This is a genomic window from Siminovitchia fordii DSM 16014 = CIP 108821, assembly GCF_000374565.1.
Taxonomy (GTDB): domain Bacteria; phylum Bacillota; class Bacilli; order Bacillales; family Bacillaceae_C; genus Siminovitchia; species Siminovitchia fordii.
Window position 1 is genome coordinate 228,293 of record NZ_KB894686.1, and the last position, 98,254, is coordinate 326,546.

At 41.9% G+C, this 98,254-nt stretch carries 106 protein-coding genes and 1 riboswitch (1 of these 107 only partly in view); of the genes, 86 read left to right on the forward strand and 20 right to left on the reverse strand.

Translation table 11 applies throughout. From position 1 onward, the window contains the following. Window positions 1-174, forward strand: partial view of a class I SAM-dependent DNA methyltransferase gene (locus tag C509_RS0105220; protein ID WP_018705861.1) — the end only. 573 nt of this gene lie to the left of the window's left edge; 174 of the gene's 747 nt are visible here — the last part of the coding sequence; its start codon lies off the left edge, out of view; its stop codon occupies window positions 172-174. 176 nt (window positions 175-350) lie between these two features. Here C509_RS0105220 and comER read toward each other — a convergent pair whose 3' ends face one another. Beyond that, window positions 351-1,172 (reverse strand): late competence protein ComER, encoded by an 822-nt coding sequence (gene comER, locus C509_RS0105230; protein ID WP_018705863.1) that lies wholly within the window; start codon window positions 1,170-1,172, stop codon window positions 351-353. A gap of 86 nt (window positions 1,173-1,258) precedes the next feature. On the opposite strand from comER, the gene C509_RS0105235 reads away from it, so the two are divergent. The 3 genes from C509_RS0105235 to C509_RS0105245 all read left to right on the forward strand — a co-directional run bounded on the left by C509_RS0105235 (window position 1,259) and on the right by C509_RS0105245 (window position 4,828). Then, window positions 1,259-1,879 (forward strand): helix-hairpin-helix domain-containing protein, encoded by a 621-nt coding sequence (locus C509_RS0105235; protein ID WP_018705864.1) that lies wholly within the window; start codon window positions 1,259-1,261, stop codon window positions 1,877-1,879. Between the two features lie 54 nt (window positions 1,880-1,933). Next, window positions 1,934-2,398, forward strand: a complete 465-nt coding sequence (locus C509_RS0105240; RefSeq protein WP_018705865.1) for a ComE operon protein 2 — start codon at window positions 1,934-1,936, stop codon at window positions 2,396-2,398. A gap of 93 nt (window positions 2,399-2,491) precedes the next feature. Continuing rightward, on the forward strand, window positions 2,492-4,828 hold the full coding sequence (locus C509_RS0105245) for a DNA internalization-related competence protein ComEC/Rec2 (RefSeq protein ID WP_018705866.1): 2,337 nt from the start codon (window positions 2,492-2,494) through the stop codon (window positions 4,826-4,828). Window positions 4,829-5,199: 371 nt separating this feature from the next. Here C509_RS0105245 and C509_RS25405 read toward each other — a convergent pair whose 3' ends face one another. After that, a complete protein-coding gene (locus C509_RS25405) occupies window positions 5,200-5,346 on the reverse strand; it encodes a YqzM family protein (RefSeq protein WP_018705867.1) in 147 nt (48 codons plus the stop codon). A gap of 293 nt (window positions 5,347-5,639) precedes the next feature. Here C509_RS25405 and holA point away from each other — a divergent pair, with 293 nt between their 5' ends. Next, a complete protein-coding gene (gene holA, locus C509_RS0105260; RefSeq protein ID WP_018705869.1) occupies window positions 5,640-6,656 on the forward strand; it encodes a DNA polymerase III subunit delta in 1,017 nt (338 codons plus the stop codon). A gap of 134 nt (window positions 6,657-6,790) precedes the next feature. On the opposite strand, the gene rpsT is transcribed toward holA, so the two are convergent. Beyond that, window positions 6,791-7,054, reverse strand: coding sequence for a 30S ribosomal protein S20 (rpsT, locus tag C509_RS0105265; protein ID WP_018705870.1), 264 nt, complete (start codon window positions 7,052-7,054; stop codon window positions 6,791-6,793). A gap of 183 nt (window positions 7,055-7,237) precedes the next feature. Here rpsT and gpr point away from each other — a divergent pair, with 183 nt between their 5' ends. The 12 genes from gpr to deoC all read left to right on the forward strand — a co-directional run bounded on the left by gpr (window position 7,238) and on the right by deoC (window position 21,029). Beyond that, entirely contained in the window at window positions 7,238-8,350 is a 1,113-nt protein-coding gene (gpr, locus tag C509_RS0105270) for a GPR endopeptidase (protein WP_018705871.1), read from the forward strand. A gap of 90 nt (window positions 8,351-8,440) precedes the next feature. Beyond that, window positions 8,441-8,770: a YqxA family protein gene (locus tag C509_RS0105275; protein WP_211214249.1), complete on the forward strand. Its 330-nt coding sequence runs from the start codon at window positions 8,441-8,443 to the stop codon at window positions 8,768-8,770. A 119-nt stretch (window positions 8,771-8,889) separates the two neighbouring features. Continuing rightward, entirely contained in the window at window positions 8,890-10,728 is a 1,839-nt protein-coding gene (gene lepA / locus C509_RS0105280) for a translation elongation factor 4 (RefSeq protein ID WP_018705873.1), read from the forward strand. Window positions 10,729-10,820: 92 nt separating this feature from the next. Further along, window positions 10,821-11,951 (forward strand): radical SAM family heme chaperone HemW, encoded by a 1,131-nt coding sequence (gene hemW / locus C509_RS0105285; RefSeq protein WP_026319694.1) that lies wholly within the window; start codon window positions 10,821-10,823, stop codon window positions 11,949-11,951. 114 nt (window positions 11,952-12,065) lie between these two features. Next, window positions 12,066-13,097: a heat-inducible transcriptional repressor HrcA gene (hrcA, locus tag C509_RS0105290; protein WP_026319695.1), complete on the forward strand. Its 1,032-nt coding sequence runs from the start codon at window positions 12,066-12,068 to the stop codon at window positions 13,095-13,097. Between the two features lie 312 nt (window positions 13,098-13,409). Further along, a complete protein-coding gene (gene grpE / locus C509_RS0105295; protein WP_018705876.1) occupies window positions 13,410-14,024 on the forward strand; it encodes a nucleotide exchange factor GrpE in 615 nt (204 codons plus the stop codon). Between the two features lie 43 nt (window positions 14,025-14,067). Beyond that, window positions 14,068-15,909: a molecular chaperone DnaK gene (gene dnaK, locus C509_RS0105300; RefSeq protein ID WP_018705877.1), complete on the forward strand. Its 1,842-nt coding sequence runs from the start codon at window positions 14,068-14,070 to the stop codon at window positions 15,907-15,909. Between the two features lie 209 nt (window positions 15,910-16,118). Beyond that, window positions 16,119-17,231: a molecular chaperone DnaJ gene (gene dnaJ / locus C509_RS0105305; RefSeq protein ID WP_018705878.1), complete on the forward strand. Its 1,113-nt coding sequence runs from the start codon at window positions 16,119-16,121 to the stop codon at window positions 17,229-17,231. Window positions 17,232-17,248: 17 nt separating this feature from the next. Beyond that, window positions 17,249-18,187 (forward strand): 50S ribosomal protein L11 methyltransferase, encoded by a 939-nt coding sequence (prmA, locus tag C509_RS0105310; protein ID WP_018705879.1) that lies wholly within the window; start codon window positions 17,249-17,251, stop codon window positions 18,185-18,187. Between the two features lie 10 nt (window positions 18,188-18,197). After that, window positions 18,198-18,953 (forward strand): 16S rRNA (uracil(1498)-N(3))-methyltransferase, encoded by a 756-nt coding sequence (locus C509_RS0105315; RefSeq protein WP_018705880.1) that lies wholly within the window; start codon window positions 18,198-18,200, stop codon window positions 18,951-18,953. Window positions 18,954-18,957: 4 nt separating this feature from the next. Further along, window positions 18,958-20,307, forward strand: a complete 1,350-nt coding sequence (gene mtaB / locus C509_RS0105320) for a tRNA (N(6)-L-threonylcarbamoyladenosine(37)-C(2))-methylthiotransferase MtaB (protein ID WP_018705881.1) — start codon at window positions 18,958-18,960, stop codon at window positions 20,305-20,307. Between the two features lie 65 nt (window positions 20,308-20,372). Further along, window positions 20,373-21,029 (forward strand): deoxyribose-phosphate aldolase, encoded by a 657-nt coding sequence (gene deoC, locus C509_RS0105325; RefSeq protein WP_018705882.1) that lies wholly within the window; start codon window positions 20,373-20,375, stop codon window positions 21,027-21,029. A gap of 451 nt (window positions 21,030-21,480) precedes the next feature. On the opposite strand, the gene C509_RS0105330 is transcribed toward deoC, so the two are convergent. Continuing rightward, on the reverse strand, window positions 21,481-22,407 hold the full coding sequence (locus tag C509_RS0105330; protein ID WP_018705883.1) for a Na/Pi symporter: 927 nt from the start codon (window positions 22,405-22,407) through the stop codon (window positions 21,481-21,483). A gap of 169 nt (window positions 22,408-22,576) precedes the next feature. Between C509_RS0105330 and rpsU the strand changes: the two genes are divergently transcribed. From rpsU to C509_RS0105460, 26 genes are all read left to right on the forward strand, one after another. Beyond that, on the forward strand, window positions 22,577-22,750 hold the full coding sequence (gene rpsU, locus C509_RS25410) for a 30S ribosomal protein S21 (RefSeq protein ID WP_083934531.1): 174 nt from the start codon (window positions 22,577-22,579) through the stop codon (window positions 22,748-22,750). 12 nt (window positions 22,751-22,762) lie between these two features. Beyond that, window positions 22,763-23,209 carry a GatB/YqeY domain-containing protein gene (locus C509_RS0105340; RefSeq protein WP_018705885.1) on the forward strand — a complete coding sequence of 149 codons (447 nt, stop codon included), beginning with the start codon at window positions 22,763-22,765 and terminating at the stop codon, window positions 23,207-23,209. 216 nt (window positions 23,210-23,425) lie between these two features. After that, window positions 23,426-24,727 carry an NfeD family protein gene (locus C509_RS0105345; protein WP_018705886.1) on the forward strand — a complete coding sequence of 434 codons (1,302 nt, stop codon included), beginning with the start codon at window positions 23,426-23,428 and terminating at the stop codon, window positions 24,725-24,727. A 23-nt stretch (window positions 24,728-24,750) separates the two neighbouring features. Beyond that, window positions 24,751-25,746, forward strand: coding sequence for a flotillin-like protein FloA (floA, locus tag C509_RS0105350; RefSeq protein WP_018705887.1), 996 nt, complete (start codon window positions 24,751-24,753; stop codon window positions 25,744-25,746). Between the two features lie 33 nt (window positions 25,747-25,779). Next, the gene (locus tag C509_RS0105355) at window positions 25,780-26,286 is read left to right on the forward strand and encodes a hypothetical protein (RefSeq protein WP_018705888.1); all 507 of its coding nucleotides are present in this window, start codon (window positions 25,780-25,782) and stop codon (window positions 26,284-26,286) included. A 60-nt stretch (window positions 26,287-26,346) separates the two neighbouring features. Continuing rightward, complete coding sequence (gene yqfC, locus C509_RS0105360; protein WP_018705889.1) at window positions 26,347-26,631, forward strand: sporulation protein YqfC; 285 nt, start codon at window positions 26,347-26,349, stop codon at window positions 26,629-26,631. Between the two features lie 11 nt (window positions 26,632-26,642). Next, complete coding sequence (yqfD, locus tag C509_RS0105365) at window positions 26,643-27,830, forward strand: sporulation protein YqfD (RefSeq protein ID WP_018705890.1); 1,188 nt, start codon at window positions 26,643-26,645, stop codon at window positions 27,828-27,830. Window positions 27,831-27,833: 3 nt separating this feature from the next. Then, window positions 27,834-28,808, forward strand: coding sequence for a PhoH family protein (locus C509_RS0105370; protein WP_018705891.1), 975 nt, complete (start codon window positions 27,834-27,836; stop codon window positions 28,806-28,808). A gap of 190 nt (window positions 28,809-28,998) precedes the next feature. Beyond that, window positions 28,999-31,146: an HD family phosphohydrolase gene (locus C509_RS0105375; protein WP_018705892.1), complete on the forward strand. Its 2,148-nt coding sequence runs from the start codon at window positions 28,999-29,001 to the stop codon at window positions 31,144-31,146. A gap of 1 nt (window position 31,147) precedes the next feature. After that, a complete protein-coding gene (gene ybeY, locus C509_RS0105380) occupies window positions 31,148-31,621 on the forward strand; it encodes an rRNA maturation RNase YbeY (protein WP_018705893.1) in 474 nt (157 codons plus the stop codon). Then, a complete protein-coding gene (locus tag C509_RS0105385; RefSeq protein ID WP_018705894.1) occupies window positions 31,605-31,994 on the forward strand; it encodes a diacylglycerol kinase family protein in 390 nt (129 codons plus the stop codon). Before ybeY ends, C509_RS0105385 begins: the two co-directional genes overlap by 17 nt. 348 nt (window positions 31,995-32,342) lie before the next feature. Continuing rightward, a complete protein-coding gene (locus C509_RS0105390; protein ID WP_281168055.1) occupies window positions 32,343-32,768 on the forward strand; it encodes a cytidine deaminase in 426 nt (141 codons plus the stop codon). Next, window positions 32,761-33,684 (forward strand): GTPase Era, encoded by a 924-nt coding sequence (gene era / locus C509_RS0105395; protein ID WP_018705896.1) that lies wholly within the window; start codon window positions 32,761-32,763, stop codon window positions 33,682-33,684. Before C509_RS0105390 ends, era begins: the two co-directional genes overlap by 8 nt. A 92-nt stretch (window positions 33,685-33,776) precedes the next feature. Then, on the forward strand, window positions 33,777-33,923 hold the full coding sequence (locus tag C509_RS25415) for a YqzL family protein (RefSeq protein WP_018705897.1): 147 nt from the start codon (window positions 33,777-33,779) through the stop codon (window positions 33,921-33,923). Window positions 33,924-33,985: 62 nt separating this feature from the next. Next, window positions 33,986-34,738 (forward strand): DNA repair protein RecO, encoded by a 753-nt coding sequence (recO, locus tag C509_RS0105405; protein ID WP_018705898.1) that lies wholly within the window; start codon window positions 33,986-33,988, stop codon window positions 34,736-34,738. A 272-nt stretch (window positions 34,739-35,010) separates the two neighbouring features. Further along, the gene (gene glyQ / locus C509_RS0105410; protein ID WP_026319696.1) at window positions 35,011-35,904 is read left to right on the forward strand and encodes a glycine--tRNA ligase subunit alpha; all 894 of its coding nucleotides are present in this window, start codon (window positions 35,011-35,013) and stop codon (window positions 35,902-35,904) included. After that, a complete protein-coding gene (glyS, locus tag C509_RS0105415) occupies window positions 35,897-37,963 on the forward strand; it encodes a glycine--tRNA ligase subunit beta (protein ID WP_018705900.1) in 2,067 nt (688 codons plus the stop codon). The genes glyQ and glyS overlap by 8 nt, the downstream gene beginning before the upstream one ends. A gap of 128 nt (window positions 37,964-38,091) precedes the next feature. Continuing rightward, the gene (gene ccpN, locus C509_RS0105420; protein ID WP_033369746.1) at window positions 38,092-38,730 is read left to right on the forward strand and encodes a transcriptional regulator CcpN; all 639 of its coding nucleotides are present in this window, start codon (window positions 38,092-38,094) and stop codon (window positions 38,728-38,730) included. 5 nt (window positions 38,731-38,735) lie between these two features. After that, on the forward strand, window positions 38,736-39,563 hold the full coding sequence (locus C509_RS0105425; protein WP_018705902.1) for a pyruvate, water dikinase regulatory protein: 828 nt from the start codon (window positions 38,736-38,738) through the stop codon (window positions 39,561-39,563). A gap of 230 nt (window positions 39,564-39,793) precedes the next feature. Continuing rightward, window positions 39,794-40,264: a YaiI/YqxD family protein gene (locus C509_RS0105430; protein WP_018705903.1), complete on the forward strand. Its 471-nt coding sequence runs from the start codon at window positions 39,794-39,796 to the stop codon at window positions 40,262-40,264. A gap of 30 nt (window positions 40,265-40,294) precedes the next feature. Then, window positions 40,295-42,109: a DNA primase gene (gene dnaG / locus C509_RS0105435; RefSeq protein ID WP_018705904.1), complete on the forward strand. Its 1,815-nt coding sequence runs from the start codon at window positions 40,295-40,297 to the stop codon at window positions 42,107-42,109. A gap of 34 nt (window positions 42,110-42,143) precedes the next feature. Continuing rightward, window positions 42,144-43,274 (forward strand): RNA polymerase sigma factor RpoD, encoded by a 1,131-nt coding sequence (rpoD, locus tag C509_RS0105440; protein ID WP_018705905.1) that lies wholly within the window; start codon window positions 42,144-42,146, stop codon window positions 43,272-43,274. Window positions 43,275-43,578: 304 nt separating this feature from the next. Beyond that, the gene (locus C509_RS0105445; protein ID WP_018705906.1) at window positions 43,579-44,721 is read left to right on the forward strand and encodes an acyl-CoA dehydrogenase; all 1,143 of its coding nucleotides are present in this window, start codon (window positions 43,579-43,581) and stop codon (window positions 44,719-44,721) included. A 329-nt stretch (window positions 44,722-45,050) separates the two neighbouring features. After that, entirely contained in the window at window positions 45,051-45,407 is a 357-nt protein-coding gene (cccA, locus tag C509_RS0105450; RefSeq protein ID WP_018705907.1) for a cytochrome c550, read from the forward strand. A gap of 64 nt (window positions 45,408-45,471) precedes the next feature. Further along, window positions 45,472-46,170, forward strand: a complete 699-nt coding sequence (locus C509_RS0105455; RefSeq protein WP_018705908.1) for a tRNA (adenine(22)-N(1))-methyltransferase — start codon at window positions 45,472-45,474, stop codon at window positions 46,168-46,170. Continuing rightward, window positions 46,167-47,285 carry a Nif3-like dinuclear metal center hexameric protein gene (locus C509_RS0105460; protein WP_018705909.1) on the forward strand — a complete coding sequence of 373 codons (1,119 nt, stop codon included), beginning with the start codon at window positions 46,167-46,169 and terminating at the stop codon, window positions 47,283-47,285. Before C509_RS0105455 ends, C509_RS0105460 begins: the two co-directional genes overlap by 4 nt. Window positions 47,286-47,338: 53 nt before the next feature. Here the strand turns inward: C509_RS0105460 and C509_RS0105465 are convergent, their stop codons facing one another. Continuing rightward, on the reverse strand, window positions 47,339-48,295 hold the full coding sequence (locus tag C509_RS0105465; RefSeq protein WP_018705910.1) for a 4-hydroxy-3-methylbut-2-enyl diphosphate reductase: 957 nt from the start codon (window positions 48,293-48,295) through the stop codon (window positions 47,339-47,341). 116 nt (window positions 48,296-48,411) lie between these two features. Then, a complete protein-coding gene (gene vrrA / locus C509_RS23420; protein WP_018705911.1) occupies window positions 48,412-48,933 on the reverse strand; it encodes a VrrA/YqfQ family protein in 522 nt (173 codons plus the stop codon). A gap of 222 nt (window positions 48,934-49,155) precedes the next feature. Here vrrA and C509_RS0105475 point away from each other — a divergent pair, with 222 nt between their 5' ends. Together C509_RS0105475 and C509_RS0105480 are read left to right on the forward strand one after the other, a co-directional pair. Then, on the forward strand, window positions 49,156-50,475 hold the full coding sequence (locus tag C509_RS0105475; RefSeq protein WP_018705912.1) for a DEAD/DEAH box helicase: 1,320 nt from the start codon (window positions 49,156-49,158) through the stop codon (window positions 50,473-50,475). 27 nt (window positions 50,476-50,502) lie between these two features. Further along, window positions 50,503-51,393: a deoxyribonuclease IV gene (locus tag C509_RS0105480; protein ID WP_018705913.1), complete on the forward strand. Its 891-nt coding sequence runs from the start codon at window positions 50,503-50,505 to the stop codon at window positions 51,391-51,393. A 73-nt stretch (window positions 51,394-51,466) separates the two neighbouring features. Here C509_RS0105480 and C509_RS0105485 read toward each other — a convergent pair whose 3' ends face one another. After that, window positions 51,467-51,721, reverse strand: coding sequence for a DUF2624 domain-containing protein (locus tag C509_RS0105485; protein ID WP_018705914.1), 255 nt, complete (start codon window positions 51,719-51,721; stop codon window positions 51,467-51,469). Between the two features lie 153 nt (window positions 51,722-51,874). Between C509_RS0105485 and C509_RS0105490 the strand changes: the two genes are divergently transcribed. Genes C509_RS0105490 through C509_RS0105500 form a run of 3 tightly spaced genes read left to right on the forward strand, consistent with a single transcriptional unit; the run spans window position 51,875 to window position 53,925 of the window. After that, window positions 51,875-52,612 carry a metal ABC transporter ATP-binding protein gene (locus tag C509_RS0105490; protein ID WP_018705915.1) on the forward strand — a complete coding sequence of 246 codons (738 nt, stop codon included), beginning with the start codon at window positions 51,875-51,877 and terminating at the stop codon, window positions 52,610-52,612. A 14-nt stretch (window positions 52,613-52,626) separates the two neighbouring features. After that, window positions 52,627-53,487, forward strand: a complete 861-nt coding sequence (locus C509_RS0105495) for a metal ABC transporter permease (RefSeq protein ID WP_425423158.1) — start codon at window positions 52,627-52,629, stop codon at window positions 53,485-53,487. Window positions 53,488-53,496: 9 nt separating this feature from the next. Next, window positions 53,497-53,925 (forward strand): Fur family transcriptional regulator, encoded by a 429-nt coding sequence (locus C509_RS0105500; RefSeq protein ID WP_018705917.1) that lies wholly within the window; start codon window positions 53,497-53,499, stop codon window positions 53,923-53,925. Here C509_RS0105500 and C509_RS0105505 read toward each other — a convergent pair. From C509_RS0105505 to C509_RS0105520, 4 genes are all read right to left on the reverse strand, one after another. After that, complete coding sequence (locus C509_RS0105505; RefSeq protein WP_018705918.1) at window positions 53,922-54,509, reverse strand: 5' nucleotidase, NT5C type; 588 nt, start codon at window positions 54,507-54,509, stop codon at window positions 53,922-53,924. The genes C509_RS0105500 and C509_RS0105505 overlap by 4 nt on opposite strands. 163 nt (window positions 54,510-54,672) lie before the next feature. Then, window positions 54,673-55,785 (reverse strand): flavodoxin-dependent (E)-4-hydroxy-3-methylbut-2-enyl-diphosphate synthase, encoded by a 1,113-nt coding sequence (gene ispG / locus C509_RS0105510; RefSeq protein ID WP_186322557.1) that lies wholly within the window; start codon window positions 55,783-55,785, stop codon window positions 54,673-54,675. 129 nt (window positions 55,786-55,914) lie between these two features. Continuing rightward, window positions 55,915-56,259 (reverse strand): hypothetical protein, encoded by a 345-nt coding sequence (locus tag C509_RS0105515; RefSeq protein WP_018705920.1) that lies wholly within the window; start codon window positions 56,257-56,259, stop codon window positions 55,915-55,917. Window positions 56,260-56,326: 67 nt separating this feature from the next. Next, window positions 56,327-56,857 carry a DUF1189 family protein gene (locus tag C509_RS0105520; protein ID WP_169509180.1) on the reverse strand — a complete coding sequence of 177 codons (531 nt, stop codon included), beginning with the start codon at window positions 56,855-56,857 and terminating at the stop codon, window positions 56,327-56,329. A gap of 185 nt (window positions 56,858-57,042) precedes the next feature. On the opposite strand from C509_RS0105520, the gene C509_RS0105525 reads away from it, so the two are divergent. The 4 genes from C509_RS0105525 (at window position 57,043) to C509_RS0105540 (ending at window position 62,116) form a co-directional block, all read left to right on the forward strand. Further along, entirely contained in the window at window positions 57,043-57,528 is a 486-nt protein-coding gene (locus C509_RS0105525) for a DUF456 domain-containing protein (RefSeq protein ID WP_018705922.1), read from the forward strand. A 103-nt stretch (window positions 57,529-57,631) separates the two neighbouring features. Next, on the forward strand, window positions 57,632-58,237 hold the full coding sequence (gene sodA, locus C509_RS0105530) for a superoxide dismutase SodA (RefSeq protein ID WP_018705923.1): 606 nt from the start codon (window positions 57,632-57,634) through the stop codon (window positions 58,235-58,237). A gap of 482 nt (window positions 58,238-58,719) precedes the next feature. Beyond that, window positions 58,720-59,934: an MFS transporter gene (locus C509_RS0105535; protein WP_018705924.1), complete on the forward strand. Its 1,215-nt coding sequence runs from the start codon at window positions 58,720-58,722 to the stop codon at window positions 59,932-59,934. A gap of 67 nt (window positions 59,935-60,001) precedes the next feature. Beyond that, a complete protein-coding gene (locus tag C509_RS0105540) occupies window positions 60,002-62,116 on the forward strand; it encodes a peptidoglycan D,D-transpeptidase FtsI family protein (RefSeq protein WP_018705925.1) in 2,115 nt (704 codons plus the stop codon). Between the two features lie 89 nt (window positions 62,117-62,205). On the opposite strand, the gene C509_RS23425 is transcribed toward C509_RS0105540, so the two are convergent. Both C509_RS23425 and C509_RS0105550 read right to left on the reverse strand, forming a co-directional pair. After that, window positions 62,206-62,661 carry an endolytic transglycosylase MltG gene (locus tag C509_RS23425; RefSeq protein WP_018705926.1) on the reverse strand — a complete coding sequence of 152 codons (456 nt, stop codon included), beginning with the start codon at window positions 62,659-62,661 and terminating at the stop codon, window positions 62,206-62,208. Then, window positions 62,661-63,047 (reverse strand): hypothetical protein, encoded by a 387-nt coding sequence (locus tag C509_RS0105550; RefSeq protein ID WP_018705927.1) that lies wholly within the window; start codon window positions 63,045-63,047, stop codon window positions 62,661-62,663. The genes C509_RS23425 and C509_RS0105550 overlap by 1 nt, the downstream gene beginning before the upstream one ends. A 216-nt stretch (window positions 63,048-63,263) precedes the next feature. On the opposite strand from C509_RS0105550, the gene rpmG reads away from it, so the two are divergent. The 6 genes from rpmG (at window position 63,264) to C509_RS0105580 (ending at window position 68,929) form a co-directional block, all read left to right on the forward strand. Further along, a complete protein-coding gene (gene rpmG, locus C509_RS0105555; protein WP_018705928.1) occupies window positions 63,264-63,413 on the forward strand; it encodes a 50S ribosomal protein L33 in 150 nt (49 codons plus the stop codon). Window positions 63,414-63,630: 217 nt separating this feature from the next. Further along, window positions 63,631-64,209, forward strand: coding sequence for a 5-formyltetrahydrofolate cyclo-ligase (locus C509_RS0105560; protein ID WP_245542433.1), 579 nt, complete (start codon window positions 63,631-63,633; stop codon window positions 64,207-64,209). Window positions 64,210-64,257: 48 nt separating this feature from the next. Next, a complete protein-coding gene (locus tag C509_RS0105565; RefSeq protein WP_018705930.1) occupies window positions 64,258-64,440 on the forward strand; it encodes a hypothetical protein in 183 nt (60 codons plus the stop codon). Window positions 64,441-64,634: 194 nt separating this feature from the next. Next, window positions 64,635-66,149 carry a rhomboid family intramembrane serine protease gene (locus tag C509_RS0105570; RefSeq protein WP_018705931.1) on the forward strand — a complete coding sequence of 505 codons (1,515 nt, stop codon included), beginning with the start codon at window positions 64,635-64,637 and terminating at the stop codon, window positions 66,147-66,149. 15 nt (window positions 66,150-66,164) lie between these two features. Continuing rightward, complete coding sequence (locus tag C509_RS0105575; protein ID WP_018705932.1) at window positions 66,165-66,386, forward strand: YqgQ family protein; 222 nt, start codon at window positions 66,165-66,167, stop codon at window positions 66,384-66,386. A 653-nt stretch (window positions 66,387-67,039) separates the two neighbouring features. Beyond that, window positions 67,040-68,929: an LTA synthase family protein gene (locus C509_RS0105580; protein ID WP_018705933.1), complete on the forward strand. Its 1,890-nt coding sequence runs from the start codon at window positions 67,040-67,042 to the stop codon at window positions 68,927-68,929. 96 nt (window positions 68,930-69,025) lie between these two features. Here the strand turns inward: C509_RS0105580 and C509_RS25420 are convergent, their stop codons facing one another. Further along, window positions 69,026-69,193 carry a DUF2759 domain-containing protein gene (locus C509_RS25420; protein ID WP_083934533.1) on the reverse strand — a complete coding sequence of 56 codons (168 nt, stop codon included), beginning with the start codon at window positions 69,191-69,193 and terminating at the stop codon, window positions 69,026-69,028. A gap of 242 nt (window positions 69,194-69,435) precedes the next feature. Between C509_RS25420 and C509_RS0105590 the strand changes: the two genes are divergently transcribed. Next, window positions 69,436-70,059, forward strand: a complete 624-nt coding sequence (locus C509_RS0105590; protein WP_018705935.1) for an MBL fold metallo-hydrolase — start codon at window positions 69,436-69,438, stop codon at window positions 70,057-70,059. Window positions 70,060-70,105: 46 nt separating this feature from the next. Here the strand turns inward: C509_RS0105590 and C509_RS0105595 are convergent, their stop codons facing one another. Next, window positions 70,106-70,351: a DUF2626 domain-containing protein gene (locus C509_RS0105595; RefSeq protein ID WP_018705936.1), complete on the reverse strand. Its 246-nt coding sequence runs from the start codon at window positions 70,349-70,351 to the stop codon at window positions 70,106-70,108. A 235-nt stretch (window positions 70,352-70,586) separates the two neighbouring features. Here C509_RS0105595 and comGA point away from each other — a divergent pair, with 235 nt between their 5' ends. The 8 genes from comGA to C509_RS25425 all read left to right on the forward strand — a co-directional run bounded on the left by comGA (window position 70,587) and on the right by C509_RS25425 (window position 74,769). Then, entirely contained in the window at window positions 70,587-71,708 is a 1,122-nt protein-coding gene (comGA, locus tag C509_RS0105600; protein WP_018705937.1) for a competence type IV pilus ATPase ComGA, read from the forward strand. Between the two features lie 22 nt (window positions 71,709-71,730). After that, a complete protein-coding gene (gene comGB, locus C509_RS0105605) occupies window positions 71,731-72,678 on the forward strand; it encodes a competence type IV pilus assembly protein ComGB (protein ID WP_245542434.1) in 948 nt (315 codons plus the stop codon). An 18-nt stretch (window positions 72,679-72,696) separates the two neighbouring features. Continuing rightward, the gene (comGC, locus tag C509_RS0105610) at window positions 72,697-73,020 is read left to right on the forward strand and encodes a competence type IV pilus major pilin ComGC (protein ID WP_018705939.1); all 324 of its coding nucleotides are present in this window, start codon (window positions 72,697-72,699) and stop codon (window positions 73,018-73,020) included. Between the two features lies 1 nt (window position 73,021). Beyond that, complete coding sequence (comGD, locus tag C509_RS0105615; protein WP_018705940.1) at window positions 73,022-73,471, forward strand: competence type IV pilus minor pilin ComGD; 450 nt, start codon at window positions 73,022-73,024, stop codon at window positions 73,469-73,471. Further along, complete coding sequence (gene comGE, locus C509_RS0105620) at window positions 73,458-73,766, forward strand: competence type IV pilus minor pilin ComGE (protein ID WP_018705941.1); 309 nt, start codon at window positions 73,458-73,460, stop codon at window positions 73,764-73,766. The genes comGD and comGE overlap by 14 nt, the downstream gene beginning before the upstream one ends. After that, window positions 73,738-74,229 (forward strand): competence type IV pilus minor pilin ComGF, encoded by a 492-nt coding sequence (comGF, locus tag C509_RS0105625; protein WP_018705942.1) that lies wholly within the window; start codon window positions 73,738-73,740, stop codon window positions 74,227-74,229. Before comGE ends, comGF begins: the two co-directional genes overlap by 29 nt. Further along, window positions 74,226-74,456 (forward strand): tetraspanin family protein, encoded by a 231-nt coding sequence (locus C509_RS0105630; protein WP_018705943.1) that lies wholly within the window; start codon window positions 74,226-74,228, stop codon window positions 74,454-74,456. Before comGF ends, C509_RS0105630 begins: the two co-directional genes overlap by 4 nt. 103 nt (window positions 74,457-74,559) lie before the next feature. Next, window positions 74,560-74,769, forward strand: coding sequence for a YqzE family protein (locus C509_RS25425; RefSeq protein ID WP_026319704.1), 210 nt, complete (start codon window positions 74,560-74,562; stop codon window positions 74,767-74,769). Here C509_RS25425 and C509_RS0105640 read toward each other — a convergent pair. Both C509_RS0105640 and C509_RS0105645 read right to left on the reverse strand, forming a co-directional pair. Further along, on the reverse strand, window positions 74,755-75,549 hold the full coding sequence (locus C509_RS0105640; RefSeq protein WP_018705945.1) for a YqhG family protein: 795 nt from the start codon (window positions 75,547-75,549) through the stop codon (window positions 74,755-74,757). The genes C509_RS25425 and C509_RS0105640 overlap by 15 nt on opposite strands. Continuing rightward, on the reverse strand, window positions 75,518-77,209 hold the full coding sequence (locus C509_RS0105645; protein WP_018705946.1) for a DEAD/DEAH box helicase: 1,692 nt from the start codon (window positions 77,207-77,209) through the stop codon (window positions 75,518-75,520). Before C509_RS0105645 ends, C509_RS0105640 begins: the two co-directional genes overlap by 32 nt. Before the next feature lie 211 nt (window positions 77,210-77,420). Then, window positions 77,421-77,512, forward strand: a riboswitch (glycine riboswitch). A gap of 172 nt (window positions 77,513-77,684) precedes the next feature. Between C509_RS0105645 and gcvT the strand changes: the two genes are divergently transcribed. The 3 genes from gcvT to gcvPB are packed head-to-tail and all read left to right on the forward strand — an operon-like array spanning window position 77,685 to window position 81,614. Then, window positions 77,685-78,791: a glycine cleavage system aminomethyltransferase GcvT gene (gene gcvT / locus C509_RS0105655; RefSeq protein ID WP_018705948.1), complete on the forward strand. Its 1,107-nt coding sequence runs from the start codon at window positions 77,685-77,687 to the stop codon at window positions 78,789-78,791. A 22-nt stretch (window positions 78,792-78,813) separates the two neighbouring features. Then, a complete protein-coding gene (gcvPA, locus tag C509_RS0105660) occupies window positions 78,814-80,157 on the forward strand; it encodes an aminomethyl-transferring glycine dehydrogenase subunit GcvPA (RefSeq protein WP_026319705.1) in 1,344 nt (447 codons plus the stop codon). Beyond that, window positions 80,154-81,614, forward strand: a complete 1,461-nt coding sequence (gcvPB, locus tag C509_RS0105665) for an aminomethyl-transferring glycine dehydrogenase subunit GcvPB (RefSeq protein WP_018705950.1) — start codon at window positions 80,154-80,156, stop codon at window positions 81,612-81,614. The genes gcvPA and gcvPB overlap by 4 nt, the downstream gene beginning before the upstream one ends. A gap of 130 nt (window positions 81,615-81,744) precedes the next feature. On the opposite strand, the gene C509_RS0105670 is transcribed toward gcvPB, so the two are convergent. Further along, the gene (locus C509_RS0105670) at window positions 81,745-82,125 is read right to left on the reverse strand and encodes a rhodanese-like domain-containing protein (protein WP_018705951.1); all 381 of its coding nucleotides are present in this window, start codon (window positions 82,123-82,125) and stop codon (window positions 81,745-81,747) included. Between the two features lie 421 nt (window positions 82,126-82,546). Here C509_RS0105670 and C509_RS0105675 point away from each other — a divergent pair, with 421 nt between their 5' ends. Next, the gene (locus C509_RS0105675; RefSeq protein WP_018705952.1) at window positions 82,547-85,099 is read left to right on the forward strand and encodes a vitamin B12-dependent ribonucleotide reductase; all 2,553 of its coding nucleotides are present in this window, start codon (window positions 82,547-82,549) and stop codon (window positions 85,097-85,099) included. Window positions 85,100-85,478: 379 nt separating this feature from the next. Continuing rightward, window positions 85,479-86,363 carry a patatin-like phospholipase family protein gene (locus tag C509_RS0105680; protein ID WP_018705953.1) on the forward strand — a complete coding sequence of 295 codons (885 nt, stop codon included), beginning with the start codon at window positions 85,479-85,481 and terminating at the stop codon, window positions 86,361-86,363. Window positions 86,364-86,383: 20 nt separating this feature from the next. On the opposite strand, the gene C509_RS0105685 is transcribed toward C509_RS0105680, so the two are convergent. Continuing rightward, the gene (locus C509_RS0105685) at window positions 86,384-86,737 is read right to left on the reverse strand and encodes an SA1362 family protein (protein ID WP_018705954.1); all 354 of its coding nucleotides are present in this window, start codon (window positions 86,735-86,737) and stop codon (window positions 86,384-86,386) included. Window positions 86,738-87,123: 386 nt separating this feature from the next. Here C509_RS0105685 and C509_RS0105690 point away from each other — a divergent pair, with 386 nt between their 5' ends. The 4 genes from C509_RS0105690 (at window position 87,124) to aroD (ending at window position 90,206) form a co-directional block, all read left to right on the forward strand. Beyond that, the gene (locus tag C509_RS0105690; protein WP_018705955.1) at window positions 87,124-87,606 is read left to right on the forward strand and encodes a YqhR family membrane protein; all 483 of its coding nucleotides are present in this window, start codon (window positions 87,124-87,126) and stop codon (window positions 87,604-87,606) included. A 129-nt stretch (window positions 87,607-87,735) separates the two neighbouring features. Then, the gene (locus C509_RS0105695) at window positions 87,736-88,797 is read left to right on the forward strand and encodes a M24 family metallopeptidase (protein WP_018705956.1); all 1,062 of its coding nucleotides are present in this window, start codon (window positions 87,736-87,738) and stop codon (window positions 88,795-88,797) included. Between the two features lie 21 nt (window positions 88,798-88,818). After that, entirely contained in the window at window positions 88,819-89,376 is a 558-nt protein-coding gene (efp, locus tag C509_RS0105700; RefSeq protein WP_018705957.1) for an elongation factor P, read from the forward strand. Window positions 89,377-89,453: 77 nt separating this feature from the next. Then, on the forward strand, window positions 89,454-90,206 hold the full coding sequence (aroD, locus tag C509_RS0105705) for a type I 3-dehydroquinate dehydratase (protein WP_018705958.1): 753 nt from the start codon (window positions 89,454-89,456) through the stop codon (window positions 90,204-90,206). A 274-nt stretch (window positions 90,207-90,480) separates the two neighbouring features. Here aroD and C509_RS0105710 read toward each other — a convergent pair whose 3' ends face one another. Continuing rightward, window positions 90,481-90,996 carry a shikimate kinase gene (locus C509_RS0105710; RefSeq protein ID WP_018705959.1) on the reverse strand — a complete coding sequence of 172 codons (516 nt, stop codon included), beginning with the start codon at window positions 90,994-90,996 and terminating at the stop codon, window positions 90,481-90,483. A 184-nt stretch (window positions 90,997-91,180) separates the two neighbouring features. Here C509_RS0105710 and spoIIIAA point away from each other — a divergent pair, with 184 nt between their 5' ends. The 10 genes from spoIIIAA to C509_RS0105765 form a co-directional block, all read left to right on the forward strand. After that, complete coding sequence (spoIIIAA, locus tag C509_RS0105715; RefSeq protein WP_026319707.1) at window positions 91,181-92,095, forward strand: stage III sporulation protein AA; 915 nt, start codon at window positions 91,181-91,183, stop codon at window positions 92,093-92,095. Beyond that, entirely contained in the window at window positions 92,088-92,603 is a 516-nt protein-coding gene (spoIIIAB, locus tag C509_RS0105720; RefSeq protein WP_018705961.1) for a stage III sporulation protein SpoIIIAB, read from the forward strand. Before spoIIIAA ends, spoIIIAB begins: the two co-directional genes overlap by 8 nt. Before the next feature lie 425 nt (window positions 92,604-93,028). Next, window positions 93,029-93,232 carry a stage III sporulation protein AC gene (gene spoIIIAC / locus C509_RS0105725; RefSeq protein WP_018705962.1) on the forward strand — a complete coding sequence of 68 codons (204 nt, stop codon included), beginning with the start codon at window positions 93,029-93,031 and terminating at the stop codon, window positions 93,230-93,232. A gap of 24 nt (window positions 93,233-93,256) precedes the next feature. Further along, window positions 93,257-93,640, forward strand: coding sequence for a stage III sporulation protein AD (spoIIIAD, locus tag C509_RS0105730; protein WP_026319708.1), 384 nt, complete (start codon window positions 93,257-93,259; stop codon window positions 93,638-93,640). A gap of 26 nt (window positions 93,641-93,666) precedes the next feature. Next, a complete protein-coding gene (spoIIIAE, locus tag C509_RS0105735; protein ID WP_018705964.1) occupies window positions 93,667-94,854 on the forward strand; it encodes a stage III sporulation protein AE in 1,188 nt (395 codons plus the stop codon). A gap of 16 nt (window positions 94,855-94,870) precedes the next feature. After that, entirely contained in the window at window positions 94,871-95,497 is a 627-nt protein-coding gene (gene spoIIIAF, locus C509_RS0105740; RefSeq protein ID WP_018705965.1) for a stage III sporulation protein AF, read from the forward strand. Beyond that, window positions 95,494-96,165, forward strand: coding sequence for a stage III sporulation protein AG (gene spoIIIAG, locus C509_RS0105745; protein ID WP_018705966.1), 672 nt, complete (start codon window positions 95,494-95,496; stop codon window positions 96,163-96,165). Before spoIIIAF ends, spoIIIAG begins: the two co-directional genes overlap by 4 nt. Beyond that, complete coding sequence (locus tag C509_RS0105750; protein ID WP_018705967.1) at window positions 96,165-96,695, forward strand: SpoIIIAH-like family protein; 531 nt, start codon at window positions 96,165-96,167, stop codon at window positions 96,693-96,695. Before spoIIIAG ends, C509_RS0105750 begins: the two co-directional genes overlap by 1 nt. Window positions 96,696-97,244: 549 nt before the next feature. Further along, window positions 97,245-97,751, forward strand: a complete 507-nt coding sequence (accB, locus tag C509_RS0105760) for an acetyl-CoA carboxylase biotin carboxyl carrier protein (protein ID WP_018705969.1) — start codon at window positions 97,245-97,247, stop codon at window positions 97,749-97,751. Between the two features lie 12 nt (window positions 97,752-97,763). Beyond that, window positions 97,764-98,254 (forward strand): biotin carboxylase N-terminal domain-containing protein (locus C509_RS0105765; protein WP_018705970.1); only part of this gene is annotated, 491 nt, incomplete at its 3' end.

The window sequence follows — 98,254 nt, forward strand, 5'->3', positions numbered from 1 at the left end:
GGCCAGTATGAACGGGTCGAAGAATTCCATCAACAGAGGACTTATCCGGTGCATGATTTTGTGGATTGGCTCCATGAAGCCGGATTTGATGTCCTTTCCGTTACCGCAGACTTTAGCGACAATCCTCCGGGAGAAACGTCACGCCGGATCTTTTTTACATGCAGAAAAAAATAAACTATGGAGGAGGCTGCCTTTAAGTACCAAGCCATGTGGCTCCGGGAAATGAGGATATTCTGTCCGCATTCGTACAAAGGCCGCCTCCAACAGTGCCGGCAACACTAGGCCGCTGAATTTTTTCATAATTTATGAAAAAGGAAGAAGGGTTTTTGCTTTTCATATAGAATACTTTCCTATGAGCTGAATTTATTTTGGATATGAAAAGCTTCATCGGCAAATTTTTTATGCGTGGCACGGAACAGTTTTTCAAACATTTCTCCTTTTTCCTGCTCCATTACAGCGATCCCTTCCCCCGTAATTCCTCCTTTTACGCATACTTTCTCCTGCAAGGCAGGGAGAGTAAAATGTTTTTGTTTTAAAAGCTCCCCAAGTCCGATTAGCATATTTTCCGCTAACATTGTTGCCGTACCTTCATCGATTTTTGTTTCGGTGGCTGCCGCTTCAATTAAGCTTCTTGTCAAAAAACTGATAAAAGCCGGTCCGCAACTTACAATATCCGATGAAACCCGGATAATGTCTTCGTGTATTTCAAACGGAACGGATACTTTGGAAAACATCTCCCACAATTTATCTTTCCAATGATATTTACAACTATCTCCAAACGTAAACAAAGAAACTCCTGCATGTGCTCTATTTGTGATGCTTGGAATGATCCTTGCACACGATGCATCAACCATTTCTTCCAGCCACGGCACTTGGATGGGGCTGGTGATCGAAACAAGACATTTTTCCCGACTGAATAACTCGGCTTTTTCTTTTGTTAAAGAAATGATATCCAACGGCTTCACACAAATGAAAATAATGTCTGATTGCCTTATAACTTCATCCGCGCTACTCTCCACCGTGATGTCCCTATACTTATGTTTAAGCCTGTCGGCTTTAGATTTCGTCCTGTTTGTAACAATGAAATCCGAAGGAGAAACCGCTCCGCCAGTTATTAAAGCCTCCAATAGAATGGTTCCCATGTTTCCTGTTCCTATCAATCCGATCTTCATGCTGTTCCCCCCTTCAATTTTCTATTCCTGACAATGTATGTATCTAAAATAAATAATATTCATATAAGAAAGGCGGGTAATTCGAAATGATTTGGCTCCAAAAATACAAAATGTTATTCATAAGCTGTGGTGTGGCTGTAGTTGTGATATTTCTTTTTATTAGCGAGCCAAAAGATGAAATGGCTGCAAAGAATGAAACGGCTCTACAGACAGTGATGGAAGAGAAGATCGATAGTTCCATTGAGTTGGAACAAGAGGTGGCTGAAGGACCAGTTTTTGTCGATGTAAAAGGGGCTGTTTCTCTGCCTGGGATTTATGAAGCGAAAGATAATGACCGAGTTCTCGATGCTATCGAATATGCCGGGGGCCTTTTGGAAATCGCTGATGAGAAGCAGATCAACTTTGCACAAAAAGTGCACGATGAAATGGTCATCTACGTTCCGGAAAAAGGGGAGACCATAGAAAATGATGCGCCCCCTTTAATGATAAGCCCTTCGAACGGACAGGCAAATGGAAAAGTGAATATCAATCGTGCTGAGTTATCGGAGCTTGAAACCCTTCCGGGAATTGGTCCGGCCAAAGCGAAGGCAATCATTGACTATCGGGAACAGCAAGGACATTTTAAAAAGGTGGAAGACATACAGAATATTTCAGGTATAGGTGAAAAAACATTTGAAAAGCTCCAGGAGTCCATTTCTGTCAATTGACTGGACCGGATACAAGCCTTTAAACTATAGGAAACGCCAAAGAAGGAGTAGCATATGGAAAGAATATCGTGGAAGCAATACTTTATGGCTCAGAGCCATTTATTGTCATTTCGAAGTACTTGTACGAGGCTTACAGTCGGTGCAACAATCGTAAGAGATAATCGGATTATCGCAGGTGGGTATAATGGATCGATTGCCGGCGGTGTCCACTGTATTGATGATGGGTGTTATGTCATTGACGGGCATTGCGTCAGGACGATACATGCTGAAATGAATGCGATCATCCAATGTGCAAAATTTGGGGTTCCGACGGATGGGGCAGAAATATATGTAACTCATTTCCCTTGTCTCCAGTGTACGAAAGGAATCATCCAAGCGGGAATAAAAGCGGTCTATTATGCGGAGGATTATAAAAATCACCCACATGCATTAGAGCTGTTCGAACAAGCCGGCGTTCATACGGAACAGGTCCCGCTTGATCGGGAAATCTTCATGAAATTTGCCTATGCGACTGAATAGGAACGGAGCGGGCCAGTCTCCCGTCTAATCTAAGAGGGAAGTTTTAACCCCTAATAGATAATTTACAATGACAATACTCGAAAGGAGGCAAACATGTCTGGAAAGTGGGTTTACATGGCGCTGGCAGCTTTGTCCGGCGTCCTGCTTTCTTTTGAACTTCACTGGATTTCATTCCTGATGATATCATTAGGAATGATCAGGATTTTTTATCGTGAAAGCTCTACATTCCTTATTCTTTACATTGCATTTATGTTATTTTTTTATTTTGTCAGCGAGGTTGTTAGAATAGCAAATACCTCTCAATACGAATCTCCTGACAAAATTCAAGAAATTGCTCTGACCTTCAAACAATATCCTCAAATTGACGGAAATAGGCTGAGAGCCGTTGCAGTCACTCCACAAAAAGAGAAGTTTATGCTCCTTTATAAAATTCCAACCGAAAATGAGAAAAATGAACTGACGCATAAGCTACGGTCCGGATTGACCTGTATGATGAACGGTCAATTGGTCAAGCCCGAAGCAAACCGAAATGAGCATGCTTTCAATTATCAATTATATTTAAAAAGGATGGATATCCACTGGATTTTTGAACCAGACAGCATCCATGTCACTGATTGCCATTTAAGCACAGTTTCTATTACAGACTCTCTGCAAAATTTACGGGCATCAGGCATTCATAGCATTGAAACTAAATTTCCGAAAACGCTGGCTTCTTACGCGGCTGCCCTTATTTTTGGTGAGAGATCGCTCATTTCTGAAGAGGCTGATCGGTCTTACAAACAGCTTGGGGTTGTACATTTGCTCGCCATATCCGGCCTTCATGTCGGGATTATAGCCGGAGCTGCCTTTTTTCTGTGCATAAGGTTAGGCATGACAAGAGAATCTGTCATATGGACACTTTTTATTTTTCTGCCTGGATATGCAGTTTTGAGCGGCGCGAATCCACCGGTCATCAGGGCTGTCATAATGGCAATCTTGCTTTTATCATCTAAAAAATGGCGGATGCCATTGTCTACGTTGGATATTTTTTCGATTAGCTTCATCTTGTTTCTGCTTTTTGATCCCATGCTGGTTTATCATATCGGTTTTCAGCTTTCCTATGCAGTCAGCTTTGCTCTTACTTTATCATCGGGTTACTTTTTCCAAAAAAACGAGAACGTGATTTGTCAAATGATGAACATATCGGTTGTTTCCATGTTTTCTTCATTGCCGATCCTTTCCTATCATTTTTATGAATTTTCTCTGATCAGTATTGCAGCAAATCTGCTTTTTGTTCCGCTTTATACACTTCTACTTTTGCCGGCCGTTTTTATTCTTTTCGCCCTTTCAATTATGGACTTTTCGATTTTTCCAATGGCAGCAGCGGTTGTCGACCGCATTGTACAGTTATCGGAAAAAATGGCGCTTGCGGCAGGGTCTTTTCCTTATTCGGTGTTTTTGGCAGGAAAACCCTCGTCTGTAGGCTTAATCTTTATTGTAAGCGGTATACTTGTTTTCTTCGTTCTCAAGGAAAAAAAGATCCGACTGCTTAAATGCGCATTGCCGCTCATCGTCGTTTTAGCTGTCCATTCTTTAATCCAGAAGTATTCACCTTATGGGGAAGTCGTTTTCATTGATGTGGGACAAGGTGACAGTATTCTGATCAAACTCCCATATAACCAAGGAGTCTACATGATTGATACGGGCGGACAGCTCAAGTTTCCTATTCCGGAATGGCAGAAGAAGAGGAAGCCATACTCTCTTGGAAGAGATACATTGATTCCTTTTTTAAAGAGTAAAGGGATCAGTCGGATTGATAAATTGATTTTAACCCATAGTGATACTGATCATATCGGAGCGGCAAATGAGTTAATGGGCGAATTGAAAATCAGTGAAATTTTAATCAGCCCCAATTCCTGGGAAAAGCCGATTATGGCGGAGATCGTAAACAAGGCCTTTATAGAAAACATAAAGGTGGAAGAAATAAAAGCCGGATATGGATGGAAAAATAAAGCCGGTGTATTTCATTTTATTTACCCATTTGATGATGACTATGAAGGGAACGATGATTCACTTGTTCTATATGCTTCGTTTGGTGGCATGCGCTGGCTTTTTACTGGTGATTTGGAATCTGCCGGAGAACTGGAAGTGGCATCTACTTACAGCCGGCTTGAAGTCGATGTGTTAAAGATAGGCCATCATGGAAGCAGGGGATCGACAAGTTTGCCTTTCGTGCAACTGACAAAACCAAGGTACGCGATTATTTCAGCGGGCAAGTCCAACAGATACGGACATCCGCACACTGAAGTTCTTGAAATTTTGGATATGGAAAATATTCAAATACTTCGGACGGATGAACACGGAGCAATTCACTACCGGTTTAATTCCAAAGGAGGAACCTTTAAGACTGTTTTGCCATATGATAGTGCGAGAAGCCTGTTAGGGCAATAAAAGCAAGCCGGCCTGTACACCGATGTACAGAATCGAGTCCTTCAACATAAAGATTAGGTAACGCGGTAGTCACTGCTAATGTTGAAAAGATGGTTTAATTTAATCTCAGTTAATGCATTCCGGCAAGATCAAAAAGTGATATCCTGTTGTTACTTGCACTAGGGCCTCTGATTGTCAGAGTTGGACGACGCAGGGGGTAAGAAGGTGATTAACAACCTGGGGATTTTTATTATCATCTTCTTCCACAATAAAAGAAGAAGCTTGCGTAATGCAAACTTCTTCTTTCTTGGATAAGTAATTTTTAGGATTAGTGCTGTCACTTCGAGTCACAAGACGCTTTCCTGCTGCTTAAACAGTTTTGTGTTTTACGATTACTTGCCGAGAACTTCGATTACTGTGCCAATCACAAAAATGGCTGTGAAGAATACAAATGATACAGCGAAGCCGACTCCGGAATCGATGGCATCATTGCGCTTGGACTGCACACTTTGTTCAAATTCGAATTCAGATTCTCTCACAACTACCCCTCCTGTTTCCACTATAGTATAGATGATGCTTTAAAAAAAATCCACTTTCCTTTTACCTCTGTTGACAAGAGTTGACACATATACTTTTTTTACTTGTGGTCAAACTATCCTTACGGCACGTTACTCCGCTTTTGAATAAGTGTCCTAGGCCTTATTTAAAAGCGTTCAATATAGATTAGGGGGCTTTGGCCAAAGGTGAAGTCCCCTTTGCCTCTTGTCAAAATTCCTCTCTTTCCTTACGATGAGTATAGGGTTGAAGTTTGGGAAAGAGAGAAGAATGTCATATGAGCATAATGAAAAATATTAGAAACAAAACTTTTTCGCCAATATATTTATTATACGGAACGGAAGCCTTTTTAATCAATGACGTTAAACAGAAACTGATGGCGAATGTGTTAACAAGTGACAGTGAGGAATTTAATTATTCAGCTTATGACCTTGAAGAGACGCCGGTGGAGATAGCGATAGAAGATGCTGAAACTTACCCATTCATGGGAGAAAAAAAACTGGTTATTCTACATAATCCTGTTTTTTTTACGGCAGTTAAGCAAAGGGAAAAAGTGGAGCATGATATAAAAAGGCTGGAGAAATATTTAAGTGACCCGGCTCCATATACGGTCATGGTTTTCATTGCCGATTACGAAAAGCTTGATGAGAGGAAAAAAATCACAAAACTTGTTAAGAAGCATGCAGAAATTTTAGAAGCCAAGCCACTGGATGAGCCCCAATTAAAAAGTTGGATCAGGGAACGTGCCGCATTCCACCTCACCGAAATAGAAGAGCCTGCTATTGAAACTTTGCTTTTCTTGACAGGAAATGATTTGATGACCTTGAATGAAGAACTGATAAAACTGTCTCTCAATGTGGGAGAAAACGGTGTGATAAACGAACAAACAGTCAAAAATCTGATTTCCCGAACTTTGGAACAGAATGTATTTTCTTTGACAGAGAGCGTCGTCAAGAGGGAAAGTGATGAGGCCCTTCGTATCTATTATGATCTGATAAAGCAAAATGAAGAGCCGATCAAAGTGCTCTCCCTTATTGCTGGACAATTCAGGCTTATATATCAAGTGAAGGAATTGACGGGGCGGGGATATAGCCAAAAGCATGCGGCCGGCTTGTTGAAAGTGCATCCCTACCGGGTGAAATTGGCAGCAGGGCAAGCCAGTTCTTTTTCTAGTGATGAACTGAAGGCCATTATTAATTCAATAGCTGAATGCGATTTGAAATTAAAAACTGGAGGACTGGATCGCTCCGTCGCTGTGGAATTGTTGCTGATTCAAATACTTAAAGGCAAATAGGAATCAAAAAAAACGACCCTCAACAGGTCGTTTTTTAGTTAAAAAATCGTAATGATTACGATATTCATTTGAATAAAATGTGTTTTTCAGCGCCTAATGACTATCCGTTCATGATCAGACACTTACGCTTTTCTTTATGCACTCAGGTTGCTGAGCTTTTTAGCCAAGCGTGCTTTTTGGCGGTTGGCTGTATTTTTATGGATGATTCCTTTTGTGACAGCTTTATCCAATTGCTTGACTGCATTTTTGAAAAGTTCTTTTGCGTTTTCATCATTTTGAGCGGCAGCAGCTTCAAATTTTTTGACAGCTGTACGCATCGCTGATTTAAATGCTGCATTTTGTTCGTTTTTATATTCGTTGATTTTTACACGTTTAATCGCAGATTTAATGTTCGGCATTTCGTTCACCTCCCGCAGACCATTCAATTTGCCCATTCGTTATCCAATAGAACAAGAGTATTTTACCAAACGGACTTCAATATTGCAATATTAAAAGAAAATCCATCCCACCTTTGTGAATGAATAATCCCATCAACGGAGAAGATGAATGATAAAACAACAAGCAAGGGAGGCATCTGAACATTGAATGACAATAAGCTGGACTTAAGCGGCTATTCTGTTAGGACGGATTTGGCAAAAGAGGCCTTTGAAATGGCTGTCGGCCAATTGGAACAGGAAACGAAGAGTGAAATTAACGGAGTAATGGTGGAAGAACGGGATGAGGATGGTGTGAAAATTACCTCTGTTAAAATTGCTCCTGAAGGCGAAGCGCAGATTGGAAAAAAGGCAGGGAATTATGTAACGTTGGAAGTACAAGGGATCAGGAGCCAGGATACAGTTCTGCAGCAAAAGGTACAGGAAATATTTTCGGCAGAATTCAGCCGTTTTTTACAGATGATCGGCATACCGAAATCAGCAAGCTGTCTAGTCGTCGGACTCGGTAACTGGAATGTAACGCCTGACTCGCTTGGACCAAGGGTATGCGAAAATTTAATTATAACGAGGCATCTGTTTGAACTTGAAGCCCAGAATGTCGATGAGGGCTACAGGCCTGTAAGTTCCATTTCTCCTGGAGTGATGGGGATTACAGGAATTGAAACGAGCGACATCATTTTTGGGGTAGCAGAAAAATCAAAACCGGACTTTATTGTAGCAATCGATGCTTTGGCCTCCCGATCCATTGAGAGGGTGAATTCAACAATCCAAATTTCTGATACCGGTATCCACCCTGGATCGGGGGTGGGCAATAAAAGAAAGGAACTTAGTCATGGAACATTGGGTATACCGGTCATCTCCATCGGTGTTCCGACTGTAGTTGATGCTGTGACCATTACGAGTGATACGATAGACTTTATTCTGAAACATTTCGGAAGAGAAATAAAAGAATCGGGTGAGCCTTCGAGGTCGTTGGCGCCGGCTGGTCTGACATTCGGCAACAAGAGAAAACTTACGGAAAGGGACTTACCGGGAGAAGACCAAAAGAAGACGTTTATGGGAATTGTCGGAATGTTGGATGATGAGGAAAAAAGAAAGTTGATCCAGGAAGTACTCGCACCGCTCGGGCACAATCTGATGGTCACGCCCAAAGAGGTGGATGTATTTGTTGAAGATATGGGCAATCTGATTGCTGCAGGTTTAAACGCTGCACTCCATACGGCTGTTGACCGTAAAGATGCAGGATTTAAAACACGTTGATTTCCTTGAGGTTCTATTAATACTCTCTCTTTCATAAACAATTAGTAGAGTAGGCGGAGACGGAGGGTGACGATTTTGATTAAATTTATCTTGAAATTTCTGCTTTTGGCGATGGTCCTGTTTGTAGGTGTTTTTATAGGAATGGAAAAAGCCCATCAGGGAATGCAGGATATGAAAGGTTATGAAGATACGTCACTTCCGCCTCCGGTCCATGTAAGTGAGGGTGAGGATGGAAAGATTGAGGCTGCTCTTTTAGGGAGTGAGATTAATCATACTGAGGAACTTGCCCAAAAAAAGAAAGAACTGGAAGATCTCGAAACTTACAATTTTATTTCTTCCATGGGAAAAACGTTTTCTTCTTTTGTAAAAGAGGCTACGAAAAATATAATAGATTTTTTAATGGGTTTATTTAAAGAGTAATCGATTGCTTCATATAAAAAATAGTGCATATTCATATATGTGCTTTTTTTTGTGAATTGAGAGTGGGGCTGATATAATTTAACCTAGTGGACATGTGCCTATTAACAGGAGTGAAAAAAATGAATCATTTTGACAGACAGAAGAGACAAGAGAAAATCCGAAACTTTTCAATCATTGCCCACATTGACCATGGGAAATCCACGTTGGCTGACCGCATTCTTGAAAAGACAGAAGCCCTTTCTTCGAGGGAAATGAAGAACCAACTGCTGGATTCCATGGATCTGGAACGGGAGCGGGGCATAACAATAAAATTGAATGCAGTCCAATTGACATATAAGGCTAGGGATGGAGAGGAGTATATCTTTCATTTGATAGATACTCCAGGGCACGTCGATTTTACTTATGAGGTTTCTAGAAGCCTGGCTGCTTGCGAGGGAGCCATTCTTGTTGTGGATGCCGCCCAAGGGATTGAAGCCCAGACACTTGCCAATGTTTATCTGGCTCTTGATAATGATCTGGAAATTGTACCGGTCATCAATAAAATCGACCTTCCTGCAGCCGACCCGGAAAGGGTCCGCAAGGAAATTGAAGATGTTATCGGCCTGGATGCCTCTGATGCTGTGCTTGCATCAGCAAAGGCAGGAATCGGGATTGAAGAAATACTCGAGCAAATAGTGGAAAAAGTGCCGGCACCGGAAGGAGATCCGGAAGCACCATTGAAAGCTCTCATATTTGATTCCCTTTATGATGCATATAGGGGGGTCATCGCTTCCATTCGTGTGATGGAGGGTACGATCAAGGCAGGAGATAAAATAAAAATGATGGCTACCGGCAAAGAGTTTGAAGTAGCAGAAGTTGGGGTCCACGCTCCTAAGCCGATGATTGTTGATGAACTGACTGTGGGAGATGTCGGTTTCGTTACAGCTTCCATTAAAAATGTGGCAGATACGCGAGTCGGTGACACCATTACAAGTGCAACTAATCCGGCGAGCGATCCGCTTCCGGGTTACCGAAAAATGAATCCGATGGTTTTCTGCGGACTTTATCCTATAGATTCAGCCAAATTCAATGATTTGAGAGAAGCGCTGGAAAAGCTTGAATTGAATGATTCGGCCCTTGAGTACGAGGCTGAAACATCACAGGCCCTCGGGTTTGGATTTCGCTGTGGTTTTCTGGGGCTTTTGCATATGGAAATCATTCAGGAGCGGATTGAACGTGAATTTAAAATCGATTTGATTACAACTGCTCCAAGTGTAATTTATAAAGTATACATGAATGATGGTACGGAAATATCTGTGGATAATCCTGCCAATATGCCGGATGCCCAGAAAATAGACAGGGTAGAAGAGCCGTATGTAAAAGCATCAATGATGGTTCCTAATGATTATGTAGGTGCCGTAATGGAACTGGCTCAGGAAAAGAGAGGTCAATTCATTGACATGCAGTATCTGGACGAAATCAGGGTAAATGTTGTTTATGAAATCCCGCTTGCGGAAATCGTCTATGACTTCTTTGACCTTTTAAAATCTAACACTAAAGGCTATGCCTCTTTTGATTACGAACCGATTGGTTACAAACCTTCCAATCTTGTGAAAATGGATATTTTGTTAAACAGTGAAAAAGTGGATGCCCTCAGCTTTATTGTCCATAAAGATTTTTCTTTTGAGCGTGGAAAAGCCATTGTTGAAAAATTGAGAGATCTTATTCCCCGCCAACAGTTTGAGGTGCCTGTCCAAGCAGCAATTGGCCAAAAGATCGTTGCTAGGTCCACCATCAAGGCTATGAGGAAAAATGTCCTTGCGAAATGTTATGGTGGGGACATCTCAAGGAAACGTAAACTTCTTGAGAAGCAGAAAGAAGGGAAAAAACGGATGAAACAAGTGGGGTCTGTTGAGGTTCCGCAGGAGGCATTCATGGCTGTCTTAAAAATGGATGATTCCGGAAACAGCTCCAAATAAAACTCCTCAGCACAATAAAAGAAAGGGAGAGTATCTCTTGCATATGCCCTTTCTTTTTTTCTGCCAATCAAGTCGGACAAGGTCGTGAAAAGATGAACTCAGCCTATATTCATATACCTTTTTGTGAGCATATATGCCACTACTGCGATTTTAATAAATTCTTTATGCATGGACAGCCGGTGGATAAATATCTCGAGATGTTGGAAAAAGAATTTAGATTATATAAAGACCGGTTTCCGGAAATGAAACTGAAAACGATTTTTGTGGGGGGCGGCACACCGACAGCTTTGAATGTAAGCCAGTTTGATGCGTTTTGTTCTGCAATTCGAGAAAATCTCCCTTTCTCCAAGGAAGGGGAATTCACTTTTGAAGCGAATCCCGGCGATCTTACCGAAGAAAAGCTGCGTGTGTTATCAAATTATGGTGTCAACAGACTCAGTTTTGGCGTCCAATCGTTCAATGATGAGCTGTTAGAAAGAATAGGGCGGTCCCACCAAGTGAAGGATGTTTACCGCTCTATCAGCAATGCCAGACAAGCCGGATTTTCCAATATAAGCATTGATTTGATTTACGCATTGCCGGGTCAAACGGTGGAGGATTTTTCGGATACTGTAAAAAAGGCCATTGAACTGGATCTGCCGCATTATTCGGGTTATTCCCTGATTGTTGAGCCGAAGACGGTCTTTTATAATTTATTGAGAAAGGGAAAGCTTAAATTACCAGGAGAAGATCAGGAAGCAGCAATGTATGAAATTTTAATCGAGCAGATGGAGAAAAACGGTTTGAAGCAGTATGAAATTAGTAATTTTTCGAAAGCGGGCTTCCAAAGCACTCATAACCTTGTTTATTGGAACAATGATGAATATTTTGGTTTCGGGGCAGGGGCCCATGGATATGTTAATGGTATCCGGTACTCAAATTATGGACCTTTGAAAAAATATATGGAACCGTTGGAGGAGGGCCTCCTCCCAATTTTTGAAAAACATGAAGTGACGGATCGCGAAAGAATGGAAGAAGAAATGTTCCTTGGTTTAAGAAAAAGGACAGGTGTCAGCATTTCTCATTTCCAAAGGAAGTTTTCAATCAATCCTAAGGAACTATTCCAAAAACAAATGGAGACATTGAAATCAAAAGGCATGATCGAAGAGAAAAACGACAGTATTCGACTAACGCGCCAAGGACTTTTTCTTGGAAATGAAGTGTTTCAAAGCTTTATTATTTAATTTAAAGGTACTTGGAAAATGAGTATAAATTCGTTGACATCAATAGGTCATTTTGTTACTTTTATATTAGATTTAGCACTCATGATGACAGAGTGCTAACAGGGGTGATGAATGGTGCTTACAGATCGTCAATTGCTCATATTGCAAGCCATTATTGATGATTTTATCAGGTTTGCCCAACCCATTGGCTCGGGAAAATTGTCAAAAAGGGAAGAAATAAATCTAAGTTCGGCAACGATCCGCAACGAAATGGCAGATTTGGAAGAGTACGGGTACATTGAAAAAACCCATACTTCATCGGGGCGTATACCCTCTGAGAAGGGGTACAGATACTATGTGGATCATTTATTGGCACCAGAAATGCTCCGTACCCATGAGAGGCAACTTATCCATTCCATCTTTGCGGAGAAAATATATGAACTCGAAGATGTTGTACAGAGATCTGCTAGTGTTTTGTCAGAGCTGACGAATTACACGGCAATCCTCCTTGGCCCCGCAGTCAAGGAAAACAAGCTGAAGCGTCTGCAAATTGTTCCTCTTTCCGGAGAAAAAGCTGTTGCTGTAATTATTACGGATACTGGGCATGTGGAAAACAAGATATTTTCACTGCCGGAAAACTATGTACCGGGAAATATAGAGAAGCTCGTCAATATTTTAAATCAAAAGCTTGCTGGGGTACCGATTTCTGAATTGAAGGCTAAAATTGAGTATGAAGTGGCAGAAATTTTGAGACAGAATATCCATCAATACGATAAGCTGCTGCAATCCATATTAAAAACGATTGATGTACCGGGCAATGAGAAAATATTTTTCGGCGGGAAAACCAATATGTTAAATCAGCCGGAGTTCCATAATATTAACAAAGTCCGCTCTCTGATGAACATGATTGAAAAGGAAGAGGGAATTTATGAGCTATTCAGGCATATTCCCCACGGTATTCATGTTACGATCGGGAAAGAAAATAAAAATATGGCCATGGAAGATTGCAGTCTTATTACGGCCACATACTCCATCGGCCAAGAGCCAGTTGGAACAATTGCCATTTTGGGACCCAAAAGAATGGAATATTCCAGAGTCATCGGTCTCCTTGACTTTTTAAGCAGGGATATGAGTGAAGCATTAACAAAAATGTTTAACGAAAGTTAAGCCAAAACTGGAATGGGAATTAGCGTTATTGCTAATTTCCCTTCTTTATTGCATAAGCGCTTGTGATATTTGATTGTTAAGTGATGTCCGGGATGGTCCAATCCAGGTGATGCAACAAGACGTCGCTGCCTGATCCTGCCTTTTTGGGGTGAAGGCTAAAGGTCGTTTCAGTTAAACCAATGAAGTTATGAAAACGCGGATATTGGTTTGAACATTCGACGTTTAGGACATAGCGGCTTGAGGAGACCCTCCTCGCCCGAGTTGTACATCTTAGACAGGTGCTTACGCTTATATTTTAAGGAGGTGAAGACATTGCAAGAAGAATCGAAAGAAACACTAAAGCCGGAAGATTTGAATCAAGAAGAAACGCCAGAAAATAATGAAGTTAAGTCTGAAGGCCAAAGCGAACAAGAAAATGGCAAAGCTGACGCCGTTCAGTCCTCTTCGGATCAAGAAGATGAACGTGAACAAGAGCTGACAAGTAAAATCAAAGAGCTCGAAGCTCAGCTTGAAGAGAAGGAAAATCGCTATTTGCGCCTGCTTGCAGATTTTGATAATTTCCGCCGCCGTACCAAAGTTGAAAGGGAAGCGGATGAAAAATATAGAGCACAGCATTTGATCACGAATCTTCTTCCTGCAATCGATAATTTTGAAAGAGCCATGCAGATCGAACCTGATAATGAGCAGACAAAGGCACTGCTTGAAGGGGTTGGAATGGTTTATAGAAGCATCATCGAGGCCTTGAAGAGTGAAGGAGCCGAACAAATTGAGGCAGTTGGAAACGAGTTTGATCCAAACCTTCATCAGGCGGTGATGCAGGCGGAGGAAGATGGAACTGAGGAAAATATCATTTTGGAAGAATTCCAAAAAGGATATGTATTAAAAGATCGAGTTATCCGACCATCGATGGTCAAAGTAAGTAAATAGTGAGAAATAGTTAGGTACATATTGTTAAGGAGGTTATGTGAGCATGAGCAAGATCATTGGTATTGACTTGGGAACGACAAACTCATGTGTGGCAGTGCTTGAAGGCGGGGAACCGAAAGTTATTTCAAATCCCGAAGGAAACCGTACCTCCCCTTCAGTGATTGCTTTTAAAAACGGAGAGATTCAAGTTGGTGAGGTAGCCAAGCGTCAGGCCATCACCAATCCTAATACTGTCATGTCCATCAAACGCCATATGGGTACGGATTATACAGAAGAGATTGAAGGAAAAAAATACACACCTCAAGAATTATCAGCGATGATCCTTCAATATTTGAAATCATATGCTGAAGACTACCTTGGCGAAAAAGTGGAGAAAGCAGTCATTACAGTTCCGGCTTACTTCAATGATTCACAGCGACAAGCTACAAAGGATGCCGGTAAAATTGCAGGTCTCGAAGTAGAAAGGATCATTAATGAACCGACAGCGGCAGCACTTGCATACGGACTGGAAAAGACAGATGAAGACCAGACTATTTTGGTATATGACCTAGGCGGAGGTACATTTGATGTCTCCATTCTTGAACTAGGCGACGGTGTTTTTGAAGTGTTGGCGACAGCCGGCGATAATCGTTTGGGTGGAGATGACTTTGACCAAGTCATCATTGATTATCTTGTAGACGAATTTAAAAAAGACAACGGAATTGATCTTTCTCAAGATAAAATGGCCTTACAAAGGTTGAAAGATGCTGCGGAAAAAGCAAAAAAAGATTTGTCAGGTGTAACGCAGACACAAATCTCCCTTCCTTTTATCACTGCAGGAGAAGCGGGTCCTCTTCATCTTGAAGTTACTTTGACCCGTGCAAAATTCGAAGAAATGTCATCAGGGCTTGTGGAAAAAACGATGGCTCCAACACGTCAGGCTATCAAAGATTCAGGAAAAACAGCGTCTGAAATTGATAAGGTAATTCTTGTAGGGGGTTCTACTCGGATTCCTGCAGTTCAGGATGCTATTCGAAAAGAAACCGGAAAAGAGCCTCATAAAGGTGTGAATCCGGACGAAGTGGTAGCAATGGGAGCGGCCATTCAAGGCGGAGTATTGTCCGGAGATGTTAAAGATGTTGTACTCCTCGATGTCACACCGCTTTCACTTGGAATTGAAACAATGGGTGGCGTCTTTACAAAATTGATTGAAAGAAACACAACGATCCCTACATCCAAGCAGCAAGTATTTTCAACTGCAGCCGACAATCAGACAGCTGTTGACATTCATGTCCTTCAGGGTGAACGTCCGATGGCGGCAGACAACAAGACACTCGGACGTTTCCAATTGTCCGATATTCCGCCTGCACCGCGCGGTATACCGCAAATCGAAGTCAAATTCGATATTGATAAAAACGGAATCGTGAATGTAAGTGCAAAAGACCTCGGAACAGGTAAAGAGCAAAATATAACGATCAAATCTTCATCAGGCCTTTCTGAGGAAGAAGTTGAGCGTATGATTAAAGAGGCCGAAGAAAATGCTGAAAAAGACAAGAAGCGCCAAGAAGAAGTAGAACTTAGAAATGAAGCAGACCAATTGATCTTCACCACGGAAAAAACTCTCAAAGAACTTGAGGGGAAAGTGGACGAAGCTGAAGTCAAAAAAGCGGAAGAAGCAAAAGATGCATTGAAGGCTGCTGTTGAGAAAAATGATATAGATGAAATCCGTGAAAAGAAAGACGCCCTTCAAGAGATTGTACAAAACCTGTCCGTTAAGCTGTATGAAGAAGCTGCCAAACAAGCACAAGCTCAGCAGGGAGGCGGGGAAGAAACAAATACCGGCGGAGACGACAACGTTGTTGATGCGGAATTTGAAGAAGTCGATGATAACAAAGAATCAAAATAAAGTGTTGAAAAGTCAAAGCCCGCTGAAACGGGCTTTGACTTTTATTCTGGTGTCAGCTCAAAGAAGGTTTCATATGATGTGAAGGGCGTCATGGCTTCTTCTTTGCGAATCGTTCTGTTTGCAAGCGCCACGTGCCACTTGCGCTTTTCTTATTTAGATCAGATATGATAAAATGAACGTTATGTGAATAGATTCGGGAGTGTGGAAACATGAGCAAAAGGGATTATTATGAAGTGCTTGGCATATCGGAAAACGCTTCTAAAGATGAGATTAAAAAAGCTTATAGAAGACTTTCAAAAAAATACCATCCGGATATAAATAAAGAACCCGGTGCGGATGAAAAATTCAAGGAAATTACGGAAGCCTATGAAGTGTTAAGTGATGATCAAAAAAGAGCCCAGTACGATCAATTCGGCCACGAGGGGCCCCAAAGCGGGTTTGGTGGCGGAGCGGATTTTGGTGGTTTCAGTGGATTTGAAGATATATTTAGTACTTTCTTCGGCGGGGGCCGCAGAGATCCCAATGCACCAAGGCAGGGAGCCGATTTACAATACACGATGACTCTTACATTCGAAGAAGCCATCTTCGGAAAAGAGACAGTCATTGAAATTCCTAGAGAAGAAACCTGTGACACATGCAACGGATCAGGTGCCAAACCTGGAACAACACCTGAAACTTGCCATTATTGCCACGGAACAGGCCAATTGAATGTTGAGCAGGAGACTCCTTTTGGAAGAATCGTCAACCGCAGGGTTTGTCAGCATTGCCACGGAACGGGCAAAATCATCAAAGCAAAATGCCAGACTTGCCATGGAGAAGGCAAAGTAAAAAGAAGAAAGAAAATCAATGTTAAAATCCCTAAAGGGATTGACGATGGCCAGCAGATGCGTGTTGCGGGCCAAGGGGAGCCGGGTGTTAATGGCGGACCGCCAGGAGATCTCTTTATTGTATTCCATGTCATGCCCCATGAGTTCTTTGAACGGGACGGTGATGACATTTATTGTGAAATGCCGATTACTTTTGTCCAGGCTGCACTCGGTGATGAAATAGAAGTCCCGACATTGTATGGAAAAGTGAAGCTGAAAATACCTGCTGGTACCCAGACAGGTACAAGGTTCAGACTGCGTGAAAAAGGTGCACAGAACGTACGTGGATTCGGAAAAGGGGATCAGCATGTTCTCGTCAAAATTGTTACGCCGACAAAGTTGAACGACAAGCAAAAAGATTTGCTTCGTGAGTTTGCGGAAATCAGCGGGAATGTACCAGATGAACAGAACGAAAGTTTTTTTGGGAAAATGAAACGTGCTTTTAAAGGCGATTAAATGAATGGAGCAGTCAAATGAATTGGACTGAAATTAGTATACTTACTACTAATGAAGCTGTTGAACCGGTAAGTCATGTTTTATATGAAGCTGGCGTAACCGGGATAGCAATCGAAGACCCCGCTGATTTCTTGCGGGTGAGGGAGAATCGATTCGGGGAAATATATGAACTGAATCCTGATGATTTCCCCGCTGAAGGAGTTGTCATTAAGGCTTATTTGCCAAATACGGATAACTTAAATGAAACAGTGGATGAAATCAAACAAAATATTTCAAAGCTTACAGAGTTTCAAATTGATATCGGGGAAAATAAAGTCACCCTTTCAGATGTTAAGGAAGAAGATTGGGCAACATCATGGAAAAAGTATTATCATCCGGTCAAAGTCTCGGACCGGTTTACAATTGTACCGACATGGGAGGACTATACTCCTGAAAGTGATGAACTGATTATTGAGCTAGACCCGGGTATGGCGTTCGGAACAGGCACTCATCCGACGACAGTCATGTGTATACAAGCTCTCGAAAAGACAGTGAAAAAAGGAGACTCCATCGTTGATGTGGGGACGGGATCCGGCGTATTGAGCATAGCGGCGGCATTGTTGGGGGCCAAAGAAGTAAAGGCGCTGGACCTGGATGCGGTAGCAGTGGAAGCTGCACGACAAAACATCTCTCTAAACCATGTGGATGAAATCGTAATGGTTGAGCAAAATGATTTATTAAACGGAATTACGGAACAAGCGGATATCGTTGTTGCAAACATTTTGGCGGAAGTCATCATTTCCTTTTCCGATGATGCCGCACGAGCAGTCAAAAAGGGCGGCTATTTCATAGCTTCAGGAATTATTGAGCAAAAGACCGAGGTTGTGAAAGCTGCCCTTCAGAAAGCCGGCTTTATGGTCGAAGAGACAATCAGAATGGAAGATTGGGCCGCATTCATTGCCAGGCGTTTAAACTAGGGGTGAAGAAATGCAGCGGTATTTCATTAATGAACCATTTAATGGGCAAGAATCTGCAGTTATTTCAGGCGAAGATTACCATCATATCACCCGCGTAATGAGAATGAAGCCAGGTGACCGGCTTTATGTGGTATTCGAGGGTGGAGAAGCTGGAATAGGGATGATTGATTCGATTATGAACTCCTCTGTGGAAATCCGGATCACTGGATGGGAAGAAGCAAAATCAAAGGAGCTCCCTGTCGAGGTGACGATTGCGAGCGGGCTGCCAAAAGGGGATAAATGGGAGTGGATCATACAAAAAGGGACCGAACTGGGAGCTTCGCAATTTGTCCCTTTCATTGCTGCCCGCTCCATTGTAAAATGGGAAGAGAAAAAAGCCTCTAAAAAGCTCGATAGATGGAAGAAAATAGCGAAAGAGGCAGCAGAGCAATCACATCGCCAAAAAATCCCGCGAATTTCTGAGCCCCTCTCTTTTAAACAGCTTCTTACTTTAGGAGACAGTTTTGACTATAAGGCTGTAGCTTATGAGGAGGCCGCCAAAAATGGGGAAAAGAGCGGCTTGGCACAAATATTTACATCCGCTGGAAGGGATAATGCCATTTTGCTGGTTTTCGGTCCGGAAGGCGGGTTCGAAGAGGAAGAAACTGAGCAGCTGCAAGCTAATGGTTTTAAATTGGTCGGATTAGGTCCAAGGATTTTAAGAACGGAGACAGCTCCACTGTATGCATTATCCGCTGTTTCCTATCATTTTGAATTAATGAGGTGATATGATGTCTCTCGTGGCATTTCATACATTAGGTTGCAAAGTCAACCATTATGAAACGGAAGCCATTTGGCAACTGTTTAAAAATAATGGATATGAGCGGGTGGAATTTGAAGATACCGCTGATGTTTATGTCATCAATACATGCACGGTCACGAATACCGGGGATAAAAAAAGTCGTCAAGTGATCCGCCGCGCCATTCGTAAGAACCCTGATGCTGTCATTTGCGTGACAGGGTGCTATGCTCAAACATCACCTGCTGAAATCATGGCGATTCCCGGTGTAGATGTCGTTGTTGGAACACAGGACCGAGTGAAAATGCTTGATTACATCGAGCAATACAAAAAAGAACGCCAGCCCATTAACGGGGTAGGCAATATTATGAAAAATCGGGTATATGAGGAATTGGATGTTCCATCATTCACCGACCGTACGCGTGCCTCCCTTAAAATACAGGAAGGGTGCAACAATTTTTGTACTTTCTGCATTATACCATGGGCTAGAGGGCTCATGCGTTCCCGGGATCCACAGGAAGTTATCCGCCAGGCACAGCAGCTTGTGGATGCAGGGTACAAAGAAATCGTGTTGACCGGAATCCATACAGGCGGATACGGGGAAGACATGAAGGATTACAATCTTGCCGCATTGCTTCGCGATTTGGAGGCACAAGTGAAAGGGTTGAAGAGGCTTCGTATTTCTTCCATAGAAGCAAGCCAGCTTACTGACGAGGTCATTGATGTCATTGACAAGTCACAGCTGGTTGTAAGACATTTGCATATTCCGCTTCAATCCGGGTCAAATACTGTCTTGAAGAGAATGCGCCGCAAATATACAATGGAATTTTTCGCCGAGCGCTTGGAATTATTAAAGAAAGCATTGCCTGATTTGGCCATCACCTCCGATGTAATTGTCGGATTTCCAGGTGAGACTGAAGAAGAATTCATGGAGACTTACAACTTTGTAAAAGAACATAAATTCTCAGAGCTGCACGTATTCCCTTACTCTATGAGAACAGGAACACCGGCAGCGAGAATGAAAGATCAGATTGATGAAATTGTAAAGAATGAGCGGGTTCATCGCCTGATCTCTCTTTCAGACCAATTGGCAAAAGAATATGCATCAAAATTTGAGAATGAAGTCCTTGAAGTCATTCCTGAAGAGCCGTTCAATGGCGATCCCGACAAAGGTTTGTATGAAGGGTACACAGACAACTATCTAAAAGTGGTCTTTCCGGCGACCGAAGAAATGGTCGGCAAGCTTGTAAAAGTTAAAATTACAAAAGCGGGATACCCTTATAATGAAGGACAGTTTGTCCGCGTAATGGATGAGGGAGCCCCGGCTACTATGGTAGTATAAACTGAACTGCAGCGATAGGCTGCAGTTTTTTTAAACAATAAAAATGTCAGGGGAGGAACAAAGAAATGCTTCCAAAAAATATTAACCGAATGATTGATCATACTTTATTGAAGGCTAATGCAACGAGAGACCAAATTGAGAAATTATGTGAAGAGGCGAAGGAATATCATTTTGCATCTGTTTGTGTGAATCCAACGTGGGTGGAACATGCTGCCGTCCTATTGAAAGGAACGGATGTTAGGGTTTGCACGGTCATCGGGTTTCCTCTAGGAGCCTCTACACCGGATTCAAAAGCATTTGAAACGAAAGATGTTATTGAAAAAGGTGCACAGGAAGTGGATATGGTCATCAATATCGGGGCATTGAAAAGTGGGGATCTTGAACTTGTAGAAAAGGATATCCAGGGCGTTGCGGCTGCAGCAAAGGGGAAGGCGCTTGTAAAGGTAATCATAGAAACGTGCCTTTTGTCTGATGAAGAGAAAAAGACGGCCTGTGAAATAGCAAAGAGAGCTGGAGCTGATTATGTAAAAACTTCAACAGGCTTTTCAACTGGGGGGGCAGTGGAGCATGATGTAGCGTTAATGCGGGAAACAGTTGGAAATCAAATGGGCGTTAAGGCATCCGGCGGTGTCCGTTCTGGTGAGGACGCTATAAAAATGATCAAAGCCGGAGCGACACGGATAGGGACAAGCTCGGGTGCAAACATCATTAATGGAATATAAGTTACTTTTAAGAGACACTGATTGAATGGCTGAATTGTCATAATTCAAGCCGGTTAAACTAACGACGGCAAGTTTTTTATGTAGATACGGGAGCATTTTTATGAACTGTTGATTACGATGCAATAGCTCGGTATAACTATAACAAACGTCTTTATTTTCCCATTTCCAATTCTTTAGAAATATGATTTATAAGCAGAGTCTTGATTGCAGGCAACAGTTGAACGGACTTATTTTTTTCGGGTTATTGAAAACATCGGGACATATACGGGGCTGAGACTTGGATAGAAATTCTAAACATTAACTGGTAGATTGTTGAGCTTTCCGATGATGCAGCAATCGCGAGTAAAGTGCATGTGTATCGTCTCGTCGCTCCGCACCTTTTACGGTCACTTTCAATAGTGGATTATTGAGCAAATATGATAAGCTGGCTTTTGATAGTTGGGTAAAGCTTTTAAATTTTCTTTTTATGAAGCTTAACTATGAACTGTCCAAACTGGGTGGCAAATGGCAGCACAGCTAATGAGCAAATGATATTGAATATAACACTGGCATGGGCCAGTTGAGTTTCCGGATTTGCAGTCAAAGCGATACTCCAATCAGCCAAGTTTGATATGAACGGCAAAAACACCAGGACTCCGAAGATATTCAGCCACAAGTGGGCATAGGCGGTGAGTCGAGCTTCATTTCCCGCACCAATACCCGCTAGTAGTGCTGTGGAGCAGGTTCCGATATTGGACCCCATCATAATCAGGATTCCGGTTTCCAAGCTGAAAATGCCTGATCCGATAAAACTCATGGCAATGCCGGTAACAACGGTTCCCGACTGGATGACAGCCGTCAACAATGTACCAATAATAAAAGCGGAAAACATGCTCCCTTCCATATGGTTAATCAAATTATGTACATAGTCGATACTTGTTAATGGACTGGATAGCCAACCGAACCCATTCATAGAGGCGAAGATGATGCCGATTCCCATAAAAATAAATCCGGTGCTTCTTACTTTTACGTTTCGAAAAAACAGGCAGAGTGTACCGGCTGATAAAAGTGGAATGATCACGAAAGATAAATCAAAGGACAGAATCTCTAGAGTCACGGTAGTCCCGATATTAGTACCAAGTACAATCCCGATCGTCTGGGGAAATGTCAGGATCCTGGCGGATACAAGACCGACTGTGATGACTGTCACCGCTGAACTGCTTTGAAGGATGACTGTCATGAAGATGCCTGCGATCATGCTTTTTATCGGTGTGTTAGTTACATTACGGAGCCAGCGTTCCATAGCGCTCCCCGATAAATTGAAAAGCCCGATTCTCATCCAGGTCATGCCCAGCAAGAAGCAGCCCGCCAACAATAAAAATAAAAAAATGTAGAGCATGTCCTCACCCCTATTGAATGATATGGCATAAAAACCTCGGACATGCAAGAAAATCCAAATCAAATGATCAATCCGTTGACCTGAAATAAGTGTTATAATATAATTGCTTAGTACATGGATTTTGATCCATTGGCATGTGATCGCTACGTTCGGAGGGAGGGAAAGTTAGATGTCAAAAACAGTAGTTCGCAAAAATGAATCTCTTGAGGATGCTCTTCGCCGTTTTAAGCGTACTGTTTCTAAAACAGGGACTCTACAAGAATTTAGAAAACGCGAGTTTTATGAAAAACCAAGCGTTAGGCGGAAGAAAAAATCTGAAGCCGCAAGAAAACGCAAATACTAAGAGGGTGGACCAATGAATCTTCTTGATCGATTAAACGAAGATATGAAGCAAGCGATGAAAAGCAAAGAAAAAGAAAAGCTCTCTGTCATTCGCATGCTTAAGGCTGCATTGCAAAACGAAGCAATCAAGCAGGGAAACAAGCAATTATCAGAAGATGAAGAGTTGACAGTCCTTTCTCGCGAAGTGAAGCAGCGTAAAGACTCCCTCCATGAATTTGAAAAAGCTGGACGTGAAGATCTCGCCCAGAAAATAAGAGAAGAACTTGAAATTGTCAGTAACTATATGCCGGAACAGCTGTCTGAAAATGAAGTGGAAGAACTTGTTCGTAAAGCAATTGCTGATACAGGAGCATCAACAAAGGCTGATATGGGAAAAGTAATGGGTGCCTTGATGCCGAATGTAAAAGGCAAGGCGGACGGAGCACTCGTCAGCAGGATTGTTCAACGGCATCTGTCATAAACAGGAATTAAAGCCGGAAAGCATATGCTTTCCGGCTTTGCTGTTGGGTGCCTGTGTTACATATATCCTGAAATTCCGCTTCCCGAGATTCCAACTACACGGAGCTTGAGCATTCCTTCAAAAATTCAGGTATAATAATAAGCAGAAACATTGAAACTTTTTCCCTTGCAATTCGTAATGTAAAAGACGGGTTTTATGAAGGGAGGGGATATTGTTTTGAAAAGGATTTTTGCTTCAGTATTTCTCATTTTGGCGGGGCTCATGCTCATTCTTCCCGTTCAGGCAGAAGGTAAAGAAAAGAAAGTATACGTCATCCAGATAAAGGACGACGTTGAAAAAGGCTTGAATGCCTATTTGGATAGGGCGATCAATACTGCAGAGAAAGAAAAAGCCGACCTGATCGTTTTTGATATGAACACTCCGGGAGGTGCAGTGGATGCCGCCCGTGATATTGGAAACAGAATTGCCAATACGGATGTGAAAACTGTTACATTCGTAAATTCATGGGCCATCTCGGCTGGATCGTATATAGCTCTTCATACAGATGAAATCTATATGACGCCTAACGCAGTCATGGGAGCCGCGGCCGTCATTGATCAGCAAGGAAATACCGCAGGTGAAAAAGCTGAAAGCATGTGGCTTGCCGCAATGGAAGCAGCAGCAAAAAGAAGTGGACGTGACCCCGAAATTGCCAAAGCAATGGCCAGCAAGAAAATCGATCTTCCTGACTTGAAGGAAAATGGTAAACTCTTGACACTTGAGGCCGACAAGGCGCTGCAGGTAGGCTATTCCGAGGGGACTGTCAACAATATGGATGAGCTGCTCAAAGGTTTAGGAATGGAGGATGCCGAAGTTCATACAATCAAACCGGCGTTTGCTGAATCTCTTGCAAGATTGATCACCAATCCTGTTGTTGTTCCGATCCTATTGACGATAGCAAGCCTGGGACTCGTGCTTGAACTATATACTCCAGGGTTCGGGCTGCCGGGCGGGATGGGAATTTCCGCATTGCTGCTTTTTTTCTACGGACATTTTGTCGCTGGTTTTGCAGGCTATGAATCCATTCTTTTATTTGTTGTCGGGCTCATCCTGATCGCAGCTGAAATCTTTGTCGCTGGTGGAATATTAGGTATATTGGGGACAGCAGCGGTCATTGGGAGTATGTTGCTTGCGGGAGAGAATGTCATACAAATGGGTATGTCCATTGTCACAGCCCTGATCCTAGCGTTCCTATTAATCATTATTATGTTAAAGGTGTTTGGTAAAAGAGTGAATATATTTAAAAGATTTGTGCTGACAGACTCTACGAATACGGAAAGCGGCTACGTCTCAAATGTAAACAGACTGGAGTTAATCGGGCGTGAAGGAGTAACAGTCACACCGCTAAGGCCATCCGGATCTGTCAAGGTTGATGACGAACGGCTTGATGTCGTTGCAGAAGGCAGCTTTATTGAAAAAGATACGAAAGTGAAAGTGGTAAAAGTGGAGGGGTCACGCATAGTCGTTCGCCCTGTTTGATGAAAAATTGAGGAGGAAAATGAATGCTTGGTGCTGATACACTGTTTTTATTGGTTATCATCGTAATAGCGATTATTGTTGTTTCTGTTTTATTCACCTTTGTTCCGATAGGCCTGTGGATTTCCGCCTTGGCCGCAGGTGTCAAGATTGGAATTTTCACTTTGATTGGTATGAGATTGAGACGGGTTATTCCACGGCGTGTTGTTGAACCGTTGATCAAAGCCCACAAAGCTGGGCTTCCAGTGGCAACAAACCAGTTGGAAAGCCACTATTTGGCTGGAGGTAATGTGGATCGTGTCGTCAATGCGCTGATTGCAGCCCAGCGGGCAAATATCGAATTGACATTTGAACGTGCAGCTGCTATCGATCTTGCAGGACGTGATGTTCTTGAAGCGGTTCAAATGAGTGTAAATCCAAAGGTCATTGAAACACCATTTATTGCAGGTGTGGCTATGGATGGAATTGAGGTTAAGGCAAAAGCAAGGATTACTGTACGTGCCAACATTGATAGGCTTGTCGGGGGAGCAGGAGAAGAAACTGTTATTGCCCGTGTCGGTGAAGGGGTAGTTTCGACAATCGGATCTAGTGACAATCATAAGAAAGTCCTTGAAAATCCTGATATGATTTCCCGTACAGTTTTGTCCAAAGGACTAGATGCAGGAACTGCATTTGAGATTCTTTCAATTGACATAGCCGATGTGGATATCGGCAAAAACATCGGAGCCCAGCTTCAGACAGACCAGGCTGAAGCCGATAAGAAGATTGCACAAGCTAAAGCCGAAGAAAGAAGAGCGATGGCTGTTGCCAACGAACAGGAAATGAAGGCTCGAGTCGAAGAAATGAGAGCGAAAGTTGTAGAGGCAGAGGCGGAAGTACCGCTTGCTATGTCCGAAGCTCTCAAGTCAGGAAATCTGGGGGTAATGGATTATTTGTCCTTCCGCAACATTGATGCAGATACAGATATGCGCGATTCCATCGGTAGAATGACAAAGCCGAAGGATAATAATAAGCCGGAATAAGATTTGTTGCACAATTGAAAGGGGGTAACTCCCTTGGAACAGTTTTTGCCGATTATTGTGATTGCCCTGATCAGTTTCTTTGTAAATAGGGCAAGTGAACAAAAAAAACGGACTACCAACAGGGAAAAGTCCGGCGGCGGTCCGAATCACAGGCCCGTTCAGCCAAGACAGCAGGAAAGGCCGATGCCTTCTCCTACTAAGACAGCTGAACAGGAAAAGCCGGAACCAGATATTACTGAAAAGCCACGGAGCTTAAAAGAGGCTGCAGAAATACTCCTATCCCAGATGCAGCCTCAGATAGAGGAAAAGAAAGCCGTAGTCGAAAACAAAATAGACGAACTGCAAAAAGAGGCTGAAGTTTATAAGAAAAGGGCCCATGATCTTCAAAGGAAAGTGGAAGCCGTCAAAGAGAAAAAGGAGGAAAAAGCGGCAGATCCGCATCTCGAACCTTTTTTTCAACAGAATGATATTATCAAAGGAATCATTATGACTGAAGTCCTTGGGCCTCCAAGATCCAAAAGAAGATATGGTCAGCGATAAAATAGAGTGATGAAACCCCCTTTCAACTCATACATATGAGATGAAAGGGGGTTCTTTTTCATGGCGAAAAAATGGGTACACCGATTTCGCAAGTGGGCGACAGAAAAAATGGAACTGCCGCCCGATGTAATGATGGACCTCCCGCGTGTAACAATCATCGGCCAACTACACATATATATTGAGAACCATAAGGGGCTTCTTGCATTCTCCGACCAGGAGGTACGGCTGCTTCTTAAGCAGGGCCAACTGCTCATAAAGGGGAACTCTTTCGTAATCAAAACTATTCTGCCGGAAGAAATACTTCTGGAAGGCAAAATAAATGAAGTCTTGTACTTGAAAGAATAGGAGTGGCACAAATGAAGAACCGTTGGATCACATTTCTGTCAGGCCGGGTACTGGTTAAGGCAGATGGACAAGGGTTGGAGCTACTGTTGAACAAATTGTCGAGAGACGGAATTGCATTATGGAGAGTGAAGCGGTTTAAGTCGGGTGCCATGCTTTTTTATATTCCACTGCGAGACATACATAAATTGAGGAATGTCGCCCGCCGCTTTGAATGCCGGATTTCCTTCATCCGTGGCGAAGGAGCTCCTTTTCTATGCAAAAGATTGATCAAAAACAGCGGGTTTTTAGGCGGGATGTTATTATTTATTATTTTAATCACAGTGCTTTCCAATATCACGTGGGGAATTGAGATAAAAGGGGCAAACCCTGAAACGGAACATAAAATTAGGAAGGAACTGACAAAATTGGGAGTGAGTATTGGTACCTCCCATTTTTTAAATCAGGATCTCGAAAAGATTCAGCGTGAGTTGACTGAACGTGTTGATAATATTACTTGGATTGGTGTTGAGTTGAAAGGGACAACCTTTCATTTTCAAGTAGTGGAAAAAACAGAACCCAAAAAACAGGAAGCACGTTCACCTTCTGATCTTGTTGCGACAAAAAAGGCGGTTATAGAAAAATTGTTTGTAGAAAAAGGAAAACCGCTCGTTAAAGTAAATCAATTTGTTAACAAGGGGCAGATTCTTGTCTCTGGAACGATAGGCAATGATGAAGAAACGAAAACGATTCCTGCCCGAGGAGAAGTTTGGGGGAAAACATGGTATCAAACACAAGCGGAATACCCGCTTCAGTCAACTTTTAAAGTTTTTAGCGGGGAAGAAAAAAGAAAACATGCTTTACAGTTTGGTTCTTTTTCAGTACCAGTATGGGGATTTGGCAAAAACGGGTTCAAAACCTACGAGGTGGAAACTGTAATTCATCCAGTCCGCTTTCTGGGATGGGAGTTGCCGCTTGCCTATGTTGAGCAAACTGAAAGGGCGACCGAGCAATATGATCGTTCACTTTCAGAAAAGCAGGCACATGAAGCCGCAAGGGAACTGGCAAGAAAAGATTTGATCAAAAATATTCCTGAAGATGCTCGCATAGATGATGAGATTATTTTGCATGATGAAGTGGAGAATGGTAAAGTTAAGCTGACAATCTATTTCCAAGTGATAGAAAATATAGCAAAAGAGAAACCGATCACTCAAGGAGATTAACAAATGGCAGATGAATTCATAACAAACCAAATTCAATTGGACAGCGATGGTGAGGCTCCTGTCTTATTTGGAAATGGCGACAGTAACTTAAAGATGTTGGAAGACGAATTTGGCGTTAAAATCGTGACACGCGGGGAGATACTGAATGTTACAGGCTCACCTGAAGCAGCAGCTTTGACCGAAGCAACGATTAAACAACTGCTTGTTGTCATCAGAAGTGGGATTCGCATCGGACTTAGGGATGCTGTTCATGCTGCCCAGATGGCGAAGCAGGGAAAAATCGAATATTTCTCTGAGTTGTACGATGAAGAGATTACCCGGAATGCAAAAGGCAAAGCTATCCGGGTTAAAACGTTGGGACAGCGCCATTATATAGATGCTGTGCGGAAAAATGACCTTGTCTTCGGTATTGGACCTGCAGGTACGGGAAAAACATATCTTGCCGTCGTTATGGCTGTTGCCGCATTGAAAAGTGGCAAGATCAATAAAATCATATTGACCCGCCCGGCCGTTGAAGCTGGCGAAAGCCTTGGCTTTTTACCGGGAGATTTAAAAGAAAAAGTGGATCCTTATCTGAGGCCTCTTTACGATGCCCTCCATGATGTTTTGGGGGCCGAACATACCCAAAGGCTCATAGAAAGGGAGACAATCGAAATTGCGCCTCTTGCTTATATGAGGGGACGGACACTAGACGATGCATTTGTCATTTTGGATGAAGCCCAAAATACTACCCACGCTCAGATGAAAATGTTTTTGACAAGGCTCGGATTTGGATCCAAGATGGTGATAACGGGTGATTCAACCCAAGTGGACCTTCCGCACGGTGTTAAGTCCGGGCTGGATACAGCAGAAGTCATCTTGCAGGGAGTAAGGGGTATTGCCTTTATTCATTTTGAAGAGGGAGACGTTGTTCGGCATCCTCTTGTAGCGAGGGTCATCAAAGCATATGCACAAAATGAAACAACCCCCGGACGTTAAACTCCGGGGTTTTTTTATAATACGGAAAGAAAAGTTGACAAAGCTTTCAAATTAGATGTGTTTTGTCCAGCCCTTGCCGCCTTCCGCTTTTCTTGATCACAATATAAATTAGGTAGTGTCATTACCCTCCGAAACTGCTATATTTAACATAGGGATCCTTTTTTTCTAGAAAAGGTAGTGGAGGAGAACAATGTATTTTCAAAAATATATAAGGAATATACGGAAGATTCTTAGTTATAAGCTGTTTACGGGTCTTGTCTTTTCTGTACTGGGCCTTTTATTATTTTCCATCCTTTACTCCAACGTCAAGCCTGAAACCTATGACATGGAGTTGTTTTCTGTTGCGGATAAAACGATCCGTTCCCCGAAAACAATAGAAGATGAAGTAAAAACGGCAGAGGAACAGAATAAAGCAGCGGATGAAGTCGAAGATGTATATGTTTATAAAAAAGAAGTGGCCCAAAACAGAATTCTTCTGCTTACCTCCATTTTTGATTTTGTAAATGAAGTGAATCATGAAGAATCCAAAAAAAAGAAAGTTGAGGAAAAAAGTAAAGCTGAAAAAGATAAGCTTGTCTTGTTGAAATCGAAGCTCACAGCCGATGTAACGGAGGACGTTACTGAATCGATTTCTGATCAGACGCTTATACAGTTACTGGAGGCCGATCCTGGTGAATTGGAAAAAGCAAGGAACATATTGATCAGTAATGTAGAAGCGCTCATGAATGGAAAAATCCGCGAGGATCAAGTGAACAAAGTAAGCTCAGCTTTGATAGATAGAATCAGATCGGCGGGTATGGAGAAAGATGTAGAGAAAGCCTCCATTGAACTTGGAGAATACGCTATAATTGCAAACGAAGTGTATGATCCCAGACTTACCGAAGAGAGAAAGCAGCACGCAATGGATGAAGTGGAACCGGTAAAAATATTACAAGGACAGATTGTTGTTCAGGAAGGCCATCTCATTGACAGGGATATTTACCGCCAGCTTGATACACTTGGGCTTTTGAAAAGCAAGCCGACAATCAAACCATTTATTGGACTTGCTATCTTTGTACTGCTCTTAATCGGTGCTTTATATGTTCCTTTTACAAAATTGAATGAGCCTGAAGAAAAGAAGCTGAACTATTTGCTGCTTTTGGGAATTGTCTTTGTGGGAGCTATTATTGTAATGAAAATCATCAGTTTGATGGAGGGGCTGGAACAGTATAACATTGCCTACCTGTTTCCCGCTGCAATGGCTCCCATGTTGATAAGGATCATGATCAATGAGCGTTTTGCTCTTCTCATGTCAATTATTTTGGCTTCTTGTGGAAGTGTTGTTTTCCATGACGGTATTTCGGGAACAATAGATGTTGAAATTGCGTTGTACATATTATTTAGCGGCCTTGCAGGAATCATGTTCCTTTCAGATAAAAGTGAACGTTTCAATTTGTTGCGTGCCGGGCTGCTCGTTTCCATAGTCAACATTCTGCTTATTTTCTTCCTGCAGTTTATCGGAAGCGGCCAAATCACCAACATGGAATATTTGTATTTTATAATTAATGGTGCTGTTTCCGGAATCTTTTCTGCAGTTTTGACCATGGGGATCCTGCCTTTCCTGGAAGCTGGATTCGGTATTTTATCGACGATGAGGCTGATCGAATTGTCCAATCCGAATCATCCTTTGTTAAAGAAGATTCTCATTGAGGCTCCAGGCACCTACCATCATAGCGTAATGGTTGCCAATTTAGCAGAGTCGGCATGCGAAGCCATCGGTGGCAACGGCTTGCTCGCGAGAGTCGGAGCGTATTATCATGATCTTGGCAAGACGAAAAGGCCGCACTTTTTTATTGAAAATCAAATGAATATGGAAAATCCTCATGATAAGCTTGACCCTGCAACAAGTAAAGATATCATTATTGCTCATGCAACTGATGGGGCAGCTGAATTGAAGAAGTATAAAATGCCGAAGGAAATCGTGGACATTGCCGAACAGCACCATGGGACTACGTTATTGAAATTCTTTTATTATAAGGCAGTGGAAATGATAAATGATGTCGAAGAGTCTGAATACAGGTATCCCGGGCCAAAACCGCAGTCCATAGAAGCAGCCGTTATCAGTTTGGCTGATTGCGTGGAAGCGGCGGTTCGTTCTTTGAAACAGCCGACACCCGATACTATCAAGTCACTTGTCGACTCCATCGTTCAGGACCGGCTTCTCGATGGCCAACTGAGTGAATGTGATATTACGTTCAAACAGTTGGAACTTGTTAAGACAACATTTTGTGAAACTTTGAGCGGCATCTTTCATTCGAGAATTGAGTATCCGGGAAATAAGGAACAGAAGGTGATGTAAAATGAATCTGGAAATTGACTTTATTGATGAAACGAATAGTGTGAAAGAAGAGCAGTTAGAGTTGTTGGAGGAACTGTTAAACCATGCGGCGGAAATGGAAAATGTGGAAGGGGAGAGTGAGCTTTCCATCACCTTCGTTACTGATGAATCCATACAGGAATTAAACAGGACGTACAGAGGGAAAGATTCCCCGACTGATGTTATTTCTTTTGCGATGGAAGAAATGGGAGAAGGGGAAACGGCAATAGCCGGCGTCCAAAGCCTTCCCAGGATGTTGGGGGATATCGTCATTTCAATTGATAAGGTGGAAAAGCAGGCAGATGAATATGGACACTCCTATATGCGGGAACTGGGATTTTTAACTGTACATGGCTTTCTACATCTTTTAGGATATGATCATATGACTCCCGAAGATGAAAAACTTATGTTCAAAAAACAAGAGGATATTTTAAAGAGCTATGGCCTTGAAAGGTAGGAATCCATTTTCCTTTGAGCGGCTCTTGAGGTCTTTCACCTACGCCATTCAAGGGTTTTGGTACGCGGTAAAAACAGAAAAAAATTTTCAAATCCATCTAATTGCCGCTCTAGTTGTCAGCGCATGCGGTTTTGCCTTTAAATTAAATAAAGTGGAATGGCTTTTTATATTGTTGTGTATTTTTGGGATGCTTTCCCTTGAACTGTTGAATTCAGCCATTGAAAAGACTGTTGATCTGGTTACAGATGAAATAAGGCCTCTGGCAAAGCAGGCGAAGGACCTTGCAGCGGGGGCCGTTCTGGTTTATGCCGTCATGACTGTTGTAATAGGGCTTCTCATTTTTATACCGAAAATTATGGTGCTGCTCCGATGAAGTAATTCATTGGGCGGTTTTTGTTTTAGAACTGAGAAGGTAGATTTGTACCCAGTTTCTGTGCTTCGCTTTATTTAACTTGCCTCATCGTTGCCATGTTTTCAGGCTGCGACGCATGTGGCTTTTTTCTGATACCAAAGTAAAAGATTCAGTCAATCGCTGCTGAAGGAAGATACTCCTGATTAAATGCTCGTTTTTCGCTGGTCGGGGCTAAACATTTATTATTATTTGAAAGTCTGTTTCCATTCGTATAAAATAATCTCACATCCTTAGAATGAGATGTATTTGCGGCAATTGTCCAAAAATTTATTCGAAAAAAGATAACTTTTTTTATCAAAATGTAGTAAAATTGAAGTAAGACACGAGGAGAATCAATACATGAAGGAACAATTGATTAAAGAAGCAAATAGTGCCAAGGAAAAAGCGTATGTCCCATACTCGAAATTTCCGGTTGGAGCAGCACTGTTAACTAAGAGCGGAACCATTTATCACGGATGCAATATTGAGAATGCTTCCTTCGGGCTGACTAATTGTGCAGAGAGAACTGCAATATTTAAAGCGCTTTCAGAAGGGGAAACAGGTTTTGACATGCTTGCTGTTACGGCAGATTCCGACCGCCCGGTGCCCCCGTGTGGAGCATGCAGACAGGTCATAGCGGAGCACTGTCCAAAAGATATGAAAGTCATCTTGACCAACAGAAAAGGAGATGTGCAGGAGATTTCAGTCGGTGACCTTCTGCCGTTTGCTTTTGCAGCGGAGGATTTACATGAATAAAATAATCACGGGCGAAAGTGAATTCAAATCTGGTTTTATCTCCATCATTGGAAGGCCGAATGTAGGGAAATCAACTTTTTTAAACAGGGTAATTGGACAAAAGATAGCGATTATGAGTGATAAGCCGCAAACGACCAGGAACAAGGTTCAGGGTGTATTGACAACTAACGATGCACAGATGGTGTTCATAGACACCCCTGGTATCCATAAACCGAAACATAAGCTTGGCGACTTTATGATCAAGCTTGCAATCAATACATTCAAAGAAGTCGATCTCATTTTGTTCATGATCAATGCCGAAGAAGGTTATGGGCGCGGTGATGAATTCATCATTGAGCAATTGAAAAATGTTAAAACTCCGGTATTTCTTGTCATCAATAAAATTGATCAGGTACATCCAGATCAATTGATTGTCCTTATTGAACAATATAAGGATATGTATCCATTCAAGGAAGTCATTCCGATATCAGCGCTGGAAGGCAATAATGTGGAACGTCTCATTCAGCAAATCAAAGAGTATTTGCCGGAAGGACCGCAATTTTATCCTTCCGATCAAGTGACTGACCATCCGGAAAGATTCATTGTATCAGAATTGATCCGTGAAAAGGCACTCCATCTTACACGGGAAGAAGTGCCACATTCAATTGCCGTTGTCATCGATCAAATGAAGCAGGAACAAGGCAAGGATCTTATTCATGTGATGGCGACAATCATTGTGGAGCGCGATTCACAAAAAGGGATTGTTATTGGAAAACAAGGAAAAATGTTGAAGGAAATCGGGCAGCGTGCCCGGAGAGACATCGAGAACCTTCTTGGTTCAAAGGTTTTTCTGGAATTATGGGTTAAGGTCCAAAAAGATTGGAGGAACAAGTCTTCTCACCTAAGGGATTTTGGTTTTAGGGAAGACGAATATTAATTTGGTTCGTTTAGCAAATTTTACGTTGAATCTTCCTGGGGCGCGTGGACAAACATATTCATACAACCATCATAATGAAAGGCGGGATTCAAATGTATGAGTTTACTTGGAAAGTTTTTAAGAAGACGGGAAACATCGATATTTACCTGCTTCTGAAGGAACTGGAGAAAGAAGAACACATGATGAATACTCTGCCGATTGCTGATAAGCCCGATGTGATCAATTATCCTGTTTCCTGACCGATACTTTACTTTTTTTTGAAGTCCCGATGCAGTATGATACTGTAAAAGGGGATAGCGACATGTTGGAAAAAATTGAAGGCATTGTAATCAGAACAACAGATTATGGCGAATCAAATAAAATCACAACGATATACAGCAGGGAAGCTGGAAAAATTTCCGCGATGGCAAGAGGGGCCAAAAAAACGAACAGCCGTCTTGCTGCAGTTTCCCAGCTGTTTACATACGGTTATTTTTTATTGCAGACTGGACGCGGTCTTGGCACCCTTCAGCAAGGTGAGATAATTTCTCCATTAAGGGGCTTGAAAGAGGATATTTTTAAAACAGCCTATGCTTCTTACATTGTGGAGATGGTTGACAGAAGCACCCAGGATAACGACCCGAACCCATATTTATTCGAGCTGATGCATCAATCGCTGAATTATATAAGCGAAGATTATGATCCGGATATTATCACTCATATTTTCGAAATGAAAATGCTCCAAGTTCTTGGACTTTATCCGGAAATGAAGAAATGCTCTGTCTGCGGTGCCACTGAAGGAACCTTTGGTTTTTCACTCAAAGAGAACGGGCTTATTTGCCATCGTTGTTTGGAAAGTGATCCGCATTTTTTACCTATGAGTCAAAATGCGATTAAGCTCCTCCGGTTATTTTATTATTTTGACTTTAACCGGCTTGGTACCATTTCAGTCAAGAAGGAGACGAAGCAAGAGTTGAAAAAAGCGATTGACATATATTACGATGAATACTCCGGACTCCATATTAAATCCAAACGTTTTTTGGATCAAATGGATTCATTGAAAGACAAGCTATAGGAAGAGGTTGACATCCGCCTGCATTTCGATTATTTTTATTCATAGTGATATATGTCCTGCTAAGACGGAAAGTAGTAACTGTACGATTCCATTTCAGCGAACCCGGGAAGGTGCAAGCCGGGGATGGTAACTGCAGTGAAGGCAGTCCTGAGCGGGAAACTTAAAGTGGCCGATTTTTACGGCAATTAGGGTGGAACCGCGGGTTAACTCTCGTCCCTATGCTAATTGAGCATAGGGATGGGAGTTTTTTATATTACGGAAAGGGTGATTACATGAATATACAGGAAATGATTTTAACGCTGCAAAAGCATTGGTCGGATTATGGCTGTATTTTAATGCAGGCGTATGACGTAGAAAAAGGAGCAGGGACTATGAGCCCTTACACATTTTTAAGGGCGATCGGCCCAGAGCCATGGAATGTGGCGTATGTGGAGCCGTCAAGGCGTCCTGCGGACGGACGGTATGGAGAAAATCCGAACAGACTTTACCAGCACCATCAATTTCAGGTGATCATGAAACCTTCACCAGAAAATATCCAAGAGATGTATTTGGATTCGTTAAAAAAGCTAGGGATTGATCCTCTTGAACATGATATCCGGTTTGTGGAAGATAACTGGGAAAACCCTTCTTTAGGATGTGCCGGGCTCGGTTGGGAAGTGTGGCTGGACGGAATGGAAATCACACAGTTTACGTATTTCCAGCAGGTGGGCGGATTGGAGTGCAAACCGGTATCGGTTGAGTTGACATATGGAATTGAACGCCTTGCCTCCTATATTCAGGAAAAAGACAATGTATTTGATTTGGAATGGACCAATGGATTTACAATCAGGGATATTTTCTATCAGCCCGAATATGAACATTCCAAGTATGCTTTTGAGACTTCTGATCGGGATTTATTATTCAATTTATTCAGCATGTATGAAAAGGAAGCGGAAAGACAAATGGAACTTGGGCTTGTCCACCCGGCTTATGATTATATTTTAAAATGTTCCCATGTCTTCAATCTGTTAGATGCAAAAGGAGCGATTTCCGTAACGGAAAGGACCGCCTATATTTCCAGGATGAGAAACATGGCCCGACATGTGGCAAAGACTTTTTATGAAGAAAGGGAAAAATTAGGGTTTCCGATTTTGCAGGGCAAAAAGGAGGAGTGCAGCCATGAATAAACGTGATTTATTGCTAGAAATCGGTTTGGAAGAAATGCCTGCCAGGTTTATACGCAGATCAATTCTGCAGCTGGAAGAAAAGGTAAAAAACTGGTTGGATGACAACGGAATTGAACATGAAGATCTGTTTACTTTCTCCTCGCCAAGAAGACTGGCTGTCCTTGTGAAAAATGTCGCAGAATCCCAGCGGGATACTGAAGAGGAAGCAAAGGGACCTGCGAAAAAAATTGTCCGGGATGAAAAAGGCGACTGGTCAAAGGCGGCTTTGGGTTTTAGCCGCTCTCAGGGAATGACGCCGGATGACATATATTTCAAGGAGATAAATGGGGTTGAATATGCCCATATCAAGCGTTTTATAAAAGGGAAAATGACAATTGAACTGCTTCCTCAGCTTAAAAAACTAGTGGAAGGTATGCATTTTCCAAACAGCATGAGATGGGGAAGCTATCAGCTTCGTTACGTCCGTCCAATCAGGTGGCTGGTTGCCTTATTTGGCAATGAAGTGGTCGAATTCAATATTGCAGGAGTTTCGGCAGGAAAAATGACGAAAGGACATCGCTTTTTGGGAGCGGATATTTCGATTAATCATCCTAAAGAATATGAAGAGGCACTTCAATCCCAATTTGTCATTGCCAATGATGAAACCAGAAAACAGATGATTGTATCGCAGATTGCTGGTCTTGAGAAGGAAAATGGCTGGGTGATCCCAATAGAGGAAGGTTTGCTGGAAGAAGTAACAAATCTTGTGGAATATCCGACCGCTTTTTATGGAAAGTTTGACGAGAAATTTTTAGACCTTCCAGATGAAGTGCTCATCACTTCAATGAAAACACATCAACGCTACTTTCCTGTGAAAGATACAACTGGGAACCTGCTTCCATATTTTGTTTCAGTTAGAAATGGCAGGGATGTCCATATCGATACTGTGGCAAAAGGGAATGAAAAAGTATTGCGAGCTAGATTGGCGGATGCCCAATTCTTTTATGAGGAAGATCAAAAGCTTGAGATCGCAGATGCTTTGAAAAAACTCGAATCCATTATCTACCACGAAAAAATTGGCACATTGTCCCAAAAAGTGAATAGAGTTCGGAGAATCACGAACGATTTAAGCGGGCTACTTGGGCTGACAGATAGTGAAAAACAATTGGCCGATCGTGCCGCTGCCATTTGTAAATTCGACCTTGTGACAAATATGGTGGATGAATTTCCGGAGCTGCAAGGGACAATGGGTGAAAAATATGCCCTGCAAAAGGGAGAAAATGAAGATGTCGCAAGGGCTGTAAACGAGCATTATAAACCGCGTCATGCCCAAGATGACATTCCTGCATCTCTCACCGGTGCGATAGTTGGAGTCGCCGATAAAATGGATACGATTGTAACATCTTTTGCCATTGGCCTGATCCCAACCGGTTCACATGATCCATATGCTTTACGCCGAAATGCAACGGGTGTTGTCAATATATTGAAGGGCATGAATTGGAATATCTCTCTGGAAAAGCTAATCCATCGTGTGATCGAAGTTACAGAAGAGGATGTAAACATAGAAAATGATGAATTGAAGGAGAGTCTCCTGCAGTTTTTCAAACTTCGGATCAAACATCTTCTTCAGGAACTAAATATCCGCTTTGACATTATTGAGGCTGTGACCGGAGGAGAACTCAATAGCATCTCTGACATCATTGACCGAGCCGGTACACTGAATAAACATACGAATGATGCAGATTTCAAAGAGACTATTGAATCATTGGCTCGTGTGATGAACATTGCCCAGAAAGCGGAAGACGATAGCGAAGTGAACCCTGCTTTATTTGAAAACAACGAAGAAAAACAACTATATCGGGAATATAAAAATATCATCGATACTTTCAGCACTGAAATCCATTCTGAGAGCCGTTTTATAGCACTTAAAAACTTGTCACCAGTTATTTCTGCCTATTTTGATCAAACAATGGTCATGGCGGAAGACGACAAGATTAGAAAAAATCGACTTGCGCAGATGCAAAAACTCTCTGATGTGATTGGAAGCTTTGCTATAATGAATGAAATTCAAGTGAAATAACTATACAAACATCTGAATCTAGTGCAAAAACAACCTTAAATTGTGTACCTTTTTATGGATGAGATTCTCTTTAGTGGCTAAATAGTATATACTAATTCTAATAAGTATGTCTCATTTCATGTCCATAGGTGGTGAGCACGATCGAACTCAGCAAAAGACAGGATAGAATATTGGAAATCGTAAAGGAAAACGGCCCGATCACGGGTGAGCATATTGCAGAAAAGCTGAACTTGACTCGCGCCACTCTGCGTCCGGATCTGGCCATTTTGACTATGGCCGGATATTTGGATGCAAGGCCCAGAGTGGGGTATTTTTATACCGGAAAAACTGGGACACAATTGTTGACTGAAAGTATGAAGAAACTGACAGTCAAAGATTATCAGTCGATCCCTGTAGTCATTAATGAAAATGTTTCTGTTTATGATGCTATTGTCACAATTTTCCTGGAGGATGTAGGGACCGTTTTTGTAACGGACGATGAGCATCACCTGGCAGGGGTATTATCCCGGAAAGACTTGTTAAGGGCAAGTCTGGGTAAGCAGGAGTTATCAACTTTGCCGGTTAACATAATCATGACAAGGATGCCTAATATAACGATGTGTGAAAAGGACGATTTGTTGGTTGATGTTGCCAAAAAGTTGATTGAAACACAGATTGATGCAGTTCCCGTGGTAAAAAAGACAGATACTGGGTACGAAGTAATAGGCAGGCTTACGAAAACGAATATAACTAAAGCGTTTGTGGCGCTTGCAGAACAAGAAGGTTAGTTGACATGACGGGAGATGATAAAATCATGACGGAACCGGTGATATATGTAGTATCAGACTCCGTGGGCGAAACTGCCGAACTTGTAACAAAAGCGGCATTGAGCCAATTTTCCGGGCCTAATGCTGTCATTAAACGTATTCCTTATGTTGAGGAGCCTGAGAATATCGATGAAGTCATTTCTTTAGCAAAGATGAATAATGGAATCATTGTCTTTACATTAGTCAAACCGGAAATAAGGGTTTACTTGGTTGATAAAGCCCGGAAATCCAACGTACATGCCATTGATATTCTAGGACCGTTAATGACTACATTTGAGGAAAGGTTTGACAAGAAACCGCTAAATGAGCCGGGTCTCGTACGCAAGTTGGATGCAGATTACTTCAAAAGAGTGGAAGCCATTGAATTTGCTGTGAAATATGATGACGGTAGAGACCCAAGAGGCTTGCTAAGAGCAGACATTGTATTGGTGGGGGTTTCCAGGACTTCCAAAACACCGCTATCGCAATATCTCGCCCATAAGAGATATAAAGTAGCAAATGTTCCAGTCGTACCTGAAGTGGATCCGCCGGAGGAATTATTCAAGATCGATCCTGATAAATGCGTAGGTTTAAAAATCAGTGCAGAAAAGCTCTATGAAATTCGCAGGGAAAGATTGCTGACTTTAGGGCTCGATGATAATGCCATATATGCGAACATTGAAAGGATCCGCCGTGAAATCGAATATTTTGACAGGATCACTGAAAAAATTGGATGCAAAATTATTGATGTAACAAATAAAGCTGTTGAAGAAACAGCTAATATCATCATTAATTTTAAATTAAATAGTAATTGAGCGCTTAAACAGCGCTCTTTTTAGTGAATTATTTTTTCAGTTCCCGACACTGGGCAAATTCGGCAAAATACGCTATAATAAAATATTGTGTTTATGAAAATTAAAAGGGTTAGAGTGCTAAGTAAAGGAATACAATATTTATTGTGATTATATTTAACCCTTTCATCCAATTTTTAAAAAAGGGATTAAAAATAAGAAGGAATCTGCGGAGGGATGCAGAATAAATAATTATGCCCAAAAAAAAAAGGGTGATATTTGTCGATGCGGATGCCTGTCCTGTAAAAGGTGAAATTTCTAAAATTGCATCAGGATTGAATTTAGAGGTACTTTTTATCGCCTCTTACAGTCACAAACCTTCGAGATCTAAAGAAGGTGAAAATTGGATTTTCGTTGATCCGGACAGGGAAGCCTGCGACCTTTATATCCTCAATCATGTTAAGCAGGGAGATATCCTGGTTACACAAGATATAGGACTCGCAAGCATCGCGCTACAAAAAGGTGTTTATGTGTTTTCACCCAGGGGAACGGAATACAGGGAAGAAACAATAGATACAGCTCTTGATTTCCGGTACTTGGCTGCAAAAGACCGTGAGCGGGGAAAATTTTGGAAGGGGCCCAAGCCATTTAAAGATGAAGACCGAAATAGATTTCTGACTGTTTTCGATAATTTTTGTCGAAAAATGGTAATTGGTGAAAATTGAAATAAAAAGTATAGATGAGGATGTTTACAAATGGCTGCAAGAATCCCAGAGGAAAAGATAAGCGAACTCAGGCAGTCTGTGGACATTGTTGATATTATCAGTGAATATGTCCAATTAAAAAAGCAGGGCAGAAATTATTTTGGACTATGCCCATTCCACAACGAAAATACTCCTTCATTTTCCGTGGCACCGGAAAAACAGATTTTCCATTGTTTTGGCTGCGGAGCAGGTGGAAATGTATTTAATTTTTTAATGGATGCTGAAGGCGTCACTTTCCAGGAAGCAGCCGCCATTATCGCTGATAAAGGGGGCATTCCTCTTCAAATCGAGCAGCCTGATAGCCAGCGGGATGACGGCTATCCTTCAGAGCACCAAATAATGATTGACGCCCATGAACTATTGGGTAAACTATACCATCATTTATTGCTGAATACAAAAGAAGGCGCAGGTGCGTTGGATTATCTTCTTTCGCGCGGATTTTCACCCGAGGGTATTAGAAAGTTCAAAATTGGCTATTCTTTGCCTGAATGGGATATGGCCGTAAAGTATTTAACCAAGCGCGGTTTTAAGGAAGAAGAGCTTGAAAATGCAGGATTGATCATAAAAAAAGAAAATGATGACGGCTTTTTCGATCGGTTTCGCAACAGGATTATGTTTCCTTTGTTTGATACCAAAGGTAGGACCATCGCTTTTTCAGCACGGGCTCTTGAAAGTGATGACTCCCCAAAATATTTGAATACCCCGGAAACGGCCATTTTTAATAAAAGCTCACTTCTATACAATTATCATGAAGCGCGGAGTGAAATTAGAAGGCAGGGGTATGCGGTCCTGTTCGAAGGCTTCGCCGATGTTATATCCGCCGATCAGGCCAATGTCAAAAATGGCGTCGCAGTGATGGGGACATCACTGACCAATGAACATATTCAGTTGCTGCGGAGGCTGACAGATACAATCATCCTATGTTTTGATTCGGATCAGGCAGGCATTGAGGCCTCTAACCGTGCCGGCTCAATGCTTGTTGAGAAAGGATTGGAAGTTAAAGCGGCTTTGCTTCCAAAGGGAATGGATCCCGATGACTATATCCGAAAACACGGGACTGAAAAATTCCGTACGGATGTAATAGGGAATTCATTGGCATGGACGGCTTTTAAACTTCATTATTACAGGTTCGGAAAAAACTTGAAAAATGAAGGAGAAAAGCTGAAGTATATAGAAGAAGTCATGAATGAATTGAGCAAGCTGGATAATCCCATTGAAAGAGATTTGTATATCCGGCAGATAGCCGAGGAATTTTCACTTTCTTTGGAAGTGCTTGAGGATCAACAAAAAAAGCTGGTTCAGGCGGAGGGGAAAAAGCAACAGCAACAGAAACAAGCTGGCAGTTTTACCCAGCTCCCTCAAAAGAGGCAAAAAGTCATGCCGGCCCACATAACAGCGGAGAGGCTGCTGCTGGCCAGGATGATTCGTGACGAGGAAGCTACCTATCGAATAATGACCATGCTTGAAGATCAGACATTTTACTATGATGAACACCAAGCTATTATCACCTATTTATTAGGTTATTACGCTGCGGGGAACCCTCCGGATCCATTACTTTTTCTGGATCATCTTCCAGATAAAAAGTTGCGGGCAATCGTCACTGAAATCGAAATGATGTCGGTAGACAGCGAAGATAATGAGCAGGAATTAAAAGATTGCGTCAATTATGTGTTGAATCATGCAAAGATGTTAATGATAAAAGAAAAACAATCAGAACAAAGAGAGGCGGAGCGAAGCAATAATGTCCAAAAGGCATTAGAAATTGCACAGGAAATCATTTCTCTCCGCAAATCATTAAGTATATAACCGGGTGCGCAAATGTTTGGAAGGAGGGGGACGTATGGCTGAAAAAGCACGTTCCAACGTAACAGAAAATGAATTAACCCTCGAGCAGGCAAAAGAGGTATTGCTTGAACAAGGAAAAAAACGGGGTACTTTGACATATGAACGCATTGCCAGTAATTTGGCCCATTTCGATCTGGACTCCGATCAAATGGATGAGTTTTATGAAATGTTGAGTCATCATGGGGTTGAAGTTCTCGAAGAAGACACTGATGATGATGAAGATCCCGATGTGGATGAGATTGAGAAAGAAGACGAAGAAGAATTTGATTTAAATGATTTAAGCGTCCCTCCCGGAGTTAAAATAAACGACCCCGTCCGCATGTATCTGAAAGAGATCGGCAGAGTGGATCTTTTATCAGCAGAAGAGGAAGTGGAGCTGGCCGAAAGGATTGAGCAAGGGGACGAAGAAGCGAAGAAAAGGCTGGCAGAAGCTAATCTTCGACTTGTAGTCAGTATTGCCAAGAGGTATGTGGGCCGCGGGATGCTGTTTCTTGATTTAATACAGGAAGGCAACATGGGACTGATTAAAGCTGTAGAGAAATTTGACCATAGAAAAGGTTTCAAATTTAGTACGTATGCCACATGGTGGATCAGGCAGGCCATAACTCGTGCCATAGCAGACCAAGCCAGGACAATACGGATTCCGGTCCATATGGTAGAAACCATTAATAAATTGATCAGAGTACAGAGGCAATTGCTTCAGGATCTGGGTCGAGAACCTTCTCCGGAAGAAATTGCGGAAGAAATGGATTTGACACCTGATAAAGTCAGGGAGATCTTAAAAATTGCTCAGGAACCCGTTTCCCTTGAAACACCGATCGGTGAAGAGGATGACTCTCACCTTGGAGACTTTATCGAGGACCAGGAAGCCACTTCTCCATCTGATCATGCAGCTTACGAGCTGCTGAAAGAACAGCTCGAAGACGTTCTTGACACATTGACCGACAGAGAGGAAAATGTACTCCGCCTCCGTTTCGGCCTTGATGACGGACGTACCCGGACATTGGAGGAAGTCGGCAAAGTTTTTGGTGTGACACGGGAGCGTATTAGACAAATTGAAGCTAAAGCACTAAGAAAGCTAAGACATCCAAGCAGAAGCAAACGTTTGAAAGATTTTCTCGAATAATAAAGATATAATGTGCCTCCTGAAATACTGGAGGCTTTTTTTATTTAAATTTGACACTTATTTTACTTAATCTGATTTGCTTTTGCAAACCGGGATTTTGGCTCCTTTTGTCGATAGATTTTAAAAGGCCTTGTATTGTTATTCAAAAATAGTATTTTTTCTAAATTAGATTGAATTTATGGTAATAAATGATATATCGAAATATCAAAAAAATAATTTAAAATATCAAATGTCTTGAGAAAGAAAAGAGGAACAGGATATAATATATGTTGAAAGCGGATACAAAAGGCAGGAGGAGGGTAAAATGAATCTTGACTTGACTGCTGAACAGGATATCATTAGGCGAACAATCAGGGAATTTGCCCGTGAGGAAGTTGCCCCCGGAGCCATAGAACGGGACAGGAACAGCGAGTTTCCGAGGGAAGTGTTTAAAAAGCTCGCCGATTTGGGGATGATGGGGCTTCCGTTTCCGGAAGAATACGAGGGTGCAGGAGCGGATACTATAAGTTTTGCGATTGTTACAGAGGAATTAAGCCGAGTATGCGCTTCGACCGGCATCACCTATTCTGCCCATATATCACTTGGAGGAGCTCCCATTTATATGTTTGGTACTGAGGAACAAAAGAAAAAATATTTAATCCCTATTTGCAGGGGTGAATCTTTGGGCGCCTTCGGATTGACAGAACCGAACGCAGGATCAGATGCCGGAGGGACACAGACAACAGCGGTCCTGGAAGGGGATCATTATATCATAAACGGGAATAAATGTTTCATTACAAATGCTTCGTACGCCAAAAATGTGGCATTGACGGCCATTACAGGAAGGAAGAACGGAGAAAAGCAAATAAGTGCAATTATTGTCCCCACCAATGCGGAAGGGTTCACTATTCTCAATCAATATGAGAAAATGGGTCTGCATGCATCGGACACGACTGAACTTGTACTGGAAAATGTGAAAGTCGGCAAAGATCATTTGTTGGGAAAAGAAGGGGAAGGCTTTAAGCAGTTTCTTAAAACACTTGATGGGGGAAGAATCGGGATTGGGGCAATGGCCGTTGGAATAGCTCAGGGAGCCTATGATAAGGCCTTACAGTATGTAAAAGAGCGAAAACAGTTTGGAAGGCCGCTATCCCAGTTTCAGGCTACACAATTCAAAATAGCTGATATGGCAATGAAAATTGAAGCGGCACGGAATATGGTATTTAAAGCCGCTTGGTTAAAGGATCAAGGCAGGCCTTTTGCCAAGGAAGCATCAATGTGTAAGTTATTCGCTTCGGAAGTATGCATGGAAATCACAGATGAAGCAGTTCAGCTACACGGTGGGTATGGATATATGCGTGAATACGAAGTGGAACGGATGATGAGGGATGCAAAATTGCTGGAAATCGGGGAAGGCACATCTGAAGTCCAGCGCATGGTAATTGCTAGAGAAGTTGGGTGCTATTAGAGTATTCAAAAAGTCATCGAATAACAAACGGAAGATTTAACCGTTGGCCTAATTCTGGGCTTCTCAATTATAACTGGATCGACTTCCGCCAACTGTTGCAACTCAAAAGTCATAAAAGTGAAAGCCGCCGATCGTAACTCCGCCCCCTTGACCTAATTTCTTTTAAATCATGCACTATTAGGTGTTAAATTGCCATTTAATTTGTCCAAATATCGAAAAAAGTTGAAACATCGACTGAAAGACTTTCCCTTCCGCTCATTTTCGAGTAGAATGTAGATGTTTGCATAATTTATATTTATCAACTGTTTATTACATAAGGAGGGTAAGTCATGAAACGCAATCCGCTTGTTCCATATTATTTGATTATGGTTTTAGGCCTCGTACTCGTATTTTTCCTTGCTATTAAAGGAATTGGAGATGCTAAAGAAATCGCAAAAGAAAAAGAAGGCGGCGGTCAAGAGCAAGCCGAAGAATTCAATCCTGAGGAATACGCCCAAGGAACATGTATTTCATGTCACGGTGAAAATCTAGAAGGGTCAGGCTCCATTCCAAGCCTTCATGGTACAGGACTATCAAAGGATGAAATAGCTGACATTCTTACTAACGGTAAAGGCAACATGCCTGCCGGACTGGTACCAGCTGACAATATAGATCAGATGGCAGAATGGATAGCAAACCTGAAATAATACACTTAAAAAGTTCTTTGCTAAAAGGCAAAGAACTTTTTTTATAAAGAAGGTGCAGTATCTGATGAATGAGAATCAATTGTCAAAAAGGCTTCATTGCGTAGCCTCATTTATAAAAAGAGGAATGAAAATAGCGGATATTGGTTCTGACCATGCCTACTTGCCGTGTTATTCCGTTAAACGAGGGACAGCATCTTTTGCTGTGGCAGGTGAAATTGCAGAGGGCCCTTTCCGATCAGCCAAAGAGCAGGTTGAGAGGGTCCGTCTAGGCCACCTGATTGATGTAAGGAAAGGTGATGGTCTTGAAGTGGTACATCCCGAAGAAGTGGACTGCATCATTATAGCGGGCATGGGAGGACCATTGATATCACAGATATTGGACAATGGGAAAGAAAAGCTTACCGGCGTCTCAAGGCTCATATTGCAGCCAAATGTCGGAGCGGAACATATTAGGTATTGGTTATTAGAAAATGGATGGGAACTGATAGATGAACAAATTTTGGAGGAAGACGGAAAAATTTACGAAGTGCTTGTTGCTGAGCAGGGAACTCCATCTAATTCATATAATCAAAGTGAATTATTAATGGGTCCTTTTTTGCTCAAGAAAAGGAATGGGGTATTCTTCAAAAAATGGTCTGCCGAGCTTAAGGCATGGCAAAACATATTAAATAGCATGGAGAGAGCAAAGGACCGTCCAGAAACAGAAGAAAAAAAACAGGAGCTTTTAAGGAAAATTGCCATTGTTGAGGAGGCGTTGAAATGAAAAAAGTGAACGGCTTTCAAGTCATTGAAATGTTGGAACAGTTTGCCCCCAAAAAGTATGCAATGGACGGGGATCCGATTGGTCTGTTAGTTGGCAGCTTAAATAAAAATGTTTCCACTGTTATGACGGCCCTTGACGTATTGGAAAATGTTGTGGATGAAGCGATTGAAAAAAATGTGGATATGATTATTGCCCATCACCCGATCATTTTCCGGCCGTTAAAAAGGATTGTTATGGACGAACCTGGGGGAAAACTGATTGAAAAGCTGATCAAGCATGATATTGCCGTCTACGCAGCACACACAAATTTGGATGTCGCTAAAGGCGGAGTAAATGATATGCTCGCAAAGGCTTTAAAATTGAAAAACACTTCAGTGCTTATACCTACATATGAGGAGAACATGAAGAAGCTGGCCGTTTTTGTCCCGATCGAACAGACAGATAAGGTCTTGGCAGCGCTTGGGGATGCCGGGGCAGGTTTCATTGGAGAGTATAGCCATTGCTCCTTTTCAACACAAGGCACCGGAAGATTTTTACCAGGGACTAACGCGAACCCTTTCATCGGTGAAAAGGGCAAAATGGAGGAAGTTTCTGAGGTTAAAATCGAAACGATATATCCGGAGTCATTGGAGAAAAAAATAGTGTCGGCCATGATTAAGTCTCACCCATACGAAGAACCAGCATATGACATTTACCCTCTCAGTCTTAAAGGAGAGGAGCTTGGGCTTGGAAGAATTGGGGAGCTTGCAGAAGAAATGACGCTCCGGGAATTCGCTGAGCATGTGAAGGAAACGCTTGATGTCAACAGAGTACGGGTCATAGGCGACCATATGGCAAAGGTAAAAAAAATTGCTGTACTCGGAGGGGACGGAAACAAATATTATCAGCAAGCCAAAAGAAAAGGTGCTGATGTTTACGTAACAGGCGATATTTATTATCATACAGGCCATGACGCCCTGAATATCGGTTTAAACATCGTAGATCCCGGGCACCATGTGGAAAAAGTGATGAAAAAGGGGCTTGCTGAGCTGCTTGGCAAGTGCGCAATACAGCTTGGATATGATGTCAATTTTATTCCTTCCGAACCGGATACTGATCCGTTTACGTTTGTTTAATAAGCAACTAAAAAAGGCCAGGACACCTTATTGGGTTTTCCTGGCTTTTATTTTTACTGTGTATTCAATTTCGGTTTTCTTACCTTTGGCAAAATCTTGTTTAACGGCACTTGGTTTTCTCGGGTCCATGTTGCGGGGTCAAGCGGATCAAACTGTTCTAGAAATGTGATGACTTCCCTTACGATAGGAGTTGGAGTGGATGCCCCAGCTGTTACGGCCACTGTTTCCGCTCCTTTCAGCCATTCAATATTTATTTCCGAGACATCTCCGACCCTGTATGCTCTGGTACCTGCTATTTCCTCCGAGACCTGGGCTAGTCGGTTGGAATTGTTGCTCATCGGGTCTCCTACAACAATTAATACATCCGCTTCACCGGCCTGATCTGCCACAGCTTCCTGGCGTACCTGAGTGGCAAGACAGATCTCTTTATGCTTTTCAGCATGGGGGTATTTTGCTTGGACCTTTTCCATAAGTTGTGCAACATCCCACTGGCTCATGGTTGTCTGGTTCGTAACGATAATTTTATCATTCTTGATATCGAGTTCCTCGACATCCTCCAATGCTTCCACAAGATGAACTATGTGGGGAGCAACTCCCACAGCGCCTTCCGGTTCGGGGTGTCCTTTCTTACCGATGTAAATGACGTCATACCCCTCACGCTCTTTTTGTCTGATTAAGTCATGAGTTTTTGTGACATCTGGACACGTTGCATCTATCGTGGTCAATCCTTTTTTCTTTGCAAGTTCCCGTACTTCCGGGGAAACACCGTGAGCAGTGAAAATGACGGTTCCTTTATCAACTTTTTCCAGTATGGATTTTCTGTTTGGACCGTCGAGTGTAATGATTCCGTCCTCTTCAAACGCGTCCGTCACATGTTTGTTGTGGACGATCATACCCAATATATAGATTGGGCGCGGCAGCGTCTTGTCCAAAGCTGCATTCCGCGCGATGACCATCGCATCAACTACACCGTAGCAATATCCACGGGGTGAAATTTTTATAATTTGCATGTATATCCTCCTGACTATTGCCAGGCAAAAGCCTGAAACATTATGACTCTAACATTATTATATAGAACAACTGTGGAAAAGCCAACAGCCGTTCTAGTCTGAACGGCTGATCAATATCATACATACAACTTTGGCAATGATTCCCCACTTTGAGTTGTACTAGTTTTTTGATTTGAAGATTCCTGTTCGTACTCCCCAGATGGTTTGCTAGAGCTTTCAGAAGCTTTTTCTTCTTTTTCATTCATTTCTTCGGGGGCGTTTTTAAATCCTTTATACAATTTCCACATGGCGGGGAGGTTTCTGACAAGAGGCCCATACTGCTGGACCATTGGGCCTATTTGCTGCGCAGTTCTTAAAACCTGCTGCGTATTATTTAAAAATGATTGGATGTTTCCCGGATTGGTCAATCCCTGTAATAAAGAACCTCCACCTGTTTGAGAGCCCCTTGAAAATAATCCTGCTGCAGTTCTTCCCGCCTGTGAGGGAACTTGGCGCTGGAACAAACGGGATAACAGCCCGCCCCTGTCCATGCTCTGGCCGGGCGGCATGCCAGGTGGACCGAAAAATCCGCCGCCCCTTTGAGGACCGGGAGGCCCAAACATCCCCATAGGTGGTCTGCTGAAATTCCTTGGCTGCAATTCAATTCCTCCTTTCTTCATGTTTTATGACAGGGTATGCACATTAAAAAATTCCGTCCTGCTATGCGAAATTTCTAAAACAGCCACATTGTTGTAGTTGATGTATGAATCATTTATAATATAAGCTTAGCAGGGGAAAGTGCCTATAAGTTTGTCTAGCCCGGGAACCATCTTGTTGGCCCGTGCTGGCAAAGCGCTGGACTTTCCTAAAGGAGTGAACCAATGGCTGTTTACAGTTTTGAAGAGTACCGATTCAAACCATATATACGTAAAGCAATAGGAAAATTGGGTTTCCGGGAGCCCACAACGATTCAAAGAAAAATGATCCCGCTTATTTTAAAGAGGCAGAGTGCCATCGGCCAATCTCAAACCGGATCAGGGAAGACACACGCGTATCTGCTGCCTATCATTCAAAGGATTGATCCCGCCCGCCGCCAAGTACAAGCAGTGATATTTGCTCCAACAAGGGAGCTGGCAAGCCAGATTTACCAGGAGGCTCTAAAAATCACTGAAGCGGCCGTTGAGGGTGATGAGATTTCCGTGCGGAATTTTACAGGCGGAACGGATAAACAGCGGACAATCGAGAAGTTGAAACAGCAGCCGCATATTGTGATCGGCACTCCCGGAAGAATCCACGATCTTGTCAGGGAGCAGGCGTTATTTGTCCATAATGCATCTATTCTTGTTATCGATGAAGCGGATCTATTGTTTGATATGGGCTTCATTCATGACGTGGACCAAATTGCAGGCAGAATGCCACAAAGCCTTGAAATGTATGTCTTTTCTGCCACAATTCCGGAGAAGCTGAAACCTTTCTTAAAAAAATATATGGAGAATCCTATATTTGAGCATGCAACACCTAGCCAGCTGGCAGCAGAGCAAATCGAACATGTGCTCGTTCCTTTGGGGAGCAGGAAAAAAACTGATCTCCTGGGTCAAGTGCTTCGATCCATCAATCCTTATCTGGCCATTGTTTTTGTGAATACAAAACAGATGGCTGATCACGTGGCCGAACAATTAGCCGGGCAAGGGCTAAAAGTGGGAAGAATCCATGGAGGTTTGACTCCGCGTGAACGGAAACGGATGATGAAACAGGTTCGTGACCTGGAATTTCAATACATCATTGCGACAGACCTGGCTGCAAGAGGCATTGATATCCCGGGTGTAAGCCATATTATCAATTATGAACTTCCGAAGGACTTGGATTTTTATATTCATCGTGCCGGCCGGACTGCGAGAGCTGGTAATCAAGGTGTTTCATATACACTATATGAGCCGTCTGATGAAGATGCGATTGTTCGGTTGGAGAAAATGGGAATTCTATTTGGTCATCAAGATGTCCGCGGAAATGAGTGGATTGACCTTCCTGACCGCAATCGCAGGAAAAACAGGATGCAGCTGAAAGAAAAAGAAAGCAGTACATCCAAAATTTATGTACGGAAGCCTAAAAAAGTGAAGCCTGGATATAAAAAGAAAATGGCTTCAGAAATAGAGAAATTAAAAAGAAGAGAGCGCCGTCTACAAAGAAATAAAAAGAAATAAAAGCAGTATTGGGGAGGATGAGGAAGGTTGTTAAAAATAGGATCCCACGTATCGATGAGTGGCAAGAAAATGCTTCTTGGATCAAGTGAAGAGGCAGTCTCATATGGTGCTAATGCAATGATGATTTACACAGGGGCGCCACAAAATACGAGAAGAAAGAAAATTGAGGAGCTGAACATCGATGCCGGTTCTCTGCATATGAAGGAGAATGGCATAAATGATCTGATTGTGCATGCTCCCTATATCATAAATATCGGCAATACAGTCAATCCGGCCACTTTTGAACTTGGGGTGAGTTTCCTTCGGTCGGAAATAGAGAGAACGACCGCATTAGGTGCAAATCAAATTGTCCTTCATCCCGGGGCACACGTAGGTGAGGGATCTGAAAAAGGGATCACAAAAATCATCGAAGGGCTCAATGAAGTATTGACTACAGATCAGGAAGTACAAATTGCCCTTGAAACGATGGCAGGTAAAGGCTCGGAGTGCGGTCGTTCGTTTGAAGAGCTAGCCTTGATCATTGATGGTGTGACACATAACGAAAAGTTGTCGGTATGCTTTGATACATGCCACACCCATGATGCAGGCTATGATATTGTGAATGATTTTGATGGTGTTTTGGAAGAGTTTGACCGCCTGATAGGCATTGATAGAATCAAGGTTGTTCATGTGAATGACAGCAAGAATGAGCGAGGTGCCCGGAAAGACCGGCATGAAAATATAGGATTTGGTCATATTGGATTTGAAGCCCTTGACTATATCATCCATCATCCGCAACTTTCGGAAATACCAAAAATCTTGGAAACTCCTTATGTAGGAGCAGATAAGAAAAGTAAAAAAGCGCCGTATAAACATGAAATCGAGATGATCAGAGACAGGAAGTTTGATGGCGATCTTTTGGAAAAAATTACTGGATAAACTTTTTAAAGTAATGGATAATCCATAAGCCTGCAGGAGCGGGCTTTTTTTTGTGGTTCATATGGCCGGATCTCTATTTGGTGAATTGAATAAATAACTTATTGATTTCCTTAGCTGTTTTGGGACCAGTGATTTTTGCGACTTCCCGAATAATGTTTGACCGGACATTGTCATCAAACAGGTCGAAATTTTTTCCGCGCAAAAAAGAGGCAATTTTTTCAGCTTGTCGGGCTGTCAGTTGAATGTTAAATTCACCAGCATATTTCATTAAATCCTTGGCTGTGATCACATTTAATTTGTAATTGACCATATTTTTGATCAGCTTCATTTGAAAACCTCCTTTATCAATACTTATGTGCAATGTCTGTCTTCTGTGACATGAAAAAATGCTCAATCATTTACAATAGTAGAGAATTCGTGTATACTTTAAAATTGTAAATAGGAATGATTCCTATTAGTGAGTAAAAGGAATGGGTAATCAATGATTAATGAAAAAGTCATAGAAATAAAAAACGTCAGTTTTCAGTACGATCGGGAAATTGTCCTGGATCATATTCATTTATCTGTCTCAAGGGGATCTTTTTTGGGCATTGTAGGTCCGAATGGCTCCGGAAAATCTACGCTTATGAAGCTTATACTCGGTTTATTGCGGCCCGATGAAGGTGAAATATTATTATTCCAGGAACAACAATCGAAATTTAAACACTGGGAACGTATAGGCTTTGTTTCCCAAAAAGCAAATTCCTTTAATACCGGCTTTCCGGCAACTGTGTTTGAAGTTGTAGCAAGCGGGTTAACAGGCAAAATCGGATTGTTCCGTTTCCTTCGCCCGAAACACAAAAGAGAAATTATCCAGGCTATTGAACAGGTTGGTATGATAGAATTCATCAATAGGAAAATTGGAGAGCTTTCCGGGGGACAGCAACAGCGTGTCTTTATTGCCAGAGCTATTGTTTCACGCCCTGAAATCCTTATCCTTGATGAACCGACTGTGGGCGTGGATGCAAAGAATGTCCAATCTTTTTACAAGATCCTTCAATCTTTGAAGGAACAGCTTGGGATCACACTCGTGATGGTTTCCCACGATATAGATGCAATTTTAAGTGAAGCAGATCATGTGGTTTACTTAAATAAGCGGGTACAGTTTTACGGGGATGTGGAAGAATATAAAAATGTAAGAGGCGAAAGGTTTTCCTTGGCTGACCATCCAGATTCCTAGATTAATAAAGGTGGATGTTGATTTTGATTACAGCGATATATCAATATGAATTTTTACAAAATACTTTTATAACCGGGCTTTTGATCGGATTGATCGCGCCATTGCTCGGAACATTTTTGGTCGTCCGAAGGCTTTCGCTTATTGCTGACGCCTTGAGCCATGTCACCCTGTCTGGAATTGCGGCAAGTCTTTATCTCAGTAAAACGACTGCAATGTTTGCTGGGCTTAATCCACTTTTTTTCGGCATGGGATTTTCCGTGATCGGTTCCATATTGATTGAACGTTTGCGGACTGTTTATTCACATTATCAGGAATTGGCCATCCCGATCATCCTTTCAGGCGGAATCGGGGTCGGAGTCATTTTTATTTCTCTTGCCGATGGATTTAACACGGAATTGCTGAACTATTTATTCGGGAGTGTCAGTGCAGTTACTCGAACGGATTTAGCGGTGATAGCTGTTATAAGTGTATGTGTTATTGCTATCGTCATTTTGATGTACAAGGAATTATTTTTACTTTCATTTGATGAGGAACATGCTAAAGCTTCCGGTATACCATCAAAAGTGATTCACTTCATTTTTATCATTATGATTGCGCTTGTGATTGCTGCTTCGATGCGTATTGTCGGGATTTTACTTGTGTCTGCTTTGATGACTCTGCCGGTTGCTGCCGGGATGAGGGTTGCTAGCGGCTTTAAGAAGACCATTTTCATTTCAATCTTATTTGGTGAAACTTCTGTGATCGGTGGACTTGCCAGCGCCTATTATCTTGACCTTGCGCCGGGTGGGACGATTGTTGTCATTGCTATTGTCATTTTGCTTGGAGCTATTTTATATAAAAGAATCTATCATAAAATACAGCTGAAAATTCATTGAGGTGATATCATGCATATTGCTGAAGCCATACAAATGGTAAAAGACAGCGGGTATAAGTTGACGGATAAAAGGGAGCAGATGCTTGGCATATTTGCTGGCAAAAATAAGTATTTAACTGCAAAAGAAATTTTGGAATTGATGCAGGGAGATTATCCAAGAGTAAGTTTTGATACCATTTACCGCAATTTGTCACTGTTTTTGGATCTTGGCATTCTTGAAGCAACAGAGCTTGCAGGAGAGAAACATTTTCGTTACACGTGCGGGAAAGGGGAGGGACATCACCATCATTTCATTTGCTTGAAATGCGGGAGTTCCAAAACGATTGATGCGTGCCCAATGGCTTATGTAACTGAAGACTTACAGGGGTATGATGTAGCGGACCACAAATTTGAAATATACGGGAAATGCCCGAAATGCAAAAAAGAAGCCGTGAGCTAGGCTTCTTTTTTTATTTTGCTGCTTCCAAATACATTCTCAACCCATTTTTCAGCTTCTTTCCAATTGTGGACCCTGATGACATCCTTTGGTGCAGGTTTCCGGTTATATGGAGTATCGAATAATATAACAGGGATGCTGAGCTCCTCCGAAATAGCGACAGCATTATCGTGTTTATCCTCAAAAAATAGTTCTACTCCATGTTTCTTTGCGGTTGATACCTTGTCATGTGTTCCTATCAGATCTATATAGTGGTAATTCAGACCATGTTGCTGGAACCATGATTCAGTAACATCAAATAATGCATTTCCTCTTGCGCTGATAAAATACAACTCATGCTGATTTCCCCACTTTTGAAGTACCTGCTTTGCGCCGTTTGCAATGGGGGATTCCGCGTATATTTTAGGTTCAGTACTGATGAACCACTGATATAGTGCTTCTTCCGGAATATCGAGGCATTTATTGAGTTCATATTCTGTCAAATCATCCAATGTGATATTCAAGTTAAACGATTCGTTTATGAATGGTACAAGTGATGTTGGGCAAGTTACTGTTCCATCAATGTCAATGCCGAACCTTCTTTGCATAAATTTTACTCCTTTAATTGATATATAATAACTTTTAATACATTGTAACATACATTTCCGATTATTTTAGAAAGGCATTTAAAAAGCACGGCCGCTTTGACCGTGCTTTTGTTTCGGTTTAGGAATATATAGAACACCTTAAAAGGGTGATTCAGTATTTGTTTTAAACATTTTGCTTTTCAGCTTCTTTTTTCTCAGCTTCTTGCTTTTTAAAATATTCTTCCGCCATTATATCGATTTCTTTTTTTAGCTCTTCAACCATTGTTTCTTCTGGAACTTTACGGACAGTCTTTCCTTTTTTGAAAAGCAGTCCCTCTCCTCGTGCGCCTGCAATGCCGATATCGGCTTCCCTTGCTTCTCCCGGTCCGTTTACGGCACAGCCAAGGACAGATATTTTCAGAGGGGCTTTGATTTTTTGGATATATTCTTCCACTTCGTTTGCAATACTGATCAAGTCAATTTCAATACGTCCGCATGTCGGACATGAGACAAGTGTGGCTGCATTTGAAATCAACCCAAAAGCCTTTAGCAGTTCCCTGGCAACTTTTACTTCTTCAACAGGATCCGCACTTAATGAAATTCTCATCGTATTACCAATGCCCCTGCTCAGGATGGCACCAAGGCCGGCAGAGCTTTTTACTGTCCCTGCGAATAGGGTTCCGCTTTCTGTAATCCCCAGATGCAACGGATAGTCAAAAGCCATGGCCGCTTTTTCATAAGCTTCGATGGCAAGGTTCACATCAGAAGCCTTTAAAGAAACGATGATGTCGTGAAAATCGAGATCCTCAAGTATTTTGATATGGTGAAGTGCGCTTTCTACCATACCATCAGCAGTCGGATATCCGTATTTATTTAAAATATGTCTTTCAAGGCTCCCTGCATTGACACCGATACGGATTGGTATCCCTTTTTCTTTCGCTGCCTTTACAACAGCTTCAACTTTTTCCCTTTTTCCAATGTTGCCAGGATTGATACGGATTTTATCAGCACCGCCTTCTATCGCTTTTAAAGCTAGGCGATAATCGAAATGAATATCAACAACCAACGGAATGTTGATTCTTTTTTTAATTTCAGGAATGGCATTTGCAGCTCTTTCGTCAGGACAGGCAACTCTCACAATTTGGCAACCCGCTTCTTCCAATCGTGCAATTTCTTTGACTGTTGCCTCAACATCATGAGTTTTTGATGTTGTCATGCTTTGGATAATGACTTCATTGCTGCCGCCAATCGTCAAGTTTCCCACTTTTACGGGGCGTGTTTTGGAACGATGTATGATTGTACCCAAAGGTCATTCTCTCCTTTATAAAATATAAAGGCGTTCGCCTCTATTTTTAAATCAATACAGGTATCTTACCATGTTTATTGTATCAATCTTTGCTTGAGATTGACAACTGATTGGTTGTATTTAGTCGTCCTGCCGGCTGTAGATAGGGAATTTATATTTCTTATTGACTTGTATTTCATCAGGTTTTACCCCATCGTTCAATTTCTGAAAGTCCTCAATCAACTGGTTGATGGGGACAGGAATGGAGCCACCGTATATTGATTCTGCTACTGAGATTACAGTATCTCCCGGTTTAGTCACTTTAGTATCATAAGGCATGGATTTCATTTGAGCAGAATCGTTTGAACTACTTATTTCAGTCATTGCAGTGGCTGCTTGGTCAATTTTCAATGTCCCGATTTTTAAATCGTAATAAATACTATACATAAAAACGGCGATTGTAATAATAGCTGCGACTTTTTTCAACGTAAATCCCGCCTCTTTCATAAAGATGTACCATTTATATGCAACTGAGACGGGCTTTATTCGTTGATCAGGTTCTTTTTTTGGGTTTTGGAATGGCATAAATGCAGGCAAACATGATCCCGATCGCCATCACAAGTGCCAAGAGGAAGAAATAACTCTTTTCAAACTTGAACAGGTGGAGCAAACTGAATATGACTACCGGAAGCGTGACGCTGCAAGCTGTTAGTCTCCAGCTCTGTCTGTAAGGGAGCTTTCTTCCCAACCACTTTGCAATCGGTTCGCCAATTCCGGCCAATATTGTAATCGCCAAAAAAATAAGTCCGGCATTGAAAATGTATGTTGTAATAACAACCATGATAGTCACGAGGCCCTTTGACCCGGCATCCGAAATAGTTTCTCCATAATCATTCATAAAATCCTGTTTGAAAATCATATCGTAGAATCCGCCAAGTGATAAGAACAGGGCCAGAATGAATACATGTTGAATAGACTTGCCGATTGTCAGAAACCTGTATTTTGCCATTTCTTTTGGTGAATACAAGCTATTGAAGAAAATAGTCATGAGTGAAACATTTCTCAAAACTTTCACGTCCTTCATCCGTATAATCATTATTGTCGTTCTTCCACTAACCAGATTCAAGCATTTGAGTAAAGTTTGACAAAAAGTTCGAAAATGGGTTTACATAATATCCTATTACATCATCAGTTCACGTATTGCTGTTCATAAGGGAGGAAATGTAAGTAAGATGGATGTACTATATTGAAGGGAGGAGGAACTGTAAGATGGATGTACTATATTGGTCTGTTATTTCTATTGCCATAGTTTTGGCTTTTGTTGGACTTGTTTACCCTGTCATTCCAAGTGTCTTACTCTTAATTGGTGCTTTTCTTTTGTACGGCGTTTTTTATTCCTTTTCACCTCTGAATCTTCTTTTTTGGATCATTCAGATTCTGCTGGTGATACTGATTTTTATTGCAGACTACTTGGCAAATCTATTTGGAGTGAAAAAGTTTGGCGGTTCAAAGGCGGGAATATGGGGAAGTACAATTGGCCTTTTGGTTGGACCGTTTGTCATTCCGGTTGCCGGCATTTTGATAGGGCCCTTCATTGGGGCGATGGCTGCAGAAATATTGGTAAACCGCACACGATTCATAACCGCAATCAAAATCGGGACAGGGTCTGTGATAGGGTTCCTGGGAAGTGTCATAACAAAGACGGTCATCCAGCTTTTTATGGTTGGTTATTTCTTTTTCCTGGTGATAAAATAAGCGAGCATAAAATTTGAATGTGCAACTAATATTTGATAATCTTATGATGAAATACGATTGAATCGTTCAATGATTCAAAAAATTACATAGGAGGAGATTTATCATGGCATACGAATTACCACAGTTACCATACGCTTACGATGCGTTGGAGCCTCACATTGATAAGGAAACGATGAATATTCACCACACAAAGCACCATAACACATACGTTACAAACCTGAATAAAGCTGTAGAAGGCAGCGAGTTGGCTAATAAACCTGTTGAAGAATTGATTGCTGATCTTGATTCCGTTCCGGAGTCAATCAGAACAGCAGTACGCAACAATGGCGGAGGCCACGCTAATCACTCTTTATTCTGGAAATTGCTTTCTCCACAAGGTGGAGGAGAGCCAAGCGGTGACTTGAAGGATGCCATTGAAAGTAAATTTGGCAGCTTTGACAAATTCAAAGAGGAATTTGAAGCTGCTGGAGCTGGACGTTTCGGTTCAGGATGGGCTTGGTTGATCGTTAATAACGGCGAATTGGAAATCACAAGCACCCCTAACCAAGACAGCCCGATCATGGAAGGTAAAAAGCCGATTCTAGGCCTTGATGTTTGGGAGCATGCATATTATCTTAATTATCAAAACCGCCGTCCTGATTACATGAAAGCGTTCTGGAATGTGGTCAACTGGAACGAAGTGCAAAAACTTTATAACGAAGCAAAATAATTTTTGCTGTACTAAAAACGGATTGCCTGCCTACGCGGGTGATTCGTTTTTTTTGGTGCCGACAGGGAAAATCATTTTCTAATTTTGGGCCTCGTTTCTTTATGGCAGAATGAACAGGATGCAAAAATTGGAGCCGACCTCTACCGTTTATCGCCTAGCCGATTTCGCCCCATCTCCTACGATAAGTCAACATCGCTTCACTTCGTTACTTGTATTTCTTTTATCTCGTTCGAAGGTAATCCAATCAGTACGTCGATGATCAGGCGTTTCCGCTTTTCCTATTGTCCAGCTCCAACGCCTATCGCCTAGCCGACTTCGCACCTTCTCCTACGATAAGTCAACATCGCTTCACTTCGTTTCACGTGTTTCCTATATCTCGTCGAAGGGACTCCAGTCAGTACGTCGATGATCAGGCGTTTCCGCTTTTCCTAGTATAAAACATTTCCTTTCACAAAAAATAGTTGGTGTAAAGGAGTTCTGTCATGGTAAAAAAACTGTTAGGAAAAGTTGAAGTCCCGAAAGACCTTGGGTTGCTGCTTCTTATCGGTGGTCTTTATTCGTTAAGCATTGCCTTGTCCAACACGTTCGTAAATATCTATCTGTGGAAGCAGTCAGGAAAATTCATGGATCTGGCCCTTTACAATTTAGCTATTGTTTTTTTTCAGCCATTAACATTTATATTGGCCGGAAGATGGGCGAAAAAAATTGACAGGGTGATTGTGCTGCGGATTGGCGTGGCATTTTTGGCGCTCTTTTTTTTGGTTGTCCTATTCTTGGGGGAAAAAGCACAGGCACATTTGATTGTTTTAGGGAGTCTGCTCGGAATAGGCTACGGTTTTTATTGGCTTGCATTCAATGTGCTCACATTTGAAATTACAGAACCAGAAACACGTGATTTCTTTAACGGTTTTCTTGGAACACTCACATCAGCCGGTGGGGTGATCGGCCCTATATCAGCCGGTTTCCTCATTACCAGGTTTGTCTCTAACATTGGATATACAATTATATTCGCTATCTCCTTGGCATTGTTTGCTCTTGCGGTCATCATTAGTTTCTTCATTAAAAGAAGACCCGCAAAGGGGGTTTACTGTTTCAAAAGAGTTTTTAGGGAAAGGAAAAACAATCAAAACTGGAAATATATCACGAATGCACATTTTTTACAGGGATTTAGAGACGGGACGTTCATTTTCATCATATCTGTATTTGTTTTCATTTCCACGGGAAGCGAGCTTGCTTTGGGTACGTTTGGGCTGATCAATTCTGGAATCTCTTTTGTTGCCTATGGGCTTGCAGGACGATTGATTAAAAGTGAAAAAAGAAAGAAAGCGATGCTCTTAGGCGGTATACTGCTGTACTTGTCCATTTTCTTGATCATTTTTAAAATGACGTATCCGCGTCTGCTTATCTATGGGGCTGCCATAGCGATCGCTTATCCAATAATGCTCGTTCCATACTTTTCCATGACATATGATGTCATCGGTAAAAGTTGGAAGGCAGCTGAAATGAGGATTGAGTATATCGTTGTTAAGGAGTTGTTTTTAAATTCGGGCAGGATCGTTTCCATATTGTCCTTTATGGCTGCTATCTTGTTTTTTGACAATCAAAAAAGCATCCCGATTCTATTGCTTATCATTGGTACCGGACATGGATTGGCCGCTTTGCTCCTTCAAAAAGTGAAAGTCACCCTTTCTTCATAAACTACATCATCTTTTTTCCAAACATTGTAGAAAAAAAACGTTTTTTCTTTTACAATAAAAGATACGGATGAGGGAGAAAGGGCTGGAGAAATTGAATAACAATAAGGAAAAGAAGAAGAAAAACCATGTTCCCTTCAGAATGAACATGCTGTTTTTTATTGTCTTTTTGTTATTTTCGCTGTTGATTCTCCGTCTTGGAGTAATTCAGATTGTTTACGGTGAAGATGCGAAACGGGAAGTTGAAAGGACGGAAGACATAACCGTCAACAAATCAGTGCCAAGAGGTAAGATTTTTGACAGGAAACATAGGCTTATTGTAGATAATGAGCCGAAAAAGGCTATAACGTATACGGTTCCGAATCAATTTGATCAAAAGGAAACCCTTAAAACAGCCCGGGAATTGGCAAAACTTATAGATAAGGACACGGATAAAATCACCGAAAGGGATAAGATTGACTATTGGCTGATGACCCACCCGGATGAGGCTGCCAAAAAAGTCAGCAAGGCTGAGCTTGAGAAATATAAAGACAAGAATGATGAAATATATAAGCTTCAGCGGGACCGTGTAACGAAGGAAGAACTTGCGAGTCTCACAAAAGAAGATTTGGAAGTTCTGGCAATTTACCGTGAGTTCACAGGCGGATATGCGCTGACTCAGCAGATTGTCAAAAATGAAGATGTTTCAACTGAGGAATATGCCCAGGTGAGTGAGAGGCTTGCAGAGCTGCCGGGTGTTGATACTACGACAGACTGGGAACGTAAATATACTTATAAAGATACATTGAGGTCGATCTTAGGCAACGTAAGCAACGGCTTACCCAGTGAGAAAATGGATTATTACATGTCACGGGGATACAGCAGGAATGACAGGGTAGGGAAAAGCTATATCGAACTTCAGTATGAGGATGTGCTTCGCGGTCAAAAGGAAAAAATCAAAAACATTACCCGCTCAGGTTCTATCATAGAATCAAAAGTTCTCCATGAAGGGCAGCGCGGGAAAGATCTTGTATTGACAATTGACATGGAACTTCAACGCGAAGTAGATAAAATCATTGAGGAAGAGCTACGTAAAACGAAAATGAGGGGCGGAACGGGCCTTCTTGATCGTGCCTTTGTCACCATGATGGACCCGCACACAGGGGAAATACTCGCGATGTCCGGCAAGCAATATGCGTATGACGAGGATGAAGGAAGATACAAGTTCAGCGATTTCGCTTCTGGGAACTTTACCACATCATATGTTGTAGGTTCGTCAGTAAAGGGGGCATCCGTACTAACAGGGTATATGACCGGGGTTATTGCCCCCCATTCTGTATTATTGGATGAACCTATTGTCATTAAAGGCTCTAAGCCGAAGAGTTCCCACTTTAACAGAGGCGGATATATTTATATTAATGATCATACCGCTCTGGTCCGCTCCTCGAACGTGTACATGTATAAAATAGCCATTGCCATCGGGGACGGCCAATACAGGAGAGGGCAGTCATTGATCATCGATAAGGAAAAAGTATTTCGGATAATGCGGGAACACTTTAGCCAGTTTGGCCTTGGAATCCGTACCGGAATCGATCTGCCGGGAGAACAAATCGGGTTCCGCGGCTCAGTTGAACAGGCTGTTGGGGGGAATGCCCTGGACTTTGCTATCGGTCAGTATGATTCTTATACACCGCTTCAGCTTGCACAATATGTATCGACCATTGCCAATGGCGGCTACAGGATGGAGCCGCACATCGTGAAGGAAATCAGAGATCCTTCGAACGAAAAAGAAGAAATGGGCCCGCTCTCCCAAGAAATCCAACCAAAGGTATTGAATAGGATTAATGCACAAGATGCTTGGATTCAAAGGGTACGAGGAGCTTTCTGGGGGGTCTTCCATGAAGCTAATGGAACAGGAAGGGCCTTTGCCAGTGAACCGTACCGTCCGGCTGGAAAAACGGGGACAGCAGAAACCGTGGATAGAGGGACCGGCGTCTGGAACCTGTCTCTTGTAGCTTTTGCTCCGTATGATAACCCGGAGGTGGCCATTTCCATCGTTGTACCTTCTGCTTATGTCAAAGGTGGTTCACCAAATACCATCAATTCCGATATTGGTAAGAGGGTATTAAAAGCTTATTTTGATTTGAAAAATAAGAAAGATGATTCATCGAAAGAAGACAATGAAGAGGAAGAAGAGGAAGAATAAAAAAAGCAGGCTCCGATCGGAGCCTGCTTTACTTGTGTTATGGAGTAGTAATTTGTCTCTACAGGACATGACCTTAAAGTAAGGTATCCTTATTCATTTTTTGGAAGATTTCCGGTGATTGTTTCAGCGATTTCCTCCAGTCCCATTTCGCTAGTCAGCTCATAATCGCCGATTTGAATGGATTGCTGCATTTTCTTCTTGGCCAAGTAATCATTGAATTCATTTGCATCCTTAATGATTTCGGCCTTCTCCATTTGCCTGCTCACTTCTTTTGATGTCATGCCGCCGTTTATATTCAGATGCATGACTTTTACAGATGGTTTGCTTGTCTTTGTTGCTTTTTCTTTATTCAGGTCTTGATATTTTTGTTTCCACTGCTCTACTTCTTGCTCAAGATGCGTGTAATCGGACTGCTTTACCTCAATATATCCTTTCTTGGGAGGTGCCGCAGCTTCGCTTTTGGGCTGAAGGCTTTTGAAGCCGATAAGAATGATTGCCACCACAAGTAAGGCGGAAGCTAGTTGTCTGGTAACACGTCTGTCCATCATATCAACCTCCCGGCAGCGGAAGTATCGGTTTTGATAATCTTTCTGACTGTTTCAGGGGGAAGGGAGGACTGCTTGGAGATTCTCTGCAAGTCGATCCCTTGCTGATGCAATGCCAGCACTTGGTTTTTTAAGACCTCATGTACGACTGGCCTATCTTCTTCCATTTTATTTGCGTTGGATGTTGGGTAGACAATCTGTTTTTCCAGAAGAAGCTCTTCCTCGAGCAGCGCTATTCTTTTTTTCAGGTTATGGTGGTCCTGTAAAAGAGTCATGGATAATTCTTCCATTTCCTCTTCCAACTCGCGTGTCTTATCTTTTTGAAAAAAGGAAATGATGAAAAGCAACAAAGATGCTGATAATAAAATAATGATGGCCGTATTCATGTTTCACCTCTAATTAAGTATACAATTCTTTTATATCATATAAGGAGATTTTCAGCTATGCTCTCTGGAAAGTTTTCGTGTATTTCTTAGAACAAATTCAAGCAGGTCACAACATTTTTGACAAATACGGACTGGCAATTCATCAAAAATAATGATATTATATAAAAGTCCTAAGAATAGTGAAGAATGTCATGAAGTTTGGAGGGATAGACAGACATGCGTGTAAATATTACATTGGCTTGCACTGAGTGCAATGATCGCAATTATATTTCAACAAAAAACAAACGTAATAATGCTGACCGCCTTGAGCTTAAAAAATATTGCCCAAGAGAAAAAAGGGTTACATTGCATCGTGAAACAAAATAATGACAAAAGGGCCAGGACACTGAACTGACGGTGGGACTGGCTTTTTCTAATTTTGAAAAAAACTGTACAACGCTGTGCCTTCAGTTCAATTTCATGTTCGATTACTAACTGGTCTCATCAGAAAAAAACGTATTTTCGACACTGGTCAAGGCGTTTCGCTTCTGCCAGTCTATATTTCGATAAACAGGAAATTACACCTTTTATGAGGAGTGGTGTCTTGGACAAGAAATCTATGAGGAAGACTATGAACTCCAAGCTGCATGCTTTGGATCGGATGACCTATGAACAGTTCTCTTTTATGATTGGAAGTTTACTAATTGAAACAGATGAATGGAAAAGCAGCTCGACGATCGGTTTAACAGTTTCACGATTTCCGGAGGTTGATACGTGGCAGCTTATCCGCAAAGGTTGGGAACAGGGGAAAAGGATTGTAGTCCCAAGGTGCATTCCAGCAACGAAAGGGATGTCCTTCCGAAACATATCAGAATTTACCCAATTGGAAAACTCATTTTTTGGTTTGTTTGAACCGATTGAGTCTCAAACGGAAGAATTGCCAAAAAATGAGATAGACCTCTTGATCGTTCCAGGGCTTGTTTACAGCAAGGACGGCTATCGTATCGGGTTTGGCGGGGGATATTATGACCGTTTCCTTGAAGTTTTTCAAGGGCAGATTGTTTCACTTGCTTTTTCCATGCAATTGACCGAAACTGTGCCAGTCGAAGAACATGACAGACCTGTAGATAAAATCGTAACTGAAAAAGGTTTGCTTGTCTGCAAAAGAAATGAAGTAGAATGAATAAAGCCTCCTCACTTTCGAACAATAACAGGAAGGAGGAGTTGCATAATGAAAAAATTCATCTCAACCGTTGTACTGCCGTTTGCAGCGATGATTATGCTTTACAAGTGGCGGTATAAACTTTTGAATATGATTCTGGGTAACGATTCGATCAGGAGGATGAGCGTCAGAGCTGCCATGGGTATCCCGGGTGTACGCTCCCGCCTGATCAGCAAGGCGTTCAGAAGCTGAAAAGACCTCAAGGTAATGTGCACCCCAAAAGTTAGACCAACCAATTCTAACTCTTGGGGTTCAGTACAAGGCAGGTCTTTTTTTCATTCTTTACCGGATACTTTGTTTTCTTTACATTCCCTTTTTCGTTTCGCTATAGTAGAATTACAGCAATAAAACGATATGCGGCAGAAAAGCGAGGAAGGAGAAAAAATTTGACGGAACGTGAGCGGTATTTATTCTGGAAACTGGCCAATTATTTTATAATAGATCTGGATTACAGGCTTGTTCACATCGATAGGGAAGAAAGAGAGATCTGGCTTGAGACGGACCGTCATAAAAAAGTAGATGTTGTCAGGATTTTGGCGGAGGACATTGACTGGGCCAACCGATTGAAACAGGATATACTTCAAACTGGTGATAAGGCGGAAAGGCTCCGAAAACAACTGGTGAAAAGGGATTTCAATGTACTGAATATTTATGTGTCAGAGCATACCCCGGTTGATGATTATACATTTATCATTCAGGATCCCTTTAACGCTGAACCAGGTAAAACTCGCATCCAGACTCTATTGATGGCGAAAGAGACATTAGATGAATCTATTGGCCAAATCAATGAAATCTTTGGCAGTCCTCTTCAAATCCAGGCGAGTGGCTTTTATGACGCAGATCTTACATATGAATTACAGCAATCTGCCATTCAAAAAGTTAGAAGCAGGGAAAGGGAAGAAAGGGAGCTTTTTGAGCACGGAAAGCCTTTTTTTACCTACCTGTTCATAGTAATGCAAATTTTAATGTATTTCATTGTGGAAATCAACGGGGGCAGCACGAATGTGGAAACCCTCATTCAGTATGGTGCGAAATATAATCCTCTTATATTGGCAGGTGAATGGTGGAGATTTTTTACACCGATTTTTTTACATATTGGATTATTGCACCTCTTGATGAATACTCTGGCGCTGTATTACTTGGGAACTGCCGTTGAGAGGATTTTCGGTAGGGTTCGTTTTTTATGGATTTACTTATTCTCCGGCTTTGCAGGATCAGTGGCTAGCTTCGTCTTTACGAATAACCTGTCCGCTGGGGCAAGCGGGGCCATTTTTGGCTGTTTCGGAGCTCTCTTATATATGGGCGTTATCAACACAAAGCTTTTTTTCAGGACAATCGGAATGAACGTCATCGTTGTGATCATCATTAACCTGATTTTCGGCTTTACCGTTCCGGGTATTGATAATGCGGGCCATATAGGCGGTCTGATTGGAGGCTTTCTTGCTACAGGCATTGTCCATTATCCTGGAAAAAGAAAATGGAGCTTACAATCTATTTTCTTTCTTGTGGCTGCGGCTGCGGTTTATTTCATGTTAAATTTGGGCTATCACAATGATCGGCCTGAAGCCGTGAATGCCAGGGTGCAGGAGCAAATTGAAAATGGCGATTTTGAAGCGGCGTATGATACACTTTCACAATTTGTATCCGAAGGCAAGGGAGATGCTGTCAGCTATTTTCAACTGGCATACGCCGAAGTCCAGCTTCAAAGATATAATGATGCCAGGAAGCACTTGGAAAAGGCCGTTTTTTTAGATCCGGACTTTCATGAAGCACATTTCAATTTGGCATTGATCTATTTTGATCAGGGGGAAATCGATAAAGCACAAGAACATGCTTTGAAGGCAGAAGAATTATCCAATCAGGAAAAATACAGGGACTTTTTGAAGAAAATAGAAAAATAGTACTAAGGTGATGAGATGAATACGGTCTACGATGTGCAGCAACTGTTAAAAAAATTTGGCATTATTGTTTATATTGGTGACAGGTTGGCTGATCTGGAGATGATGGAAACGGAAATCAGAGAGTTATACGCTGAACATTTGATTTCACAGGAGGATTTCCAACATTCCGTTCTTATTCTCAGAAAGGAAAAGAATCAAACGCAGCAAGATCGAATCAAGAATGAAGGGAATCATTAACTCCCTTCGTTTTTTTTAGGCAGAAACGATGAAACCTTCACATGATGCTTTTTTAAGTTGAAGCGAACAGGAAGTCTGAGGAGACAAGCACCAACAAGCATACGTGGAGACGAATACGCACAGGATGTGCTAGAGCAGTGAAAGAGGGGTTTTGAACCAGCGTGACAAGATCTGAGGGGAAATTTCACCTTTCTGCTGTGCCTATTTGCTTTAAGCCCTAAAGGCAGACACTCACGGGCTTCCTTATTCATCTTTTAAAGGCGCACTGTCTAGCTGCAACATCTTGTCCCTCGAGATCAAATGCAGACTCCTTGTTGCGTCCGGGCCATTTTCTGGGGAATCGTCTTACGCTTTGCAATGCTGATATGGCGTTTTGTTTCTGTTCAGTCTATATTTCTCCAAACACATGGTTTGCGCTTTTATTCCTCTTCACAGATTTGTCACTCAAATTGGAAAAAATGCGAAACTTTTTGAGGTTTAAGACGTCTAAAATAAGAGAATAGAGCATACGCTGACTCTATGTGTGAGGGCTTCGTACAAGCGGCTTCAAGTTGATTTTTTAGAAGAAACATATTATGATAATGCTTAGCGCTATCATGGTTTTTCAATAAATTGGCAAAATAAGCACCATATAGCAAGCGGGAGGTAGGGCATTGAACAGATTCAAGATTGAAAAAATTTCTCTACCGGTTTTAGCGGCTTTCATGCTTTGGATCAAGACATATGTCGTCTATAAAACAAGCTTCAACATTAAGATTGAAAATGTCATGCAGGAACTCATTCTGTTCATTAATCCTTTGAGTTTTTTGCTATTCGCTTTCGGAATCGCGCTCTTTTTTAATTCGGAGAAAAATAGAAATCGCTATGTAATGATCACGAGCTTTATATTGGGATTCATTCTTTATGCAAATGTGGCGTTTTACCGATTTTTTACCGATTTCATCACATTGCCGGTACTTTTCCAAACAAGCAACTTTGCTGATTTGGGGGATAGTGCATTAACGGAAATACATTGGTACGATATTGTTTATTTCATAGATCTTGTATTTCTGTTTATCTTTATTAAATATAAGCGGAAATATAAGGAATTCACACCTATAAAGAAAGTGAGACGCCGTGCTTATTTTCTGGTTGCAGCAGCTCTGCTTTTTCTGAATATCGGACTGGCAGAAACTGAACGCCCTCAGTTGCTTACGAGGACATTTGACAGGGAAATGCTTGTTAAAAACCTCGGGACATACAATTATCATTTATATGATATTTTTCTCCAGTCGAAATCATCCGCACAGCGGGCAATGGCTGACGGCAGTGAACTGGTTGATATCGACAATTATATAAGAGCCAATTATGTCAAGCCGGATAAGGATATGTTCGGAATTGCGGAAGACAGGAACTTGATTGTTGTCACACTTGAGTCAATGCAAAATTTTGTCATTAATAACGACGTGTACGGCGAAGAGATAACTCCGTTTTTGAATGAATTTATTCATGACAGTTATTACTTCGATCAATTTTATCATCAGACCGGCCAAGGAAAAACATCAGACTCAGAGTTTTTGGTTGAAAATTCCTTATATCCGTTAAGCCGCGGAGCCGTTTTTTTTACACATTCAGGAAACGAACTGGACTCTCTGGCACAGAATTTAGGAGACAGAGGGTACTATACGTCTGCTATGCATGCTAATAATAAAAGTTTTTGGAACCGGGATATTATGTACAAATCCATCGGGTACGACCATTTTTATTCCGCGTCTGACTACAATATAACTCCTGACATTTCGGTTGGATGGGGAATGAAAGACATACCATTCTTTGAACAGTCAGTGGACCTGATGAAAGAGATGCCTGAACCTTTCTACACAAAAATGATCACATTGACCAATCACCATCCGTTCAGGTTAGATGAGGAAGACAAGTTTATTGATGAGTATGATTCAAAAAGCGGTACATTGAATCGTTATTTCCAGACTGTCAGGTATATGGATGAAGCTGTCAAACAATTTATCCAAAAGTTGAAGGATGAGGGATTGTATGACAACTCCATCATCGTCATGTATGGAGATCATTATGGGATTTCGGAGAATCATAACGAAGCGATGGCACAATATCTAGGAAAAGAAGTGACTCCTTTTGTTAGTGCACAGCTGCAACAAGTACCGTTGATTGTCCATATCCCGGGTGTGACCGATCAAGGGAAAGGGAAAGTGATATCAAAGGTAGGCGGTCAAGTTGACCTCAAGCCCACGATATTACACTTGCTCGGAGTGGATACGAAAAAGGCCATTCAATTCGGTGAAGATCTGTTTTCAAAAAATCACCGTGATTTTGCAGTTTTACGTGACGGGCGCTTTGTTACAAAAGATTATGTGTACGCCGACAATACATGCTATTCAAAGGAGACCGAGGAACCAACTGATGCTTCATTCTGTGAACAGGATAAAGAAAAGGCAAGATTGGAGCTCGGATACTCGGATAAAATCATTTATGGTGATTTATTGAGATTTTATGAATCACCCGATTATAGAAGCGAGAATATAGAATAGCAATTGCAAAAGCTCCCATTCTGATGGGAGCTTTGTTTTGTCATGTAGAATAAAAAAAGCAGAAACCCGCATGGTTTCTGCTTTTTTTTTGAAGGGTTATTCCGGAAAACCTGATTTGATAAAAGTCATGATCGTGAAGAAACCGAATACTGCTACAGTTCCAAACGAAAAAATCAATCCTAAAACGTTTCTGTTTTTCAATGCGCCAATTAAGGCGAAAATACCAAGAATTGCTACTAAGCCAAATATGATAGCTGTTCCCATTTATGAAAATCTCCTTCCGATAAGTAATAAGGAATTAAATAAGACTATGTATGAAAAGATACGGCTCTCCCATATTTTATAGTTTTTTTGCACATTTGTCGAGTTTCAAAAGTGACACTTCTTTGACTTATAATATAGGTTAACCCTATTCGACTATTTTAATCAAATGTATTTCCTTAGCTCACTTCCTTAAGTTAATGGTAAACTTGAAATAGAAACGAAAAATGAAAGGAGTATGCAAAATGAAGTGGAAACAACTCCCCCTCGGACCGTTGCAAACAAATTGCTACCTGCTTTTTGATGAAGAGAAACAGTGTATCGTCATCGACCCGGGTGCCAATGGTGAAGGTTTGATTCAATATATAGAGCAGGAAGGACTGAAACCTTTGGCAATATGCCTCACCCATGCACATTTTGATCACATTGGGGCAGTGGATGAGGTGCGTGACCACTGGAATATCCCTGTATACATACATGAAAATGAAAAGGAATGGCTGTTGGACCCTTCATTGAACGGTTCCGCTCGCCATCCCATGCAGCCGATTGCAGGAAAGCCTGCTGATCATTTCATTCAGGAGGAAGGCACTTTATCAATAGGGGCATTCACGATGCAAATACTGGAGACCCCTGGACATTCACCCGGAAGTATTTCTTACTATTTAAAAGATATAGATACTGTGTTTTCAGGGGATGCGCTTTTTAACGGGGGAATAGGAAGAACAGATTTATTAGGCGGGGATCACGCGACTTTGATTGACAGCATCCACACCAAACTGCTGAATTTGCCTGACCATACTATCGTCCTTCCTGGCCACGGGCTCTCAACTACTATTGAGAACGAGAGAACAAGCAATCCTTATTTGTAAAAAATAAAGAAAGCTCCCGGATTTTTCCGGAAGCTTTTCTTTGTTCTTATGACAGTCCTCCGCCTGGCGGCATGATGAATAGGGTATAGTATGTAAAACCAGCAAAGAATACAGTCAGGTATGCGCCAAACACATACATATACATTCGTTCTGTCAGGTTCAAGTAGCCAAGCAAAATAAAGAATCCTGTTTGGCCAAGAAAGAGTAAAGCGGTTTTATCCATTCCACCAAGGTAAAACATAACAGTAAATATTCCAGTCCAAAAACCTAATACTCTGTACATGCGATCCATAAAGAATCCCTCCTTTGCAGCATGTATTCCATCAATTTCTTATTATAAAGGAAAAGCAGCAAAAATGTAAATATATTCGCGGCTCCGATTGTGTCGAATGCGTGATAAAACGAACGGTCATTTTATATCCTACCCATTTCTTTCTCATTTTAAATATCTTTTATTTTTAGAAGGAAAATGGCTGACTATGTCGAATACAGAATATAAGAATAAAAAAGGTGGTGTTTCATGATACATGACAATTGAAAGGACAGCCGATTTGCTGATATCCCAGGCGGTACGGCTAAATGTTTCGGATATCCACATCATTCCTCGCCGTCAGGATTACCTCATTAAGCTTCGTGTCCACGGTCAGCTGACCCACTATGGAAACCTTCCGCCAATCGCAGGAGAAAGACTTATATCACATTTGAAATTCATGGCTTCCATGGATATTGGAGAAAAAAGAAAGCCTCAGAGCGGCTCCTGGCAAACACATATCCACAAAACTTTTGTTGCTCTTCGAATCTCTACACTGCCATCTACACTTTCCAAAGAAAGCCTGGTTATTAGAATCTTCCCGCAAAACCACTCTTTTTTCCTTGAAAAAATGTCTCTTTTTCCAAAAAGTATACTGAGGCTAATCTCAATGATGTCCCATACACACGGGATGCTCATTTTCACAGGCCCGACTGGATCTGGGAAGACCTCGACAATCTATTCTCTTGCAGAGTATTGTTCATCCAATTTGAACCGCAATATCATTACATTAGAAGACCCTGTAGAAAGGCAGAGTGACCAGTTTTTACAGATGCAGGTCAATGAAAAAGCCGGCATCACATATCAAACAGGATTGAAAGCAGTCCTCCGCCATGATCCTGACATGATTTTTGTCGGGGAGATCAGGGATGCTGAAACGGCTGCGATTGCTGTTCGGGCAGCGATGACTGGACATCTTGTCCTGACAAGCATGCATACACGAAATGCAGAGGGCGCCGTATACCGGCTGCTTGAATTCGGTATAAAACCCTTGGAAATTGAACAAACCTTGATTGGTGTCACAGCCCAGAGGCTAGTCTCATTGTTATGCCCTTTTTGTGGAGATATTTGTTCCAAGTTTTGCGAAGGCGGGCAAGAGATGAAACGGGCAGCTGTTTTTGAAATATTGGAAGGGGAGAGGCTTGATAGGATTATTCGTTTGGCAAGGGAATCCGCAGGACCAAAAGACTTCGACCATGTTTATTCATTAAAAAGATTGATCAGAAAGGGGATTGCGCTTGGATATATCTCTAATGAGGAATATCACCGCTGGATTTTTCAGGAAAAGGAAGAAACTGCCCCTGAAAGTTCAAGGGTTTTTTCTGACAAAACTGAGTGAAATGCTTGATAAAGGTTTTACAATGGGAGAATCTCTTGATTTCCTGGGACGGACGAATGGCGGGAGAATGGCAATGTTCCAGTCCATGAGACACGGTTTACAATCGGGCCAGCCGATTTATCAAGTATTTTATAAGGAAGGTTTTGACCACCAGACATGCACACAGCTTTATTTTGCCGAAAGTCACGGGTTTCTAGTCGCTGCATTGAAAGAATCTGGAGAATATCTCCTCCGCAAGGATGATCAGCGCAAAAGACTGATCCGTCTTTTACAATACCCCATCATACTTGTAGCAGTTTTGATCATCGTCAGCATACTGCTTCAAACTCTTCTTCTACCACGATTTCAAATGTTTTATGACTCCATGGGCTACAAACCAAACACCATTCTTAAATTATTTCTTCATACGTTGCAGACTATGCCTCTTTATTCTTTGATCACCATTGTTACAGTTCTTCTTGGTGGTGCTCTATTTTCCAGGCTTCTGTATAAAAAATCCGCTTTAGAAAGAGCAGCGTTCTTTTCTGGTCTACCAGTCGTTCAATCATATTACAGATTGTATCAAACTACTTTTCTGGCAAGGGAATGGAGTTTTTTATTAAAAAGCGGGTTTTCCATCAACGAGATTATTCAAATCATGTTGAAGCAGGACTTCCATCCGTTATTAAAAGAGTCAGCAGTTGAATTAAAAGAAATGCTTACTTTCGGGTACACTTTCCCGGAGGCTGTGTCACACCTTGGATTTGTGGAGGAAGAGCTGATGGTCATTGTTGCCCACGGTGAGAAAAATGGGAAGCTAGAGGCAGAACTGATGTTCTACAGTCAGTTTTGCCTCCAAAGGCTTGAAGAAAAATTCATGAAAGTATTTCTGGTTATCCAGCCGGTTGTATTCGCTTTGATCGGCTTGATTGTTATTGCCATTTACCTTTCGATTTTTCTGCCGATGTTTGAGGTTATTGATTCAATATGAAAAAGGAGGTTGTTTTTAATGAGATTTTTAATAAAAAAAAATGAAAAAGGTTTTACACTCATTGAAATGATGGTCGTCCTGCTTGTTATTACGGTATTGCTTTTGATTGCATTGCCCAACATTACAAAACATAGCTCCAATATCAATAACAAAGGCTGCGACGGACTTAAACAGATGGTGCAGGGACAGGTGGAGGCTTATCGGATGGATAAAAATGAAATTCCCACTGTGCAACAATTAAAGACAGAAGGATATTTAAAAAATGAAGATCTGAAATGTCCAAATGGCAAAGCTCTAACAATTGACACTGCGAATGGAGAGGTGAGAGAGGTGGCTAATTAGAATGCTTTTAGGCATATTGAGGTCAAGAAAAGGTTTCACTTTATTAGAATCTTTAATCGTTCTAACAGTTGTCTCGGTCGTTCTTCTCCTTGGGCTGATTACTGTGAATCCTATGGTGGATTGGATGAAGAAAAGGATGTTCGTTTCCCAGCTTAAATCGGATCTTTACTATGCCTATTCCCATGCCATCAATAGGAAGGAAAAAGTATCAATCAGCTTTTCGCGGGATGACAACCGATATTCTGCCATAGGTGATTCCAGTGGAGTATTATTCAATAGAGATATTACGCATCCTGTAAAGATAAGAGGGGGTTCTTTGAACCAGCTTCGATTTCACATTACCCCGGATGGAACGATCAATCATTTCGGCACTGTTAAATTCGTTCTAAATGATCAGCCTATTGATCTCACTATTCATATCGGAAGGGGGAGATTTGTTGTCAAGGAATGAATGCGGGTTTACCTTTTTGGAGGGCCTTGTATCGCTCAGTCTTCTATTGCTTGTAACATCCTCCTTTTTTCCACTTATGACGAACATGCTCACCCATTTAAAGGAGGGGAAAAAAGAGATGACAGCCTACCGGCTGATGTACGAACATGTAGAAAAACACTCAAAAGGAGGTGCAATGGGAAAGGCGAGAATTATGCTACACGATACAGTGTTCGACCTGAATATAGAAGAGAACGGAAGAGGGGATTGGAAAGTGTGTGTCGAGTATGAAGAAAAAACGCATTGTATTGACTGAACAATCAGGATTTACCCTATTGGAGGCCATCTTTACGATTTTCATCATCACTGTAGTCATTTCCCTCTTGCCGCTCATGTACTACTGGCTTTTTGCAATTGACCGTTCATTGTCTCCTGAGGAAGATTTTGAATGGAATATTTTCCTTATTCAATTACGGGATGAGCTGGCTGCCGCTGACAGTTTCAGAAACGGATCGGAAAGGATCTATCTTTTGAAGAATAGGGTTTCTATAAAGTACGAGCGGCACAGCTGGAATATCAGAAGGCAGGTGGGGGACATGGGCCATGAGGTTGTTTTGCAAAATGTAAGAAGGTTTGAAGTGAAAGAAGAGGCTCCAATGCTTGCCATACATGTTGAGTTTTTAAATGGAACAAAAGAGGAAGCAAGATTTTTGATGCCTGCTGGAGAGGAGGGGTCAACATCTATAGTGAACGAGGATCCGTCCTCCCCATCACATTGATCATTATTCTTATAGCAGCACTAGCTGTAGGGCAGGCAGCCATGTCCTTTGTATCACAATATCATTATGTTAATGAGATAAAACAGTATTATAAAAAGGAGATCCGTCAGCAGCTAGTTGAGGGGAAACGGGCAGTAATCGAAAACCGCATGCTTGAAGAGATGAGTTTGATAGAAGAACAGTTTGCCCACCAGGATGGAGCGAGCACGCTTTTTGAGAAGGAGTAAACAGAGGGAAGGGAGGATTCGTGCCTGGATCTTAAATGGGAGCTGTAAAGTTTCAATTCAATTTTTATTGGACATACTTCATTTAATGAAGGGATGTGTAGTGATGTCAACGGATGATTATGTGAAATTTATGGCAGAGACACTGATCCAACGATTGGAAACACCAAAATCCGAGAGAAGGAAGCAGAGGAATGAACGCAAACAGATGAGGGCGCCATTCCTCGTCAATTGGTTTGGAATGGTGCCCTTTTCACTTTTTATATGGTATAAAAAAGGCAGACGAATGATGCGAGGCTTATTAAGCAGGAATTGAGTTCAAATAGAAGATCCCGCCATTTAAAATATCTACATGGACGGAAGGGTTATACTGGTCCTCAAGTGCTTTTTTTTCAATGAAATATGTTTCCGGCTTTACATCCACGCCTTCATAAAAATGATCCAACAACTGTGAATCCTCCTCCCATCTTCTTACGGCAGCATCTGCCCATGGGTGATCCTTACTATGTACCTCATTTGTCAAATGGGATTCAATTCTTTTTATCCCGCTGACAGGCATGATGATCGGAGAAATGGTAAAACAATAATCCGGAATTTTAGGCGATAGGATAATACGATTGATTTTTTCTTCAAATGATTCAATCAGATTTCCGTTGATTAAATTGAGGCCAAAGGATCTAAAAACATCTTTCTTTCTGTCGGAGCGAAAAGAGATTTTCATATTTACATTAAGCCATGGATGAAGCGGAACGTTTTGTCCGGGTTTCATCACAGGTTTTTCGTAAAGGCGAATGTAGGCTGCAAACTTTCTGGCGGTTTCAAAGAGTTGATGAAGCCGTGGTGCTCCGAAATGGATGAATTCTCCTTTTATATCCGGCGGGGCTTTTTCTTGATCCGTAATAAAAGTTACCTTCATCGGGTTGGGAATACCGCCTGTTTTTTCAAGATATGTCCAATAAAAGGGGCGGTTCATCAGTTCTTTATCCATTTCAACCGTCAGTTGGACAGTCAAAAATCCTTGGCCGTTTTCTTCGATTGTACATCCGGTCGCCATAAAAAACTGTTCAAGATATTGATGTATTTCCTGTTGCAGCATCAGTTGCACCGTCCTTTCTTATTGTATCAGCAAACTCAATCATGGCCGCAAGATTGGCCATTTTCACCTTCATCTCACCCTCTGTCCTCGAAGTTTTGAAAATATCCATCATATGCTCCTCAATGCTTCCGCCATCTAATTTGGCCAAAATATCATCAAGTTCTCCTACAACCCGTTCAAACAATTTTATTTTATTTGTAAGTAAGTTTACAATATGCTCTTCGATTGTATTTTTTACCGCAAAATTATAAATATGGACATCCTCTTTCTGGCCGAGTCGGTGAACGCGTCCTATTCTCTGTTCCAGCCTCATGGGATTCCAAGGCAAATCATAGTTGATGACATGGCTGCAAAACTGAAGGTTGATCCCTTCACCGCCTGCCTCTGTTGCAATGAGAACTTGTACTTGATTCTTGAATAAATCTCTCATCCAATCCTTTTTGCTCCTTTTAAATCCACCACGGAATGGGACGGATTTTATCCCATGTTGCTGTAGAAACCACTGTAAGTATAATTGTGTTGCCCTATATTCTGTAAAAATGATCACCTTATCATCAATATTTCTAATTAACTCCAAGGCTTTCTGTGCCTTGGAATTTTGAACGACTGCATCAATTTTTTGCTGAATAATCCGGATGCAGTTCAGATATTGTTCTGTTATATTTTCTTTTTGCAACATGTTCTTTAAAGTGAAAAACACTGCTTCCCTGCTACTGCATGCTTCTCTTTGAAGAGTGATGATTGAAAACGCAGGCATTGGAACATCGGTTTGACGCAGAAGGTCAATAGATTCATACAGCTCCTTTTCCTCATTGTTGAAATCGATTGGAATGGTTTTGACATGACGCTTAGTCCATTCAATCCCGGTATCGACCCTTCTGTTCCGGATCATCACTTTATTCACCAGGCTTTTCAGATGTTCATTTTCATTGACTGACAGTTTTTTGTTTTTATACTTCTCGAGAAAGCTTGATTGGCTTCCTAGGTGCCCCGGCTTCAACAACGAGACAAGGTAAAAGATTTCTTCTATTTTATTCTGGATCGGTGTTGCCGTCAGCAAAAGACAGAATTTCTTTTTGAGAGACTGAACAAACTCATAATTTTTTGTTCTATGGTTTTTAAGTTTATGAGCTTCATCAATGATGATCAGATCGAAAGACTGTTCGGCAATAATCTCTCTATGCGGGCTTCTCTTTGCCGTATCAATCGATGACACTACGCAATCATATCGCTCCCAGACATAGCTTTTGGTGGCTGCTACGGCATGTATGTAAAATTTTGAATTCAGTTCGGCAGTCCATTGGGAAACAAGGGATGCGGGCACAAGAATAAGCGCTCTTTTTACCAATCCCCTGATCATGTACTCTTTTAATATCAGACCGGCTTCAATTGTTTTTCCGAGCCCTACTTCGTCTGCCAAAATAGCTTTGCCGTTCATTTCCTCTATGACTTTGGCTGCGGTTTCAGCCTGATGGGGCAGTAGGGTTAGTTCCGGAAGGTGTTTTGGAGCGACGAGCCCTTCGAAATCGGGAACAAGAAGATGTTTTTCAGCTGTCAAAGATAAATTGAACAGCTGCCGGTCCGCCCATGGCCCATCCTTTTCAAACCGGTCCAAAAAGCCGGGTATCCAATTCCGGTTGAAGTTAATTGTTACAGACATACTAGACCTCCTGAAGATTTATCAGAAAAAAGTTTGAAAAGTATGGCAAAGAATGGTACGATACAAGTGACAGAAACCAATATACATATTTTTAATATTAAGAAAGCATAGTTGGATGGAATTACTGTCCAGCTTAAGCGCATAGCCTTGAAAGGCTTCAATCAGCTATCGCTTTTCTTAGTATATCCAATCTTTAAAAGAATATAGGCGAATGAAGACAAGAGGAGAGACTGTATATACAGCGCCGAAGGAGCAAGCGGGAAAATCTGTGAATCTCTCAGGCAAAAAGACTCTTGTCCGACGCAGCTCTGGAGAGTGTTCCACGTTTGTGGAGCCACCAAAGGGGAAAGCCGGAACGTACCCGGTCAAACTTTCAGGTGCCAAAGACAGAGAGACCTTTTAACGGGGCTTTTCTGTCTTTTTTTATGCCCTTATACAGTTAAGAGACCAAAATCCAAGGAGGAATGCAAAAGCAATGACCGAATTAAAGAAGACCCCATTATATCCTTTGTATAAAGAATTCGGGGCAAAAACAATTGATTTTGGCGGTTGGGACATGCCGGTCCAATTTTCCGGCATCAAAGAAGAGCATGAGGCAGTAAGGAAGACTGCCGGTATTTTCGATGTATCCCATATGGGTGAAATCATTGTCAAGGGGGAAAAAAGTCTAGAATTTCTGCAAAAAATGATGACGAACGATTTTTCCAGGCTTAAAGTCGGCGGTGCGCTCTATACGGCGATGTGCTACGAAAATGGCGGTGTGGTTGATGATCTGCTTGTATATAAGTTGAACGAAGAAGAATATTTTCTTGTCGTCAATGCCGCAAATACTGAAAAAGATTTTGACTGGTTGAACGAGCATGCATCTGAAGGTGTAGAGGTTGAAGATGTTTCGGATCAATACGCTTTGATTGCGATACAGGGCCCAAAAGCGCAGACCATTTTGCAAGAAATGTCAAAAAATGCAGATTTGAATGACATTGGATTTTTCAAGTTCAGACAAGATGTAGATCTGGATGGGGCTCATGCTCTTGTCTCCCGTACCGGCTATACGGGGGAGGATGGATTTGAAATATATTGCCATAAGGATGATGCGGAAAAATTATGGAGGGCTCTCTTGGAAATTGGCAAAGATGAAGGGATAGTACCGTGTGGTTTGGGAGCCAGGGATACACTTCGGTTTGAGGCGGCTCTTCCTTTGTATGGACAGGAACTTTCACCTGAAATCACACCATTGGAAGCTGGAATTGGATTTGCCGTCAAGTTGAATAAAGAGGATGACTTTATCGGTAAAGAGGCTTTGAAAAAGCAAAAGGAACAAGGTGTTGATAGAAAGATTGCAGGAGTTGAAATGATTGACAGAGGGATTCCGAGAACAGGCTACAGGGTTTTTTCAGACAACAAGGAAATCGGTCATGTCACATCAGGTACTCAATCCCCCACATTAAAGAAAAATATCGGGCTTGTTTTAATCGGATCTGATTATATAGAAGATGGAAATGAAGTGGAAATAGAGGTCCGTAAAAAACGCTTGAAAGCAAAAATCATTCAAACACCTTTTTATAAGCGCCCAAAAAAGTAGGATGGAGGAGAAAGGAAACATGATCAAACATCGTTATCTGCCCATGACAGAGCAGGATCAAAAGGATATGTTGAAGGCAATCGGAGCGGATTCCATTGATGAGCTATTTTCCGATATTCCGGAAAAGGTCCGGTTCAAAGGCGAATATAATATAAAACAAGCAAAATCAGAAACGGCATTAATGAAAGAACTTTCCGGTCTGGCAGCGAAAAATGCTGATTTAAAATATAATACAAGCTTCCTTGGGGCAGGGGTATACGATCATTATATCCCAGTAATTGTAGACCATGTAATATCCCGATCGGAATTTTATACCGCCTATACTCCTTACCAGCCGGAAATTTCTCAGGGTGAACTGCAAGCCATTTTTGAATTTCAGACAATGATTTGCGAACTTACCGGGATGGATGTGGCCAATTCTTCGATGTATGACGGAGGTACTGCCCTTGCTGAAGCAGCGATGCTGAGTGCAGGACATACAAGACGCACTAAAGTGCTTGTTTCGAAAACCGTGCATCCTGAATCTAGGGAAGTGTTGAAGACTTATGCGAAAGGGCAGCATATCGACGTGGTTGAAATACCATACAAAGATGGGCTGACAGATCTGGAAGCCTTAAAATCGGAACTGGATAAAGATGTTGCTGCTGTTGTTGTCCAATATCCAAACTTCTTTGGCCTCATTGAGCCATTGAAGGACATTGAACCGCTTGTGCATGATGTAAAAGCTCAATTCGTCGTGTCGAGCAATCCCCTTGCGCTTGGTACTTTAACTGCTCCGGGAAGCCTTGGCGCTGACATTGTGATCGGTGATGCCCAGCCGTTTGGAATTCCGGCAGCATTTGGCGGGCCGCATTGTGGATTTTTCGCCGTATCGAAGAAATTGATGCGGAAAGTTCCTGGAAGACTGGTGGGCCAAACTGTTGACGAAGATGGAAAAAGAGGTTTTGTATTGACGCTCCAGGCACGGGAGCAGCATATACGCAGAGACAAGGCGACTTCCAACATTTGCTCGAACCAGGCTTTGAATGCGCTGGCTGCATCTGTGGCAATGACAGCAATAGGAAAAAAAGGTGTCAAAGAGATGTCCGCCCAAAATATTCAAAAAACCCACTATGCCAAAGAAGCTTTTAAGAAGAAAGGATTTGAGATCCCTCTGGATGGGTATCATTTCAACGAATTTGTCGTGAAGCTTGATAAACCGGTCCAACAGGTGAATGAAAGTCTTCTTGGTAAAGGCATAATAGGAGGCTATGATCTGGGACGCGATTACCCGGAGCTTGAGAATCATATGCTTGTCGCTGTGACAGAAATGCGGACAAAAGAAGAGATCGATCAATTTATCACAGAATTGGGGGATAATCAATGAGTGAAGTGGTTATGCCGTTAATATTTGAAAAATCCACACCTGGACGTATAGGATACAGTTTGCCTGACCTTGACGTTCCCGAAATCGATATTGAACAATGTATCCCAACAGGATATTTGAGGGAAGAGGAGCCTGATTTGCCTGAGGTCTCCGAATTGGATATCATGAGGCATTATACTGAACTCTCGACTCATAACCATGGAATCGACTCGGGATTTTATCCACTCGGTTCATGTACAATGAAATACAATCCAAAAATCAATGAAACTGTCGCCCGCTTTCCGGGTTTTGCCCACATACACCCGCTCCAGCCTGAGTCATCTGTACAAGGTGCTCTGGAACTGATGTATGATTTGCAGGAACATTTGAAAGAAATTACAGGCATGGATGAGGTCACATTACAAACTGCTGCAGGAGCCCATGGTGAATGGACCGGTCTCATGATGATCAGAGCTTTCCATGAAGCAAACGGTGATATGGATCGGACAAAGGTCATCGTACCAGATTCCGCTCATGGAACCAACCCAGCATCTGCCACAGTAGCAGGACTTGAAACGATAACAGTCCGCTCCGGAGAAGACGGACTCGTCGACTTGGATCATCTCAAATCGCTTGTAGGACCGGATACGGCAGCATTGATGCTTACAAACCCAAATACACTTGGCTTATTCGAGGAACAAATTCTTGAGATGGCAGAAATTGTCCATGAAGCCGGCGGGAAACTTTATTATGATGGCGCCAACCTCAATGCAGTCATGTCAAAAGCTCGTCCTGGAGACATGGGATTTGATGTTGTGCATTTGAACCTTCATAAAACTTTTACCGGTCCTCATGGAGGCGGTGGACCTGGTTCAGGTCCGGTCGGTGTAAAAAAAGATTTGATTCCATACCTTCCGAAACCAGTCATTACGAAAAAAGATGATCAATATATTATCGACTATGACAGGCCAAACGCAATAGGAAGGGTAAAGCCATATTACGGTAACTTTGGGATTAATGTAAGAGCTTATACGTACATCAGAGCAATGGGCCCTGATGGGCTCAAAGCCGTAACGGAATATGCCGTTTTGAATGCAAACTATATGATGAGGAAACTAGCTCCTTATTACGATTTGCCGTATGACACGCATTGTAAACATGAATTTGTGCTAAGCGGGAGCCGACAGAAAAAGCTGGGAGTCAGAACACTGGATATCGCCAAGCGTCTTCTTGATTTCGGCTACCATCCGCCAACCATTTATTTTCCGCTTAATGTGGAAGAGTGTATGATGTTTGAGCCGACTGAGACGGAATCAAAAGAAACGCTTGATGGATTTATTGAAACGATGATACAAATTGCCAGAGAAGCCGAAGAAAACCCTGAGATTGTCCAGGAAGCGCCACATAATACAATAGTTAAAAGAATGGATGAAACACTGGCGGCCAGAAAGCCGGTCCTGCGTTATATTAAGGACTAAAGAGAACAGCCTCTTCATTGACGAAGAGGCTGTTTCAGTTTTCTTTTTATAGGATAGGTAAATATTATTTGGATATGATAGCAGCGCTTTGTCCAACACCTACTCAATGAGGGTCACAAGCAGGTTGCGCTTATTTACTTTTTATTTTTCCAGTCCATTGTTTAAATCCGCCCTGCAAATGATAAAGCTGGCGGTAACCTTTCCGATATAGCTGCTGGGCAGCTCTGCCGCTTCGTAATCCGCTTTGGCAATATAGATAAACAGGTTTATCTTTCCTGATCTCTTTCATTCTCATTTTTAATTGAGACATGGGGATATTGCGCGCGCCCAGTATATGTCCTCCTTCATATTCTTTTTGCTCCCGGACATCAATCAACTGTGCTTTTCTGTATCCAGTGCGGAATTCATCTTGAGTGAGCGTCTTTAAAATTCTTTTCTGTTGAAAATAATTGTACAAGGAAAATATAATGACGACACCCAAAATAATTAGCAACGTATAAAGCAATGACAATGTAAAAGCCCCTTTCTAGTAAATACCCTTAATTCTATTATATTCGTCACAGTCCAATGAATCAAAGGTTTTCTCCGTAACTTCCCCTTTGAAAATTGAAGGTGAAAACCGTAAACACGGAACGTATAGTCCAATTAAATCTGTCAACGAAAGAAAAAGTCTAAAATTGTTGAAAAAACTCGGTTTAAGGGTGAATTTCCTACAATCGCTTTATTTTTCTTTCAAATCCTCTTATTTGGAGATTTGACAAACTGTTATCAATTATTTCTGAAAACACAATATGTAGTATGGGTATTTTAAATAAAAATCAACATATTGTGTTTAATGATTGATTTTCTGGATAAATATATGGTAACTTATCAATGACAGATACATACACACTAAACAATCTTCAAATCGTTTTAATAAAGGAGTTGGCAAAATGTCTGTTGCATTTACAAAAAAACCGAGCTTAAACATAGAGAGGCTCAATGAGGATATCCAATTGTTCAAGCATGTACATCCGATCACACCTGATATGAAACTCACCCAAAAAGGGGTTTCACGGCTTGTCATGATTGACCGATATGCATATAAGGATACTGAAAAAATCACTTTGTCTGTAGGCGACTTCGTAGTATTGACCATAAAAGAAGATCCCAAATTTCCGGCGAGAGGTTTAGGATTCATCAAATCAATCGATTGGGAAGAAAAAAATGCTGCAGTTATCGTTGAAGAAGAATTCCTTACTGCACTGGAAGATGAGAAAGAAAGGGAAACAGGAGTAATTGTCCGCCCGCTTGATATCATCGAAAAGCCGCTTGAAGTCTTTTATGAGCAAATTGCCAAAAGAAATGCAACAGGCCTTGCTTCAGTAGAAAAAACGGAAAAGAAGAGACAGGAATGGTTTGGAAAGTTCTATGAAGAACTTGTCAACTTAAATTTTGTTCCGGCAGGCAGAGTGCTTTATGGCGCTGGTGCAGGAACCGACGTCACTTATTTTAATTGCTATGTCATGCCTTTTGTGGCGGATTCACGTGAAGGGATTTCTGAGCATAGAAAGCAAGTCATGGAAATAATGAGCCGCGGGGGCGGCGTGGGTACGAATGGCTCCACTTTAAGGCCGCGTAATACACTTGCACGGGGTGTTAACGGTAAATCATCGGGATCTGTATCCTGGCTGGATGACATTGCAAAGCTTACTCACCTGGTAGAACAAGGCGGTTCCCGCCGTGGGGCTCAAATGATCATGCTGGCATCTTGGCATCCGGATATCGTTGAATTCATCATTTCAAAGATGCAGAATCCGAGAATTTTGCGCTTTTTAATTGAGAATACAAACGACCCAGTTATCAAGAAGCATGCAAGGGACAAGTTGAAGTTTACTCCGTTGACGCAAGCTGAAGAAGCGATGTACCAAGGAGTGCTTAACTACCGTACAATGCCGGGCTATGGTGGATTCAGCGAAGAAATTTTCCGCTCTGCCGAAGAGAAGCTGAAGGAAGGGGGCACATATTCAGTCCATAATCCTGAATTTTTAACAGGTGCCAATATTTCTGTCTGCATTACAAAAGAATTCATGGATGCTGTTGAAAATGACACGGATTATGAGCTTTGCTTCCCTGATGTTGAAAACTATAACGAAGAAGAAATGAAGGCATATAATGAAAAATGGCAGGAAGTCGGAGATGTTCGTGAATGGAAAAAACTTGGGTATAAAGTAAGGACATATAGGAAGATCAAAGCGAAGGAGCTTTGGAATCTTATCAATATTTGTGCGACCTATTCGGCTGAACCGGGAATATTCTTTATTGACAACGCCAATGAAATGACAAATGCAAAAGCATATGGACAAAAAGTTGTTGCAACCAACCCATGTGGAGAACAGCCTTTGGCCCCATACTCAGTATGTAACCTTGCAGCCGTGAACCTGGCACAAATGGCTGACCGTGAAAATAAGACAGTCGACTTTGAAAGATTGAAGCAAACTGTCAAGGTAGGCGTCCGTATGCAGGATAATGTCATTGACGCAACACCTTATTTTCTTGAAGAAAATAAAAAACAGGCACTTGGAGAACGTCGTGTAGGACTTGGTGTCATGGGACTGGCGGATCTGCTTATCTACTGTGAAAAGGAATACGGTTCTCCGGAAGGCAATGAGCTTGTCGACAAAGTATTTGAAGTGATTGCGACCACTGCCTATCGTGAATCGGTCGAATTGGCAAAAGAAAAGGGCAGCTTCCCGTTTTTGAACGGTGAAAACGAGGATGAAACAGCGAAACTTCGTGAAGCTTTTACTCAAACCGGCTACATGAAAGGTATGCCGGAAGATATCCATGAAGCTATCAAGAAACATGGAATCCGGAATTCACATCTTTTGACAGTGGCGCCTACCGGTTCCACGGGAACGATGATTGGATGTTCGACAGGCCTGGAGCCTTATTTCTCTTTCACTTATTATCGAAGCGGAAGGCTCGGTAAATTTATCGAGGTCAAGGCCGATATTGTGCAGGATTACTTGAAGGAGCATCCAGAGGCAGAAGAGGATCGCTTACCGCATTGGTTTGTAACAGCCATGGAATTGCCTCCTGAAGCCCATGCCGATGTGCAGTGTGTCATCCAAAGGTGGATTGACAGTTCGATTTCAAAAACAGTTAATGCGCCGAAAGGATATTCAGTGGAACAAGTGGAAGCAGTATACGAACGCCTGTACAACGGAGGGGCAAAAGGCGGTACGGTCTATGTGGACGGCAGCCGGGATTCGCAGGTTCTTACACTAAAAGCGGAAGAGAATACGTTTGAAGAAAAGGACGAGAACCAGTCTGGCCGCCCCGTCGTTTTAGTCGATACAATTCAGGATCTCAGATCGACTAGTGTTACAATCGGTTCGGAATTAGGGAATACATGCCCTGTTTGCCGAAAAGGACAAGTAAAGGAAATCGGTGGATGCAATACTTGCGATAACTGCAATGCACAGTTGAAGTGTGGAATTTAATAGCACTGAGCATTTGAAAGCTGGCCAATGATGGCCGGCTTTTTCTTTTGGAAGCTAAAGAAATTGGAACCCGATTAGGACAAGCGGATGGAGTGTTAGCATTTTTGGGTTCGCGGCAAAGAACAGGAATAATTGTTGAGCTGAAGGCCGGTAGGTTTTTAAGATAAAACACTTGGATGATGAATCCTGTAAGGTGTGATAAACGATGATTACTTCTGGAAAGACATCTTTTAAAAATGGCCATCACCTTTGTTTGGAGGCAACATTACTTATTGCGAAAGGGACCGAGCCATTTCTGCATTTGTCTTTGAAAAGACTCCTAAATCATATGGGTTCTTAATATCAATATAAAGACTATACGATGAAGGGCGGCGCATAAATGGAGATTGACGGCGTATTCTCTGGAGGGGGAATCAAAGGAGTCGCTTTAATCGGAGCCTATGAAGTGTTGGAGGAAAGGGGATTTGCTTTTAAAAGAGTCGCTGGGACGAGTGCAGGCGCTATTATCGCGGCTTTGATAGCCGCCGGATATTCCAGCAAAGAGATGGCGGACATGATGAAAGAAATGGAGATGAATGATTTTCTGGATCAGAGGAAAACATTATTGCCTTTTCAATGGGCAAAATGGCTGTTACTCTATTTCAGAATGGGCTTGTACCGCGGAGACCTACTAGAGGAATGGCTCGGCAAGATGTTGGCAAAAAAAGGGATTTATACTTTTAAGGATTTGCCGCCCGAGACATTGAGAGTCATTGCGAGTGATTTATCAACAGGAAGGATGCTCGTACTTCCAGATGATTTGGAGCTATATGGCATTCCAAAGGAAAATTATCCGGTCGCACGTGCCATCCGGATGAGCTGCAGTATCCCTTACTTTTTTGAACCAGTCAAATTGCGCTCACTGAGCGGAACCAATGTCATTGTGGATGGGGGAATATTGAGTAATTTTCCAATCTGGCTTTTCCAAAAAGAGAATGAGAAACAGCGAAGGCCAGTTATCGGAATAAAATTGAGCCACCGAATGGACCAACAGCCAAAACGGACGATTAAAAATGGTCTGCAGTTGTTTGAATCGTTGTTTCATACGATGAAAGATGCTCACGACGCAAAATATATTTCAAGAAAACATGAGCGCAATATTATATTTATCCCTACAGAAGAAACTTTTGCTGCGGAATTCACTATAAATGACGAAAAAAAAGAAGCCCTTTTGAGAAAAGGGCGGATAAGGGCAGAGCAATTTTTAAAATCATGGTCATATTAGTTTCCCACTTGGGAGACAGATCAAAATATGGCTCTGTCTTTTTTCTTGCTTTTTTTCCCCTCAATTACGGTCAAGTGGGCAGTCGACCTTTTACGTAGCGGTCGATTTCGGAAATGGTTGCTTGTTTGTGATGAAGACTTCCGTTTTTTCGCCCGCATTTTGGATTGTTTCGCTGCTCTGGCAAAAGCATTTCTCTCTCTGCCGTTCTGGGACCTATTTGTCCAAATCCGGTAGATGATAAACACCGCAGCAACAGCTGCTCCCATAAATAAGAGTTGTTTAAATAAACCAACAGGATTATTTATCAAATAGGAGCCCAATCCGACGACAGCAAAAATTAAAATTCCGCTTATGATCCAATTCCGTGCTTTCAAGAGCGCCACCTCCTCGGGAATAGTGGATATCTTTCCCAAAAAGAACATCCTTTATACATAATCAGATTTTAACATTTAAATAAACATACTCTTCACTTTCCTATTCCACTTGAATCCATAGTTTAAACAATGGGAGCCACTTCATTCAGCTAAACGCCGCTTTAATTTGAAAGATAAAAGAGAATTGTACCCTGGATGTTGAGCACCCAGGGTTGAATGAACTTATTTACAGTATAGTTCGTTTCATTGAAAAATCGAATCTCCGTACGCCTACTGAGTCAGTCTGTATTTAACTCTATCTTACTAAAAAAATGTAAATATCACCAGACAAAAAGCTTTATGAAACAAAATAGACATAAAGGACATGCTATGGAGGAGGTGGTTTTATGGAAGAAAAAAACTATTATGCAGTTCCGCTTATTACGACGGCAGTGGTCACCGGTTTTGTTGCCGGTGTATTTGCCAGTCTGATGGGGTACCTTGTACATTACTTGAATTTCACTGAAATGAGTCCAGGAATCATTCTTGCTCCCTGGAAAGGTGGGTGGAAGGACGGTTGGGCAGGGATATTGCTTGCTGCGTTGTTGTATGGACTTGTTTCTATCTTGGTAGCGTTGCTTTATTATGGAACTCTGAGAAAAAGAAAATCATTCTGGTGGGGTGCTTTTTACGGGGTGATTTTGTTTTTGTTTGTTTTTTTAGTGTTGTTGCCATTATTTCCTGGAACGAAGCCATTATTAAAATATGATTTCAATTCAATATTGACTGGAATATGTACTTTTATTTTGTATGGTGTTTTTATCGGGTATTCCATATCTTACGAATATGAGGAATTTATTTATTTAAAGCAGTTGAAGATGAAACAATGATGCAGGTTTATTCATGTTTTTTCCATTCTTTTATGTTAAACTGTTTATGCCAGAACATTCCTATTTCTTCTTGCCTAACAGAAACCCTGTTTTCAAGGGAAAGAGCTTATATTCCGGGAGAGAATGATAATGAATAAAATTGAAAAAATACGAGGGTGTTTCACTGAATTCGACATTGATGGGCTTTTAATAACAAGCCCTTATAATCGTAGGTATGCTACCAATTTTACAGGTACAGCTGGAGTTGCGCTTATCACAAGTGGTGCCGCTTATTTCATTACCGATTTCAGGTATACCGAGCAGGCAGAAACTCAGGCTAAAGAATATGAGGTGATCCAGCACAGCGGGTCAATCATTGAGGAAATAGCTGAAAAAGTGGAAAAGCACGGAATCGAAAAGCTTGGTTTTGAACAGGACTATATCACTTATTCTGAATGGATGAAGTTTGAGGAAGGGCTACAGGCGGATTTGGTTCCGGTGTCTGACGTGATTGAAGGTTTGCGCATAGTAAAGACGGAAAGCGAAATTGCTGTTATCAAAGAAGCGGCAGATATTGCTGATGCGGCTTTTAAGCATATTCTAGACTATATCAAGCCGGGAACTCGTGAAATCGAAATTGCCAATGAACTTGAATTTTTTATGAGGAAATGCGGAGCAACTTCTTCGTCTTTTGATATCATTGTTGCTTCTGGATGGAGGTCTGCGCTGCCTCATGGTGTTGCGAGTGAAAAGGTCATTGAATCAGGTGATTTCGTTACTATGGATTACGGAGCGCTACATAAAGGGTATGTATCGGATATTACACGGACGGTGGCAGTTGGGGAGCCCTCTGAACAGCTCAAGGAAATCTATCAGATAGTTCTTGATGCACAAATGGCAGCGGTGGATAAAATAAAGCCGGGAATGACGGGGATTGAAGCGGATGCGATTGCCAGGGATTTGATTTGCGAAAATGGTTATGGCGAATACTTTGGCCATTCTTTGGGACACGGAATCGGCCTTGAGGTTCATGAAGGTCCAGGACTGTCTCCGCGTTCGGAGATGAAGCTTGTTCCTGGAATGACAGTCACTGTCGAGCCGGGTATCTATCTGCCAAATGTGGGCGGAGTCCGGATTGAGGATGACATCTTGATCACTCATTCCGGAAATGATAAGCTGACACACTCTGCAAAAGAATTGATTATTTTATAATTTGTATTGGGAGGAAGTAAGATGATTTCGGTTAACGAATTTAAAACAGGGTTGACAATAGAGGTTGATGGAGGTATTTGGAGGGTTCTTGAATTCCAGCATGTTAAGCCGGGAAAAGGAGCCGCATTCGTCCGCTCTAAATTACGGAATCTCCGTACAGGAGCCATCGCGGAAAAAACATTCCGTGCAGGAGAGAAAGTGAATAAGGCACAAATCGATAATAAAACGATGCAATACTTGTATTCAAGCGGAGACCAGTATGTTTTTATGGATCAGCAGACATATGAACAAATAGAGCTGCCCGGTTCACAGATTGAATACGAATTGAACTTCTTGCTAGAGAACATGGAGGTTCATATTATCATGTTTAATGGGGAAACACTGGGAGTGGAACTTCCGAATACGGTAAACCTTAAGGTTGCCTCCACCGATCCGGGAATAAAAGGGGATACCGCTTCCGGAGGATCAAAGCCTGCAACGATGGAAACAGGGCTTGTTGTTCAGGTTCCTTTCTTTGTGAACGAAGGGGATACATTGGTCATCAATACTTCCGATGGTACCTATGTTTCAAGGGCATAAATTAAATGCATAAAGGGATCAGCCGCGGGACATCCCGCGGTTTTTGATGCTTTAATCATAAAAAGGTGGGAATAGGCATGATTGAAGTTTTTAAGGAAAAAAAGCTGCCCTATATTTGTACGCCCTTAACGGGAAAGAACAAAGAGGAAATCATGAATCAGCTTAACCTGGCTTTGCCTGAAAAGCCAGATTTGATCGAATGGAGAGCAGACTTTTTACAACAGCTGGATGACCTAAGGTACGTCTTGTCTGTTCTTGAAGCAATCGTCGAAAAGAGCGATTTGCCCCTTCTTTTTACTATCCGTTCGATTCATGAGGGCGGCCAGCAGATATCTTTGACTGAAGAGCAGAAAGTGAGGCTAATCAGTGAAGTTTGTAAAAATGATGCCATCAGCATGATTGATTATGAAGTCTCTAGTAATTCTGGATACATAAAGGAATTGAGAAAAATTTCTCAAAAGTATGGTAAGAAATTGATATTATCTTATCATAATTTTAATTGTACACCTTCTGAAGAAGACATAATGAAAAAGCTGCTCCTTGCCGAATTTTATGGTGCAGATATTGCTAAGGCAGCTGTCATGCCAAATACTAAAGATGATGTTTTAAAGCTGTTAAACGTCACAAATAACGCAGACAAAACTTTGGACATACCGTTGATTACCATGTCCATGGGAAGCCTCGGTGCCATCACCAGAATAGTTGGATTTTGGTATGGTTCCTTTATTACATTCGGATCTGGGGTGGAAGCATCAGCCCCTGGTCAGGTTCCGATTAGAAAGCTTAAACAAATGATTGCGATGATGAAGGAAGAAATGGATATAGAATAAAGTATTTTTCAATGTCTTCAAGTATCTCAGGCGAAAGAAGAAAGAGATTCTATATTCTAATACACTCGGGGTATTTAGTTTTTTAAGTGTTCTCCTTGCTTCCCTGTTGGAATCATCGCGTCGATTCTTCTATTCGATTGCCTGCCAAAATGCGGTCGTTATGACTTTTTTCATAACGACCGCATTTGTTTATTTAAAGACGAGTTGTTCCAAAAAAACAACATTCTGTAATAGGAAAGTCCGTCTTATCGTTTGTTTTTAAATTGTTATGAAGTTAGATGAAATTAACAATTTCATCAGCGACCTCATCCGGCGATAGATTGTCCGTCAATATATGGAAATGATGATGACTATATAAAATTCTCCGTTTGGAAAAAAGTTCTTCTATTTCGTTCAAATCACGCCCCTGTAGAACCGGTCGGGTGTCCACAAGCTGTTCAAAACGCTTTTTCCAAGCATCCCAAGATATATCCAGATAAATAACGACGGTATTTGCCAGGCACGTATTCCTTGTTACTTCGTTCATAAATGCCCCTCCCCCGAGAGAAATCACTTGCCCCTCCTCGCTTGTTTTTAATTCTATGATATTTTTTTCATATGTACGAAAGGCTTCTTCGCCGTATTTCTTAAAAATCTCTTTCGTAGGCATTCCGAATTTTTTTTCAATCTCCTGATCGATATCTATAAAACCCCAATTCAATTTTTGGGCAGCGAGTTCACCCGCTGTCGTTTTTCCTGCCCCCATAAATCCAATTAGTACAATACTTTTTTTCTTAAATTCTTTTCCCATAAAAAAATGTACACCTGCTTTTCAATAAACTTATTACTACTATACCACGTTAGATGAAAGATGCGCTTGATCATTATTTCAAGGAGGATTGCATGTTTATCCGTTATCAGCAAAGGTGGCCGGTCATATTTGGAGCCTGACCGAATACATATTAGGTAGAAAAGAAGTCTGGGAGAGGGTCGCTTTGGAAAATATCATTCGCATCCTGCCAACTGAGATCTGCGAATTAATAAAGGTCTTGCCGGAGAAAACGAGAGAGAGAATAGAGGAAATAAGGCTGAGGGTCAATCGGTATGTAGAAGTGACAGCAGGGGAAGTGACCAGCTGCCTCCCGTATCTGTTTTCAAAAAGTGATGCAGAACAACTGCTCAGCAATTTAGCTGGCCACTCTTTTTATACATTGGATGAGGAACTCAGAAGAGGTTATATCACGATTGAAGGAGGGCACAGGATAGGACTTGCAGGAAAAGTCATTTTAGAAGAAGGACGTGTAAAAGCCTTAAGGCACTTGGCTTCTTTTAATATAAGGGTCGCCAGGGAAAAAATTGGGGCAGCCGAGCGTTTCATCCCTTTTTTGTATGATAGGAAATGGCAGCATACAATGATTATTGGACCTCCTCAAACAGGGAAAACAACGTTGCTCCGTGATCTTGCCAGAATAGTATCTACAGGCTGCCAGTCTAACGGAATCCCTGCGTTGAAAGCGGGAATTGTGGATGAGAGGTCTGAAATAGCAGGGTGTATGCATGGGATACCCCAATTGAAGTTTGGAAACCGGATTGATGTACTTGATGCGTGTCCGAAAGCGGAAGGGATGATGATGATGATCCGGGCTTTGAGTCCTGACGTACTCATTGTGGACGAGATTGGCCGTGGGGAAGACAAAGAAGCAATCATGGAAGCCGTCAATGCCGGAATTACTTTAATGATGACAACCCATGGAAATGGTTTTGAGGAAATAAAAAACCGGCCGTTGCTTAAGGAAATCATTGAGCTGAAAGTTTTTCAACGGTTCATTGAATTATCACGAAATGAAGGTCCCGGTACGGTCATTTCTATTAAGGATAAAAACGGACAAGTTGTGAAGGAACATGTTTAAACTGATTGGAGCCCTTCTGATAATCTCAACGACTACATGGGCTGGATTCGAAGCATCCAGTCATTTGAACCGCAGACCTAAACAGCTCCGCATCATTAAAGATTCTTTGCAGGCATTGGATGCGGAAATCATGTACAGCCATACACCGCTTGGAGAAGCTGCAAAAAAAATATCGTTGCAGCTGCCCGACCCGGCAGCCAGCTTATATAAAGTTTTTTCAGAAAGACTTTCCGAAACGGATGTTACAGTCAAGTCAGCATGGAAGGAAAGCCTTGATGAGATATGGCAAGACACAGATATGAAAGCCGACGAATACGAAATCCTGAGACAATTCGGAGAAAGTCTTGGAAGGCATGACCGATATACCCAACAAAAGCAGATCCTACTTGCTGTCACCCATCTTGACAGGGAAGAGTCGGAGGCAAGGGAGAAGCAGAGGAGATATGAAAAAATTATGAGAAGCTTGGGCGTTTTATCAGGACTGCTGTTTATTATCCTGCTTTTTTAATTGTTAGTCTAGACTAAGTTCTTTATTGGAGAAACATTGCTATGACTAGCTTCGACGTACAGGAAGTACTAGTGCAGGCGAAGCGACAGGACGTCGCCGCATGAGCCGGCCGACGTACAGGAAGTACTAGTGCAGGCGAAGCGACAGGACGTCGCCGCATGAGCCAGCCAGGCGTTATCGGTTCAAAATTATAAGCCGCAGGATATTTTTACTGAATGGATCTACTTCTACGTCATAGATTAACCGAGGGAGCAACAGGGACATCATGGCAATTCTAATGCAAATATAGTGATGTATCACTTGGTGAAATAGAGTCAGGTTCTTTGCTTTGGTGGATGGGAAGCTTCTTCATCGGAATTCGCCTTGAGCTTGTCGCCTAAGACTGCGTGCCTTGCGCTTTTCTTATAAGGATGGGAGGAAATAGGATGGGCATTGATGTGGACGTGATTTTCAAAATAGCAGGAGTCGGCATCGTTGTTGCTTTTTTGCACACAATCCTTGACCAGGTCGGGAAAAAGGAATACGCCCAATGGGTCACCTTGTTCGGGTTTATATATATTTTGTTCATGGTTGTCACGATTGTCGATGGTCTATTTCAAAAGATTAGATCGGTCTTCTTATTTCAATGATGGGAGGGAGCGGCCATTGCCATACTGCAAATAGCGGGCATCGCCCTCATCGCCACTTTTTTAGCACTTATCATCAAAGAGCAGAAGCCGACGTTTGCTTTTTTACTGATCCTGTTCACAGGATGTGCCATTTTTTTATTTCTGGTCGATCAGATACATGGAATCATATCGACTATTGAAGGTTTGGCTTCAAATGCAGGCATCAATACGATGTATGTTAAAACGATATTGAAAATCATCGGTATTGCATATATTGCTGAATTTGCTTCACATATAAGCAAAGATGCCGGAATGGGAGCCATGGCGGCAAAAGTCGAATTGGCAGGGAAAATACTCATTTTGGCTTTGGCTGTCCCCATTTTGACTGTTCTGATTGAAACCATTATCCAAATGATGCCGGTCAAGTGATAGCGTGATAGGCGGGGGGAAACGGTATGCGGAAAATAGTCCAGCTGTTCTTATTCTGCTTTGTACTTACTGCAGGTTCATCCGCAATCCAGGCAGAACAGGAAGAAGGATCATCAAATGATATTATCACAAAAATGGTGGACGAGCAGATTGAGACTCTGGGAATTGAAGAACTTAACACTTTTTGGGAAGGCATCATGGATGAATACGGAGGATATTTGCCGGAAAGCCAACGGGGGACGCTTCTTGAATTTTTAAAAGGAGAGAAATCTTTTTCCATAAAAGAGTGGTTTCGGGGAATTGCGGCATTTGCCTTTCAGGAATTGACGATGAATGGAAAGCTTCTCGGGACATTATTACTTTTGGCGGTTTTCAGCGCTTTTTTGCAATCTTTGCACACTGCTTTCGAAAAAGGTTCAGTTTCCAAAGTCGCGTATGCGGTCGTATTCATGGTCCTGATCATCATTGCATTAAATAGCTTTCGTTTAACAGTAGAGTATGCCGTTTCAGCTATCGAATCAATGTCGCAGTTCATTTTTGCCTTGATACCACTGATTCTCGCATTGATTGCGTCTTCAGGTGGGGTGACTTCAGCAGCTTTTTTCCACCCTGTTTTGATCTTTTTGATTCAGACAAGCGGACTCCTTATACAAACCATTGTTTTACCCCTTCTATTTATGGCATTACTACTGGGAATTGTCAGCGCGTTAAATGAAAACTACAAGGTGACACAGTTGGCCAATCTGTTAAAAAAAGCGGGGATAGGCATTCTTGGTGCATTCATGGCAGTCCTTTTGGGTGTTATATCAATCCAAGGTACGGCAACTGCTGTCACAGATGGTGTCGCAATAAGGACTGCCAAATATGTAACGGGCAATTTTGTGCCGGTCGTGGGCAGAATGTTCACCGATGCAGCGGATACTGTTTTGACTGCTTCCGTATTGATAAAAAATACAGTAGGTTTGGCCGGAGTCGCAATCATTCTGGTGATCTCCGCTTTTCCGGCGATGAAAATACTGATCATCATTTTTATTTATAAACTTGCTGGTGCTTTGCTTCAGCCTGTCGGGGACGGTCCTATTATTAATAGTCTTGATTCGATTAGCAAATGCATGATGTATGTTTTTGCATCTTTGGCCATTGTATCGTTCATGTTTTTTCTGTGCGTCACTATTGTCATTACGTCCGGGAACATAACGATGATGATTCGCTGAATAAGGAGGGAGCCCCGTGCAGCTGATTTCTGAATGGGTCATAAATATAGTCATGTTTATTTTGTTGGCAATGATTGTGGACATGCTCCTGCCTGATACAGCTATTAAGAAATATGTGAAGTTAGTGGTAGGGCTCCTGTTGATCTCGATCGTTGTTACACCTATTTTTCAATTTCTTTCTATTGATTTTGATAAGGCCATGGATTCATTTTTAACTGGTCAGAACAATCCTGACATTACCTCGCAAAAAAACGCGGAAGAAAAAAAAAGAGAAATAGAAACATCGCAGCATGCATATATATTAGAGCAAATGGCTGTCCAACTTAAAGAGAAAGCTGAAAAGGAGATGATTGAAAATCATGGCATGATCATAACCGATATTGATATATCCAGCACTTCTTCTCCCGCCCAGGATCCGGAAAGTATTTTGGAAACTATTAAAAAGATAACTGTCCACATCGACCAATATACGACGAAAGATCGTGTAGCCGAGGTGGAACAGGTATCCATTCAGATCAAGGATCAAACAGGAAATGATACAGCCGTCCAGGAAGAAAAAATCAGGCTCATGCTTGCAAGTGAGTGGGACGTGCCAGAATCGAAAATAGAATTGGTGGCGAAGGGAGGAACCGGATCTCCATGAGTAAAAAAAACGGTCCTCTTGATTGGTTGAAAAATTTATGGACAGATGGCAATAAGGGAGCCCCTTCACAGAAGAAGAACAATAAAATCTATTACGTCCTCATACTTGTCCTTGTGGGCGCGGCTTTAATGATCATCTCCGATTTATGGAAAGCAGGCGAAGAAAAAGACTCGATTACAGCCATGAATGAAATGGAAGCTGGTGCTGATGATGCGGAAGCTTTTGGCAGTAAACAGGACTCAAGTAAAAATGGTATGAAAGAATTGGAAAATCAGTATGAAAATCAATTGAAAGAAGCCCTCGAGCAGATAGTTGGAGTACATGATGTTACGGTTGTTGTAAACGTTGAGGCAACTGAAAAAACAGTGCTTGAGAAAAACCTGACATTAAAAAATCAAACGACAGTTGAAGAAGACAAAGAGGGTGGAACAAGAAAAATAGAGGACCAATCAACCGAGGACCAGCTTGTGCTGATCAAGGAAGGGGACAAAGAGGTTCCGATCGTGTTGGAAACGAGAAAACCGGAAGTAAAGGGGGTTCTCGTAGTAGCCGGTGGGGCTGAAAACATCCAAATTAAAAAGTGGATTGTTGAGGCGGTAACGAGAGGTCTTGAAGTTCCAAGTCATAAAGTGGCTGTCATGCCCAAAAAGTCAAAGGGGGATTCGTAATGCTGTTGAAGAAACAGACAGTTTGGCTCTTGACCATGCTGAGCCTTGTCGTAGTACTATCCGTTTATTATGTAACATCCGATCCGGCCAAGAATGACTTGGCAACAGGCGGAAAAGAAGAGGCTGCGGGTGAAATGGAAGCAAGCGAAAAAGACATGAAAGTGATTACCGAGGCGGCCGGGGATGAAGCTTTTGAGACAATAAGGATGGAAATACAGGATAAACGAAGCAAGGAAATTGCGGATTTAACGAACCAGGTTGGTTCGCCGGATCTTACTGCCGAGGAGAAAAATGAATTGTATACAAAGATGCAGGATCTATCTGCTCTTGAAACAAAGGAAAAGACATTGGAAAGCCTGATCAAGTCCCTTGGATATGATGATGCATTGGTCCGGACAGAAAATGAAGAAATGCTCATTACGGTAAAGGCTAAAGAGCATTCACGTGCTGATGCAGCACGCATTCTCCAGGTTGTCAGGGAGGAAATCGGTACAAATATGGTTGCAACGGTAGAGTTTCAAAAAAATTAGTAATTTGACGGAGGGAAAAAATTCCTGTCCGTCTTTCTTTTTGCTTTTACAGCTTTATTTGTCTGTGTGCCGTTGAACGGTTGCACCGCTTTCTTTTGTCCAGTGCCGCACAGGATTTGCCAGTTATGCGATGTGACTGGACAACGTTGCTTCTTGAGCCTGCAGCTGAGAGACATCCTTCCCTCTTCCTATGATAAGTCAACATCGCTTCACTACGTTTCGCGTGTTTCCTTTATCTCATCAGGAGATGTCCAGTCTGTACGTCGCAAACCGATCGCTTCCACTTTTCTTGTTGTCCAGTTCCAGCGCTCTGCGACTATCAGACTTCCCTCTCCTTCCTACGATAAGTCAACATCGACTCCTTCGTCGTCGTGTTTCCTTTATCTCGTCAGGAGATGTCCAGTCTGTACGTCGCAAACCAAGCGCTTCCACTTTTCTTGTTGCATTTTACTATTTATTTCTGTATATTTACCCTGTCGTCGTTGAATTTATACAACCTGTTATATTATGATATTAAGAGCTACTCATAATGATTAAGGAGTGTCGTGTATGTTGAAGGTTCAGGAAATACGTGAAATTATTAAACTTATAGACCAATCAGATATTGAGGAATTTGTTTATGAGCATGACGGCTCAAAAATTGAACTTAAAAAGAGAGTGCAAGCAGTTGTTCAGGAACAGGTACGGTATGTAACGGAGCAGATTCAGTCTCCTCAACCGGTTGTCCGTCAGGAAACTGCACCTGAAGCACCTGCGGTGGAAAAAGCACCTGCAACACCTGAAAACACTTCAGCACAAGCTGCAGAAAAAAGTAATTTACATAAAATCGTATCACCGATGGTAGGAACTTTTTACCAGGCTTCCTCTCCCGACAGCGATCCGTATGTAAAAGTAGGTTCGGAAGTCACTTCGGATTCTATCGTTTGTATTGTGGAAGCAATGAAGCTATTCAATGAGATCGAAGCGGAAGTCGAAGGGAAAATAGCGGAAATCCTAGTAAAGGATGGAGAACTAGTGGAATATGGCCAGCCGCTATTTTTAGTTGAGCCCAAGTAAGGAGCGAAATAGATGATAAAAAAACTATTAATAGCAAACAGGGGCGAGATCGCTGTTCGCATTATTCGGGCATGCATGGAGCTGGATATTGAAACGGTCGCTGTTTATTCCGAAGCCGATAAAGACGCATTGCATGTACAATTGGCAGACGAAGCCTATTGCATCGGACCCCTCACCTCAAAAGAAAGTTATTTGAACTCAGCCAATGTCATCAGTGTGGCCAAACTGACAGGGTGTGACGCTATTCACCCTGGGTATGGGTTTTTGGCGGAAAATGCGGATTTTGCAGAGCTTTGCCGCGAATGTAATATCATATTTGTTGGTCCAAGCCCGGAAGCCATAACCAAAATGGGAACAAAAGATGTAGCTCGTTCAACGATGAAAGCTGCCGGGGTACCGATTGTACCTGGCTCAGACGGAATCGTCGAGACGATAGAGGAAGCAAAGAATATAGCTGCAGAAATAGGCTATCCAGTTATCATCAAAGCTACTGCGGGCGGTGG

Excerpts from the sequence above, each read along its gene's own strand:
- C509_RS25425 (WP_026319704.1), top strand. The coding sequence starts at position 74,560 with ATGTCAACGGATGATTATGTGAAATTTATGGCAGAGACACTGATCCAA.
- C509_RS0105490 (WP_018705915.1), top strand. The coding sequence starts at position 51,875 with ATGATTAATGAAAAAGTCATAGAAATAAAAAACGTCAGTTTTCAGTAC.
- C509_RS0105595 (WP_018705936.1), bottom strand. The coding sequence starts at position 70,351 with ATGGATCGCATGTACAGAGTATTAGGTTTTTGGACTGGAATATTTACT.
- C509_RS0105245 (WP_018705866.1), top strand. The coding sequence starts at position 2,492 with ATGTCTGGAAAGTGGGTTTACATGGCGCTGGCAGCTTTGTCCGGCGTC.
- efp (WP_018705957.1), top strand. The coding sequence starts at position 88,819 with ATGATTTCGGTTAACGAATTTAAAACAGGGTTGACAATAGAGGTTGAT.
- C509_RS0105330 (WP_018705883.1), bottom strand. The coding sequence starts at position 22,407 with ATGCTCTACATTTTTTTATTTTTATTGTTGGCGGGCTGCTTCTTGCTG.
- glyQ (WP_026319696.1), top strand. The coding sequence starts at position 35,011 with ATGAATATACAGGAAATGATTTTAACGCTGCAAAAGCATTGGTCGGAT.
- cccA (WP_018705907.1), top strand. The coding sequence starts at position 45,051 with ATGAAACGCAATCCGCTTGTTCCATATTATTTGATTATGGTTTTAGGC.
- lepA (WP_018705873.1), top strand. The coding sequence starts at position 8,890 with ATGAATCATTTTGACAGACAGAAGAGACAAGAGAAAATCCGAAACTTT.
- C509_RS25415 (WP_018705897.1), top strand. The coding sequence starts at position 33,777 with ATGTATGAGTTTACTTGGAAAGTTTTTAAGAAGACGGGAAACATCGAT.
- C509_RS0105645 (WP_018705946.1), bottom strand. The coding sequence starts at position 77,209 with ATGTCTGTAACAATTAACTTCAACCGGAATTGGATACCCGGCTTTTTG.
- recO (WP_018705898.1), top strand. The coding sequence starts at position 33,986 with ATGTTGGAAAAAATTGAAGGCATTGTAATCAGAACAACAGATTATGGC.
- C509_RS0105375 (WP_018705892.1), top strand. The coding sequence starts at position 28,999 with ATGTATTTTCAAAAATATATAAGGAATATACGGAAGATTCTTAGTTAT.
- spoIIIAC (WP_018705962.1), top strand. The coding sequence starts at position 93,029 with ATGGGCATTGATGTGGACGTGATTTTCAAAATAGCAGGAGTCGGCATC.
- spoIIIAG (WP_018705966.1), top strand. The coding sequence starts at position 95,494 with ATGAGTAAAAAAAACGGTCCTCTTGATTGGTTGAAAAATTTATGGACA.
- C509_RS0105575 (WP_018705932.1), top strand. The coding sequence starts at position 66,165 with ATGAATACGGTCTACGATGTGCAGCAACTGTTAAAAAAATTTGGCATT.
- C509_RS0105750 (WP_018705967.1), top strand. The coding sequence starts at position 96,165 with ATGCTGTTGAAGAAACAGACAGTTTGGCTCTTGACCATGCTGAGCCTT.
- C509_RS0105695 (WP_018705956.1), top strand. The coding sequence starts at position 87,736 with ATGAATAAAATTGAAAAAATACGAGGGTGTTTCACTGAATTCGACATT.
- rpsU (WP_083934531.1), top strand. The coding sequence starts at position 22,577 with ATGTCAAAAACAGTAGTTCGCAAAAATGAATCTCTTGAGGATGCTCTT.
- era (WP_018705896.1), top strand. The coding sequence starts at position 32,761 with ATGAATAAAATAATCACGGGCGAAAGTGAATTCAAATCTGGTTTTATC.
- C509_RS0105370 (WP_018705891.1), top strand. The coding sequence starts at position 27,834 with ATGGCAGATGAATTCATAACAAACCAAATTCAATTGGACAGCGATGGT.
- C509_RS0105505 (WP_018705918.1), bottom strand. The coding sequence starts at position 54,509 with ATGCAAAGAAGGTTCGGCATTGACATTGATGGAACAGTAACTTGCCCA.
- C509_RS0105385 (WP_018705894.1), top strand. The coding sequence starts at position 31,605 with ATGGCCTTGAAAGGTAGGAATCCATTTTCCTTTGAGCGGCTCTTGAGG.
- C509_RS0105690 (WP_018705955.1), top strand. The coding sequence starts at position 87,124 with ATGGAAGAAAAAAACTATTATGCAGTTCCGCTTATTACGACGGCAGTG.
- comGF (WP_018705942.1), top strand. The coding sequence starts at position 73,738 with ATGAAGAAAAAACGCATTGTATTGACTGAACAATCAGGATTTACCCTA.
- yqfC (WP_018705889.1), top strand. The coding sequence starts at position 26,347 with ATGGCGAAAAAATGGGTACACCGATTTCGCAAGTGGGCGACAGAAAAA.
- C509_RS0105495 (WP_425423158.1), top strand. The coding sequence starts at position 52,627 with ATGTTGATTTTGATTACAGCGATATATCAATATGAATTTTTACAAAAT.
- C509_RS0105430 (WP_018705903.1), top strand. The coding sequence starts at position 39,794 with ATGCCCAAAAAAAAAAGGGTGATATTTGTCGATGCGGATGCCTGTCCT.
- C509_RS0105590 (WP_018705935.1), top strand. The coding sequence starts at position 69,436 with ATGAAGTGGAAACAACTCCCCCTCGGACCGTTGCAAACAAATTGCTAC.
- C509_RS0105640 (WP_018705945.1), bottom strand. The coding sequence starts at position 75,549 with ATGCTGCAACAGGAAATACATCAATATCTTGAACAGTTTTTTATGGCG.
- C509_RS0105475 (WP_018705912.1), top strand. The coding sequence starts at position 49,156 with ATGGCTGTTTACAGTTTTGAAGAGTACCGATTCAAACCATATATACGT.
- ybeY (WP_018705893.1), top strand. The coding sequence starts at position 31,148 with ATGAATCTGGAAATTGACTTTATTGATGAAACGAATAGTGTGAAAGAA.
- dnaJ (WP_018705878.1), top strand. The coding sequence starts at position 16,119 with ATGAGCAAAAGGGATTATTATGAAGTGCTTGGCATATCGGAAAACGCT.
- C509_RS23425 (WP_018705926.1), bottom strand. The coding sequence starts at position 62,661 with ATGGACAGACGTGTTACCAGACAACTAGCTTCCGCCTTACTTGTGGTG.
- floA (WP_018705887.1), top strand. The coding sequence starts at position 24,751 with ATGCTTGGTGCTGATACACTGTTTTTATTGGTTATCATCGTAATAGCG.
- comGA (WP_018705937.1), top strand. The coding sequence starts at position 70,587 with ATGACAATTGAAAGGACAGCCGATTTGCTGATATCCCAGGCGGTACGG.
- hemW (WP_026319694.1), top strand. The coding sequence starts at position 10,821 with ATGAACTCAGCCTATATTCATATACCTTTTTGTGAGCATATATGCCAC.
- C509_RS0105240 (WP_018705865.1), top strand. The coding sequence starts at position 1,934 with ATGGAAAGAATATCGTGGAAGCAATACTTTATGGCTCAGAGCCATTTA.
- sodA (WP_018705923.1), top strand. The coding sequence starts at position 57,632 with ATGGCATACGAATTACCACAGTTACCATACGCTTACGATGCGTTGGAG.
- C509_RS0105460 (WP_018705909.1), top strand. The coding sequence starts at position 46,167 with ATGAAAAAAGTGAACGGCTTTCAAGTCATTGAAATGTTGGAACAGTTT.
- yqfD (WP_018705890.1), top strand. The coding sequence starts at position 26,643 with ATGAAGAACCGTTGGATCACATTTCTGTCAGGCCGGGTACTGGTTAAG.
- C509_RS0105340 (WP_018705885.1), top strand. The coding sequence starts at position 22,763 with ATGAATCTTCTTGATCGATTAAACGAAGATATGAAGCAAGCGATGAAA.
- rpmG (WP_018705928.1), top strand. The coding sequence starts at position 63,264 with ATGCGTGTAAATATTACATTGGCTTGCACTGAGTGCAATGATCGCAAT.
- mtaB (WP_018705881.1), top strand. The coding sequence starts at position 18,958 with ATGTCTCTCGTGGCATTTCATACATTAGGTTGCAAAGTCAACCATTAT.
- C509_RS0105465 (WP_018705910.1), bottom strand. The coding sequence starts at position 48,295 with ATGCAAATTATAAAAATTTCACCCCGTGGATATTGCTACGGTGTAGTT.
- C509_RS25420 (WP_083934533.1), bottom strand. The coding sequence starts at position 69,193 with ATGGGAACAGCTATCATATTTGGCTTAGTAGCAATTCTTGGTATTTTC.
- glyS (WP_018705900.1), top strand. The coding sequence starts at position 35,897 with ATGAATAAACGTGATTTATTGCTAGAAATCGGTTTGGAAGAAATGCCT.
- accB (WP_018705969.1), top strand. The coding sequence starts at position 97,245 with ATGTTGAAGGTTCAGGAAATACGTGAAATTATTAAACTTATAGACCAA.
- aroD (WP_018705958.1), top strand. The coding sequence starts at position 89,454 with ATGATTGAAGTTTTTAAGGAAAAAAAGCTGCCCTATATTTGTACGCCC.
- prmA (WP_018705879.1), top strand. The coding sequence starts at position 17,249 with ATGAATTGGACTGAAATTAGTATACTTACTACTAATGAAGCTGTTGAA.
- C509_RS0105540 (WP_018705925.1), top strand. The coding sequence starts at position 60,002 with ATGAGGGAGAAAGGGCTGGAGAAATTGAATAACAATAAGGAAAAGAAG.
- spoIIIAB (WP_018705961.1), top strand. The coding sequence starts at position 92,088 with ATGTTTAAACTGATTGGAGCCCTTCTGATAATCTCAACGACTACATGG.
- dnaK (WP_018705877.1), top strand. The coding sequence starts at position 14,068 with ATGAGCAAGATCATTGGTATTGACTTGGGAACGACAAACTCATGTGTG.
- C509_RS0105315 (WP_018705880.1), top strand. The coding sequence starts at position 18,198 with ATGCAGCGGTATTTCATTAATGAACCATTTAATGGGCAAGAATCTGCA.
- C509_RS0105425 (WP_018705902.1), top strand. The coding sequence starts at position 38,736 with ATGACGGGAGATGATAAAATCATGACGGAACCGGTGATATATGTAGTA.
- deoC (WP_018705882.1), top strand. The coding sequence starts at position 20,373 with ATGCTTCCAAAAAATATTAACCGAATGATTGATCATACTTTATTGAAG.
- C509_RS0105710 (WP_018705959.1), bottom strand. The coding sequence starts at position 90,996 with ATGGGAAAAGAATTTAAGAAAAAAAGTATTGTACTAATTGGATTTATG.
- spoIIIAE (WP_018705964.1), top strand. The coding sequence starts at position 93,667 with ATGCGGAAAATAGTCCAGCTGTTCTTATTCTGCTTTGTACTTACTGCA.
- C509_RS0105675 (WP_018705952.1), top strand. The coding sequence starts at position 82,547 with ATGTCTGTTGCATTTACAAAAAAACCGAGCTTAAACATAGAGAGGCTC.
- C509_RS0105550 (WP_018705927.1), bottom strand. The coding sequence starts at position 63,047 with ATGAATACGGCCATCATTATTTTATTATCAGCATCTTTGTTGCTTTTC.
- comER (WP_018705863.1), bottom strand. The coding sequence starts at position 1,172 with ATGAAGATCGGATTGATAGGAACAGGAAACATGGGAACCATTCTATTG.
- C509_RS0105525 (WP_018705922.1), top strand. The coding sequence starts at position 57,043 with ATGGATGTACTATATTGGTCTGTTATTTCTATTGCCATAGTTTTGGCT.
- C509_RS0105500 (WP_018705917.1), top strand. The coding sequence starts at position 53,497 with ATGCATATTGCTGAAGCCATACAAATGGTAAAAGACAGCGGGTATAAG.
- C509_RS0105235 (WP_018705864.1), top strand. The coding sequence starts at position 1,259 with ATGATTTGGCTCCAAAAATACAAAATGTTATTCATAAGCTGTGGTGTG.
- C509_RS0105565 (WP_018705930.1), top strand. The coding sequence starts at position 64,258 with ATGAAAAAATTCATCTCAACCGTTGTACTGCCGTTTGCAGCGATGATT.
- holA (WP_018705869.1), top strand. The coding sequence starts at position 5,640 with ATGAGCATAATGAAAAATATTAGAAACAAAACTTTTTCGCCAATATAT.
- comGC (WP_018705939.1), top strand. The coding sequence starts at position 72,697 with ATGAGATTTTTAATAAAAAAAAATGAAAAAGGTTTTACACTCATTGAA.
- C509_RS0105455 (WP_018705908.1), top strand. The coding sequence starts at position 45,472 with ATGAATGAGAATCAATTGTCAAAAAGGCTTCATTGCGTAGCCTCATTT.
- comGD (WP_018705940.1), top strand. The coding sequence starts at position 73,022 with ATGCTTTTAGGCATATTGAGGTCAAGAAAAGGTTTCACTTTATTAGAA.
- gcvPB (WP_018705950.1), top strand. The coding sequence starts at position 80,154 with ATGAGTGAAGTGGTTATGCCGTTAATATTTGAAAAATCCACACCTGGA.
- rpoD (WP_018705905.1), top strand. The coding sequence starts at position 42,144 with ATGGCTGAAAAAGCACGTTCCAACGTAACAGAAAATGAATTAACCCTC.
- C509_RS0105680 (WP_018705953.1), top strand. The coding sequence starts at position 85,479 with ATGGAGATTGACGGCGTATTCTCTGGAGGGGGAATCAAAGGAGTCGCT.
- C509_RS0105535 (WP_018705924.1), top strand. The coding sequence starts at position 58,720 with ATGGTAAAAAAACTGTTAGGAAAAGTTGAAGTCCCGAAAGACCTTGGG.
- C509_RS0105485 (WP_018705914.1), bottom strand. The coding sequence starts at position 51,721 with ATGAAGCTGATCAAAAATATGGTCAATTACAAATTAAATGTGATCACA.
- gcvT (WP_018705948.1), top strand. The coding sequence starts at position 77,685 with ATGACCGAATTAAAGAAGACCCCATTATATCCTTTGTATAAAGAATTC.
- dnaG (WP_018705904.1), top strand. The coding sequence starts at position 40,295 with ATGGCTGCAAGAATCCCAGAGGAAAAGATAAGCGAACTCAGGCAGTCT.
- rpsT (WP_018705870.1), bottom strand. The coding sequence starts at position 7,054 with ATGCCGAACATTAAATCTGCGATTAAACGTGTAAAAATCAACGAATAT.
- C509_RS0105445 (WP_018705906.1), top strand. The coding sequence starts at position 43,579 with ATGAATCTTGACTTGACTGCTGAACAGGATATCATTAGGCGAACAATC.
- C509_RS0105520 (WP_169509180.1), bottom strand. The coding sequence starts at position 56,857 with ATGAAGGACGTGAAAGTTTTGAGAAATGTTTCACTCATGACTATTTTC.
- comGB (WP_245542434.1), top strand. The coding sequence starts at position 71,731 with ATGGGAGAATCTCTTGATTTCCTGGGACGGACGAATGGCGGGAGAATG.